83 protein-coding genes, 2 tRNA genes, 3 rRNA genes, 1 pseudogene and 2 riboswitches are annotated in these 98,937 nt (G+C 36.8%); of the genes and pseudogenes, 12 read left to right on the forward strand and 77 right to left on the reverse strand.

The window, feature by feature from the left end; all coding sequences use genetic code 11:
* From F0342_RS20895 to F0342_RS21005, 24 genes are all read right to left on the reverse strand, one after another.
* Window positions 1-185: ribosomal RNA gene (locus tag F0342_RS20895) — 16S ribosomal RNA — on the reverse strand; the annotation flags it as partial.
* Window positions 186-659: 474 nt separating this feature from the next.
* Entirely contained in the window at window positions 660-2,735 is a 2,076-nt protein-coding gene (gene ptsG, locus F0342_RS20900; protein WP_149157768.1) for a glucose-specific PTS transporter subunit IIBC, read from the reverse strand.
* 181 nt (window positions 2,736-2,916) lie between these two features.
* Window positions 2,917-3,759, reverse strand: coding sequence for a glucose PTS transporter transcription antiterminator GlcT (gene glcT / locus F0342_RS20905; RefSeq protein ID WP_149157769.1), 843 nt, complete (start codon window positions 3,757-3,759; stop codon window positions 2,917-2,919).
* 207 nt (window positions 3,760-3,966) lie between these two features.
* Window positions 3,967-5,301 (reverse strand): NCS2 family permease, encoded by a 1,335-nt coding sequence (locus F0342_RS20910; RefSeq protein ID WP_149157770.1) that lies wholly within the window; start codon window positions 5,299-5,301, stop codon window positions 3,967-3,969.
* A 127-nt stretch (window positions 5,302-5,428) separates the two neighbouring features.
* Window positions 5,429-5,530: riboswitch (purine riboswitch) on the reverse strand.
* Between the two features lie 196 nt (window positions 5,531-5,726).
* Window positions 5,727-7,280 carry a glutamine-hydrolyzing GMP synthase gene (gene guaA / locus F0342_RS20915; protein WP_149157771.1) on the reverse strand — a complete coding sequence of 518 codons (1,554 nt, stop codon included), beginning with the start codon at window positions 7,278-7,280 and terminating at the stop codon, window positions 5,727-5,729.
* A gap of 146 nt (window positions 7,281-7,426) precedes the next feature.
* Window positions 7,427-7,528, reverse strand: a riboswitch (purine riboswitch).
* Between the two features lie 40 nt (window positions 7,529-7,568).
* The gene (locus tag F0342_RS20920) at window positions 7,569-9,779 is read right to left on the reverse strand and encodes a transglutaminase TgpA family protein (protein ID WP_149157772.1); all 2,211 of its coding nucleotides are present in this window, start codon (window positions 9,777-9,779) and stop codon (window positions 7,569-7,571) included.
* Entirely contained in the window at window positions 9,776-10,993 is a 1,218-nt protein-coding gene (locus tag F0342_RS20925; protein ID WP_149157773.1) for a DUF58 domain-containing protein, read from the reverse strand. Before F0342_RS20925 ends, F0342_RS20920 begins: the two co-directional genes overlap by 4 nt.
* Before the next feature lies 1 nt (window position 10,994).
* On the reverse strand, window positions 10,995-11,951 hold the full coding sequence (locus tag F0342_RS20930) for an AAA family ATPase (RefSeq protein WP_149157774.1): 957 nt from the start codon (window positions 11,949-11,951) through the stop codon (window positions 10,995-10,997).
* A gap of 225 nt (window positions 11,952-12,176) precedes the next feature.
* On the reverse strand, window positions 12,177-13,004 hold the full coding sequence (gene nadE / locus F0342_RS20935; RefSeq protein ID WP_149157775.1) for an ammonia-dependent NAD(+) synthetase: 828 nt from the start codon (window positions 13,002-13,004) through the stop codon (window positions 12,177-12,179).
* A gap of 71 nt (window positions 13,005-13,075) precedes the next feature.
* Complete coding sequence (locus F0342_RS20940) at window positions 13,076-14,545, reverse strand: nicotinate phosphoribosyltransferase (protein ID WP_149157776.1); 1,470 nt, start codon at window positions 14,543-14,545, stop codon at window positions 13,076-13,078.
* A gap of 587 nt (window positions 14,546-15,132) precedes the next feature.
* Window positions 15,133-15,276 (reverse strand): hypothetical protein, encoded by a 144-nt coding sequence (locus F0342_RS25055; protein ID WP_188048644.1) that lies wholly within the window; start codon window positions 15,274-15,276, stop codon window positions 15,133-15,135.
* A 190-nt stretch (window positions 15,277-15,466) separates the two neighbouring features.
* A complete protein-coding gene (locus F0342_RS20945) occupies window positions 15,467-15,679 on the reverse strand; it encodes a hypothetical protein (RefSeq protein WP_149157777.1) in 213 nt (70 codons plus the stop codon).
* Window positions 15,680-15,767: 88 nt separating this feature from the next.
* Window positions 15,768-17,147: a VWA domain-containing protein gene (locus tag F0342_RS20950; RefSeq protein ID WP_188048645.1), complete on the reverse strand. Its 1,380-nt coding sequence runs from the start codon at window positions 17,145-17,147 to the stop codon at window positions 15,768-15,770.
* Between the two features lie 499 nt (window positions 17,148-17,646).
* Window positions 17,647-18,840, reverse strand: coding sequence for an alanyl-tRNA editing protein (locus F0342_RS20955; protein WP_149157779.1), 1,194 nt, complete (start codon window positions 18,838-18,840; stop codon window positions 17,647-17,649).
* Between the two features lie 24 nt (window positions 18,841-18,864).
* Window positions 18,865-19,056, reverse strand: a complete 192-nt coding sequence (locus F0342_RS20960; protein WP_149157780.1) for a hypothetical protein — start codon at window positions 19,054-19,056, stop codon at window positions 18,865-18,867.
* Between the two features lie 281 nt (window positions 19,057-19,337).
* Window positions 19,338-19,742, reverse strand: coding sequence for a hypothetical protein (locus F0342_RS20965; protein ID WP_149157781.1), 405 nt, complete (start codon window positions 19,740-19,742; stop codon window positions 19,338-19,340).
* A gap of 740 nt (window positions 19,743-20,482) precedes the next feature.
* On the reverse strand, window positions 20,483-21,922 hold the full coding sequence (locus tag F0342_RS20970) for a glycoside hydrolase family 1 protein (RefSeq protein WP_149157782.1): 1,440 nt from the start codon (window positions 21,920-21,922) through the stop codon (window positions 20,483-20,485).
* Between the two features lie 18 nt (window positions 21,923-21,940).
* A complete protein-coding gene (locus F0342_RS20975; protein WP_149157783.1) occupies window positions 21,941-23,377 on the reverse strand; it encodes a 6-phospho-beta-glucosidase in 1,437 nt (478 codons plus the stop codon).
* Between the two features lie 71 nt (window positions 23,378-23,448).
* A complete protein-coding gene (locus F0342_RS20980; RefSeq protein ID WP_149157784.1) occupies window positions 23,449-25,398 on the reverse strand; it encodes a beta-glucoside-specific PTS transporter subunit IIABC in 1,950 nt (649 codons plus the stop codon).
* Window positions 25,399-25,540: 142 nt separating this feature from the next.
* Complete coding sequence (gene licT, locus F0342_RS20985; RefSeq protein ID WP_149157785.1) at window positions 25,541-26,368, reverse strand: BglG family transcription antiterminator LicT; 828 nt, start codon at window positions 26,366-26,368, stop codon at window positions 25,541-25,543.
* 209 nt (window positions 26,369-26,577) lie between these two features.
* Window positions 26,578-27,984 carry a Na+/H+ antiporter NhaC gene (gene nhaC, locus F0342_RS20990; RefSeq protein WP_149157786.1) on the reverse strand — a complete coding sequence of 469 codons (1,407 nt, stop codon included), beginning with the start codon at window positions 27,982-27,984 and terminating at the stop codon, window positions 26,578-26,580.
* Window positions 27,985-28,192: 208 nt separating this feature from the next.
* On the reverse strand, window positions 28,193-29,620 hold the full coding sequence (gene aspA, locus F0342_RS20995; protein ID WP_149157787.1) for an aspartate ammonia-lyase: 1,428 nt from the start codon (window positions 29,618-29,620) through the stop codon (window positions 28,193-28,195).
* Window positions 29,592-30,635, reverse strand: a complete 1,044-nt coding sequence (locus tag F0342_RS21000; RefSeq protein ID WP_149157788.1) for an asparaginase — start codon at window positions 30,633-30,635, stop codon at window positions 29,592-29,594. The genes aspA and F0342_RS21000 overlap by 29 nt, the downstream gene beginning before the upstream one ends.
* A gap of 231 nt (window positions 30,636-30,866) precedes the next feature.
* Entirely contained in the window at window positions 30,867-31,847 is a 981-nt protein-coding gene (locus F0342_RS21005; protein WP_316252640.1) for a glutaminase, read from the reverse strand.
* Window positions 31,848-32,190: 343 nt separating this feature from the next.
* On the opposite strand from F0342_RS21005, the gene F0342_RS21010 reads away from it, so the two are divergent.
* The 3 genes and pseudogenes from F0342_RS21010 to F0342_RS25755 all read left to right on the forward strand — a co-directional run.
* On the forward strand, window positions 32,191-33,507 hold the full coding sequence (locus tag F0342_RS21010; protein WP_149157789.1) for a sensor histidine kinase: 1,317 nt from the start codon (window positions 32,191-32,193) through the stop codon (window positions 33,505-33,507).
* Complete coding sequence (locus F0342_RS21015) at window positions 33,507-34,439, forward strand: response regulator (protein ID WP_149157790.1); 933 nt, start codon at window positions 33,507-33,509, stop codon at window positions 34,437-34,439. Before F0342_RS21010 ends, F0342_RS21015 begins: the two co-directional genes overlap by 1 nt.
* 266 nt (window positions 34,440-34,705) lie before the next feature.
* Window positions 34,706-34,874 (forward strand): annotated as a pseudogene (locus F0342_RS25755) (cytoplasmic protein); the annotation flags it as partial.
* A 33-nt stretch (window positions 34,875-34,907) separates the two neighbouring features.
* Here the strand turns inward: F0342_RS25755 and F0342_RS25185 are convergent.
* From F0342_RS25185 to F0342_RS21140, 25 genes are all read right to left on the reverse strand, one after another.
* Window positions 34,908-35,093 (reverse strand): hypothetical protein, encoded by a 186-nt coding sequence (locus F0342_RS25185; protein ID WP_223145739.1) that lies wholly within the window; start codon window positions 35,091-35,093, stop codon window positions 34,908-34,910.
* 528 nt (window positions 35,094-35,621) lie between these two features.
* Complete coding sequence (locus F0342_RS21025; protein WP_262481843.1) at window positions 35,622-36,977, reverse strand: MATE family efflux transporter; 1,356 nt, start codon at window positions 36,975-36,977, stop codon at window positions 35,622-35,624.
* Between the two features lie 327 nt (window positions 36,978-37,304).
* On the reverse strand, window positions 37,305-38,126 hold the full coding sequence (nikE, locus tag F0342_RS21030; protein ID WP_149157791.1) for a nickel import ATP-binding protein NikE: 822 nt from the start codon (window positions 38,124-38,126) through the stop codon (window positions 37,305-37,307).
* A gap of 33 nt (window positions 38,127-38,159) precedes the next feature.
* The gene (gene nikD, locus F0342_RS21035; RefSeq protein ID WP_149157792.1) at window positions 38,160-38,987 is read right to left on the reverse strand and encodes a nickel import ATP-binding protein NikD; all 828 of its coding nucleotides are present in this window, start codon (window positions 38,985-38,987) and stop codon (window positions 38,160-38,162) included.
* A 22-nt stretch (window positions 38,988-39,009) separates the two neighbouring features.
* On the reverse strand, window positions 39,010-39,840 hold the full coding sequence (gene nikC / locus F0342_RS21040) for a nickel ABC transporter permease subunit NikC (protein ID WP_149157793.1): 831 nt from the start codon (window positions 39,838-39,840) through the stop codon (window positions 39,010-39,012).
* Complete coding sequence (gene nikB / locus F0342_RS21045) at window positions 39,837-40,781, reverse strand: nickel ABC transporter permease subunit NikB (RefSeq protein ID WP_149157794.1); 945 nt, start codon at window positions 40,779-40,781, stop codon at window positions 39,837-39,839. Before nikB ends, nikC begins: the two co-directional genes overlap by 4 nt.
* Window positions 40,782-40,799: 18 nt before the next feature.
* Window positions 40,800-42,371: a nickel ABC transporter substrate-binding protein gene (gene nikA, locus F0342_RS21050; protein ID WP_395940712.1), complete on the reverse strand. Its 1,572-nt coding sequence runs from the start codon at window positions 42,369-42,371 to the stop codon at window positions 40,800-40,802.
* Between the two features lie 825 nt (window positions 42,372-43,196).
* Window positions 43,197-43,607 (reverse strand): hypothetical protein, encoded by a 411-nt coding sequence (locus F0342_RS21055; RefSeq protein ID WP_149157796.1) that lies wholly within the window; start codon window positions 43,605-43,607, stop codon window positions 43,197-43,199.
* 446 nt (window positions 43,608-44,053) lie between these two features.
* Complete coding sequence (locus F0342_RS21060) at window positions 44,054-44,509, reverse strand: DUF2306 domain-containing protein (protein WP_149157797.1); 456 nt, start codon at window positions 44,507-44,509, stop codon at window positions 44,054-44,056.
* 496 nt (window positions 44,510-45,005) lie between these two features.
* Window positions 45,006-46,028, reverse strand: coding sequence for a dTDP-glucose 4,6-dehydratase (gene rfbB, locus F0342_RS21065; RefSeq protein WP_149157798.1), 1,023 nt, complete (start codon window positions 46,026-46,028; stop codon window positions 45,006-45,008).
* Window positions 46,021-46,881: a dTDP-4-dehydrorhamnose reductase gene (rfbD, locus tag F0342_RS21070; protein ID WP_149157799.1), complete on the reverse strand. Its 861-nt coding sequence runs from the start codon at window positions 46,879-46,881 to the stop codon at window positions 46,021-46,023. Before rfbD ends, rfbB begins: the two co-directional genes overlap by 8 nt.
* Window positions 46,878-47,444 (reverse strand): dTDP-4-dehydrorhamnose 3,5-epimerase, encoded by a 567-nt coding sequence (rfbC, locus tag F0342_RS21075; RefSeq protein WP_149157800.1) that lies wholly within the window; start codon window positions 47,442-47,444, stop codon window positions 46,878-46,880. The genes rfbD and rfbC overlap by 4 nt, the downstream gene beginning before the upstream one ends.
* 16 nt (window positions 47,445-47,460) lie before the next feature.
* A complete protein-coding gene (rfbA, locus tag F0342_RS21080) occupies window positions 47,461-48,339 on the reverse strand; it encodes a glucose-1-phosphate thymidylyltransferase RfbA (protein WP_149157801.1) in 879 nt (292 codons plus the stop codon).
* Window positions 48,340-48,813: 474 nt separating this feature from the next.
* Window positions 48,814-49,200: a holo-ACP synthase gene (acpS, locus tag F0342_RS21085; protein WP_149157802.1), complete on the reverse strand. Its 387-nt coding sequence runs from the start codon at window positions 49,198-49,200 to the stop codon at window positions 48,814-48,816.
* 31 nt (window positions 49,201-49,231) lie between these two features.
* Window positions 49,232-51,679: a beta-ketoacyl-[acyl-carrier-protein] synthase family protein gene (locus F0342_RS21090; RefSeq protein ID WP_149157803.1), complete on the reverse strand. Its 2,448-nt coding sequence runs from the start codon at window positions 51,677-51,679 to the stop codon at window positions 49,232-49,234.
* 19 nt (window positions 51,680-51,698) lie between these two features.
* A complete protein-coding gene (locus F0342_RS21095) occupies window positions 51,699-52,817 on the reverse strand; it encodes an aminomethyl transferase family protein (protein ID WP_149157804.1) in 1,119 nt (372 codons plus the stop codon).
* Complete coding sequence (locus F0342_RS21100) at window positions 52,814-54,163, reverse strand: DUF6365 family protein (RefSeq protein ID WP_149157805.1); 1,350 nt, start codon at window positions 54,161-54,163, stop codon at window positions 52,814-52,816. Before F0342_RS21100 ends, F0342_RS21095 begins: the two co-directional genes overlap by 4 nt.
* Before the next feature lie 16 nt (window positions 54,164-54,179).
* A complete protein-coding gene (locus F0342_RS21105) occupies window positions 54,180-57,458 on the reverse strand; it encodes a GNAT family N-acetyltransferase (protein WP_149157806.1) in 3,279 nt (1,092 codons plus the stop codon).
* Window positions 57,459-57,482: 24 nt separating this feature from the next.
* Window positions 57,483-57,986, reverse strand: coding sequence for a 3-hydroxyacyl-ACP dehydratase FabZ (gene fabZ, locus F0342_RS21110; protein ID WP_149157807.1), 504 nt, complete (start codon window positions 57,984-57,986; stop codon window positions 57,483-57,485).
* 6 nt (window positions 57,987-57,992) lie between these two features.
* The gene (locus tag F0342_RS21115; protein WP_149157808.1) at window positions 57,993-58,280 is read right to left on the reverse strand and encodes a phosphopantetheine-binding protein; all 288 of its coding nucleotides are present in this window, start codon (window positions 58,278-58,280) and stop codon (window positions 57,993-57,995) included.
* A gap of 18 nt (window positions 58,281-58,298) precedes the next feature.
* Entirely contained in the window at window positions 58,299-59,045 is a 747-nt protein-coding gene (fabG, locus tag F0342_RS21120; protein ID WP_149157809.1) for a 3-oxoacyl-[acyl-carrier-protein] reductase, read from the reverse strand.
* 50 nt (window positions 59,046-59,095) lie between these two features.
* Window positions 59,096-60,043, reverse strand: coding sequence for an ACP S-malonyltransferase (gene fabD / locus F0342_RS21125; protein WP_149157810.1), 948 nt, complete (start codon window positions 60,041-60,043; stop codon window positions 59,096-59,098).
* Window positions 60,040-60,456, reverse strand: coding sequence for an acyl-CoA thioesterase (locus tag F0342_RS21130; RefSeq protein WP_149157811.1), 417 nt, complete (start codon window positions 60,454-60,456; stop codon window positions 60,040-60,042). The genes fabD and F0342_RS21130 overlap by 4 nt, the downstream gene beginning before the upstream one ends.
* A gap of 69 nt (window positions 60,457-60,525) precedes the next feature.
* Window positions 60,526-61,776, reverse strand: a complete 1,251-nt coding sequence (locus tag F0342_RS21135) for an ABC transporter permease (protein ID WP_149157812.1) — start codon at window positions 61,774-61,776, stop codon at window positions 60,526-60,528.
* Window positions 61,777-61,790: 14 nt separating this feature from the next.
* Window positions 61,791-62,777, reverse strand: a complete 987-nt coding sequence (locus F0342_RS21140) for an ABC transporter ATP-binding protein (RefSeq protein ID WP_262481844.1) — start codon at window positions 62,775-62,777, stop codon at window positions 61,791-61,793.
* 590 nt (window positions 62,778-63,367) lie between these two features.
* Between F0342_RS21140 and F0342_RS25760 the strand changes: the two genes are divergently transcribed.
* Window positions 63,368-63,553, forward strand: coding sequence for a DUF6602 domain-containing protein (locus tag F0342_RS25760; RefSeq protein WP_395940713.1), 186 nt, complete (start codon window positions 63,368-63,370; stop codon window positions 63,551-63,553).
* Here the strand turns inward: F0342_RS25760 and F0342_RS21145 are convergent.
* From F0342_RS21145 to F0342_RS21160, 4 genes are all read right to left on the reverse strand, one after another.
* Entirely contained in the window at window positions 63,518-64,132 is a 615-nt protein-coding gene (locus tag F0342_RS21145) for a site-specific integrase (protein ID WP_188048646.1), read from the reverse strand. The two genes, F0342_RS25760 and F0342_RS21145, sit on opposite strands and share 36 nt — an antisense overlap.
* A 525-nt stretch (window positions 64,133-64,657) precedes the next feature.
* Entirely contained in the window at window positions 64,658-65,602 is a 945-nt protein-coding gene (locus tag F0342_RS21150) for a tyrosine-type recombinase/integrase (protein WP_149157814.1), read from the reverse strand.
* A 15-nt stretch (window positions 65,603-65,617) separates the two neighbouring features.
* Window positions 65,618-66,730 carry a tyrosine-type recombinase/integrase gene (locus tag F0342_RS21155; RefSeq protein WP_149157815.1) on the reverse strand — a complete coding sequence of 371 codons (1,113 nt, stop codon included), beginning with the start codon at window positions 66,728-66,730 and terminating at the stop codon, window positions 65,618-65,620.
* Complete coding sequence (locus F0342_RS21160; protein WP_149157816.1) at window positions 66,720-68,282, reverse strand: tyrosine-type recombinase/integrase; 1,563 nt, start codon at window positions 68,280-68,282, stop codon at window positions 66,720-66,722. The genes F0342_RS21155 and F0342_RS21160 overlap by 11 nt, the downstream gene beginning before the upstream one ends.
* Before the next feature lie 611 nt (window positions 68,283-68,893).
* Between F0342_RS21160 and F0342_RS21165 the strand changes: the two genes are divergently transcribed.
* Both F0342_RS21165 and F0342_RS21170 read left to right on the forward strand, forming a co-directional pair.
* On the forward strand, window positions 68,894-69,121 hold the full coding sequence (locus tag F0342_RS21165; RefSeq protein WP_149157817.1) for a helix-turn-helix domain-containing protein: 228 nt from the start codon (window positions 68,894-68,896) through the stop codon (window positions 69,119-69,121).
* 116 nt (window positions 69,122-69,237) lie between these two features.
* Complete coding sequence (locus F0342_RS21170) at window positions 69,238-70,470, forward strand: site-specific integrase (RefSeq protein WP_149157818.1); 1,233 nt, start codon at window positions 69,238-69,240, stop codon at window positions 70,468-70,470.
* 624 nt (window positions 70,471-71,094) lie between these two features.
* On the opposite strand, the gene F0342_RS21175 is transcribed toward F0342_RS21170, so the two are convergent.
* From F0342_RS21175 to F0342_RS21220, 10 genes are all read right to left on the reverse strand, one after another.
* On the reverse strand, window positions 71,095-71,622 hold the full coding sequence (locus tag F0342_RS21175) for a hypothetical protein (protein WP_149157819.1): 528 nt from the start codon (window positions 71,620-71,622) through the stop codon (window positions 71,095-71,097).
* A gap of 77 nt (window positions 71,623-71,699) precedes the next feature.
* Window positions 71,700-73,052: a metallopeptidase TldD-related protein gene (locus F0342_RS21180; RefSeq protein WP_188048647.1), complete on the reverse strand. Its 1,353-nt coding sequence runs from the start codon at window positions 73,050-73,052 to the stop codon at window positions 71,700-71,702.
* A gap of 22 nt (window positions 73,053-73,074) precedes the next feature.
* The gene (locus F0342_RS21185; protein ID WP_149157821.1) at window positions 73,075-74,439 is read right to left on the reverse strand and encodes a TldD/PmbA family protein; all 1,365 of its coding nucleotides are present in this window, start codon (window positions 74,437-74,439) and stop codon (window positions 73,075-73,077) included.
* On the reverse strand, window positions 74,436-76,241 hold the full coding sequence (locus tag F0342_RS21190) for an alpha/beta hydrolase family protein (RefSeq protein WP_149157822.1): 1,806 nt from the start codon (window positions 76,239-76,241) through the stop codon (window positions 74,436-74,438). The genes F0342_RS21185 and F0342_RS21190 overlap by 4 nt, the downstream gene beginning before the upstream one ends.
* Window positions 76,238-78,403 (reverse strand): AAA family ATPase, encoded by a 2,166-nt coding sequence (locus tag F0342_RS21195; RefSeq protein ID WP_149157823.1) that lies wholly within the window; start codon window positions 78,401-78,403, stop codon window positions 76,238-76,240. The genes F0342_RS21190 and F0342_RS21195 overlap by 4 nt, the downstream gene beginning before the upstream one ends.
* Before the next feature lie 13 nt (window positions 78,404-78,416).
* On the reverse strand, window positions 78,417-78,782 hold the full coding sequence (locus F0342_RS21200; protein ID WP_149157824.1) for a hypothetical protein: 366 nt from the start codon (window positions 78,780-78,782) through the stop codon (window positions 78,417-78,419).
* Between the two features lie 22 nt (window positions 78,783-78,804).
* Window positions 78,805-80,181 (reverse strand): NAD(P)-binding domain-containing protein, encoded by a 1,377-nt coding sequence (locus tag F0342_RS21205; protein ID WP_149157825.1) that lies wholly within the window; start codon window positions 80,179-80,181, stop codon window positions 78,805-78,807.
* Window positions 80,165-81,457 (reverse strand): MFS transporter, encoded by a 1,293-nt coding sequence (locus F0342_RS21210; protein WP_149157826.1) that lies wholly within the window; start codon window positions 81,455-81,457, stop codon window positions 80,165-80,167. The genes F0342_RS21205 and F0342_RS21210 overlap by 17 nt, the downstream gene beginning before the upstream one ends.
* 80 nt (window positions 81,458-81,537) lie before the next feature.
* Entirely contained in the window at window positions 81,538-82,089 is a 552-nt protein-coding gene (locus F0342_RS21215) for a DUF6423 family protein (RefSeq protein ID WP_149157827.1), read from the reverse strand.
* Window positions 82,090-82,472: 383 nt separating this feature from the next.
* Window positions 82,473-83,726 (reverse strand): helix-turn-helix transcriptional regulator, encoded by a 1,254-nt coding sequence (locus tag F0342_RS21220; protein WP_149157828.1) that lies wholly within the window; start codon window positions 83,724-83,726, stop codon window positions 82,473-82,475.
* 44 nt (window positions 83,727-83,770) lie between these two features.
* Between F0342_RS21220 and F0342_RS21225 the strand changes: the two genes are divergently transcribed.
* Both F0342_RS21225 and F0342_RS25570 read left to right on the forward strand, forming a co-directional pair.
* On the forward strand, window positions 83,771-83,992 hold the full coding sequence (locus tag F0342_RS21225) for a response regulator transcription factor (protein WP_149157829.1): 222 nt from the start codon (window positions 83,771-83,773) through the stop codon (window positions 83,990-83,992).
* A 247-nt stretch (window positions 83,993-84,239) separates the two neighbouring features.
* Window positions 84,240-85,118, forward strand: coding sequence for an aKG-HExxH-type peptide beta-hydroxylase (locus tag F0342_RS25570; protein WP_262481845.1), 879 nt, complete (start codon window positions 84,240-84,242; stop codon window positions 85,116-85,118).
* A 50-nt stretch (window positions 85,119-85,168) separates the two neighbouring features.
* On the opposite strand, the gene F0342_RS21235 is transcribed toward F0342_RS25570, so the two are convergent.
* Window positions 85,169-86,389, reverse strand: a complete 1,221-nt coding sequence (locus F0342_RS21235; protein ID WP_149157830.1) for an MFS transporter — start codon at window positions 86,387-86,389, stop codon at window positions 85,169-85,171.
* Between the two features lie 292 nt (window positions 86,390-86,681).
* On the opposite strand from F0342_RS21235, the gene F0342_RS21240 reads away from it, so the two are divergent.
* Window positions 86,682-87,893, forward strand: a complete 1,212-nt coding sequence (locus F0342_RS21240) for a site-specific integrase (RefSeq protein ID WP_149157831.1) — start codon at window positions 86,682-86,684, stop codon at window positions 87,891-87,893.
* Between the two features lie 82 nt (window positions 87,894-87,975).
* On the opposite strand, the gene groL is transcribed toward F0342_RS21240, so the two are convergent.
* Entirely contained in the window at window positions 87,976-89,613 is a 1,638-nt protein-coding gene (groL, locus tag F0342_RS21245; RefSeq protein ID WP_149157832.1) for a chaperonin GroEL, read from the reverse strand.
* Window positions 89,614-89,669: 56 nt separating this feature from the next.
* Window positions 89,670-89,957: a co-chaperone GroES gene (groES, locus tag F0342_RS21250; protein ID WP_034766060.1), complete on the reverse strand. Its 288-nt coding sequence runs from the start codon at window positions 89,955-89,957 to the stop codon at window positions 89,670-89,672.
* A gap of 327 nt (window positions 89,958-90,284) precedes the next feature.
* On the opposite strand from groES, the gene F0342_RS21255 reads away from it, so the two are divergent.
* Together F0342_RS21255 and F0342_RS21260 are read left to right on the forward strand one after the other, a co-directional pair.
* Window positions 90,285-91,028, forward strand: a complete 744-nt coding sequence (locus F0342_RS21255) for a CPBP family intramembrane glutamic endopeptidase (RefSeq protein WP_149157833.1) — start codon at window positions 90,285-90,287, stop codon at window positions 91,026-91,028.
* Entirely contained in the window at window positions 91,025-91,231 is a 207-nt protein-coding gene (locus F0342_RS21260; protein WP_148971341.1) for a YdiK family protein, read from the forward strand. The genes F0342_RS21255 and F0342_RS21260 overlap by 4 nt, the downstream gene beginning before the upstream one ends.
* A gap of 15 nt (window positions 91,232-91,246) precedes the next feature.
* On the opposite strand, the gene tatC is transcribed toward F0342_RS21260, so the two are convergent.
* The 3 genes from tatC to F0342_RS21275 are packed head-to-tail and all read right to left on the reverse strand — an operon-like array spanning window position 91,247 to window position 92,938.
* On the reverse strand, window positions 91,247-92,020 hold the full coding sequence (tatC, locus tag F0342_RS21265; protein WP_149157834.1) for a twin-arginine translocase subunit TatC: 774 nt from the start codon (window positions 92,018-92,020) through the stop codon (window positions 91,247-91,249).
* 15 nt (window positions 92,021-92,035) lie between these two features.
* Entirely contained in the window at window positions 92,036-92,206 is a 171-nt protein-coding gene (locus tag F0342_RS21270; RefSeq protein ID WP_149157835.1) for a twin-arginine translocase TatA/TatE family subunit, read from the reverse strand.
* 54 nt (window positions 92,207-92,260) lie between these two features.
* Window positions 92,261-92,938 (reverse strand): redox-sensing transcriptional repressor Rex, encoded by a 678-nt coding sequence (locus tag F0342_RS21275; protein ID WP_149157836.1) that lies wholly within the window; start codon window positions 92,936-92,938, stop codon window positions 92,261-92,263.
* Between the two features lie 189 nt (window positions 92,939-93,127).
* Here F0342_RS21275 and F0342_RS21280 point away from each other — a divergent pair, with 189 nt between their 5' ends.
* Complete coding sequence (locus F0342_RS21280) at window positions 93,128-95,074, forward strand: ABC-F family ATP-binding cassette domain-containing protein (RefSeq protein WP_149157837.1); 1,947 nt, start codon at window positions 93,128-93,130, stop codon at window positions 95,072-95,074.
* Between the two features lie 348 nt (window positions 95,075-95,422).
* On the opposite strand, the gene tsaD is transcribed toward F0342_RS21280, so the two are convergent.
* From tsaD to F0342_RS21320, 8 genes are all read right to left on the reverse strand, one after another.
* On the reverse strand, window positions 95,423-96,439 hold the full coding sequence (tsaD, locus tag F0342_RS21285; protein ID WP_149157838.1) for a tRNA (adenosine(37)-N6)-threonylcarbamoyltransferase complex transferase subunit TsaD: 1,017 nt from the start codon (window positions 96,437-96,439) through the stop codon (window positions 95,423-95,425).
* Complete coding sequence (gene rimI, locus F0342_RS21290) at window positions 96,436-96,873, reverse strand: ribosomal protein S18-alanine N-acetyltransferase (RefSeq protein WP_149157839.1); 438 nt, start codon at window positions 96,871-96,873, stop codon at window positions 96,436-96,438. Before rimI ends, tsaD begins: the two co-directional genes overlap by 4 nt.
* 21 nt (window positions 96,874-96,894) lie before the next feature.
* Entirely contained in the window at window positions 96,895-97,593 is a 699-nt protein-coding gene (gene tsaB, locus F0342_RS21295) for a tRNA (adenosine(37)-N6)-threonylcarbamoyltransferase complex dimerization subunit type 1 TsaB (RefSeq protein WP_149157840.1), read from the reverse strand.
* The gene (gene tsaE, locus F0342_RS21300; protein ID WP_149157841.1) at window positions 97,590-98,045 is read right to left on the reverse strand and encodes a tRNA (adenosine(37)-N6)-threonylcarbamoyltransferase complex ATPase subunit type 1 TsaE; all 456 of its coding nucleotides are present in this window, start codon (window positions 98,043-98,045) and stop codon (window positions 97,590-97,592) included. The genes tsaB and tsaE overlap by 4 nt, the downstream gene beginning before the upstream one ends.
* A gap of 167 nt (window positions 98,046-98,212) precedes the next feature.
* A tRNA-Asp gene (locus tag F0342_RS21305) sits at window positions 98,213-98,289 on the reverse strand.
* A 77-nt stretch (window positions 98,290-98,366) separates the two neighbouring features.
* Window positions 98,367-98,440, reverse strand: a tRNA-Met gene (locus F0342_RS21310).
* 92 nt (window positions 98,441-98,532) lie between these two features.
* Window positions 98,533-98,649 (reverse strand): 5S ribosomal RNA (rrf, locus tag F0342_RS21315).
* Between the two features lie 103 nt (window positions 98,650-98,752).
* Window positions 98,753-98,937: ribosomal RNA gene (locus tag F0342_RS21320) — 23S ribosomal RNA — on the reverse strand; the annotation flags it as partial.

Here is a 98,937-nt window from a genome sequence, read left to right on the forward strand (position 1 = left end):
AATGAGTTATCCGGTATTAGCCCCGGTTTCCCGGAGTTATCCCAGTCTTACAGGCAGGTTACCCACGTGTTACTCACCCGTCCGCCGCTGATTGATGGGAGCAAGCTCCCATCAATCCGCTCGACTTGCATGTATTAGGCACGCCGCCAGCGTTCGTCCTGAGCCAGGATCAAACTCTCCGATAAAAGTTTGAATAGCTCTTTAAAAATAAATCTAGAATTAACGTTGACGTATTGTCTTGTTTTGTTCAGTTTTCAAGGTTCAATGTGTAAGTGCTTCGTTTGAAGCGACTTGACCATCATATCAAGATTACAGTGTGTTTGTCAACAACTTTTTTCATGATGTTTTCAATCGTTGTTTCAAGTTGTTATGTGCTCGCTGCTCTCTTGCGACGGTTTTTAAAGTATATCAATCTATTAGATATACGTCAATACTTTCGAGAGAGTTTTTTGAAAAACTTCTAGTCTTTCTATTATATTCTACTCTTCTTTATGACCAAACATCCAAAACTTAGCCTTTCCACTGATGCCATCTAGTATCTTTCTTCTATATAGTAGCAACTATACCTATTTCATTCCCTCTATTAAATTTTCCAAACTAACAAAAAAACCCATTTTCATTCTTCTCTACAGAGAATGAAAATGGGTTTTAATTATTCTTTAATCGATCTTGATGATGTTTTCGTCGTTACGGTTTACTTTACCTGATTTCTCGATTGTTACTTGTTGACCTTCTTTAAGGTTCGTGAAGACAATCGGTGTCATAATAGATGGTGCGTTTTCTTTAATGTAGTCAAGATCCACTTCCAGTAATGGTTGACCCGCTTCTACCTGGTCGCCCTCTTTTACTAGCGCTTCGAATCCTTTACCTTCTAATTTAACCGTATCGATTCCGACATGGATCAGAACTTCACGGCCTGCTTTAGATTCAAGTCCGATGGCATGCTTCGTCGGGAATACGTTTACGACTTTACCTGTGATAGGAGAAACGATTGTTCCTTCTGTAGGTACGATCGCAAATCCGTCACCCATCATTTTCCCTGAAAATACTTGGTCAGGGACTTCCGTGATATCTTTCAATTCTCCAGTGATAGGAGCTACAAATTTTTCGTTCTTTTCTTCTTCAGTTGTTCGAAGTGCATCCGGGTTCACTTCTTCAATTTGCTGCTCAACTTCTTCATTAGCGCTTGTTTCTACTCTACGTGGAGCTTTTCCACGGATGATGTCTTGCATTTGTGATTTGATCGTGTCTGACTTAGGTCCGAAGATCGCTTGTATGTTGTCTCCAACTTCAAGTACTCCTGAAGCACCTAATTTTTTCAAACGATTTTTGTCGACACTCTTCACATCATTAACAGAAACACGAAGACGAGTGATACATGCGTCTAAGTGAGCGATGTTCTCTTGTCCACCCATTGCTTCAAGGATGTTGTATGGAAGGTCTCCAGCTGAACTTGCCGGTGATCCATCGTCATCTTCGTCTACATCTTCACGACCAGGAGTCATGAGATTGAATTTACGAATAGCGAAACGGAACCCGAAGTAGTAAATGACAGCAAATACTGCCCCTACCGGAATAACGATCCAGGCGTTTGTTTGTGGGTTGATCAATCCGAATAGGATGTAGTCAATTAAACCACCTGAGAATGTCATACCGATTTTAACGTCTAATAGATGCATGGTTAAGAAAGATAAACCTGCAAAGATTGTATGGATACCAAATAGTACTGGTGCTACGAATAAGAATGAGAATTCGATTGGTTCTGTGATACCTGTTAAGAATGATGTTAAAGCTGCCGAGCCCATGATACCTGCTACAACTGCTTTTCTTTCAGGTTTTGCTTCATGGTAGATCGCTAATGCCGCTGCCGGAAGACCGAACATCATGAATGGGAATTTACCAGTCATGAAGGTACCTGCAGTCAGATCTTGTACACCATCTTGAATCTGTTTCATAAAGATTGCCTGGTCCCCACGAATAATATTTCCTGCTTCTGAAGTATACGAACCAAACTCAAACCAGAATGGTGAGTAGAAAATATGGTGAAGTCCAAATGGTATGAGTGCACGTTCGATGACACCAAATATGAATGCAGCAAATGCTCTGTTTTCACCAAGCATAAAGTTAGAGAATGAATTAAGGCCATTTTGGATCGGTGGCCAGATTAATAACATCAATAGTCCTAATACAACAGCAGAAGCTGCCGTTGCAATTGGTACAAATCGTTTACCTGCAAAAAATCCCAGATATGAAGGAAGTTCGATCTGGAAGAAACGATTATACATAGCCGCAGCAAGTATTCCGACGATAATACCCCCGAATACCCCTGTTTGAAGTGTAGGAATTCCGAGAACAAGTGCGTATGCAGGGTCTACACCATCACCTGTTACATCCCCGATTCCCAGTCCTTCAACTGTTCCCATAGTTACGTTCATAATCAAGAAACCAACGATAGCCGCTAAACCAGCTACCCCTTCACCACCAGCTAATCCGATGGCTACACCCACTGCGAATAACAGGGCTAAGTTTCCAAAAATAATTCCACCTGCTTGCTCCATGACACTCGCGACCATTTCAACGCCGCCGTTTGAAAGGAATGGGGCAATTTCTAACAACGTCGGATTTTGCAGTGCATTACCGAATGCAAGCAGAAGTCCGGCTGCTGGCAAGATAGCTACAGGCAGCATGAGGGCTTTACCGACTTTTTGTAAAACACCAAAAGCCTTTTTAAACATGAAGTTTCCTCCTTATATTTCGTTCTTTTTTTCAACTAATTAGATGATGATTGCAAACAAAAAAGGCATGAGAAAAGAGGATAATGAACGTATAAGGATAGACTACCCCAAAATATACGTTTCAATCATCTTCTTCACTCATGCCTGATCGTATCAGTAACACGTAAGAAAGATAAGTGCTTTATTTAACCTTATTCTGAATACGCTGCAAATGCATGGTTAAATATACAGCCTCAGCATCGTAGACAGGTTTTTGTAATGTTTGCTGCATCATCTTGATCAGCTTCCATGATAAATTATAGCAGAGAGGGTATTCCTCTTTCAACAGTTTTGCAATTTTTTCTGGTTCTTCTACGCGTTCTTCCCTAAGTACCCGCTCTATCGTATATCGAATGTGGCGCACAAGCCTCATATAATCGACGCTTTCCTTATTAATTTTCACATCCAGCTGTTGTTCGATCATCCCGGTTAGGCGACCAATCAACTGGGAGTGTTGATTCACTTCAGACAGATCCTTATTCATCATGGCACTATGGATATGAAGGGCAATAAACCCAATTTCCCCCTCAGGTAAATGAACATCGGTCATTTCATTGATCATGCCAACCACTTCTCTGGCAATTTCGTATTCGAATGGATATAGCGTCCTCGTTTCTACCAGAAACGGATTTCGGATTTCCATCCCTCTCATCAATCGGTTAATCGCAAAAAGGATATGGTCGGTCAGGGCGATGTGAATATGCTCATTTAGAAAAGAGTTGGTTCTTTTTCTAATTAACTCGATGGCAGAAATGATGACGTTTGACATATCATCATTTAAGAAAGGAAGAAGATTTTTATACTGCTCCTGTTCTTTCTCTCCTTTTAATACAAACATTTTTTCTGCAATATCATTCCGAATGGGATCTCCTTTTTTACGGTTGAACCCTATCCCTTTCCCGATCAGCACAACTTCACCGTAGCTCTCGTGATCTGCAATTAATACATTGTTATTCAACGCTTTCTTCACATTTAAAGTAGACATCGTCATTCTCCCTATAATTTCGACCGATTTCGACACTATCCGATTCCATGATTTTAACGAAAACCTATTCTTTTTTCAATTCATATTTCCCATATACATGTATCTTCTCTAGAGCTCCCCCCATTTCCTCTATTTATGTTTCACTCTTTTCCCTTATAAAATAAGAAAAAGCTGATCTGCGGGAGACCAGCTTAAGAATTTTATGTTTTAAACTAAGAAGATAAAATACAGAACGAAGATAACAAACAAGAAATACATGATCGGATGGATTTCCTTTACGCGACCTTTCATGATCATCGTAATAGGGTAAAAGATAAATCCGATGGCGATACCCGTAGCGATGCTGTACGTTAATGGCATGGCTACGATCGTTAAGAATGCTGGCACAGCTACCTCAAACTTCTTCCAATCAATTTCTCCCAAAGATGAAACCATGAGCACCCCTACAATGATCAATGCCGGTGCTGTCACTGCCGATGTAATGACGGCAAGCAGCGGGAAGAAGAAAATCGAGAGTAAGAATAAGACTGCCGTTACCACTGACGCAAATCCTGTTCTCGCTCCTGCTGCTACCCCTGCTGAAGATTCGATATAAGACGTGGTCGTTGAAGTCCCTAAGATCGCTCCTACCACTGTTGCACAAGAGTCAGCGAATAGTGCTTTACCAGCTCGCGGTAATTTATTTTCCTTCATTAATCCTGCCTGATTGGCTACCGCTACAAGGGTACCTGCCGTATCGAAGAAATCAACGAATAAGAATGTTAGAATCACAACAAGCATTTGTATTGTAAATATACTGCCTGCATCATTGAACAGTGGATCTAATGCTGCTCCAAACGTAGGAGCAAGACTTGGTGCTGCGTCTACTACTTTTTCAGGCGTGTCGATTAACCCAACGATCATTCCGACGATTGCCGTTACAACCATCCCAATGAATATACCGCCTTTAACGCCTCTTGTCATCAGAATGACGGTGATGATGATTCCGAAAATGGCGAGAAGAGTGGAGCCATTTGTTAAATCTCCAAGACCCACTAATACTGCATCGTTGTTCACAATGATCCCTGCATTTTGAAATCCGATAAAGGTAATGAAAAGTCCAATACCCGCTCCCACGGCATATTTCAACTCCGCAGGGATCGAGTTAATAATTTTTTCCCGAATACCCGACAGTGTGAGTACGATGAAAATCAATCCTGAAATTAACACACCAGTTAATGCCGATTGCCACGGTACACCCATTGTCAATACTACTGTGTATGCGAAGAATGCGTTTAATCCCATACCTGGAGCTAAGGCTATTGGATATTTTGCAATGAGCCCCATAATCAAGGAACCAATGGCAGCCGCTAAAGCCGTAGCGACGAATACTGCACCGTAATCCATTCTCATGCTATCCGGAAGATCCGGTACCGATTGAAGGGTTAACGTCAATGGGTTGACGATCAGAATATAAGCCATTGAAAGAAACGTCGTTAATCCCCCGATGATTTCCCTTCTATACGTCGTTCCTAACTGGTCAAACTGAAAGAAATTTTTCATTCTTGTACTCCTCCTATAGAGTCGTCGCAGAATCCAGCATTTCAATAAAAAAGCCTCGAACTACCAGAGTTCAAGGCTTTGACTGTTAAGATCATGATGAATAGGTAAATGGTGAATTGTTCAACAGTCCTATTCTCAATCACCTCGTAGTCAAGCCATTTACGGTAGCTTGGTAGAAACGCTCGGGCCTTATTCCCGAAATTATACGACGTAATACTTTTATTATGTTTTGATATGATTACAGTACTATTGTACCAACTCAAAACATGACCGTCAACACAAAATACGAACATTATTTACTGAAATTTATATTAATGTTCGTTTTATACACAAAATGACAGGCACTCCCGTTTTTTGTCGAATTCTAAGAATCGACCTTCGACGGGAAATGCCTGTCACCTATCTGTACAAGAATCTATAAATTTCTATTCCCACTCAATCGTTGCAGGTGGCTTACTCGTCACATCATACACAACGCGGTTGATATGATCGACTTCGTTTACGATACGTGTTGAGATTTTCTCTAGTACATCCCAAGGAATACGGGCCCAGTCGGAAGTCATACCGTCAATGGATGTCACGGCACGGATTCCAATCGTATAGTCATACGTTCTGGCATCCCCCATCACTCCGACACTTCGGATGTCAGGCAAAACAGTGAAGTATTGCCAAATGTCACGATCAAGTCCCGCTTTCTTGATTTCATCACGCAGGATGTAATCAGATTCACGAACGATCTCAAGCTTCTGCTCAGAAATTTCACCAAGCACACGAATTCCAAGACCCGGTCCCGGGAATGGTTGACGCCATACGATTTCATCAGGAATACCCAGTTCAGATCCTAATGCACGCACTTCATCTTTGAATAATGTGTTCAATGGCTCAATAAGTGTGAACTGCATGTCTTCAGGCAGTCCACCAACATTGTGGTGAGATTTGATCGTCTGAGCAGTGGCTGTTCCACTTTCAATGATGTCTGTATATAAAGTACCTTGTGCAAGATACTCGATACCTTTAAGCTTAGTCGCTTCATCATCAAACACGTAAATAAATTCATTCCCGATGATTTTACGTTTTTGCTCAGGGTCAGAGACACCTTTTAATTTATTTAAGAAACGGTCTTGCGCATCCACTTTAATGACGTTCATGTTAAAACCGTCAGCGAAAGTTTTCATTACGCTGTCTGCTTCACCTTTTCGAAGAAGGCCGTGATCGACGAAAATACAAGTTAATTGATCGCCGATTGCTTTATGGATCAACACAGCAACAACAGAAGAATCCACTCCTCCGCTTAATGCGCAAAGGACTTTTTTGTCTCCAACTGTTTGACGGATCTTCTCCATTTCCATTTCAATGAAATTCTCCATGGACCAGTCACCTGCACACCCACACACTTCGAATACGAAGTTTTTCAGCATTTCATTTCCGTGCACAGAGTGACGTACCTCGGGGTGGAATTGAACTGCATATAATCCTTTTTCTTCGTTACTCATGGAAGCAATCGGACAAGAAGGATTCGTTGCGTTCACATCAAAGCCTGCGGGAGCTTCCACGACAAGATCTCCATGACTCATCCATACGACTTGCTCTTCAGGCAGATTGGAGAATAACTTAGATTGTTTTTCTACATTGATAGCCGCTTTTCCGTATTCACGGTGCTTCGCGCGTTCCACTTTTCCGCCGAAGTGCATAGTCATAAGCTGCATACCGTAGCAGATTCCCAAAATCGGAATGTCCAGATCAAAGATGCGCTCGTCGCAACGGAATGAGTCTTCACCGTAGACACTGTTCGGTCCCCCGGAGAATATGATCCCTGTTGGATTAATTTTCTGAATTTCTTCAAGAGTAACTGTATGCGGGTGGAGCTCACTATAAACACCAAACTCACGAATTCTTCGCGTGATTAATTGATTGTATTGACTACCAAAGTCCAAAACGACGATCATTTCTTGATTGTGCAATTCTTCTTTACCAAGCATTCAGTTCACCTCATCAGTTTTTATAGGTCAGGACGTACTCCATCCTTATAGTACTTGTTGTTGTTAGCATTCCTTAAAAAATAAAAAAAACCAGACTTCGCCTTAAAAAAAAGGCAGAATTCTAGTTTTTTGCATACAGGGATGTCAAATTAGAACACTGCCTTCATAGTCCAGTCATTTAAGGTGACCGGGTAGATACTTTCGAACCGTATTATCGAGGATATACGAAGGATGCTAACGAACGTTATTATGAATTTGACATCATTTTATACCTTGTTTTCAAAAGGGTCAACCAGTTGTCCTTTTAATTAAATTTTCCCATAATTCCCTCATCTCCGACCAATCTTCTTCCGTTTGCCTCTGACCATATAAAATACGTTCATAATTATTGGTCAGGCTCGTCATTTCATGGGTACCAAAGAATGAGTCAATATATCGCGAATAGCCCCTTAACGTTTGCCCGTCATCCATTTTCAGTCCGTATCTCTCAAGCTGTTTGATTAAGGAAAGATAGGCTTCTGAAAACAAGCCATCTGATGATTTTCTGCGATAATAGAAAATCAGGACATACGGTATCCACCGTCTTCTTACGATGTACAAAGCAATTCCCATGATAATAAAGAGCATGAGTCCCATGACAAGCTTGCCCCAGTTTTCCACAAAGAATGTTTGAATATCATCCCAAAGCTTCGACAGAGAAAAACCACTTCCATTTGCTAGTGAATCATCTTCTTCAGGTTGAATCGGCTGTTTCGGTGTTTCCTCTTTCTCAGGAACAGGGACTTCGCTGTTATCCGGCTCAGGTACATCCAGGTCATATTGATACGATACGTTATTACTGAATCCAACAGTAGGCTCGAACGGCACCCATCCTACTTCCGGGAAGAATACCTCCACCCAGGAGTGAGCATTATTATTGGAAACTTCATACAGCTTATACGTCGTATCCACTTGTCTACTGTATTCCCCTTCTGTATATCCCTTTGCCCATCTTGCCGGGATGCCAAGTGCCCGGACTAACACGACCATAGAAGTGGAGAAGTTATCACAGTACCCTCTCTGGGTTTCAAATAGGAACTGATCGACATAATCCTGCCCTTCTTCAGGCACCGGCACGTCAAATTGGTCGTACACATAAGCTTCTTTCGAAAAATAGTTTTCGATCGCCCTAACTTTGTCATACCAATTATCTTCTTCCGATGTAATCTCTAAAGCTAGGTCCTTCACACGCTGGGGAGTCGTTTCAGGAAGTTGTGTATAGCGGTCCACAAATTCAGGAGTCTGCATGATTTCCTGACTTTCGTTCGCTGCTTTCATCTTCTTCTGAGAATAGGAAGGTGAGCGGTAGGAAAGTTCATAATCCTCTAAATTAATGATTTCGTCTTCCTCTTCATAACTTGTAACCTTTTCGTTTACGGGATCAAAGGAGAAATAGCCTTCTTCATTTCCGATTATTCTTTCTATCCCATACGGATAGACAACATGGGAATAGGTTCGTTCCACCATTACCCTCTCTGTTTCCACTTCCCGTTCTCCATCCGGTTCGTTGGTTGTGAAGGGAACCATTTCCTCTGATTCAAAGGGGGTGGCAGCCTGCTGGTCATCAGAAATGGATTGCTCCCAGCCCTTGCCTGTATATAGATCCTTCGTTTCAATTCTCCAGTAGTGTTCTCTCGTTACTTCAGCATTAAAAATGACAGTAGGATCACCGACAAAGGGTCCCCCAAGCTGAGAATCATCTGCATCATAACCTACTTTGTTCACGCCACTGCCACCGGCTCCTTCCGCAAAGGATTGAATATAAGGCACCGGATCCGGCCAGATAGGATCTGCCTTAGGGGCTGCAAAAGCAACAACTGAACTCACCCCAAGCATAACCGTAAGCGGCACAATCCAGCGGTGCCTGCTCATCTTGGATCCAAGATGATTTTCCCTTTGAACCACACGTTCGAGAGCCAACAATCCCATTAACAGGAAGCCGAAAATGACGACTCGGATAATCGCCCGATCCCCTTCATAAATCGTGAACGTATCTATCAGACAAATATAGGTCACGGTCATCACATAAAAGAGGAGAATCGTCTTCCTGACCGATAACCAGTAATAAAGCAAATATGTCATCAGCCATAGTAAAACGAAGAACAATAAACTTCTGTACTCGAACGAAAGACTTGGCCATTCACGCCCAACTGTCATACCGATATTCAGCCATAAGTCTCTCCCAAAATTCTCTAACCATGCAAAGGTAAGAAAAGAACCTGAATAATACAATCCATGTAACGCAAACAAAATAAAGAATAGCTTAACTGCCGCTGTCAGGAAATAGTGAATCCTGAAATAGGACAGGACAAGTGATAAAGCAATAAATACCACAAAATACGTCAAACTCCCTGTATCTGTCACCACCTGAAGGGGCTTCAGCCATTCCCATAGGAGCAGAAACCCAAACAAGTAGATCATAATCGCAAAGAATCGGTGTTTAGGTGTTTCATGACTCATGCTCGTTTCACCTCCATAAAGACAGAAGAGAAGTCACCTTCAAAGCATACCTTCAGTCGAATACCACGGGACGAGGCGTAAGCTTTCAACGATTTCTCCTCGGCCGTATAGGCTTCCCCTGTACGCTTCACCAAAAAAATCACAACCGAACTGTTCCGCTTTGCATACTGATTCACACCCATGATCATCTTTTTTGAAACAGACGAAGTGACAAACAGTACAGCTGCGGATTGGGAGTAATTCAACCCTTCCCCCTGCAGTACTTTTCCTAAAGCGTAAGGGCTATCCTGTCTGACCTTCGCCAGATGATAGAATAGCTGACTTTGATGTTCTTCACCGCCCCGAATCGGAAAGGATACATGATCTTCCCCAATCGAGACAAGTCCAACTTGCGCCCCTTTTTTCAAGATGGAACGAATCATCGAAGCCGACAATGTCACCATCGATTCAAAGGCAGGAGAGTCCTCCCGATCCAATACAATCAGCACATCATGGGATTGACGTTCCTCAAACTCCTTCGTCATCAACTCATTGGTTCTGGCAAAGGTCTTCCAATGGATCCACGAGAAGCGATCCCCCGGTTGATAATCACGTATACCCGTTGCCATCGTCGTGTCCTTCTGAATCTTCACATTTGAAGTGGTCATCCCTTGATCATAGCGATTTTCCAGGGGTCTGTATGGAACATCCACGAACGCCGGATATACAAGAAGTTTATTGGTACAATCGACAACTGCTTCCTTTTCAAATATGCCAAAGAAATCACCGGAACGGAGCCGTACAGCAGAGAAAACATGCTCTCCACGGGGCAGTTCCTCTATGTAATACGTGAGCGTGATTCGTTTTCTGAATCCAGGGTGAATCATCGCTTTCGCCTTTTGAAAACTGGAATGGTGAAAAACGGAATCTGTTACCACATCCTCTAACACCATATAAAATAAAGGAAATGGAATTTTTCTTGAAAGGGTTATCGTCACCTTTAACTCATCCCCCGCTTTGTACTCATTTGATTCGAAACTCCTTTCTACATAAAACTCAGAAAGAGGATATAAGAATACAGAAGCAGCATAAAAGGCGAATGGCAGAAAGCTATAGAATAAAAACCAGCTGACAAATCCCCCTTGGAACATCGCGTAAGAAAACGAGATCCCCACTAAAATGAGCAGCAGCAGAAACTTCCCAAATGGTTTAAGAAATTGAAGTTTCGTCTTCATCTTATCTTACAAGCCTTTGTACGGGAACCGGGATACGCGCCATCACTCTTTCCACCACTTCTTCCGGTGTGATACCCTCATATCTCGCTTCAGATTTCATGATGATTCGGTGGGATAAAACAAAGGGTGCCAAGTATTGAACGTCATCGGGAACCACATAATCCCTGCCTCTTAAGAAGGCATATGCCTGACATGCCTTCATTAACGCAATGGACCCACGTGGACTTGCTCCCAAGTAAACATTGGCATGAATCCTTGTACGATTCGCAATTTCTACAATGTATTTCTTGATCGTGTCATCGACTACTACATCTTTCACTTCCCCTTGAATATATCTCAGTTCCTCCAAAGTCATTACAGACTCCAACTCATCGATCGGCGGGTTTTTCTGAGCGCGATGAAGAACCTCCATCTCTTCTTCCGGTTCAGGATATCCCATTTTCATCTTTAATAAGAAGCGATCAAGCTGCGCTTCCGGTAGAGGATATGTCCCTTCATACTCAATCGGATTCTGGGTCGCCATTACGAAGAATGGTTTATCAAGCTTCCGTGTCATCCCATCGATCGTCACGCTGCTCTCTTCCATGCCCTCAAGTAGTGCGGACTGGGTCTTCGGTGACGTCCGGTTAATTTCATCCGCCAGAATAATGTTCCCCATGATCGGACCCGGCCTGAATGTGAATTCCATTTCCTTCGGGTTATAAATCGACACACCTATTACATCTGAAGGCAATAAATCCGGTGTGAACTGAATGCGTTTAAAGCTCGCCCCCACCGACTTCGCCAGTGCACGAACCATCATCGTTTTCCCCACACCGGGCACGTCCTCAAGCAACACATGCCCACCGGCCAGAAGTGAAACGACACTCAGTTCCGCTACCTTCCTCTTTCCAATCATGACTTTTTCTATATTATCAATGATACTTTGCAGCTTCGGGTTTACCATTTCATGTGACATCTTACCCCTCCTGGATACATCAATTTCGTCCTTAACTATTATTACTTTCGTTTAAAAAGTCGAAAATCCTCTATAAAATGGCAAATTCATATAGAAATTTTAGGGATTTGGTAGGATATAAGTACCTCGCCGGTCTGTCACAGTTGTATTTTTGTCGAATGTCAATGAACGCAAACAAATTAAAAAGCCAACCCCACACATGCTGAGAGTTGGCTTAATCCATTCTTATTTCCAAAAATTATCAAACACCGTAACGGGCAAATGACGTTTATGCTGTGTTTTTAAGTAATGACCTTCGATAGCTTTCTTTGCTTCAAGAGGCACTTCTTTTCCTTCCAAATAATCGTCCAGCTGATCGTATGTGACACCAAGGGCTTCCTCATCCGGAAGTTGCGGACGGTCTTCCTCAAGGTCTGCCGTTGGTTTCTTATTGTATAAGTGTTCCGGACAACCAAGTTCTCTTAAGAGTTTCTTCCCTTGTCGTTTATTCAGACGGAAAAGGGGAACGAGGTCTGCCGCTCCATCACCGTATTTCGTATAAAAGCCGGTAACTGCTTCAGCAGAATGGTCGGTACCCAGTACAACTCCATTCTTCATGGCCGCAATAGCAAATTGAACCTTCATCCGTTCACGTGCCTTTTCGTTTCCTTTGACAAAGTCGGAAAGCTCGATGCCGTTTTTCTTCAGAGTTTCGACGCTGGCATCGACTGCCGGCTGGATATTAACCGTCAAAGAAACGGTCGGGTTAATGAATTCCACTGCATCAATGGCGTCCTCGGCATCTCCCTGCTCACCGTAGGGAAGTCTCACCGCGTAAAAAGCATAATCCGATAACCCTGATTCCTGGTTCATCTCGTTGATAGCCAACTGAGCAAGTTTTCCTAATAAAGTGGAATCCTGACCACCTGAAATGCCAAGGACCAAGCTTTTCAAAAATGAATGCTTTTTCAAATACGATTTCATAAAATCAACACTTCGATGAATTTCTTCCTGCGGATCGATTTCCGGGGATACCATCATTTCTTCTACAATTTGTTTTTGAAGAGAATCCATGTTTTCACACTCCATGATTAAGTTTTGTCATTGTTATTGGAACTAATTAATTTACCCATCTTTTATCGCGATTACATCGTTTCGTTGAATTTCTCTTTTACCTTTGCCTTAACCTTTTGAATCAGATTCATTTTGTTTGTCCAGCATTCTTCGCTTAAATCCACAGGATATCCCTCTGGGTTCATGGAACGTTTATACTCGTCCCACAACAGGTCGAGGTTTTCATTCACAAAGGATCTCATTGATTCAAGTGAAGGAGATTGGTAAACGAGCTCCCCATCTTTAAAAATATCCTCGTGGAGCTCTCTCGCTTCGAAGTTAGTAATGAATTTACTGATATAGGTGTGCACTGGATGAAACATTTTCAGTCGGCTTTCATTTTGAGGATTTTCATGCTCTAAGGCAATATATTCCCCTTCTGATTTATGATTAACCGTATTGATGATACGATAAACCTTTTTAAGTCCAGGAGTTGAAACTTTCTCAGCATTACTGGATATTTTAATTGTATCTTCCATTTCTCCCAATTCGTTTTCAATGGAAGCGAGTTTATATACAGCACCTAAAGCTGGTTGATCATAGGCAGTTATTAGCTTCGTCCCCACTCCCCACACATCGATCCGGGCTCCTTGGGCTTTTAAATTCAGAATCGTATATTCATCCAGATCATTTGAAGCAATGATCTTTGTTTCTGTAAAACCTGCTTCATCAAGCATATTACGGGCTTTCTTGGATAAGTAAGCCATATCACCGCTGTCCAAACGAATACCCTTGAAATTAATCCGGTCTCCAAGCTCTTTTGCTACCTGGATGGCCGTGGGTACACCCGATTTCAATGTATCGTAGGTATCCACTAAAAACACACAGTCCTTATGGCTCTCAGCATATTTATGGAACGCCTGATAATCATCCTGATATGCCTGTACCATTGAATGGGCATGGGTACCTGATACCGGCATCCCAAATAACTTACCCGCCCGAACATTACTTGTAGCATCAAATCCGCCAATATAAGCCGCACGCGTCCCCCAAATGGCCGCATCCAGCTCATGGGCCCTTCTCGTCCCAAACTCCATCACGACTTCATCCTGGACCACTTGCTTAATTCGATTCGCCTTCGTCGCAATCAGGGTTTGATAGTTCACGATATTTAAGATCGCCGTCTCAAGTATCTGAGCTTGAGCCAAGGGAGCCTCGACACGGATAAGAGGAACATTCCCGAACGCAATCTCCCCTTCCTGCATCGAACGTATCGTCCCCGTAAATCGAAGGTCCGCTAAGTACTGAAGGAACTCCTCTTCATAACCCAATTCTCTTAAATACTCAATATCACTCTCAGAGAAATGAAACTTTTTCACATATTCAATGATCCGTTCAAGCCCGGCAAACACCGCATATCCATTCCCAAAAGGCAGCTTTCGAAAGAACACTTCAAAAACAGCCTTTCGATTATGGAAATCATCATCCCAATACGCCTTTGTCATATTAATCTGATACAAATCTGTATGTAAAGCTAAACTATCATCCGCATAGTGCGTCATGTATTTCTCTCCTTTAAGCTGTAGCCATTTGTCGAACATATTATGTCTTTTCTATTTTAACCAATTTTGGGTGGGATATCGAATGTTTAGGGTTGAAAATAACTGACATGGGGTGCATGTCAGTTATTTCGTATACATGATCTTAGATTTAAGTTTGATTTAAACAAACGTATGATTAAATTCAATTCATCTAGTGATCTTAATGTATTTTCTGTAACTTTTTTACTTGATAATAATTCTGCGAGAAATTTTTGACTATCTTTAGGGAGATTAGAAAAAACACCGATTTTCTTCATGTTTTTTTCTAATTCTTTAAGTTGTTAAATGAAATAATAAATTTTTTTGCCTATTGAGTACTGGAGTCTATTAACATGAGATAATACTTCCATTATTTTCAGAAGGTCGTTATCATCAATTGTATTAGTCTTTAAAATATGATTATCATAATAATGAGTATAGCTATTAGCGTTTTCAACAAATTCTTCTTGTAATTCTCCAATCTCTTTAAGAAGTTGTGCCCCTTCTAACGAAACATTACTCTGTTTGTTAAATTCATTTGCAGGAACATAAAAATATTACATTAAACTTTAAGAACCAACCATTTTTAACCCAGATGGATTTATTGCACCTTGGATAGCACCCCTAGCTACATCAGTTGTATCTGAAAGAGTACGGGCATTTTTAAGTACTTTAAAATCATGCGCGGCTTTTAAATTTAATCGTACCGGCATGTGCATCAACAAGGTTATTAAAATATCCAGAAGTGCTCTGTCCTAATCCTACTTTTACACCATTTAGAACAAGTGATGAAAAGAAAGTCCCATTAAGTTTAAAGTCAACCCCGGGTTACCACTCTTTCCAGTTCCTTGAAAAGGATTTCATCCGTTCCATTCCCCCGAAACCCATTAGGCGTCCATCCATTCATTCCCTGTCTTGATTTTCCTTCCCAGGATTCCCTTCCCATTGGAATTGTTGAGAATCCCAAGGGCTTCCTTCCCACGAATCACCCGTCCATGGATTTCCTTCCCACGGTTTGATGGTGGCACTTGCATATATAGGCAAGGAGAATGATTGGAAAAGAACGATGAGTAGAGCCAACAGTACAAAAACCTTTTTGGTCAGTCGTTCAATCATCGTTCCATTTCCTTTCTATGCATAAGGTTTTATGCTTTACTCAAGGATGAATTTTTCATACAAAATCACTCTAGTATCGCATTACCCATCATTCAGCTGCAGAGTTGTATTTGTTTTTAATAGCTTCTTTTAAAGACTCAATTTCCTTTTTATTGGTTTCTTTCATATCACTTAATATCTCATAGTGAGAACTCTCAATAAGTTTCGTGACTTTAGTAGACCTTTTTTTCAACTCTTTTTCTTGATCTAAGTTAATTTTTTTTTGTTCTCTTAGAAGAGAAAGTATTTCGCTAATTCTGATCATTTGGTCATCTTTAGCGAAATTCCAATCATTCGAGTATTTCATAATATCAAGCTCATTATCTAGTCGCTTACCCTCAGCATCAATCATAGCATTGCCTTTCCACTCTTCCCATCTCAGCAAGATTTCTTGAGCTCTATCAAATTCAGATGATAACTGTTCTTTGTTTCCAACAGTGGTATAAATACCATTCGATGCCTGTGCTACATTTAGCAATTGTTTGTGTGCCTCTGCATCAACGTTAAACCCAATAACGTTAATTATTGGTGAAACATTTGAATCGGCAAATTCCTCTGCTACTTTTACCGGATTCCCCTCACAAGTTTCAATCCCATCACTTACTAAATATATTAAATTAGTATTGGTTTTTTGATCATATTTTTTAAATGATTCGAATGATTCTTTTAAACTGTCGGCGATTGGTGTCCATCCACTAGGCTGAAAATGGTCCAACGCCTTATTAAATTCTTCAGATTGATAATTTTTAAAACCGTAAACCTGTTCAATAGCGGAGCAAGATTTTTCTTTATCCTTTTCATCACCTGTCCCTTTATGGCCATATACCCTTAAAGATATGTTGACTTCTTCAGGCAAGGTGGAAACAAACTCATTGATGACTTCCTTTGCTAACTCCATCTGCGTCTTCCCACCAACTGTTGCTCCCATACTGCCACTAGAATCCAATATTATTTCAACATTATAATTCTCTTTAAACTGATATTTAGGATCTTGAAGATATGAGCTACCAAACATTGAAAACTCCCATTTTTTCACTAAATCTTCTGGATTCTGAAAATCATTTGCTGACAAAGAATAGATATACCTAAAATACTTGTCGTACTCTTCTTCACTTGGAGTTTCTGGAAGCGGAGGAATATCCTCAATTTCATTATTAACTTTTTCAGTTACTCCTTCTTGAAATACAGTTTTGTTGGCAAACTTGCCAGGTGGTTGATTTATCACTTCAAGTGTATTTTTGGGTATATCAGGAAGTTCTTCGAAGTATCCGCTATCACTTAATGATGATAATTTTCCTTGATTATCTTTCTCTTCAACCTTTTCTTTTGGTGCACTATTCTTTTTAGCATCACTGTTATTATCATTTTCACTACACCCTATTAATAAGAGAGAAACAGTGAGAAAGAGAATGATAGTTTTGATTCTCATAGGCTGATCTCTACCCCCAGACATAATAATTTCTTAATTTTCATCCTTCTCCAATTTGGCCGATCATCGTTTTAATTTTGTTTAGTACAGTTTTTCCAATTGACGTATCATTTGAAAACGCCTGTGAAATAACCCCAACCAAAATAACCACTACAGTATAATTATCACTGATAGCAGTCAACGTCAATCCGACAAGGGTTTTGTCGAATTTTGTCTGTTACAAATGGTCTATTTTATAAAATTGTCCATAGTTAAAAATAGGTATTTTGAATAATTACAAAGTTACATTTGATTTTACAACTAGTATTCAAATCTTTCAGTGGTATTTTTCAGGTGTTTTATTACAAGTATTAAAATTGGTAGGTAATTGGATTCATTTGTGTGTGAAGTGTGAAAGTTTCCTCGTGTTATTTTTGATTGAATTTTCCGAATTCAATTACAGGTATCCCTATAATTGAAAGAGCCACCCGTTCATGCCGGATGGCTCTTTTCTGCGTTGCTATAGTTGATTTACCAAAATTTCCAGAAGCTCTTCCATACTCATAACAGCTTCTCCCCCACCTTGAACGAACGATTCCTTTCCCCCGCCTTTCCCATTGATCATCGGAAAGACCTTTTGGGCGCTCTCTCTTAAGTTGACCTTCGGTGAGGAGCCCTTCGCCGCTACGAGCTGAAGCTTTTGATCATTTTGTACAACTAATAACACAATCGTTTCTTCTCTCTTAGTGGCGATATGCTGTGCGATTTTTTGAAGTTCTTGTATGGAGCGGTCAGAGTAAGCTTTTTTGATTAATGTATAGCCTTCTTTTGGAGTTCCCTCCCCAATTAATCCTTCTGCCTCATACGCTAATAGAACCTCTTTCAACCCTTCCAATGCCCTCTCTTGTTCTTTTTGCTTTGCCAGCAGTCTTTCGACGATCGGTACCATGTTTTCTTCCGGTGCCTGCAGCACACCGGTGAGCTCTTTCAGTAGTCCATGCTTACGGTGTAATTGATTCAGTACACGGTCCCCGCATACAAACTGCAAGCGGATATGACCTTTATGCTTCTCCCAATCCAAAATCTTGATTGCCCCGACTTCACTCGTAGAATGAGGATGTGTACCTCCACATCCGTTGTAGTCAAAATCCGGTATGATCACTAATCGGATATCGTCGGTGACGGAGGGATGTTTTCGTAGTGGATAGTTCGAAAGTTCCACTTCCTTAATCCATTTCGTCTCGATCTGCCTGCTTTCCCGAATAATCTGATTGGCCAGCGCCTCTGCTTTCACAGCGTCTGACTCCTTGATTTCACTTACATGTAAGTCGATGGTCAAAATCTCTTTCCCGAGGTGAAAGCTGATCGTCTCATATTGGGACGCTTCTGCAAATGCGGCAGACAGAATATGCTGACCGGCGTGCTGCTGCATATGATCAAAGCGGCGCTCCCAATCGATTTGTCCCTCGAAGACCCCTGAGATATCCTCGAACGGTTCTTCTATGTAATGACGGATTTCTCCGTTCACTTCTTCTACATTGATAACCCGCTTGTCCTTTAATGTTCCCGTATCATGGGGCTGACCACCGCCTGTTGGATAGAAAAGTGTTTGTTCTAATAAGACGTACCAGCCTGTATCATCCTGCTGTTGATCCTGTATGGATGTTTGAATGGTTTTCATATAGGCGTCTTGATAGTATTGTTTGACTGTCATCGGTAACCCTCTTTCTGAACTATTCTATCCATACTTTATCATATTCGGAATGAATAGAACCATTTCAGTCCCTTTGATTCTTCTCAATGGATATCGGTACCGTCCTACTTGTTCCCAAGGAATTTCACATCGCTTTTCGAATTCTTCCTTTGCCCTTTCGCCTCCTTCAATGACCCGTTCTACCAGCGTTCTTAGCTTCATGGTTGAGTGATTCATGTAATCACCTGCTTTGGTTTAGTAAGAAAGTAGAAGTCACATGGAGCATACATAGTACGGATGTCTTTTTATCATACCTTTTACCTATCAGATGAATTTTCAAACGCTTCAACCTCTTGGAAAGCAAAAAAAGTGGTCACTCTTTGGGAATGACCACTTTAGCCTGGTTTGGCTTTAATAGAAAAACCGTTACCCGACTTTTGAGAACGACTATTGTACATTCTTTACTTTAAGTTCGTTTATTTTTATCTAAAGTCCAAGGGGGGAAGACTAGCTTATGATTATAGAGAGAACTGAATACTTTTCACCGCTGTTCCCAATTTCTCATTTAACATTTTTAATTCTAGCCATCTACTAGAGACCTCTTTGAATTTACCTTCATCCGCTTGATCTAGTGACTCATCTATATGGAAATTCAAATAATTCAACTGAAGTTCCAGGTCTAATTCTGAATATAGTAAGCCTTGTGAATTATAATGATCTAAGTCTTCGACTGCTATATAAAAACAGTCATAGTTGATCTCAACTAAGACATACCATCCATTAACCTCGTTATATGTACGTTCATTCAGAATTCTAATGATATCGGTCTGATTGATTTTTACGAAATCTGAATGTTGCTTGTCAGGACAAAAACAGTCAATTTGATGCAGGAATGAATTTACTGCAATAAAATGGTTAACCATCCATATTCCTCCCTTCCGACGTGAAATTTATCGTATGGTCCATTCATTAAACTTCTTGTTCATTTAAAACGGGAACTGCGGTATTATCTAACCCACAGCAAGGACAGTGGTCCCCATCAATGACATATTCATCTTCACCAAATTCATGCGTATTAATATAAAAACACCATTGGCAAATAATAAAGTCGATTATTCTTCTCCTGCCTTCCTAACATCTACCTTCTCAAAATATGTATCTTTTTAGTTCAATAAAAGAAGTACTTGAACTTGATAAAGAGGGGTATAGCAAGGTCAAGTACGCAGGATAAAATGAGAACTATTATCATTTACAGTATAAGTGATAATGATTCTCATTGTCAAATAGAAAATGAGTTTTTTTGTATTGGAAAAAACTTATTTGTTAACATTAAATTAATTAGCTGACTCCAAAGGAAGAGTGAAGGCAATCGGCGGCAACTTTATGCTCTGGAGCATAGTGAGAGATTTAATGACATTGTGGTGGATTTTTCAGAAGATACTAGTGATTATTACCTAAAATAATAATAAAAGGACTCACAATCAATTATGAAATCAGCTTCCTTCAGGTTCTACGTCGCCCTAAACACCCTTGCTTTCAGCTAACGACTACAACGACCTTCACCGTTCGGGACTTTACCTCTAAAGCGTGTGCACATGCTGGGCACACCAAAAAAGAGAGAATAGAAGATCTACTCTCTCTTAAAATAACCCAAGTAAGGGAATTATAGATTCTCTCCATTCGAACTGATGACATCTTTATACCAAAAGAAAGATTTCTTCCTTTTTCTTTCCAAGGTTCCACTTCCGTCATCATGCTTGTCAACGTAAATGAAGCCATATCTCTTTGAGTATTCTCCTGTCGAGGCACTAACTAAGTCGATACAACCCCATGATGTATAGCCAATTAGATTGACACCATCTTCAATTGCTTCTCCCATGGCTTTGATATGGTCATGTAAATAATCAATACGATAATCGTCATTAATACTACCGTTTTCTTCCACTTTATCGTATGCTCCTAGTCCGTTTTCAACGACCATTAAAGGTTTTTGATAACGGTCATATAACTCATTCAATGCAATACGGAGACCAGTCGGGTCAATCTCCCAACCCCAATCACTTGCTTTAAGGAATGGGTTTTTAACTCCACCAATGAGATTTCCTTCGCCAACCTCTTCTGGTGTTTTATGTTTTTTATCTGTTCTTGACATATAATAACTGAATGAAATAAAATCTACCGTTCCTTCTCTGATTGTGTCTAGATCACCTTCATGCATATCAATTTCAATGTTGTTCTCTTTGAAGATTCGTTTCATGAACGTTGGATATTCTCCTCGAACTTGCACATCTCCGCAGAAGAAATTAAAGATTCTTCCTTCTTCTAAAGCGTACATCACGTTTTCTGGATTGCAATCATATGAGTATGTCGGCGCGTAAATCAGCATACAACCAATTTGTGAATTAGGAATGATTTTATGTCCGAGTTTTACGGCAATGGCACTTGCTACAAATTGATTATGCAGTCCTTGGAAGCTCTCTTGAAGACGTGTTTCCTCACTTGTTACTGAAAACCCTAGCCCAAACAACGGGAAGTGTGTAGCACCATTAATTTCATTAAACGTTAACCAATACTTCACTTTATGACTATAGCGATTGAATATGACTGTAACATAGCGCTCGAAAAATTCAATCAGCTTACGGTTTTTCCATCCACCATATTCTTTTATCAAATGTAATGGTGTTTCGTAGTGTGCAATTGTCACCAACGGCTCGATTCCGTGCTTATGAAGCTCATCAAATACTCGGTCATAAAAAGCCAAGCCCTCTTCATTCGGTTCAAGCTCGTCACCCTTAGGGAAAATTCGGCTCCAGGCAATACTCATCCGGAACACTTTGAATCCCATTTCAGCAAACAAAGCGATATCTTCCTTGTACCGGTGATAAAAATCAATCGCTTCATGATTTGGGTAAGTATATTTCTCTGTATCTACTTCAAAATCAAACCCAGGCTGAGATAGAAGCTTTAGACGTACTTTCCCCCCAGGCAAGACATCTGCAAGGTTCGGCCCTTTGCCTCCTTCATTGTATCCACCTTCTAATTGATTGGCAGCTGTCGCCCCGCCCCATAAAAAGTTCTCAGGAAAATGATATGTTTTATCCATACTATTACCTCCTATTTTTTATAGATCTTCACCATTTGTTTTGATTACATTTTGATACCAGTAAAAGCTTTTCTTTTTCTTTCTGCCTAATGTCCCATTGCCTTCATTATCTTTATCGACATATATGTAGCCGTATCGTTTCTTCATCTCACCCGTTGACGCGCTCACAATGTCGATTGGCCCCCAGCTTGTATATCCGATGAGTTCAACACCATCTTTAACTGCTTCTTTCATTTGATTTACATGCTTGCGTAAGTATTCGATTCGATAATCGTCCAAAATTTCGCTGGAGTCATCAGGAACATCCTGGGCACCTAACCCATTTTCAACAACAAACAAAGGTTTTTGATAACGGTCATGTAATTGATTCATAGTTATGCGGAATCCTTTCGAGTCAATCGTCCACCCCCATTCTGACTTTTCCAGATAAGGATTTTCAATTGAACCGAATACATTTCCTGATGTTTGATGCTTAAGAACTTCAGGATCAGTACTTGTCGTGCGGGATGCGTAATAACTGAATCCAATATAATCAACGGTTCCGTTTTTCAAGATTTCTTCATCTTCTGGCTGAATTTCAATTTCAATACCATTCTCTTGCATGTAGCGTTTTGCGTAACCAGGATATGCCCCTCTAGCTTGAATATCAATGAAGAAGAATGATTCTCTATCTTTGTCCATACCATCCCATACATCATCAGGGTTTGAAGTGTATGGATATGTCATGCCGGCAGCAAGCATACATCCAATGTGAAATTCCGGATTGATTTCATGTCCTGCTTTCACAGCCAGTGCACTGGCAAGCAATTGATGGTGAGCTGCTTGATATTGAATTTGTTTCTTATTATCTCCTTCTTTGAAAACAAGACCTGCACCAATGAAAGGCAAATGGAGCAGCATATTGATTTCATTAAAGGTCATCCAGTACTTCACTTTATTTTTGTAGCGATTAAAAATCGTTTTTGCATATCGCTCGAAGAACCCAACTAGTTCTCTATTTCTCCAGCTGCCGTACTTTTCTATCAGAGTAACCGGAACATCAAAATGAGCAATGGTGACAACCGGTTCAATATTGTATTTTAGTAGTTCATCGAATACATCATCGTAGAATTTCAGGCCTTCCTCATTTGGCGTTTCATCATCACCATTTGGAAAAATCCTTGCCCATGAAATAGAAAGACGCAGTGCTTTAAAGCCCATTTCAGCAAAGAGAGCAATATCCGCTTTATAATGATGATAAAAATCGATTGCCTCATGGCCTGGATAAAATTCATTCTGATCCGGTACCAGACTATCAATCTTTCCATTCATTATGTCCCAACGCTCCTTTCCTGTTGGAAGCAAATCAACAATGGTTAAACCTTTTCCACCATCAAGGTACGCCCCTTCAGCCTGGTTTGCCGCAATTGCGCCCCCCCAAAGAAAATCGCTTGAAAAACCTTTAATTTTTTCCATACTATGACCTCCATTTCAGAAAAAAAGAAAATATATGGTTTCACTTGGCAAAAACCATATCTATTCAATTACTAAACTCTTACATCTGCTAGATTATTTTCACTAACCTCTACAGGTGTGTCTTCTGATGCTTTGATATTGATTAACGGATCATTAGCATTAACAGCTTTTACTTTTGTTACTTCCAAACCGGCAAAATTGCTGTGATTTGTAATGATCACTGGTGTTACCACTTCATAGCCTTCTTCTTTGATTTTTTCAATATCGAATTCTACAAGAAGATCTCCTGCATTCACTCTGTCTCCTTGCTTGATATGAGCAGTGAAGTGTTTACCATCTAATTGGACGGTATCAATCCCTACATGCATCAGGATATCTACTCCTTCATCTGAAGTTAGACCAATTGCATGCTTTGTTTTAAATAATGTCGTAACGACCCCGCTTGCTGGAGCAACTACACGGCCTTCAGTTGGTAAAACAGCAATTCCTTTACCCATTGCTCCTGTTGCAAAAACTTTATCAGAAACCTCACTTAATGGAACGATTTGACCTTTTAAAGGGCTGTCAATTGTAACACCCTTTTTCGCTGTACTATTCGTTTTCTCTAATGGTGTTTCCTCTTTATTCACTCCACCAAAGAAATAAGTTAAAACGAATCCTAAGATAGAGGCTACGATAACGGCTACGATGATTCCCCAGAAAGCCGTATTCATGCCTTCTTCTGGATGGATGTAACTTGGGAATCCAAATACCCCTAATCCCCCCATAATATATGTTTTTGTACCGAAGAATCCAATGATTCCTCCACCAATACCGGCAGCAATACAACTCATGACAAAAGGTTTTTTCTTTGGAAGTGTAATACCATAAATCGCTGGTTCTGTCACACCAAACAAACCAGAGATAAATGCTGGAGCACTCAGTGTTTTTAATTTTTGATTTCTAGTTTTCATCCATACACCCAAAACAGCACCTGTTTGTGCAAATGAAGCAGCGAATATTCCTGCTAAAATTGGATCAGCACCTAACGTCATCATGTTATTAATCGCTACTGGAACAAGTCCCCAATGCAATCCAAAGATAACGAAAACCTGCCAGAAGGCACCAAGTAAAACACCTGCAATAATAGGACTTAAATCATAAACCCAAACAGTACCTGCACCAACCATATTAGATGCCCAAGTAGCGATCGGTCCTATTAAAATAAATGTGAACGGTACAACTACAAGCAAAGTCAATGTTGGAACTAAGAATGTTTTCACAACACTAGGTACAACTTTAGCAAATCCACGTTCTACTTTTGCAGCGAAGAATGATGCTATAATAATTGGAACAACACTTGATGAATAGGTCATCAAAATGACTGGGATACCCAAGAATTCAATAAATACCGGTGATTCAAATAAAGTACCTGCAAATAATGTATAAAGCGGTTCACCCGCAGTTACTGTCGACAGAGCAGGGTAAACCAGGGCAGAACCAATGACAATTCCCAAGAACGGTGTTCCGCCGAATTTCTTCATTGCTGTATATCCAAGGATTACCGGCAGGAAGTAAAACAGCGCGTCACCAGTTGCATTTAATATTTGATAAGTTCCGCCTGTGTTTGTTAACCAACCAAGTGCAATAAATAAAGCCGTAAAACCTTTGATCATACCTGCGGCTACTAATACACCAAGGATTGGAGTGAAGATTCCAGAGATTAAGTCAATAAAACGTGACAAGAAATTCCCTTTATCCTCTTCTTCATTTACATCCTGGCTTTGTTTTGTAGAAAATCCTCCAATGGCTGCAACTTCTTTGTATACCTCAGGTACATGATTTCCTATAACAACTTGATATTGTCCACCGCTTTGCCTAACTGTTACCACACCATCTAAATTTTTCAGTTCATCTGTTTTCGCTTTTGATTCATCTTTTAGTTTAAAGCGAAGTCTTGTAATGCAATGGAAAACACTATTAACATTTTCCTTCCCGCCAACTAAATCTAAAATTTTCCTTGCTAATGCATGATGGCTCATGCCATGCACCCCCAATTAATTTGAAATCAATTTTTTATAAAGAAAAAACCTAAACTACGTGAAGAACAGACATAGAACACCTGTCATTCCCGTAATTTAGGTTTTGCCTCACAGAGTAACAATCCTAAAATGGAATCAGTATTTATCTTTTTACACTTCGTTCAATATGGATCGTCAAGTAAAGGATTTCCTCTTCTGTTAACTCATACCTGTATTGCTTTTCCACAAAATTTTTGATCTTTAAGGAACATTGATAAGCATCGGGATACTTGTTCATAATGACATTTAAAAGATCGTCTTTCTCACCTTTATAATGCTCTCCTTTGACTAGCCGGTTTGCAAAGAATTTTAAATGAGTGATAAACCGATGATAGTTCAAAGAGTTCTCATCAAAGTCGATTTTAAAGCTGTATTTCACGATGGTTAAAATATCTTGAATCACCTTTGTCATGTCAACGGTATTGGTCATGTCTTCATTCAGCTGGGCATTCACTAGATGGAGTGCAATAAACCCGGCTTCATCTTCAGGTAAAAGACAACCGAACCGTTCACAAATCATATTCAAGGCTTCAAGCCCAATTTCAAATTCCTCTTTATAAAGGTTCTTCGTTTCCCAGAGCAATCCATTTTTAATTGGAAGATTATTATTATAACGTTCAATCCCAAAATGAATATGGTCGGTTAAAGAGATGTAGATACTATCATTGAGTTTCTTCCCAAGCTTTTGCTTGGCGTAATGTATGATCTTTTCCGAAAGCTCCATGTACTCCATAGGAATATCGGCAATTAAGGCCTTGAACTTCTTTGTAATATCCCGGTCTTCCAAAGTGAAGATTTTTTCTAATTTATCTTCATCGATTTCTTCTCCAACACGCTTATTAAAGGCGAGTCCGCGCCCCATCACAATTACTTCCTGCTTGCCTTTCATGGTGACAATCACATTGTTGTTCAGTATCTTATTAATCTTCACTTTGTCCACCTCCGATAACAAAAAAGGCAAAACCTTCCCTTTTTTTAAAGGAATCGGTTTTGCCTGATTTAACAGTAACAATCCGTTCTGTATGCGCTTTCTTTAATAATACTAAATACTCATTGAATACGCAACCTTTTTTAGCAGTAAAAGAATAACTAACCCCTCAATTTTTTGAAAGTATCATTCTAATTGAGCTGTTGAGCGAATCATACCTGCTGGCGAAGTTCCTGAACGTCATTTTTAGTGTACCAAATGTATTTTCCTGTATATCCGTAAATAATCGCAAGGGCAATGGAAACAAAACTTAGCCACATAAATGGGACATAGGAAAAGGTAGATATACCTAGAATACCTGCCATGAATATCCCGTTATCGGTCCAAGGAATCATCCCTGATGTCATCGTACCGCCGACTTCAGAATTTCGAGATAAAACTCTTCGATCAATGTATAGTTTATCATAGTTTTTTTCCATGATTTTTGGTGTTAATATTAATGAAACGTACATTGCGCAGCCAAATACATTCGCTAAAAAGGCCACAATTATGGTTGATAGGGTCACATTACCTGCTGAAGTCAGCTTCTTCTGGAATTTGGACACTATTACTTTTAGTACTCCTAAATGTTCCAATAGACCGCCAAAACCTAATCCGAAAAGAATAACGACGATGGAGCCCAGCATTCCCTGGATCCCCCCGCGATTCAAAAGATCATCCATGAATTCAATGCCTGTGTCTATGGAAAAACCATTGTAAGCCATTCCAAGGGCTACGGAATAATCTATCCCTTGGAATGCAGAAGCCCAAATAGTCCCCAAGAGAGCCCCTGCAGCAATTGTCGGAACAGAAGGTTTCTTCAGTGCCAGCATTAGAAGGACAAAAATAGCCGGAATGAGCATCCAAATTTGAATATTAAAGTTTTCCAGTAATGCAGTCTTAAGAAATTCCACTTTTTCTAAATCAGTATTTTTGCCGCCATATATAAATCCTGCTATCGTAAAAAGGATAGCCGTAATAAGGTATGCAGGTATATCTAAATATAGCATTGCACGTACGTGTGCAATTACATCCACTTTCGACATAGACGCCGCAAGTACAGTACTGTCAGATAACGGAGAAAGCTTATCTCCAAAGTATGCACCTGATAGAACGGCACCAGCCACCAGTGGAAGTGGGATACCCATCCCTTCCCCAATTGCCATCATCGCTATTCCAGCAGTCCCAACAGTTCCCCATGACGTACCTGTAGCCAAAGATGTTATCGAGCAAATGACTAGAGTTGCCAACAAAAAAATGCTGGGATGGATAAACTCCAAACCGTAATATATAAGGGTCGGTACAATTCCTCCTGCAATCCAGGTCCCGATTAGTGCACCAACGACAACTAGTATTAATATGGCCTCAAGCCCATTCGAAATCCCATTTGTAATAGCTTCTTGCAGTTGCTGATATCGGTGTCCTAACCGTAAACCAAGTAATATAACAATAAACCACGATATAAGTAGTGCCAGCTGTATAGGTAAATCAAACATAACGGTAAAAGAAAAAACAATGGCTAAAAACAATCCAAATGTAATAGTAATTTCTAATATAGATGGTAATCGAACTTGCTTCACCTTTCCACCCCCCTGAAATAATGCGCTTTCACCATCCTATTATAAAAGTTTATCCTTAATCTATATATCAACCGTCAATTAAAAGGTTTAATATGAAAAAAGATAAATTATAATAATAGCTCAGTACCTTTCCCTATAAAACTATGGCCCCCAATGATAAGGGCTTTTTAAAGAAAATCAATTGATCTTGATCCATAGATTTATCATGTTACACTCGCTCGGTTAAAGCACCGCCTGATATGCCAGGATTGGTCATTTCGTAAGGATTTAAAATCAAATCGATTTCTTCCTCTGTCAAAACATCATATTGTAAACAAAGCTCTCGAATCGATTTACCTTTTAAGATGGCCTCCCGAGCAATTCGCGATGCAACTTCATACCCTATGTGCGGATTTACGGCTGTAAGCAATCCCACACTTTTTTCAACATATTCCTTCAACCGGTCTTCGTTTGCCTCAATTCCTTTTAAGCAGAAATCTGTAAAGCTTCGGAATGCATTGTTCATGATGCTGATGGATTGAAGCAGGTTAAAAACCAACACGGGTTCCATTACGTTTAATTCCAGTTGTCCGGCTTCAGAGGCCAAGCAAATCGTATGGTCGTTTCCGATCACCTGAAAGGCAACTTGGTTAATGAGCTCAGGCATTACCGGGTTGACTTTTCCAGGCATAATGGAGGAACCGGGCTGGCGTGATGGTAGAGTAATCTCCCCAAGTCCAGCACGAGGGCCGGATGTCATCAATCGTAAATCATTCGCTATTTTGGACATGTTTATCATGCAGACCTTCAATGCTGCTGATACTTCTGTGTATGCATCGGTATTTTGTGTAGCATCAACAAGGTGCTCGGCTCCTACAAGCGGTAATCCGCTTATGTCTGAAAGATGCTTTACGACATTTTTTATATACATTTGGTCAGCATTTAATCCTGTCCCTACAGCTGTAGCACCCATATTCACTTCATAAAGATGCTGGCGAGCTTGTCCAATCCTTTTTATGTCACGTTCCAAAACACGGCTGTATGCTTCAAATTCTTGACCAAGGCGAATTGGTACTGCATCTTGAAGATGGGTACGACCCATTTTTATGATCGGATCAAATTGCTGAGCTTTTTCCTTGAAGATATGTAACATGTCACTCATAGTATCCAGAAGGTTTTTCAGCATATTAAGGGTGGAGATATGAATCGCTGTCGGAAATACATCATTCGTTGATTGCGACATATTCACATGTCTGTTCGGGCTTATTTTCCAGTAGTCGCCTTTATGATGGCCAAGGAGTTCAAGCGCACGGTTTGCAATGACTTCATTCGCATTCATATTCATTGAAGTACCGGCTCCTCCCTGAATCGGATCGACGATAAAATACTCGTGCCATTCTCCTTCTATAATTTCATCTGAGGATTGGATGATTGCCTTACCGATCCCTTCATATAGACGTTTCGTATCCATATTGGCAAGTGCTGCCGCTTTTTTAACTATCGCCAGCGCTTTAATCATTTCTATATGAATGGTATATCCAGTTATCGGGAAATTTTCTACAGCCCGTAAAGTTTGAATTCCATAATAAACATCTGCTGGTATCTCCTTTTCACCGAGAAAATCTTTCTCAATTCGGTATACGTTCTTGTCTTTCATTACTTCCTTCACTCCCTTTGTAACTTCTATAATATAAGTCCTCAGCAATTGGCGTTTCCATCATTTCCTTCACCTCTTGCGGATCCTGAGTCTTGCCCAGTACCCACATCAATTTAGGAACGATGGCTTCTGTATTCATATTCCTTGAACGAATAATACTATCACGACCTACTTTTCTCCCTACTTCATAAATATCTATATCCTCTCCCTCTTCTAGACATTGCGTAGTAACGACAATAGATATCCCGCATTTCGCCAAATCGATTAATTTTTCCACAATATTTCTTCTTTCAAATGGAATACCGCCACTTCCATAGCTCTCAATTACAATCCCTTTACATTGATCTTTCAGAGAGTCAAAAATTTCAGGCTTTATTCCAGGGTACAACTTGACTAATAAAACATCTGTACATAGGGAGGTTTCCAATTTAATCTCTTTATTCTTTGGTGTACTTACCGGTTTATCATAATAAATACCTTCATTATTTATAAAAGCGATGTAAGGGTAATTTATACTTTCAAACGCGTCATAGCTTTTTGTTCTCAATTTAATGGCTCTTGTTCCCTGAATAACTCTGCCATCAAATACTACATATACTCCCCCGATTTCTTCACAAGCAAAGCGGATAGCATCAGAGACATTCCTTTTAGCATCCGTTTTCTGAAAAGCAATCGGGATTTGAGATCCTGTAAAGACAATTGGTTTTCCTACATTTTGCAACATATAGGAGAGTGCAGCAGAAGTGTAGGCCATTGTATCTGTGCCATGAGTAATTACAAAGCCATCGTAATCATGGTAATGCTCATAAATGGATTTTGCTAATTCAACCCAATTTTCCGGCTGCATATTTGTACTATCTATATTCATCAAAGGCTTACTATCCATTTGACAAAGCAAATTTATATCTGGAAGATAACTTAAGATTTCATCTGCTTTCAGCTCAGGTGCCAGTCCATTTTTCCCTGCTAATGAAGCAATTGTTCCACCAGTAGTAAGTAACATCAATTTCTTCAATAGGATACCTCCTTAAATGCTGCGTTTTACGCAAATTCCATCATGTTTCAGCTAATTAAATTCATTAAAATAAATCACTTCGGTTAGTATTTTATAACCTTCCATTCTCTTAAAAGTTTCTTTTGCCTCTTTCCCGTGCTAAATTCAAATATTTTAATAATGTTGTTTTTTGAATGAGAAGTGATGATCCACACGAGATAATTCCTCCATTAAAATGATTTAATTAACGAATTAAAAAATACTAAAGTTATACTCCTCAGCAATATGTTTTAACAACTCGACACCTGCAAGGCTATTACCATATTCATCTATAGCTGGTCCATAAATACCGATACCACAGCCGGTTTGGAAAGGGGATTCTTGTGGATATCTGGCAGGTACTGATGCCATGATGCCTCCTGATACCCCACTTTTCGCTGGTACACCGACAAATGCGGCGAATTTACCAGAAGCATTATACATCCCGCAAGTCAGCATTAAGCCTTTCGTCAGCTGTGCTATTTGTTTAGGAAAGACTTGCCTCTTATGAATTGGGTCATATCCATTTTGTGATAGTATTAATCCAATTTGAGCAATATCTTTTGTATCTACTTCGATTGAACATTGTCTTAAGTAAACCTCTAATGCATCCTCTACCTCTAATTCCAAAAATCCACTCTCTTTCAAATAATAGGCTAAGGCTCTATTTCGATTGGCTGTTTTCCACTCGGACTGATATACTTTTTCATTAATTGTTGGTCGTTTCCCAATCATTTTTTCTATTAACGCGTATATCGATTCCAGCTTTTGCTCCGGGGTTTCCCCATTAAGAAGAGATGCTACTGTAAGCGCTCCCGCATTAATCATTGGGTTAAACGGTTTGCCCGGCTTATGAATTTCCAATCGAACAATAGAGTTAAATGCATCCCCTGTTGGTTCTACATCCACGCGATTTAATACATAAGGAATTCCACGGTCTAAACATGCTGCAATAAAACTGATAACTTTTGAGATACTTTGTAAAGTAAAAGGAACATCCCAATCTCCTGCCTTCATCTCTACACCATCAGAACTAATCATGTAAACTCCCAAATCCGATTGGTTAGACTCCCCCAATGCTGGGATATAGTCGGCACATCGGCCTTTCAAACCAAGGGAACGGTAATTCATGACCCATTCACAAAGATTTTCTTCTTCCTTGGGGATACTAGTTTGAATTATTTCTTTTATTATTTGATGATGCACTAACCCACCCCCTGTAAACGTTTTCTTTTTAAAGCAAGGCTCTTGTAAACACCGCTGTTGATTTCCGCGCAAGGCTTCGCTTTCCGCGGGGTGCTGATAATGCCTCAGCGGCTGCGCCGGCGGGGTCTCCACCCAAGCTTCAATACCAGCTGGGACTTCTTCAAAATCAACATGATGCTATAACAGAGCTTAAGGTAAAACAGATATAATTCCTGGTCATTCTCATTCATTTTAGAATCAGAGTTACACAAAGAAACCGAATACTACAAATAAATCTTTTAAAAAATCATTATATAAACTAACCTAACTAGTAAGAATATTAAAATCGGAAGTGATAGTTTTGGGTATAAATCCTTTATTTAGAAAAGAACGTACCATTATTATTTTGATGATGTTTTTTGTTCCATTAGCTGGAGAAATACACTTTTATCCCATTAATGAAACATTTCGTGTCAGCTTAGGGCCGCCAACTCTTTTTCTTTTTCTACTTTTTTTAAGAAAAACCGGCATTATCCCAGGCTTTTTACCAGCTATTCTTGTTGTGTTTTTTCGTATGCTGCTAGATTCAATTATGGGAGTAAACTTTAACTGGTTTATTTCTTTTGAATCTCATTATCCGAGTTTTTTCTTTTACTTCACTTATACTTCCCTTTTCTATTTATTTAAGGTTAATCGTTTTCATCGGCAACCTTTGATCATTGGTTTCTATGGAATTACCATTGAAATATTATCGAATCTTGTAGAAATATTCTTACAATATATAATGTTTAGAGGTATCATTACTTCAGGATCATTGTTGGAAATGTTCCTTATGGCTCTTGCTCATAGTTTTATGGTATTAGGAGTATTTAGTATGATGAAATTATATGAGGCACAGTCCCGGGAGATAGAAGTACGGAAGCAAAATGAATATATGTTATTGCATGTATCGAACTTATATGAAGAATCTATTCATTTAAAAAAGACATTTCAAAATTCTGAAACGATTACAATGAAAGCTTACGAATTATATAGAGAATTAAATGGAAATCATGATGTAGACAATAAACTCCTTAAAAAAACCCGTCAACAATTACTGGAAATAGCTGGTAAAATACATGATGTTAAAAAAGACAATCAGAGAATTTATGCGGGCTTATCCAAGCTTATCTCAAATGAAGGCTTTACAGACTATGTCCATATTACGGATTTAATAAAAATAATTGTGCGATCCAATGAAAAGTATGCACATTTATTAGAAAAAGATATCCTTTTTCATTATCACATAAAAGGGAATCACCCCCGTTACCATATTTATACCATTCTATCGATAATAAATAATTTAGTTGCCAACGCGGTAGAAGCCATTAAAGAAATGGGAACCATCGAAATAGAGGTTAGTTTTCAGGAAAATTCTGTTCATTTTCGGATTGAAGATGACGGACCTGGTATTCCGGAAAGGAATAGGGACTTAATATTTAAACCTGGCTTCACTTCTAAGTTTGACAGTATGGGCAATCCTTCAACGGGTATCGGGCTAACTTTTTTAGAAGATATGGTCAAAAAGTTTAATGGAAAGATTACCTTTAAAAGTGGCTCAAACAACATAGGAACCGTCTTCATTATTAGCTTGCCAGTTGATAATTTAGTTGAAAAGGAGAATTCTTGATGAATTTTTTTATAACAGATGATGATATCACCGTTCGTTCCATGCTTGCTCAAATTATCGAAGATGGGGATTTGGGACAAGTTGTTGGCGAATCCGATGATGGAGCATTATTAAATGGAGAAACATTAAACTTGAAAAAGGTTGATATTTTATTGATTGATTTATTGATGCCCACCCGTGATGGTTTTGAAACTATTCAATCTATCAAACCGGTATTTAAGGGGAAAATCATTATGATTTCGCAAATGGAGTCCAAGGATCTGATTGGTAAAGCATATACACTTGGAATTGAAAACTATATTATCAAGCCAATTAATAAAATAGAAGTGATAGCTGTCATCCGAAAAGTAATGGAGCATACTCGTCTCCAACAATCCATTCACGATATTCAAAAATCATTAAATTCTGTACTTCAAATAGGTTCTATCCTAAATCAAAAGGAGCCGGCTTTTAAGGAATATAATATTAAACATTATGGTGAGTTCCTTTTGGCGGAATTAGGTATTTCAGGCGAGAGTGGTAGTAAAGATTTATTAGAGATATTGGCTATTTTATTTAATTATGAGAAAAAGGATACATTTGAACACGGATTACCATCTCTTAATGAAATTTATGAGCATTTAGCAAATAATAAGCTGGGAGCTGTCGGAGACGAAGGGAATCTTAGAAGAGAGGCTAAAGCTGCTAAGCAACGTGTTCGCAGAACTATTTATCAGGCACTGACTCACATGGCATCTCTGGGACTTACAGACTTTTCAAATGCAAAATTCGAAAAGTACTCTTCCCTGTTTTTTGACTTTACGATGGTTCGCAAAAAGATGACAGAGTTAACAAATGAATCAAAGCCATCCTTCACTACTACACGAATAAATATAAAAAAATTTATTCAAGTATTATATTTCGAAGCAAAACGAATGATGTTAGAAGGGTAGAAAGGATACAGGAGAATACGTATGCCAAACTTTCCTTTGTAATGATCATTTTTCTCATTACAAAGGAACCAAGCACCCCCGTAGTCTCGATGCGAAAGGAGATCCTTGTGTAGGATCTCCTTTTTTATTTATTTAAAATAATTTAATACCGCGCTGCAAGACATCCAAATAGATGCTTGTGTTCCTTTATCTTAATTAAGAGGTGAAGGATTAATGTCAAATATAACATTCCATTGGAAACTTTCTCAAACTCCAGAACAAGCTGAAAGAAGCACTGCAAAATGTGTGGCAAATTATCTGTTTTTACGGATACGAATGTGCGAAGGCATAACGCAAACGGAAAAAACATATACCAATTTGCGATTTATAAATGCGAAGACAATCATACGTGGAACCGAAAGTTAGCTATCTATAAAACGTTCTCAGAGCATGTTTCTGAAATGGAGGAGCAGAAAGAAGAATCCTCAATTAAGTCAGCCATTCCGATAACCAGCTAAGCAGAACAAGGAATAAAGGTGATACACATTGCACTAGATGATGTGATAGGAAAACATCGAATTGATAAAGTGCTTTCAAATCTGCCTTCCATTTCTGATTAGGTGCAGGAATATTTTTAATTAAACCCTTTGATGCTATCCCCAACTCCTTAGCCATTTGTATATCCCTCTCATTCTACCGGCATCATTTTTTTGCCTCTGCCCAGGCTTGCGAATTCTTTTTTTCGCCATCACCATATCCTCCTTTTTGTTCTATAAGACTATTTCACTATAGCGTGCAGAATTAGTCGATATTTATCACTTTAAATTTAGGTCCTTCAGAACAATACAAAGTTTTCCTTTAATCAAACGTTTGTTTAAAAAATACTACATAAACATAACGTTATAAATGCTCGAAGCAAAAAAGGACTACCTCCTTTTCATAAGAAGTAGTCCTTTACTTACAAACTATTTAAACATCAGGCAGCTTCACAATTTAGTGAAACGGAATTACATCATGCCGCCCCTAAGGTGAGAGTGCGTAATATTTTTAACCTGGTGTGCGTAGATTGCTGTATATCAATGTTTTGTTAAATTTTGTCTGTAACATCTTTAATGGGAATTAACCGTTTTTTACTGGATTGCGTTAGCAATATGTTAGCATTTTTAGTGTTATTTATTTACTAAGGTAATAGACTTCTGAAGTTTAGTTTTTGATAGAAAACTTTTCACGAGTCAATTTGGGCACAAATAACGATAAAAAGAAAGAACGGGATAAACTAAATACTACAAACGAGATCCATAATCCGTGATTTTGATATAAAGGGACAAAAAACCAAAGCGCTATTAAAAAGACAATCAATGCTAAAGTAATGGAATCACGGATGGATTTTGCTTCAGTAGCACCAGAAAAAATTCCTTCTAACTGCAAACCCCAGAATCCAAAGATCGGAAACACAAGCATCCACACTAAATAAATTTCTGATACAGCCTTTACTTCTGGAATTGTCGTAAAGAAAGCTATAATACTATTACCAAAGATAAATACGCTTAAACTCAAAAAGATTGCTGAAGCTAATCCCCAAAGAGCTGAAAGAGTAAAAGCCCGCTTATAAAGGAACAGATTTGCCCCACCTATAGCTCTGCCAACTAAGATACTTGAAGCATTGGCAAAACCACCAAATAAATAAGCTATAATATAGTGAATTTGTAGTAGGATGGCATTGGCTGCTAACGTCACTTCACCCTGGCCTGCCCCCATAGAAGTAAAAATTACTGTCATTGTGAGCAAACATACAGTCCTCAAGACTAAATCCCTGTTCATTTTCATCATTTTTAGAATGGGTTCTTTTTCTAGCAACATCGATAACTTTATACCAGCTAATCTCTCTTTATTCGTCAAATACAAGAGCCATACCCCTAATACAACAGCACTAACCTCAGCTATAAGAGTAGCATAAGCAACGCCCTTAATTCTCATTCCTAATCCTAAAACAAAAACAAGATCTAATATAATGTTTAAAACATTCATCCATATTTGAATAGCCAAAGCTAAGCGAACCTTCCCCATTCCAATAAGCCAACCAATAATGACATAGCTTAGTAGAATAAATGGTGCTCCCCAAATTCGAATAGAAAAATAAGTTGAGGCAAAGGATGATACAGCTTCACTTCCTCCAATTAATGATAAGGCAATGGCAAGGATAGGATTCTGTAAAACGATAAACAATAAGCCAAACAATATAGCCAATATCATTGGCCTTAGAAAAGAAAGGATTATTTCACTTTGTTTATTTGCCCCTCCTGCCTGAGCGGTAAATCCACTTGTACTCACTCGTAGGAAACCAAGCAGCCAGTACATCGTGTTAAATATAACGGCTCCAACAGAGACTCCACCAATTGAAGCCGGGTCAGGAATTCTTCCTACTACCGCTGTATCAACAGCCCCTAAAATAGGAGTTGAAATTCCAGATATAATGAGTGGGATGGCCAACACCAAATACTCCCTATGACTATAAGGCGCAGTGTTATTTAAGACCATAGAATCTGTTGCCAATTTCATAAATTCCTCCTGCTTGATGTATATCTTAAACGGTTGAAGCTACTTGTTTATCTTTTACAGTTAACCATTATTGCCTGGTAATTTGGGGCTTACTTAGACCTGAAATTTTTATTCCATCATGATACATACCCGCTTTAAGAACACTCATAAATCCTAACCAACAATTACCTAATAATTACAAAGTATAATCTCTTTCATTATGTAGAAAAAGACAGGTTTCCCTGTCCTTACGCAAATGTCTTACTAATTTTTTAGAGTCATCGTCGGAACCAGAAATTTACATTTTATCCTATCTAACTTCGCGATTATTTAGATAATCTATTTGTGTCAAACCCAGTTTACTTTCGTTGAAATTGTACGAAAACGCGGGTGTTCAGCAAGGATAGATTCTCTTAATCGTTTAACTATAGGGTGTTTGGATGAAAAAAATTGGTCTTTTGAATCGTAAAGCTCAATCAATTCTCCTTTTTCCAGGACACCAATTTGATCAGATATCGAGAAAGCTGCTTTAATATCATGTGTGATAAAAAGATAAGATAAGCCGAAGTCATCTTTTAAATCGCTTAATAATTGTAAAATTAAGCTTTGTGTAACCATATCTAAACTACTAACTGATTCGTCAAGGACAATTAATTTGGGTTGAAGAGCAATTGCTCTAGCAATATTTATCCTTTGCAATTGTCCACCACTAAATTGGTGAGGGTATTTTTTTAGATCCCTTTCACTTAAGCCTACTCTTTCTAATAGCTCAATGACCATTCTTCTTTTTTCTTCAATAGATAGCTTTTCAAAGTTCTCTAACGGCTCACATATAATTTGTTCAGCTGTCATTCGGGGATTAACAGCGGAATTTGAGTCCTGAAATACAACTTGAAGGTCACGGCGTATTTTTTGTTTGATAGCTTTATTTAAATTGTAAATATCATATCCTTGAAACAAAACCTTACCTTGCTGTGGGCGTTGAATTCCGAGAATTACTTTCCCTAAAGTACTTTTCCCAGCTCCGCTTGTACCAATTAACCCCAAACATTTTCCTTCTTCAATAACAAAGGAAATCCCATTAAGAATATTATTTGTTTGGATCTTGCCTTTAAAAAAATTTTTAGAATTATAGCTAAAGTTTACTTGTTTTACCTCTAATAAGCTCAATGGTTCCACCTCTTGGGAAATTCGTTTTGCCCGTTACAACATATAGGAATAGGGTTGTTTTTGAGAATATAAGGTTGGCCTTGTTCTTAACAGCTTCTTCGTGTACTCATGTTGTGGATTATCAAATAGTTCTAATACATTTGCAGTTTCTACTATTCTTCCATGCCGCATCACGATTACATCGTCAGCTAACTCTGAAATAACTCCAAGATCATGTGAAATAAGAAGAATAGATGTTCCATACTCAGAACGAATCTTATCTAATAGACGAAGTACTAATAATTGGCTATGAAGATCAAGTGCTGTAGTTGGCTCATCTGCAATAATAACTGCCGGTTTTAAGCATGTAGCCATCGCAATCATAACTCGTTGAAGCATTCCACCACTTAACTGAAATGGATAGCTTTTTAGCAATTTATTGGGATCTGGCAAATTTACACTTTCCATCACATCAGTCGCAAGCTCCTTTGCTTGCTTTTTATTTAATGAAGTATGCGATCTAATCGTCTCAGAAAATTGGTGGCCAATCGTAAAAACGGGAGTAAAGGCATTCATCGGATTTTGCATAATAAAAGCAATTTCCTTTCCTCGAACTTTCCGCATTTCTTTGTTTTCTAGACCATTCAATTCCCTATCTTGTAGTATAATGCTCCCTCTAATATCCATATTCTTCTCATGTAGCTGTAGAATAGACATACTTGTAACAGTTTTACCACTACCACTTTCCCCAACAAGACCCAGAATCTTCCCTTTTTTAATTCCAAAATTAACTTCCTGAACAAGTGTAGAAAAGCATTTATTGTTTCTTACTTGCACATGTAAGTCTTTTACATTTAAAATGTCTCGCTCATTTGCTTCCATATATTCAACAGTCCTTTTTCATTTAGCGGCGTTTAACCCCAAACCGTTCTGATAGTGATTCACCTAATAAATTAAAGGTAACAACGACTAGCATAATCATTAAACCCGGATAAATCATTAATGTAGGATTTGTTCTGATATAGGACTTCCCTTCAAGAATCATCGCCCCCCATTCAGGAGTAGGGGGTTGCACACCTAAGCCTAAAAAGGACATAGATGATAAATTCATAATTGCCCAACCCATTTCTAATGTTCCCATTACTGCTAGTGATGGTAGAACATTTGGAACAATATGTTTCTTCATGATAGTCGATGTAGAAGAACCACTAATTTTAGCCGCTATAATATAGTTCTGTTCTTTCAGGCTTAGGACCATTCCTCGTATTACCCTTGCGTAATAAACCCATTGTACGAGAATTAACCCTAAAATGACTTGTTTAAGACCCGTTCCCCAAATACCAACAAATCCAAGAACAAACAAAAGGCTTGGGATCGCCATTAGACCATCACCGATCCTCATTAGCAATTGATCAACCCAACCACCTATATATCCAGCAATGATACCAATGATTAAACCAATACTTAAAGCTGAAAAGAAAATTAGCAAGGCAAAGCCTAACGATATTCGAGCCCCATATAAGATACGTGAAAACGTACATCGACCTAAATGATCTGTCCCTAATGGATAATCCAAAGAAGGTGGCTGTAATTTATGAGCTAAATTAACAGCGATTGGGTCATTAGGTGCAAGCCACGGAGCAAATATTGTGATCAAAAATAATATACACAGTATTAGAGAACATATGACAATCACTTTTTGACTTTTTAATACACCACGAAACATTGCTATCATTGATACTGCCTTCCTTTTCTGGAAATACGTGGGTCAATATACATTTGAATAAGGTCAACAATTAAGTTGCTGACAAGAAATACTCCCGCTGCTAATAGTACATAGCCTTGAATAACAGGAACATCACGGTTAAAAATAGCGTCAATAAAATACCGCCCAAACCCTGGCCACGAAAAGACTGCCTCTACAATAATAGCCCCCGTCAATAAGTTCCCTAAATTCATTCCAAGCCCAGTAATCATAGGAGAAATAGCAATTCTTAGTACATGCTTCCCCATTATAATCTTTTCATGTATTCCCCTCGTCCGTGCAAAAAGCACATAAGACTCTTGTAAATTATCAAGAACACTTGCGCGTAACAGGCGAGTATATAAAGCTATTAAAGGAAAAGCCAACGTGACTGAAGGCAAAATTAAATGCTTCCAGGTTCCCGTACCTTCTACTGGGAAAAGGTCTAGTTTTACAGAAAAGAAAAAGATCAATAAATATCCAAGCCAAAATGATGGAATCGATGCCCCTATAAAAGAGAGGAATCGACTAAAATGATCAATAGCACTGTTCTTCTTTATACCTGCTAAAAAACCCAAAGGGATACTTACTAAAATTGCAATCAAAAGACTGCCTATAGTTAACTGAATAGTTGCTGGCAATCGCGAAGAAATCTCTTCCCATACAGGTTTATTCGTAACATAAGATATGCCAAAATCAAGTTGGCATATCTTAATAAGGGCGTTCACATATTGGATTAGAAGAGGTTGATTTAAGCCAAACTCATGTCTTTTTTGTTCCAACATCTCATCTGTAGCTTGAATATGTGCTGCAGCAAAGTATGCCTCAGCTGGATCCACTGGTGATAGGTTAATCATTCCGAATGTTAGTAGAGTAGCAATAAGAAAGATTGGAACGATGGTCATTATTCGTTTCAAGACATAAGTACCCATAAAAACCTCTCCTGTCGCTTACTCGTTTACACTAATCCCTGTAAATGGATGTTCATCTCGGTTACCAGGGAATGTAAAATTAGAAACATCCTTTTGATAAATTGCTATTTTCTTAATATACGAAATAGGTACAATGGCACTTTGCTCTTGTAATGAGCCTAAGATTGCCGTGTAAAGCTGTTGACGTTCGTTTTCATCCGTTGTTTTTTGAACTTCAGCTATTTGGATCATTAACTCTTCTTTATTAGGATAGGATGAAATCGCTTCTCTAAATCCAAATCCTTCTGTGTTCATCATGTTTACGAAAGTATGCGGATCATATGGCGCACCGAAGTTACTATAAAAATTCATATCAAACTCATTCGCTTTGAATCTTTCCACTTGAGTGGTAAGCTCAACTCCGACAATATTTAGTTTTACACCTAAACCCGCCCACTCAGACTGTAATGTTTCAGCCATTGTTTTTTGGATTATTTCAGAAGAGTTATACATCAACTCAATTTCAAGTGGTTTCCCGTCTTTTTCACGTACATTTTTACCCTCTGGCAACATCCAGCCTGCTTCATCTAATAATTGTTTCGCTTTTTCAACATTATATTCAACCTTGGTCGTATCAACATTTGAAGTGTAAGGTAAGTTTGTTGGTAAGATATAGTCGGCCTTCTCTTCTAATCCAGATGTCACACCTTCAACCATTGTTTGTTTATTAAATCCATAATGTAATGCTTGGCGAACACGTACATCAGAAAGCTGTTCTTTATTCGTATTCATAACTAGCTGTCTAGTGGCGACTGGCTCAGAAATGCTAGTTTCATAGGAACCTGTGGACTCTAATTGCTTAAAAGAATCTATACTGATAACACCTTCTCCATAAACAAGGTCTAAGTCCCCTTTTTCGAAAGCGAGTACGCGTGTTTCAGCATCAGGAATGACTTTGACTTTAATTTTCTCTACACTTGGGAGTTCTCCCCAATAATTTTCGTTACGTTTAAAAATAGCAAATTCATCTACCTTATATTCATCTAACACCCATGGACCCGTACCAACAGGTTGTTCTACACCCTTTGAAGTGTCACCATCTTCAGGGAAACCGACTTCTCCTAGAAAACGGACTGGACGTACAACTGCTAATTCCTGAATAGTAGGATAATACGGCTCTTTTAATGTTAATTTGAATGTATATTCATCTATGACATCTGTTTGATCAATCTTTGGAATAAATCCTAACCAACCATGCATGTCTGCATTCTTTAGTATTGCATCAAAGTTCTTTTTCACAATGTCAGCATTAAAATTTGTGCCATCAGAAAATTTAATATCCTGGCGTAGGTTAAATACATATTCTTTCCCATCTTCAGAAATCTTCCAAGACTCTGCTAAATGTGGCTTTAACTCTCCTCCATCCTGGTAGCTAACTAAAGGTTCATATACCATGGATTGAGCAAATAATTGAGATGGATTATAAACATGTGGATTCATCTCTCCTATATCCCTTGGCCATGCAACAGTAAACATATTGCTACTTTCACTGGTAGACTCCATATTTCCTGCTGAATTTCTTGAACAACCAAGTAATGCCAAAGATAACATAAGGACAATTACAGATATAAGCAAAAAATGTTTTATATATATTGGTTTTGCCATAAAACCCGCCCCCCTAATTGAAAATGATAACCATTATCACATAGTAGGATATAGATATTTGATTGTCAATATGTTTTCGTATTTTTAACAAAGAATTCAGTCTAATTTTTATTTAATATTTTTAGATATAGTGAAAAAAAACATTAAAATAGGCTATTACCTTTTGATTTGTAAGGTGTTTACCACCTCTTAAGAATAAAGAATAAATATTAAATGAAACAAGAATTCTTTATTCGTTAATTAGTCGTGTATTTAACAAAAGAACTGAAAAAGAGGCTTCTCAAAAGCTAAATTAACTAATGAGAAGCCTCTTTTATTTTTCAAATGTTAGCATTTTGTTAGCAAACCACTTCAAAACCCTTATATTTCAAGGGGGTGAACGGTCATTACATCATGCCGCCCCTAAGGTGAGGATGTGTAATATCGTTAACGTGAGGTGAAATAGCGCGGTAAATCAACGTTTTGGATATTTTTGGCTGTAACATCTTTAATGTCGATTTACCGTTTTTTATGGAAATGCGTTAGCAAAATGTTAGCATTGATACTTGAATGTTTTTAATAATAATATTTAATAATACCCTACCCAGTTGGGCTGATTACTTTTTATTGCTTTCTCTACAGCATTAATCCAATCACCTATATCCTATAACTTAATTTCCAATTCCTTAATAGACATACTTGTAGAATCCACCGTTTTCCATAATGTTTCTAGAGCATATTTAACCCCGTCATAAGGATATTGAATTGAATCATTGGCTGCTAAATAATCCGTCATTCTTCTCTCCATTTAATGTCCCGTCTTGATGAATATATTCTCATCTTAATCAGTGAATTTAAATTAACATCTCCTTCTAAGCTGTCCCATGCTATTCCTCCATTTTCAAAAATTGCCCTATATAAATCTTCAATTGTATTGAAGTGATTATAATATTCCTTAGTTTCTTCTTCTGGTATTAGTTCTGAGTTTCTTATTGTTTGCTCTGGATATATGGGTAAATAAATCCAGTGCAACTTAGCTGCAATCTCTTTTGTTTTAAGTATAATCTCTTGAGCTTTCTCAGTAGGTTTTAAATTCATGTAGATATCTCTAATTTCTTCATAATTATCTTTTAATAATTGCTCAAGATCTTGTTTGTCAGCTAAATAATGATCGTATTTAGAAGAATACTCTTCAAAACCCACTTTAACACTTTGGTTTATTTAGTATTTATCATTAACAGTATCAAAAAAACCATCGATAAATTGGATTATATCTAATCTTTTAAAAAATAATTTCTTGAATTGATTCTTCACTATAAAACTGCTCCAATATTGCATTACCTTTAGACAGTGACACTTTATATCATTAGAAAATCTAGTTTTTATGAATATATATTTTTTCTCAGAAAATAAAATCCTAAGAATTAAACTGTTCGTGATTTATATGCCTAATCTCAGAATATAATAACGCTTCCTTATTTCCATCATCCTTTTCTAAATAAACTACTTTCGATTTCCCACTCTCTATTCGTTCTGCCCTCTAACTTAATTCTTCACTACCACTTACACACGCAAAATAAATTGCTTAAATATATTACCAGTCCATTCCACTAGCCTAGTAGGAATTCTAAAATGTTGCATATCACAAGTTAATTGCGTATTTTTTTACCTACTTTAAATATGAGCGGAATTCCTATAATTGTAGGTAGAATCCAAAATAACAAAATAGGCAGTTCATTTAAAACTGGTATACTAGGAGTATTAACTACTAAAGTTGCAGTTACAATACCTATATAAGAACCTAGCATTCCTCCTATATGAGCACCTATCCAATTTTTCCATTTCTTCTTGACCGCTAAATATCCCAATAAAGCGAGCCCATAAGAAAACAGAGCGATATAGAATAAATATTGGCTTTTTTCCCAATGGATTATCGACATAACCAAAGCTGTTATAAATACAAGGACATAATACCAGTGATATATCTCGCCAGATACTGTATGTTTCCCCTTCTTCTTTTTAGAAGACATTGCAAATATCCCGCTTATTAAACAAATCGTCCCTGTGAGTATATGAGTAATTAAAAATACATTAAACAATAACATCACCTCAATACTTAAAAAACGTCTTCTAATGAAAATCCCTCTTCCATTAATAATTTCTTTGTTTCATTCATTAATTTTTCATAGGGGAGACCTATTTCAAAAACAAAATGATCATTGAGAAACTTATCAATGTCTACAGTAGTCTCTATTTGGCTAGTTTCATAGTATTTTTTAATTTGGGTTTAACCTTCTGAGTGTTTACTATATTTTCCAAGAACACCCTTAATACTCTGCTCTTTGGGAGGCTTAATTTTCGATATTGTATCTCGCTCTCTCTAGCAGTAATATTATCCAGTGTCATCTTGAAAAGATAATCGATTTGACATTTCTAAAGATTTTCTAAATACCGATATTAGTGTATTTTTGTCCATGGAAATCATCTGCTCGACCAGTTCTAAGGAATATTTTATGCAATAAATGAATCCAGATAATTCAACGTATATAACGCTAGTGAATTTTTTTCAAAAAATCTTCCTTTTAAAAGGTAATAACCAATTTACTTTAAGGAATATTGCTTATCGAAATAATTCTTATATTCTTCACTTATAATTTGATCCCACCAATCTTTGTTATCAATGTACCATTTGATGGTTTGAGCAATACCTGTTTCGAATGTATAACATGGTTTCCAGCCTAGGCTTTCTAGTTTTGTTGAGTCAATCGCATAACGCTTATCGTGTCCTAAGCGGTCTTTGACAAACTCTATTAATCCCTCTGACTTCCCAATTGTGCTAATGATTGTTTTAACAACTTCAAGATTTGTTCGCTCATTATAACCACCCACATTATAAACTTCTCCATTTGAGCCTTTATGCATCACTAAATCAATCGCAGTACAATGATCATAAACATGTAACCAATCACGAATATTTTTACCATCACCATATATAGGTACCTTTTGATCATTTAATACGCGAGAAATGGTTAACGGAATTAGCTTTTCGGGAAAATGGTATGGACCATAGTTATTTGAACATCTTGTAATGTTCACTGGTAAACCAAATGTTCTATGGTATGCACGAACTAACATGTCTGAAGATGCCTTACTTGCACTATATGGGCTGTTTGGTTGAAGAGGTGTTTCTTCTGTAAAAAAAGTCGTTGGATTAAAGTCTAACTCCCCATAAACTTCATCCGTTGAGACTTGAACAAATTTCTTTACACCAATATACTTCGCTGCATCCAATAACACTTGAGTCCCTAAAACATTAGTAAACACAGAAATTTCAGGTTTAGTGATGGACCGGTCTACATGACTTTCGGCTGCAAAATGGATTACATAATCAAATTTATATTCTTCAAAGCACGCATAAATTGCTTCTCTATCTGTAATATCAGCCTTAATAAAATGGTACCTATCCTTATTTTCAATGCATCTATGCTTGGTAAGATCTCCAGCATAAGTTAATAGATCAAGATTAAAGATCTCGTATTGTGGATATTTATCCACCATATATTGAACAAAGTTACCACCAATGAAACCTGCTCCACCGGTCACTACTACCTTTTCTCTAGTCATGATTCACCTCTAAAATTAGTTCATTGATGTAGTGCTCTAATGCCTCTTGCCATGATGGCAACGGTTTAAATCCTGAATCAACCAACTTTTGCTTAGACAGACGAGAATTCTTTGGTCGCACAGCGCGGGTTGGATACTCCTCTGTATTTATTGCATGCACCTTAACCGCTTTGCCTGCTACTTTAAAAATTTCCCTTGCAAATTCAGCCCAACTACAAAAGCCTTCATTTGAAACATGATATATACCATATTTTTCACTTTCAATCATTTCAATTAATAATCTTGCTAAATCAAATGTATAAGTTGGTGATCCAAATTGGTCTCCAACAACATTTAATTCTGAACGAGTTTCTGCTAAGCGAAGCATTACCTTCACAAAGTTATTTCCATTTATTCCGAATACCCATGAAATTCTTACAATAAACATTTGATTAAGAAGAGATTGAACTACCTTTTCACCTTCTAACTTGGTTAAACCATAATACCCCACCGGACTTGTTGAATCAGTTTCAGAGAGAGGCCAATTTTCTTCCCCATCAAACACATAGTCAGTACTAATGTACATGAATTTTGCCCCAACGCTCTTTGCTGCTTCAGCTAAATACCTCGTACCATTTACATTAATATTCCAGCATGTGTCCTGATCATCTTCCGCTTGATCAACAGCTGTATATGCAGCGCTATGAACAATCGCATCTGGATTTAACTTTTCAACAAATTCCGTTACACGCTGCTTGTTTGTAATATCCAAATCCGCTGAGCCTACACCATAAATATCATAGCCGTGAAACTGGCCTTCCTTCACAACATCATAGCCAAGTTGACCTGTATAACCTGTCACTAGAATCTTCATTTTGATTCCCCATATCGATAATTAATTTCTGCATCTTTTAAAAGTGGTGCCTTCTTATCCTTTGCAGATAACACAGGAGTGATATCCTCCGGCCATTCAATTCCAATTTCTGGATCGTCCCAAGCGATACCGCAATCGTATTCAAGTGCATACAGCTCGTCCACCTTATATTGAACTTCAACATTATCTGTTAATGTCATAAACCCATGTGCAAAGCCCTTTGGAACAAGCAATTGCTTTTTGTTTTCTCTAGACAACTCAATCCCATACCATTGTCCAAACGTAGGACTTTCTTTTCGGATATCAACAGCCACATCAAAAATAGAACCTCTTGTACATCTGACCAGTTTCGTTTGCGCCTTTGGATTTAATTGATAATGCAGACCGCGTAAAGTCCCCTTTTTGACTGAAAGAGACTGATTATCTTGAACGAACTGAAAATCAATTCCGCCTTCTTTAAATTTTTCCTTATTATAAGTCTCCATAAACCAACCACGATGATCCCCAAATACATTGGGCTCAATAATTAATATATCTTCAATATGAGTTTTTACAACTTGCACATGATCACCTTTTCAATTAATACTTAATTTTAGCGTTTGCTACTTTTAATAAATACTTTCCATAACCTGTCTTTGAGGAAAGTTCACCAGACTTTAATAATTGTTCTCTTTCAATCCATCCATTAATAAATGCAATTTCCTCTGGTGCAGCTATTTTAACGCCTTGATGTTCTTCGACCGTGCGAACAAAATTACTTGCAGAAAACAGACTGTCATGAGTACCTGTATCTAGCCATGTAAAACCTCTTCCAAGAAGCTCTACCTCTAATTGTCCAACCTGAAGGTAAGCTTCATTGACTGATGTGATTTCCAACTCACCACGTAGAGAAGGCTTCACATTCTTTGCTATTTCAATCACACTATTATCGTAAAAGTAAAGGCCTGTGACCGCGTAATTAGATTTTGGTACCTCTGGCTTTTCTTGAATACTTATAACCTTACCATTCTCATCAAATTCAACAACACCAAAACGTTCAGGATCCTGAACATGATAACCAAATACAGTTGCACCTGTTTCTCTCTGTGCGGCTCGTTGAAGAATTTTCCTCATGCCACTTCCATAATAGACATTGTCTCCAAGAATCATCGCAACAGAATCATTTCCAATGAATTCATCACCAATAATAAAAGCTTGCGCTAATCCATCAGGGCTAGGTTGAATCTTATATTGAAGAGAGATTCCAAACTGTGAACCATCCCCTAACAATTCCTCAAACCTTGGAGTATCCTCTGAGGTCGAAATGATTAAAATCTCACGAATACCGGCCAACATCAACGTTGATAGAGGATAATAAATCATTGGCTTATCATAAATCGGTAATAACTGTTTACTTGTAACCAAGGTAAGTGGATACAATCTTGTTCCACTTCCACCAGCTAAAATAATTCCTTTCATTTTATGTACTCCTATTCTTTATAAAAATGGTAATAGTGAATATTCTCCCAGGGGGAATTCAACATAACGATTTACTAGTAAATCGTAACAAAAGAACCAAACTAGTTTTATATAGCAAACAAGAAGTCCTGTACCTAGCCAATATTCTAAGTATTAATCTATTTTCCCCGTTTGCAAAAAAGTTACTGTAGAACACTGTAACGGATGGATTGCCTTATGAATTATAAGTTGAATACTCTTTTAGAAAATATACAGATTATAAAAAAGGCATGTAATAATTACGGACAAAACAACTATTAGGAGAGAAACACAGTGGTCAGGGCTTCATTCTCATGCAGAATTAACATTTACGTTGGATGTGTGAGATTAATTACAAAAAGGCACGGCTAGCTTAAAGTACTAGTCGTGCCTTTCTTCGTGCGAAAATTCCGATTGTCACCTACAAGAACCGTCCCGTGTGCTCTCTGCCTACCCCTATATATCTGATTCAATAATCACGAATGCAGCGGCAGTTTCTTCTGTATGTGTAATAGTTAGGTGAAAAATTGTATTTTCGGAAAATAAAGACTGGACTTTGCCTGATAAATAAAACTCTGGTTTACCAAGATGGTTAGGTTTAACCTCTAAATCTTTTAACCCTATTTGCTTCCCAAAACCAGTACCTATTGCTTTTACACCAGCCTCTTTGGCTGCAAACCTACCAGCCAGCCATTCCATTCTTCTCTTTTCGTTTTCGATTTCCTGAAAATAGCTAAGCTCATTGTCTGTTAACATGCGTTTTACAAAAGACATTGAAGTTCTATTTAATGCTTTCGTTATTCGTTTTATTTCCGTCAAATCCATTCCAATGCCTACTATCATTTATTACTCCTCCACCATTCTTTACGCTTGTTTATTGGATATACTGACTAACAACTAGGGAATTATAATTGCCCCCATAAGCGAATGAATTGATGAGAGCATTTTTTACATCCGCCCGTCGAGTATTAGTTACTAAGTCTAGTTCTACTCGTGGATTTGGATTTGTTAAATGTTGAATGGCAGGTACTACTCCACTAAATGCTAATATTGAACTTAATATTCCTATAGCCCCTGCAGTACCATGTGTTTCGCCAAATACAGATTTAGGGGCACTTACAGGAGTATCATTCCCAAATACTCTTGATAAAACTCTAGATTCGATAGCATCGAAAGTTTTATGACCACTTGCAGATGAAGCAATATACCCAATGTTACTTACTTCTAAACCCGCTTCAGCTAAAGCTAATTCTATCGATTTTTCCCACGCTTCCCCTGTTGGATTAATTCTTCCAATTTTACTATTATCGGAGGTCATTCCAAAACCTTTAATTTCCGCATGAATCTCTGCCCCACGCTCCTTCGCAGATTCATCACTTTCAAGGACAAATGCTACACTTCCTGCACCGAGAATATTTCCGCTAGATTCAACATCAAACGGTTTTGCTTTATCCTTTGTTAAATATCCTGGTATTCTATGCATACCAGCTAACATAGGCTCATTGAACTCATCTGATGAAACAACAATAACCTGCTTACAAATCCCTTGTTGAATTAAACTATTAGCATAAAATAATCCATTAATTGCTGAGACTCCACCCGCACAAATAGTAGACGTAGGGCCCTTTAATTTAAAATTTAAACCTATATGTCCAGCCGCTGCATTCATAACTGTATTTGGGAAGCGGCGTGCATTTGCCTTTTGAGCACCTTCAGAGATAACCACGCGATTAAATGCTTCAACCGTTTCAATCGGACCAGTTCCAGTAGCAAAAATCAAACCAACTTCTTCACTATTATCACGATTTATTTTTATATTTGCGTCCTTAATAGCCATATTGGTGGCAACAGCTGCTTGCTTACTAATGGTATCCATCTTTCTAAGTAATTTAGGGTTCACGAATTTACCATACTTTATTTCTGGAATGATTCCTGCATCCTGATACCCATAGATACTTGTATCAAATTCTGTAATCTCGGAAATACCACTCTCTCCATTCTTCAATAGCGAATAAATCTCCTCTACATTAGAAGCATTTCCTGCAATTGCTCCTACCCCTGAGATTACAACTCTCCTTTTAGAATAATTCACAACTGGCTTATTGGATTCAGTTTTTGCACCAAACATTATTGTTGCATTATTACCTCCGAATGCAAAAGAGTTTGATAAAACTAAATCTACATTTCCTTTTCGAGAATTGTTAGGAACAAAATCTAAGTCAAATTTGGAGCTTTCTTCCTTAAAATTTACAGTTGGAGGAATAACTCCTTTCTTTATAGCTAGAATACTAGTAACAGCTTCCGCAGCTCCAGCTGCACCAAGCATATGTCCTATCATCGATTTAGTAGAAGAAATAGGTGGTGAATATTCCTTTAATAAAGACCTTAATGCCTTAGGTTCTGATGAATCATTTGCTGGGGTCCCTGTTCCATGTCCATTAATATAAGAGATATCTTTTGGCTCATAACCTGCTTGCATTAAAACGTTCTTCATGGATTGAAGTGCTCCTGATCCAGCTGGGTCTGGAGCCGTTTGATGATAACAGTCAGCTGACAAAGAATAGTCAAGGACTTCTGCCAGAATTTCTGCCCCCCTGGCTTCTGCATAATCCAATCTTTCAAGGACTAAGAATGCGGCACCTTCACCAATATTAACTCCATTACTTTCGCTGTATGGTGAACACGGTCCATCACATAAAGCTTGTAAACTATTAAACCCACTAAGTGATAATTTAGTTAATGGATCAACACCGCCCGCTAACATAACATCAGCTTTCCCTGAACGAATTGTATCTAGAGCATACCCAACCGAATTGGTCCCTGCAGCACAAGCATTTGAAATCACACTTTTAGGACCTTTTATCCCTAAGTCAGTTGCTACATTATCAGCTGGAACATGGATTGGGTATTTAAAGATAAGAGAACGATCAGTATGGTTAATGTCTTTATTAATCCACTGCTCGTGAAATTTCTCGCCACTTGCTATCCCCCCCAGAGAGGTTCCTAGTATAAGGCCAGCTCGGTATGGGTCATTAGAGAAATCAATATTTGCGGAACTAACTGCTTCACGAGCTGCAAGCACAGCAAATTGACCTGCTCTATCTAATTGAAGAAGTTCTTTTTTCGTAAAGTAATTGGAGGGAATAAATTTTTCAACCTCTCCACCATAGTTTGTACTTAAATCAGATAAATCTAGTTCTTTCACTAATTTTATACCGCTTTTCCCCTCAATAATATTTCCCCAGAATTCCTCAACGTTCTTTCCATTTGCACAGATAATGCCGATTCCCGTTACAGCTACCTGAAATTTCTTAAACTGCATACCACACAAATCTCCTTAATTAAACAATTTTAATTGCCCATGATTTTGGAGTAATATATGGAGAAGAAACAGTTTGAATTACTACTTGATTCCCCTCAGAATTTAATCCTCCCATTTCTAAACCAGAGACTGCGAACTCACTAGCCATTAAAGCTAAACCCAAATTCTTTCTAAGGGTATAGCTATACTCAACCTGAATAACTGAGCCTACTTTTTCATTTTCAATAATGATGGAATCTCCTTCAGCTAAAGCAGCGTCCTCATCAAAAATAAAGCCAACTAGTCTCTTTTCTACCTCTTGTTCTTTTAGTGATTCAATAGCCTCCATTGCTAAGAATTCTTCTTTTTCAAAGCTAATTAACCATTCAAAGCAAGATTCAAATACCGTATGATCTTTTACTTCAAAATCAACATTCGGCTGTCTTACTTCTAGCATTGTAATATTTACCGCTTGAGAACCTACTGGCTGAACAACGCATTCATCCTCACTTTGATCTAATAAAAAGCTCCAAAGGTCTAAAGCGGACTCCATTTGAACAAATACTTTATAACCATACTCACCAGTAACACCTGTACGAGCAAAAATTAATTTTTCATTATTCCAAGTTGTCTCTACAAACGACTGAAATGGTAAAGATGAAATGTCAAAATCGATTAACTGTTGTCCAACCTTCCAGGCATATGGACCTTCAAAAGCAATGATGGCTAGCTCATTACTTATATCTTCAATTACTACTTGATCATTATTATGGTAATGTTCTAAAAAGCTATAAACTTCATCCCGTTTAGAAACTGAAGTTTCAAGTAATATATAATCCTCTTGTTTATAAATCGTCACTAAATCTACTACATGGCCCTCTTCATCGACAAAAAGGGAAAAAGCAGTTTTTTCTATATCCAAATACTCTATATCCATTGAAGTTAGGTAATTTACAAACTCTACATGATCTTCTCCTGTGATTTTAAATTTTCCATTCGAAGAGTAATCAATCAGCCCTACATATTTTCGAAGGGCATTGTATTCTTCTTCTACACCACTGTAGGCTCCTACGACTTCATACCCACCATTATTTAGTACTGTCGCATTACCCTTTATAGAATTAGTAAAAATTGCTTTTTTATCGGTACTTGTTATCACTTTGATAACCTCTCTTTCATTTTTTTATCAAGAATAAACTCCATCATGTCATTTGCATCAGGAGTATTAATTATTAAATTAATATATTTTTCTTGTTTTTCATTAACTATTTTTTTTGTTTTTTCACAGTACAAAAGATTATAAATTTTCTCGCCAGTTTCTCTTATATTGAATATCTCAGAAATCTCTATTGCTTCCATAAATGGATTGTTTGCGAGTAAAGGTTGTAGTTCATCTACCCATCCATTCGGAAACGTTAAAAATGGATAAATACCTTTTGGAAGTACTTTTGTCCACTTTTGCAGGATTGCATCTCTTCCTTCCTGAGATTCCCAAATCTCAGGAAACAATAGATTTCCACCATCACCTGTATTTACCTTGGTATTTACTAAACTCAGAACAGGGACATACCCAAATAACGCTTTTGCCATTGAACATGAAGTAACATTATCTGTTATAAAAAGGTCACATGAGAATAATAAATCTTCATATTCTTTTATGTTTAGAAATGACATACCGACAAACTTTATCTTTGATTCGCTTGCATGTTGAATTAAGCTATTTTCAGGAGCTATCCCAACGATAACAACCTTAGACGGAACTTCTCTTACTCCTAGATAGCACTCAATTAACTGCTGAATAAAGTGTTCATAACTATATTTCCTATCCATGTATAACTTAGTTTCCATTAAACGCATTTTCACAAATAAATTTGCCCATGCTGCCTTAGATACCATAATTAATTTATCAGTTTTGGAATGACATCCAAACCTTTGTCTTACCTCTTCCTTCTTAATCAATTCCATATTAAATGGACGTTTATAAAGAGTAACTGGCTGAATTCTTTCATTCTTAACACTAGGATCATTGATTGGGCAAGTACGGATCACTTTCATCGTTTCTGGTATCTTTCTTAAAAAAGCTTCTGCTTTACTCGTTGATCTTGTTCGCTTCAACAAATTTTCTTCGAATAAACGATTCTTTAATACTTTGGATTCGGTTCCAAAACAAAGTGAATCAATAGTAGCTGTTGGAAGTCCTAAACTTAATACAAAATCTAAGTCTATTAAAGGTGATTCCAGGTCTAGATTATGATAATCTGCAATGATAATCGCATCTGGGTCAAAGCTCTGAACTACTTCTTTCACGGCCACTGTTTGCATCGTTTTTTTCCTTAGTGGAGTAGCTTTCACACCTGAATTCAGGGCATAATCCAGATGATTTTGACTGGTTAAAAAGTGGCATGTCCTCCCATTTGATTCTAGTTGTCTAGATAAATAGATCGCATTATGCAACTCCCCAATACTAAATTGGCTGGGCGCAATAAAGAGTACCTTTTCCTTCACATCCGTTCCTCCCTTACTAACTTATATTTATGTGACTTTTAGCTTCTTCTAGTGTTCGACTAATACAGATATAAATAGAAAATTTACCCACATCTTTCTTAACACTTCTATTTTTTAAAGATTGTATAAAAGATAACTGAAAGCCTTGATCCGGCCACTCCGAAATGACAAGTTGTAAGTCTTCTGATTCTCCCCATAAGGTGAGGTAAAAGTCTTTTCCTACGTCTAATATTGCTTTTGTATCACTTGTATAGACTCTCCTCCTGATTCCACATTCTCTCAGAATATTTTCGCCTAATATATTCCAAAAGTAGACTTGTCGTTTCCTGCCCAGCTTATTCCAAAATGAATGGAGTGCAATGTTGAATATTTGATTCGCCTTGATTAAGTCTGTATATAAAATCTCTAATTTTAATTTTGGCGATCCTGGACGTGTAAGATAGTTAACTACATAGTCTTGTCCTCTACAGCTAATACCTTCCCAGGAGTCCTTTATAGAAGAGCCACCCTTAACCAATTCAGATATAAACGTCTCTATATATCTATCTTCAAAAAGGTATCCTTTTTCAATATCTATCTCATGCTCTATTAAATGTGGATATATACCACCTGGGGTTGCTGTATTTTGTCCCCAATTTTTAAATCGAGGAAAATGGGAGCTTAGTAAATTTTTCGGACCGTATTTCAAACTAATTAATGAACCTTGAAGGTCAGGTGAAACTTCAAATTCTAGAAAACCATTATTGACTGAATAAACACTTATTGACCTTTTCTCTTTTTTTTCAATAGTAACTATAGAACCATTTTCAATCACATCTAACTGAAAATTCTTTTTTGCATAAATTCCTTTTTCCATATTTTCGAATGTAATGGTCCCATTAATAATTTTCTTATCGGTTTTCACATCAATTAAGAAAGAAAATTCTAAAGGATGTGTAGAATGAATAGCTCCAACTGATTGACTTTTATTGAAGTTTAAGGCCGGGATATTGAGTTCAAGTTTTCCACATAATTCACTTAGATGGACCACTTTTACTTTTCCTTTCAGTTTAAGGGTATCTATATTTGAAACTGCATCAGGTAGAATTAAACTAATATTTGCTCTCCCGCTATTCTCTTGTTGGACTCCAACTAGGTTCCATATAGATTGTTCATCAATATCTCTAGTTAAATCTATATTAAAATAGTGAGAAGCGTCGGGAATATTGTCAGCTATAATGCCCTCGATTGATTTAATTGTCTTATTTTTATTGAAGTTTTTTAAATAATTGTTTTCACCTAGAAATAAGTACTGTTTATCCCAGTTTTTTTTATTGATTTTCCTGTAGTCGCGAATGCTTGAACAGCGATTAAAAATAACAGACGGCATCCAGCGCATTCCATACATAACAGAATTGACTTCACCTTCCCATGTCATTTTTACTTTTATCTCTTTATTTTCAAACAAGGTCCACGGCTTGAAGTATGCCTTAGGGTCGCTCGGTAGATCTTGATCTCTCATATATTCGAAATCATTCGTAAGGAAAGGAAAGTCCTCAAATATTAAAGTATCTCTCACAATACCTGATACAAAAGGTATATTAATGATTGAATCTTTTATCGAGCACCAAGGGGTAATCTTCAATACTTCTCCTTTACCTATCGCATAATCCTCTATCCCTATCATACTGTTACCACCAAGTGTAATCTTGCGTATTAAATGAACTTTGTCATCTTTAAGCTCTATAGCTATTAGGGTATTTTCTTCGTTGGGCTCGAGAATAATTATTTTACGTTTAGGCATGCGCTTCACTGTACCTATAAAAGGTAGACCTAAATCAGGCCAAGCTTCGCGAACAACTTGATTTCCTGCTATTCGTTCAGTAATGCTTAATCCGCCCGTACTTTCTTCAAGTTTTACAGAGATTTTAGAATTCTCAAGAATAATGTTACCTATACCGTCTTTGAATCTCACGCTAGAGAAACGGGAAATAATCGGTAATTCTAGAACCTTAGTGTGAACTCTGTCATGGTTATTGTTATATAGAATTACTTCTATTAAGTCGATTCCAGTACCTAGACATTTAAGATGAACTGGATATTGAATTGAATCCCTGGCAGGGATGACTAATTCTTTTATCCCGGATTTATCTAATTTAATCCTCGTAGAATCAACAGCACGAATCTCAATCAGTCCCTTAAATTGTTTGGAAGTATGATTTACGAGGTTTAACTTGATCTTTGTTGGTTGATTAGTTAGTAAAGAAGTATTTTCTGCCACAGAAACAGCCAATGGTCTTGTGGCATTATACCCGTAATGAAATGAAAACTTATAATCACCAAACTTAACAGTCGATCGCAAACTACTAAATTCCAGTATATGATGTGGGATGATTATATATTCTTTCCAACTAATCTTTTCACCTGGTGCCAAAAGCCTTGACTTTTTACCATTTCTATAAGAAAGGGCTCTTTCACCAATCTTACTATTAAAAGAAACAAGCATTCTTTGATCGAGCCGGTTTTCAAACTCAAATATAGCCGTTACCGTTTGGCCTTGATTAAGTTCCTGGCCTTCTTCAATATAACTTATGAACCTAAAACGGGGGTCCTCCATCATCGCTACCTTTTCACTTAACATATCAACCCAGCAGGAAAAACTTTCATTATCAAATTTCATTTCATATTGATAGGTTTCCATTCCATGCAATGCATATGTATCATTACTCGTAGAACGAATGTTACTTGCACTAATTAAGCTTTTCCAACCACTTTCAACTAAAGAATCATTCAGGGTTGTAACATTATAACTTTGTTTTAAGAATTGAGTCACCAAAGGTAGATAGCATCTTAATTCTAAATATCCATCATAATCAAGTATAGATTTCTCTCTTCTAATGAACCCGACACGCTTATATAACGGGAGTGCAGCACTGTTAGTTGGATCAACATCAACATCTATATATTTATAACCTAGTTCTGTTAATTGCTTAATTGAATTCGAAAAAAACATCCCTGGTAAAGGACCGTTACGAAATTGGGGATGGATTAAAAAGTTACTTCCCCAAACTGCGTCAGTATCAGCAGCCTTTTGGCCACAGTGCGTAGAAAATAACATAGTCCCAATGATTTTATCCTCATATTCTAAGCATAAGAATAGAACAATTTTAGAATGTATAAACAACCTTTGTACATCACTTTCTTTTAGTAAGCAACCATGTGTAACTGGACCATACTCAAATTTATTGAAAAAATTTGAAATTTGTTCAGCATCTTCTTTCACACACTTTCTAAGTTTAACTTTACCGAGTTCCATAATGTATAACCCCGCTACTCTTTGTTAATCTGGTCTTTGAGAAACTGTAAGTGTACCAGTAGCTACACAGTCATGATTCACATATGCAGAAACCTTTACTTTTGAAAGAATTCCATAACTTTTTCCAATATTAGCACGAAGACGCAACTGATCACCAGGTGTTACCGGCTTCATAAACTTCATATCCTTTATTGCAACTAGATAACCTACTCTTGAAGAAATATCTATATCCTTTGCAAGACTTTCTGCTGCTCCTGCTACTTCCTCAAAAGATTCCTCCATTGCTTCTAAAGCACCGGTACAATAAACAACTGCTGTAAGTTGAGCCAATGCTTCCACGATGAGAACACCTGGCATGATTGATTCATTTGGAAAATGCCCCTCAAAGAAAGGCTCACTGATTGTCACATTTTTAATTGCAGTACCTGTTATTCCTGGTTTAAGTTCAACAACTCGATCTAAAAGCAGAAATGGCCACCGATGAGGAATGATTTTTCTGATTTCATTCACATCAAGAACGTTTTTCAAAACCAATCACTCCTCACTATTCACAACAATGTAATCTGCCAATTTATTAATAGAACTAAACACTTCAATGTTGTCGTCATAAACCGTAACATTGAATTCATCTTCAATGACAACAAATAATTCTAACGCGTCAATTGAATCAAGTCCTAAACCACGTCCAAAAATCGGTTGATCATCTGTTATTAAACTTGGTTCAATTTCTAAATCTAATCTTTCAACAATAATTTCCTTTAGTCTCTCTGTTAATTCTCTTCTCTCTTGAGCTAATTTTTGAGTCTCTTGATAGGCATACATCTCTACACTACCTTTCTATTATCCATTTATTAATCCACCATCAATGGTGAAAACTTTACCTGTAATATACGAAGATTTCTCAGAACTTAAAAAAGAAACAAGATTGGCCACCTCTTGCGGCTTTCCCATTCTTCTCAATGGAACTAATTCCATCATTTGGGACAGGGTTGTTTGATCCATAGCTTTTGTCATATCAGTTTCAATAAAACCGGGTGCAACCACATTCGCACGAATATTATACTGTGACGCCTCTAACGCTAAGCTTTTGGTAAAGGAAATTATACCTCCCTTTGAAGCAGAATAATTCGTTTGTCCTTTTGCACCGGAAATACCACTTGTTGAAGCAATATTTACAATTGTCCCACTCTTACTAATCATCATTTGCTTAACTGCTTCTCTTGAACATAAAAAAGTTCCTCGTAAGTTAACATTGATGACCTCGTCCCATTTCGGGCTACTCATTAATGGTAAAAAGCCATCCTTTGTAATCCCACTATTATTTACAAGGATATCCAGTCTGCCATAATGTTTTTTGACGTCCTTAAATAACTGTTTTACTTCTTTTTCGTTAGATACATCAACTTTATAAGATATGACATTCCCACCAGAATTTTTAATTTCGTAAAGTGTCTCATCCATTTTGTTGCTACTACTAACATAAGTCAGGACAAGATTTACTCCTTGACTAGCTAGTTCAAGAGCAACTGCTTTGCCTATCCCTTTAGATGCACCAGTTACTACTGCTACTTCATCTCCTTTAAACAAAGAACTCACCTCATTTAATTATTACATCCCTATATATAAATCCTGAAAAATTAATATTCTTTCATAAATGTTTTTGAGGATTTTTTCACACTTTTTTTATATGACATTACCGATTCTGTTGAATAAGTAGTAATTGCCTTTTTACCAAATGATCTCATCAAACCTGATAATGTTTTACTTGGTCCCACTTCAAAAATCTCCTGGATATCAAAAGAATGAAGAGACTCAATCGTTTGCTTCCATAGAACTGGCTGTGTACATTGGAGTCTAATATCTTCAAGGATAGCGGCCTTTTTCCACGTTAATTTACTATCACAGTTTAAGATGATAGGAATCTCTGGTTCGTTTAAAGAAAACCCACTAACATAATCATAAAAACCTGACTCCATCTCTTCCATTAACTTTGAATGAAAACCCTGGCTAACATTTAAGAGTTTCGTTTTAATTCCTGGAATGGAATCCATATACTCTTTAAATTTCACTATCAGGTCGACCTCTCCAGAAAAGACAATCTGTAATGGAGAGTTGTGGGCTGCCAATTCAACATTGAAATCAAATGATTTATCTATAACCTCCAAAATTTGCTCCTCCTTGGAGCCTACAACAGCCAACATTGTCCCTTTCCTTTTAACTCTAGCCATACTCTTTCCACGCTGATGAACAATCTTTAGTGCATCTGAAAATTGGTAGGAACCTGCAGCAACTAATGCTGAAAACTGTCCAATACTATGTCCAGCAACATAATCTGGCGTAACCCCTTCACTTTCAAGTAGTTTATACACTCCTACACTTGTAGTTAAAATGGCTGGTTGAGCAATATCAGTAGATGTTAATGTCTCATTCGGGCCAAAAAAACATAATTTTTTTAAAGGAACCCCCAAAGCATCCTCTGCTTCTTCGAATATTGTTGTAAATATAGAAGGAAATTGTTTATAAAAATCTTTTGCCATCCCTATATGTTGAGAACCTTGTCCAGGAAATATAAAGGCTTTACTCATGACACACCTCCAAGGAAGATATCAATTTTTTGCTTAATGTCATCTGGTAGCTTCAAAATTAAAGTACCATCAGTCCGTGTAAACGCATGTTCCGAGCTTCCCTTTACTAAGAGTTTTCGACCGTATTTACGATAAACTCTGTATTCAAAATGGAGGTAGGCTTTCTTCGGTTTTACTAGCGCCGTTTCAACTATAACGGTCTCACCAAACTTCGCTGAACTTTTATAATTACAATTTATATTAATTACAGGCATAAACAGTTTTCGACTGGCTTTTTCTAAATTCAGACCAGCTTCTGTTGCTAACTGAACCCTACCCACTTCAAACCATGAAAAATAATTTGAGTGATGAACAACACCCATGGGATCACACTCAACATAGCGTACAGGTATTTCCACCTTCACCCATCTCATCTTTTGACCCCCCAAAAAAACCGGCACCTTCTATCATTAATAAATTTTCTTTGTCGGTACAACCACAGATTAATTAAATTTAAATAATCGAACTGATAATATTAAAAAAAGAATCCCCATCCCAAATAAAACAACAATTGAAGCAATGATGGTGGATAACCCCTCTCCATAAATCAGGAGATTATTAAATGCACTCATAGACCAAGCAGTAAGGGTGACATGGGCTACTTTTTGAAGCCATTCAGGCACAATATATAGAGGCCACCAAGAACCACCTAATGCAGACATCGATAATACGATTAGAAGAGAGACACCACTTGCTTGGGCGCGAGTTTTACAAATAGATGCAATAAACATCGCTAACCCTGTGGCTGCAAATGCAGTGGCAATGACTAATAGGATTAATCCTGTAATTGAGTTACCAAGCCACATCCCAAATATAAAATGCCCAACTGTAAAAAGAACAAGCATTTGAAAAAGGGCTGTTAGAAAATTTGAAAGCATCTTTCCACCCAATATAGAAAATCTTGAAATTGGAAGTGTCTGTAATTTCCTTAAGGTTCCTCTGTCTCGTTCTTCTAGTAAACTAGTTGCACCAGCAGCTGTACCTAAAAGAACAAACATTACAGCGTAACCAGGGACATTAGATTCAAAAGGAGTTGCCTCATGCTCTACCTCTTTTGTTTCCGATGTCTCCACGACTACTTTAACCGGTGGGTGATCAGTATAGTATTCACTTTGCTCTTTGATTGTTTCTATTTCAGCAGAAGGATCAATAGAAATACCATGTACCTGTTGTGTTTGCTGAGTAATATTTAGTACAGCAGTAGAACCAATTAAATTCACTACATTAACCATTGATAATTTGGCGGTATATTGAGAGAGAATATCATTAACAACCCCAGGTATCACTCGATCCACCGGATCCTTTAATACAATTATTTCAGCATTTTCACCATTTTTAACTTTTTCTGAGAAACCATTAGGTATAATGATTGCAGCCTTTTTATCAGCTATCATATTTTCAGCTTCTTCTCTAGTTAAATTTGCTTCTTCCCCATCACTTGTTTTGTAGGTTTCGATAAGTTTTATGGCACTAGTTTCATCTAATACACTAACTAAGTTTTCAGCTACCTCTCCATCATCTTCTATTACAATAGGGATGGAAAACTGCTCTACCTCCCCTTCAGTAAACATTCCCGACAAAGCAAAACTTGCAATCGCGATAATGATGACAGGAGTTAATATCAAATACAAAAGTCCCGGGATATCACGTATAAAAATTCGTAGGTCCTTAGTTGCAATATTCCATATACCCAAGTTAATCCTCCGTTCTAATCTCGCAGTTTCTTTCCTGTAAGCTGCAGAAAAACATCCTCTAAATCGGTTTCCCTTACATTAAATTTACTTACTACTAAGCCCTCTTTACGAATGTAGCTTAGTATTTCCTCAGTTCTTTCTAGCAGCTGTTCCGATTGAATATAAAGCATGTCATTGACATAATTAACCGAATCTATGTTTTCCATATCACGAATTTCATCTAGTAGTCTATCATCCACGTCTTTAATCTTAAGCTCTAATTGCTTTTGTCCATGCTTAGACAATAGGGATGTTGTAGCATCTACATCCAATATTTCTCCTTGATCATAAATGGCCACTCGATCACAAAGTGTCTCAGCCTCTTCCATATAGTGTGTTGTATAAATAACACTCATCTTAAGATCATTTATTAAATACTTAATGGATTCAAAGATATGATTCCTAGATTGGGGATCCACCCCCACTGTTGGTTCATCTAACAGAATTAATTTCGGATGATTTAATAATCCTATCGCTAAATTAAGTCTCCGCTTCATTCCTCCTGAAAAAGCTTCAACTTTTTTATTCGAAACATTATGTAATTGTGCAATTTCTAATACCTCATGGATTCTTTCTTTTTTTATTTTCCCCTTTAATCCATATAAGTTTGCAAAGAACGAAAGATTATCATATGCAGTTAATTCCATATAAAGAGCTAAATCCTGCGGTACCAAACTCACTAGTTTTTTAACATGATGTAATTCTTTATTACTAATATCAAACCCACAAACCTCTCCGCTTCCACTGTCTGGCTTTAACACCCCGGAAAGCATCGAAATTAATGTCGTCTTACCTGCGCCATTTGGCCCAAGGAGACCTAGAACCTCTCCTTCATATACATTGAGATTTACATTCTTCACTGCTACAAAATCTCCGTAGGATTTAGTTAATCCTCTTACGGACACTATTGTGTTAACATTTGATTCAATATTCAAATGTTGATCTTCCAATAATTGATTCACCTTTAAACCTCCTTTTTTTAAAAAACATCATTTCTACCCTTTTAAGTAGGTATATAGACTTACATGTCGAAAATACTATTAAATCTTACCATAATCTACATTGTTTTTGGGAAAATTTTTACAAAAAATTTAATATTACCCTTTTTCGCAAGGGATTAAACATAAGTTTTCAAAGGTTCACTCCCTAAATTTCACAGCATATACCAAATCCATTACTAGATACCAACTGATATATAGGCCTTCCCCGCCTTCTTAAACCTATAATAGAATGTTTCACAATAGAAGGAGCAAAAAAGGCATTCGTTTTCCTGCTCCTTCCAAAGGTGCACGCTTGACAAGCGTTTCCTATAAGACTGAGATTTGCTATTATTTTTTTTATCTACACTCTGTTAATTTCTGTCTTTTTTCATCTTTCGAAATGTTCCATAGAATAATTAAACAAACAGACAAAAGATATGTAAAAACATCATGATTCTTTGTATAAATCGTTTGTTTATCTGAGATATACGTATCACCTATAATATAGTCTCTTTCATTGATTCTGCTATCTCTTCTGTCCTTTTACTCACACCTTAATCATTTTTGTTCCTATTCTTAATGTAAGTAGCCAATGTGATGTAATTATCTATAATGAAAAAAATACTATATTAAAAGAGGACCATCCATTTTTCAATATTGAAACTGTAGTTGCTATTGGAGAAGTAAAGTCAACTCTTAATACTAATGAATTAAAAACCCTTTTACTTTGTATAGCGTTTGGAAATTTGTTTATATAATAAATTTTTAGTTGTTTCAATTCTACTATGTCGTAAGCGATTCTTTATCAAGTCGAGGGATGCCCCCGCATTAACTAATAAGATAGCATGCATTCTTCTTAAATCATGAAATGTTATTTTCCTAACATTTGCTTTTTCGATTAAACGATAAAACTCTATTCTAACGGTAGAAGGTTTTCGGACTCCTCCAGTTTTATCGGGGAATACCAGATTTAATTTATGCTGATTTCGCTTACCTATTTCCCTCCGCTGTTTTTCTTTGTACTTCTTTAGGGTAATCACCAGGTTAGAAGGCAAAGCTGTGGTATGGGATCCACTTCTTAATGGTTCAATTTGTTCTTCTCCACTTCTTGTTGAGATAGCATTCTTATTAACAGTTAAAGTTTCCTTATCAAAGTCGACATTATCCCATGTTAGGGCCAAAAGTTCTCCTAGCCTCACCCCTGTAGAGAGTACAAATTTATACATTTCCCCGCTACCTTCTAGTTCTGCTACTTTGAGAAACTCGATTACCTCTTTATTACTCCACGGTACAAACTTTCGTACTGGCTTTTTATTCATTTTCATCATACCTTTCATTAGTTTTTCATTTATAATTCCCATTTCAACAAGAGCTTAGAACTGGTGGAACGAACAGAAAACACATTGTACTTCCTAATATCTCTTCTGTCCTTTTTACTCACAAAAAATCATTTTTGTTCCTACTCTTAGAAAAAAGGTCATTTTTAGTTCTCATGATTCAGAGATTGAGGACCTAAGAAGTTAATGACCGTATCACTACTTCTATAACCTAACTGATGCTGTACTCTTAAAATTTGTTTTCTTAAGTCTCCCTTTCAAATCTATTCCAAGATTAAATCGGCAAATAAAAAAGGGCAGACGGATAGTGAGATCACTAATCCATCGCCCTGGTCCTTCCAGCCACAATGCATTTAACTTAAGGCTACTATATTGAATTACCTACATTATATTGGTGGTATTGCTACGTTTCAAGTAGAAGCGATAATTTTTTATTTAATCAAGAATTTTCATTCTAATGCCTTCCTTGAAGAAGAGCATTTAAAGTAATGTTCATTTTGCTCATGACCTTCTCAACGGCGGCTGTTATAAATATTGATCTGAATTTGCTTCCAAGTAATTTCGATAATTCATATTATAGTTCAGATAATGCATAGTTGTTTCGATCCTCTCATGACGTAGCTGCTCCTGAATGGAAAATTCATTGGCTCCATTTAATAATAACAGCTGTGCCATCGTATGCCGTAAATCGTGAACACGTACCTTCCTATCGATTCCAGCTTCATCATAAATCCGTTGTAACATCGAAACTAATCTGCTTCTATTCAATGGCTTACCCTTATAGAAGAATACTTCTTTATCTTGTCCGTTAGACCACTTCAGCCACTCGGGGTGTTTAAAGTATTGTTCAAAAGCTTCCTTCAATTTGTCTACTACAGAAACAACCCCTGCGGATGTTTTCTGTCCCCGAATGATTTCTATTGTTTGAAACTCTAGATTTATTTGGGACTTTTTCATCAAACAAACCTCTTGCGAACGTAATCCGCATGTTAAAAACAAAGACATTAGTACATAGGATTGTCTAAAAAACGGATCCACTTTTTTTGAGGCTGATAGTAACTTATCCGCATCTTCTTTACTGAAAGCACGATCTACCTTTTTAAGCTTATAATACGGATTCGGGTAATACGCTGTTGGGTTTGACTTTATCAAGCCTACCATTTTCAAGAACTTAAAAAAGCATTTTAGAGCTTCAATACTATTATAAAGAGTTTTATGACTGGCTCCATCCTCTATGAGGAATTCCACGTAATCATCAATAAACTCTTCATTTATTGGATCATATCTCGAGTCTAATTTTCCAAACTTAAACTTATCGAAATTTAACTCCCTTACTGGCCCCAAGGACATCATATATCTTCCAAACCTTTTAAGAAGATACTTATAGCTGTCCTTTGTTGACTGAGCTATATGAGTATGTTTATACCATTCCTTATAATAATGTGAATCCAAAATAATATTGCTTTCCATCTTTTTCACCTCCTCTTACAAAAGCTTTGCAATTGGATTCTTCTCCATGTCTTCTTTTATCTGTTCTCTACTTTGTTTTGCATATGGTTTCAAAGAAGTAACAGTGGAATGACCCATCAGGTCCATCATTGCATATAAATTGATTCCTGACCGAATACCGTAAACAGCATAGCTATGTCTAAAATTATGCACGCTTAGTTTCTCTATTTCATCGTCTCCAATCGATTTTGCTTTCTTTGCTAAACTTTTAACCATCCCTCTAACTGCTCGGTCCGTTATCGCAGTTTCTCCTCCCGTTGATGAAAATACATACAAATCTCCATAATTAGCTTTAAGTGCTTTCCAATCTTCAGCGAGATGCCCATATATAAAATCAATATACTTCATTAAGACATGTAAAGCGTCACGTTGAATATACGCAGGAAGAAGCTTCTTTTTTTTACGTTTTCTCCTCACCATAATCATTTCTTCTTCCAAATCAATGTCCGATAAAGTGATACCAACAAGCTCACTTACTCTTAATGCTGATCCAAGGAATACACTAATAATCGTATAATTTCGGAATCCAAAAGCTGTCTCTTTACTTAAAAGGAGTAATTCCTTTAATTGTTCAATATTATAAAATCTTGGTAATCCATCTTTGTTCCAGTCCACCCTTAAAGTCCCGTCGAAATCATCTTTGTTCAATAAATAAAATTCTTGAACTACTGTTTTTATGAATGTTCTAAAAAATGCTGCTTTTTTAGCGCTGGTATTGCTCGAAAAATCACTTTGACCAAAATAATCAAGCAAAGTAGTTGTTGGATATATAACTTCCGTTAACTGTACATCTAAGGTTCCATATTTTTTGATGATAAAATCACCAAATAACTTTCCTTCAGATTGGTAGGTAACCTTAGATGTATCCGCTAAACCTTTAAATTTTGAGCTTGCATAAAAAAAGAGCAAGCTTTCTTCGACAGTTAATTGTTGAAAGGAATCTCCTTGGTCTGCTGCCTCTCTATCTCCACTTAGATCTAGAACATTAAATGCAGCCATTTGGAGGTCTTCCATGTTATGGAACTCTAATAGTTGCTGGATAGCAACTTGAGCAGAACCTTGTTTAGAAACTTCTTGGTTAAAAGTCATCTATTCGTCCTCCTGTGTAACTTAATTTAGTCAGCTCATTTTTAACGAATTTCCTTTCCAAATGAACATATTTAGCAACAGTGTCATCAGATATATGCCTTGTTAAGCTTTTAATAATTTGAGGTGGACAATGCATAATTAATCTTGTCACAAATATGTGTCTGAACAGGTGTAGACCGCCTCCATAATCCCAGCCCGCTATTAATTGGTATGTGTTAAATAATAGCCTTAAATCTTCAAGGAATATCCTCGGGTCATCGCAAAAAATGTGTTTTTTATCACTAGACCTCTTATACTCAATCAACAAGGCATACACTTTTGATGGTATCGGCAAAATAGCATCCATTCCTTTAGTATCCCTAATAGAGATTGATTTTGTACTGAAGTTTATATCCTTCCAACTAAGGCTGGCGACCTCACACCCTCGAAATCCCATTAGTATCATTAAAGAGAGAGCTAGTTTATCCCCTACAGGGTCAGAAGAATAACGCCCAATAATATTTATAAGCTCTTGTATCTCTTTATCTGATGGTAGTCGCCTGTAGAAGTATTCATCAGCTTCAATATTTGTTAGCCTTGTCGTAACCTCCTTAACTATTTTCTTTTTTCGAAATAATAACTGAAAAAAACCACGTACATACTGTAAATTTCTTTTAGCCGTAATTTCCGCTAATACCTCTTCTTTAACTTGTTGAATGAGGTAAGATCTATAATCATCAAGGTCTTCACTGGTTACCATATTGAAAATAAAAGTGTTAACGGATTGACCTTGAAACTTAACCAGTGAATTTATTGCCCAGTTAACAAAGAGTTGTACTGGACTGTAATAATTATTATTAAAACTCTCCTGTTTAATGTTTCTTTCTTTCTTCAAGACACGTTCAACAACTCGAACTAGAGGATGATTAAACTTGATCTTCTCTATTTTTTCCACATAATCATTAAGACGTATCTTCGTGAATGGCTTTAAGCTATTAAGAAAGCTTTGATAATATATTAATTCTGTGGCACTTAAAACCTTAACGACTTTAGTTAGGTATTCAGTATTTAAAAAATCACTTCGCTCAAATTCATCTGATTTCTTCTTAGTTAATTCCTCCATTTTAGTTAACACCTTTTCAAACATAGCCATGTTGCGGTTATACACTCTAGTTGAAGAACCAAATTTAGTCCTCATAAACTTCTTTACAAATCGTGAATCTAAACGGTCCTTAGCTATATTTGCATAAAGCCACTCGTTTACATTTCCCGACTCTAAAGAACTTTGTTTTACGTTTAAATTCAGGTCATACATTTTTTCAATCATGTCATCCATCCAACTTTCAATGAGATGTGAGTTTTTCCTATTCACATCTTTTCCAAATGGTGACATTTTTATTCTTTTTTCGGAAAACCCTTTCCGAGAAATATCATTCTCAAACCAACCTTTCCTACACTTTCCAAAACGGCTCATGTCTTTTTCAGTAAACAAATTCTCTATACCTCCTGACTCGTCAGCTTCATCAAAGTTAAAATCAAATAAAGACAGCTGTACTGTATCTTGGTTTTGCATATCTTGTTTCTCCTCTCTTTTCGACTTCTTAAATTAATGAATAATCTTCTTCACCACTTTATATTGAGCAACAAAAAAGCACCGTCCTATATCTGTGAGAAAACACACGTATTGCGTGTTTCTACAGATATAGAGACGGTGCTTCCGCTCTAGATCTATTTAAAAAGAAAAAAGATTATTCTATTTTCACTCCAACAATAAACTGAAGTGCTTATGACTAAACTTTATAATAATTTCTCTTGGGTAGCAACTATAAGTAACATTTTTGTGTAAAAGAATTTTAGTTTCGCGTTAGAGCTCTATACATTTAGTTTTAATCCATTTTGGAATAAGTTCAGCGAGTATAAATCCTCTCCAGAGCCAATTAGTGTTCAAAAAAATTTTCGCAATTTTATTCTTGACAATTCAATATATCTCACTTTAAGATGTTTAACATAATCAAATATCATAAATCATTTGGGTATACCCCACAGATTGGATCAGGAAGGACCTGCCAATCCAAGTATAAGATTATATGTTTTCAACTTATGATCTTACTACCTTGGGTGCAGTCTATCTTTCTTTCCGTTTCTGTGGGGTTTTTCTGTTTGATTTTACAGGAGGCAATATTAATGGAAAAAAATTCACAGCACAAAACTTGGGATTCATTACCCGATATTCTGACAGCAAAACAAATTTCTGAATTTCTAGGAATCTCTAGAAGAAGGATTTATGAGCTATTTCAAGTGCATGTTGATCATGGGGGAATCCCCAACTATGAAATTGGTGCTTCAAAAAGAGTGGAAAAAGATGATTTAATACAGTGGATTAAACGACTGAAGGATAAGAAACAAGCATAGCCACTGATGGAAACAAGTATATAGGGAAAGGCTCTCTTAATAATTTAAGCCATTTAAGCCTTCTCCTCCTTTCTACATTATATTAATTATATTTGGAAGTGAGGTAACAAAGGAGTATGAAAGGTCATTATAAAAGAAGAAATTGCAAGTGCGACCCTAAAAAGAAATGCTCTTGCGGTGGTAAAACCTGGACTTTTTGGGTAGACATCGGACCAGATCCCAAAACTGGGGAAAGAAGACAGGAAAGTAGAGGTGGATTTATAACAAAAAAAGATGCAGAAGATGCTGTAAGAGCGATAATCACTGATGTGAAACAAGGTACTTTTATTAAGGAATCTGATATTTTGTATAAGGATTTTGCTGAACAATGGTTGCCTATGTACATTGAACGAACATGTCCTAAACCTGGAACAATTCGCCTTCGAAAATATGGCATAAATAAATTACTCCCCTACCTTGCTCACGTAAAGCTTAAAAACGTTTCAGAGGAAATGTTCCAAGATGCTTTAGATGATTTAAAAGCTAATAATTTGTCTAAAAGCACACTAGATGGCATCTTAGCCACAGGTAAAATGCTATTTGATATGGCCGTCCATAAGAGACTGATAAGAGAAGATCCGGCAAAAAAGGCTTATATCAAAAAGGACCCTAAAGTAATTAAAGAAACAGATGAGGATGATCAGAAGAATTCAGATGAGGAACTTCCAAATTACTTTGAAAAAGAAGAACTCAAAATCTTTTTAGATGCAACAAAGAAAAATGGGCTGTTTATGGATGAACTCATTTTCACTCTGTTAGCCTACACTGGTATACGGGTAGGTGAATTAGTAGTACTTAAGTGGAAAGATATTGATTTCAATAAGCGAACGGTCCGTATTAACAAAACGTACTATAATGAATATAACAATATTACTAAGTACGAATTGGTACAACCTAAGACAGAGAAATCTAAACGTAAAATTATGGTATCAAGCCTTGTGATTGAAATGCTAAAAAAGCATAAAGAAGAACAAGAAAGAACCATTGTTAGATTAGGAGATTTATACAATAATAAAGGATTTATTTTTACAAATGTTAATAACCATCATGGCCTTCCTATCTTAACCAAGTTAGTGGAAAATAGGATGAAAAGATTACTTAAATTAGCTAATTTAAATACGAAGCTATCTCCTCACAGCTTACGACATACACACACTTCACTACTTGCGGCAGCTGGAGTAAAACTCGAAGACATTAAAGATCGCTTAGGTCATTTTGATGATGAAATAACCAGGAAGATATATCTTCATATTACAGACCCTGTGAAGAGAGAAGCATCTGATAAATTTGATAACTTCATGGAAAGCTAAAAGATATTCATACCCCTCATATGACAAATTAACTTTAACCTAATCGATCACATACTATTGAGGCAAAAAAGCATTGGTAAATTAAACATACCAATGCCTTTTTATAATACTTTGACTAGAGATAATAACTACTTATATTTCACCAACTCAGTCTGCCGGTACTCCAAAGTTTACAACAATGTTAGAGCCTCTTTGTTACGAATTATCCCCAAGCGGAGGAGAGTTTGTAGAGTATTAGCATGAAGATATTGATTAAATCTGGGTTAGTTATTAGTTGAATCTACCTGCTAGAAATCCACGACTATTCGCTGCTATTTTTCTACATTTATTTAGACGATTTCTATATTTACCACTGGGGATTATTCTATGGTGTTGTAGAAATAAAATAACCAAATGACTATAACTTGTCATTTGGTATAAAAAAGACGTTAATTATTAAAGTTATTTTTTCATAAATTCAACACTTCACTACCTGACAACCTGCTCGCACTGTTTTTTCACATTAGGAAGTAAAACTTAAAACACACTAAAAGTTAGTAACCAGTATCCTTATTGTCATTAGAAATGATTTTTAAATCATCTGACTCAATTATTTCCAGTGGTGGGATATTATCTTCCATAAAATCACCTCCTTTTCAACGTAAGTTTGTACAAGGGCATATGATCCCTCTTTTTTATTAATACAAGCAGCATAGAAACAACCATTGGAATTAATACAAGAATGTTATAAAAAAGGTGCAACTCTATTCTTGGGATGAACAATTGTATGATACTAACTGGAACTATGCTTCCAAATAGGTTGATTCCAGAAATATCTTGGAACACCAAGAGTGTATGTTCGAACAAGTGCCATATTTGCAAATAAATTGATAACTTCCACCAAATTTCAGCTTTACCTATAAAACTCCGTTTGAAAATTTGTAAGCCTATAAGCATTTCAAAAGCATACGAGAAATGAAACCACTCAGCATCAACTAGTTGAGGATATGCTAAACCCAAAAGCCCCTTCGCCTCATCTCTATCCCAACCACAAATATAAACTTGGCTAGTTTGAGTGAAATGCTCAGACAAGTGCAGAATAATGGTTATGATAAAAATCCCCATTGCCGGTATGAAGTATTTAGTATTTAATCTTTCTAAAAGATTTTCCATATCACATATATCACCTCTCGTAAATATTCACTAAAATACAATCCTCTAAATTTCATTAACAAACTAAAGACTATAGATTAATTGTTTATACTTACTTTTAATTTATTCACTAAGAGTGAAGGGGATCCAAAGCACCCATTTATTAATGAAGAATTGTCATAGCAAAAATCATCACTTATATCCTCTACACCATTCAGAAGTTCCAAGAAATTCCCAGAAACCAATACTCCATCTAATCTCAATTTTTCCCCATTGCTTCTCTTGAAGTATCCATCTGCTAATACACTAAAGTCCCCAGTTATTAAATCAATTCCTGAATTGGTAGCATAAATAGTATCTAAAACTATACCTGTGTGAAGATTTTTCATCATTTTTTTGATAGAAGTTTTCCCTTTTTTTATATACATATTGGTTGAAGATACTCTTATGTTGCTCTCTAAATTCTCACGATAGCCATGACCGTTTGAATATGTTTCAAATAATTTGGCAGTTTCATTGTTATGCAAAAGGTTATTCAAGAAACCATTCTTTACTAGTACCACTTGTTGCGAATAGTTCCCTTCAAAGTCAAATATTGAATTTACTAAGCCTTCATTACATGTTGGATCGTCATATATGTTGATTAAATCACTCGCCACTTTCTCTCCAAGACTTTTAGTTAAGTACTTACCCTCAACAGTATCTGCAAAGAATACGGAACTAAAACTACTCAAAATTTTAGCAGCAGCAGTATTCAATAAGATTGTATTGTATACGCCATTTATTTCATTCTTAGCTATTAATCCAGCTCTTTTCTTTAATCGATTAAAATTAATGATTAAGCTATCTAGTAAAATACCAAAAGGATTTTCTTTGGAATAACTAATAAAACTTTTTTCTATTGTGTGGTATTTTACATGAATTAAGAAACCGTAAATAGATTGCTGTTGTACCTTACAACCTTCATGAAGATTTGAAGAGTAATGTTCCGATAATAGATGATAATATTTTGCATTTAAAATTGTAATCTGTGGGTATAGTGCATTTAACTTTTCTTTGACTTCTAAAAATCGTCTCAATAGTTGTTGTTTATTTAAGTCTTCTAACTTTTCTCTTTTCTTCAAAGAGACATAATCATCATAAGAAAAATCATTTGTACAATGGCTATCATATTGCCTACTTAATCTGACAGAATCTATTAAGAAAGTTTGAATAATATCGAATTCTTTTGAAGATGTATAAAAGGTTCTTACTTCTTCAGAAGTATTTAAAACTTTTATCAAAAATTCATTTTCATCTGATTCTGTATAAGATAGTTCATTTTGATTTATTAAATCAACTTCATATTCTTTTTCCAATGAATGTTTTGCAAAGATCTTTACATCTTTAAGTTTTAATTCCAAGGATTTTAAATTCACTTTGTGTAGAAAATCTAATATCTCGGTATTCAAGATACCCCCCCTAAGAGAGAAATTAACCAACAATTAAGCTAGAAACTCTAATGGTGGGCTGGCCAATTGTTACCGGTATAATCCCGCTTATTGAATTACATAAGCCAGCTTCAATCTTCAAATCATTGCCTACCATATCAATATCTTTTAGAACAGTCTTACTGTTACCAATTATTTTTGTATCTTTTATGGGGTATTTTATAATTCCGTTTTCTATAAAATAGCCTTCTACAATTGAAAAATTAAAATTGCCTGTTTTCGGATTTACAGAACCCCCACCAATAGTCTTGACATATATTCCTCGTGCTGTACTATTCAATATAGCTTCAGGAGTATGTTCTCCTGCCTTCAAATATGTATTTGACATCCTAGCTGTAGGTTGGTATCTAAAGGATTGTCTCCTAGAGGAACCATTATTTTTTATTCCTAACTCTAACGAGGATTTATAATCTACCAAGTAATTTTGTAATACTCCATCTTCAATTAAGATATTATTTCTTGTAACATAACCTTCATCATCAATACGAGTTGTTCCCCAACTATTGCTGAGAGCTCCATTATCTACATATGTAATATGTTCTGAAGCTATTTTTTCACCTATAGCTTCTTGAAAAATCGAATTTTTTTTTGAGATTGTACCTGCCTCTAATGCATGACCACAAGCCTCATGGAATAATACTCCTCCGCTTCCATTCCCAATAATTACTGGCATTTTTCCACTAGGAGGTTTTTTACTACTTAACTTATTAACAGCCATTAATGCAGACTTCTTGGCTGATTGAATAATGAACTTGTTAGAAAAATGATTCAGGTCATTTGAAAAGCCGGGTGAATACACTCCTGTTTCTATTCTATTCCCCTGAGTAGCTACAGTTTCAATTCCAAATCTTGTACGTACCCTTACCTCAGAGACGTTAATTCCATTCGTATTGGCTATACCTACTTTTTGTATTGAATCCTTATAGTAAACTTCAACATGATCGATTTCCTTATGAGCAAAAAGGGCTTCCTCGTATGCCAAACGTGCTTTTATATGTTTTTCTGTCTCTTTAATCTCCTTATTATCAATAAAATTAAATGCTGTAACACCTTGTTTAGATTCATCATAATTAACAGGATATAAAGAGTTGGCATCCTTGCAGAAACTATTTAGAGAACTAATTAATTTATCTCTAATAAGATTTGTTGAAAAAAAATAAGAAGCCTTTTCATTATTAATAATTCGCACCCCCACACCTATATCTCTTCCAGCAATGGGGTGTACGACTTTATTATTCCGAACAGTAAAGGCGTTTTTTGTTGTGTCCTCAAAAAAAACTTCTACAAATTGGTTTCCGTTAGATAAACCAATATTAAAAATATCTTCTATTGTGTTTTTTGAAATCATAAGTCTGACTCCTGCAGGGAGTTAACTTGGGATATTTCTTCACATTCAGCTATAAAGCTATTAATTTTTTCTAAATACTTAGCTTGATTTTCTAAAGAAACGATACTATGTCCCTCATTTTCAAAGAAAAAGTAATCGAACTGCTTATTGTACTTTCTTAGTTTATTCACTAGTATTTCTGATTGATTTATTTTAACTCTTGGGTCATTTTTTCCATGGAAAATCAAAACAGGTTTTTTAATTTTATTAATATGATAGATTGGTGAATTCATTTTTAATTTTCCAATCTCCTTAATAGGGTCACCAATAAAATCAATTAACATTTCTCTCCAATGTTTAGGTGCATCTAAAATATACCTTTCTAAATCTGTTGGTCCACAAACACTAATACAGCCTATCCCGATTTCTTGATATTTAATAATTAACATCTGGGCTAAGTACCCACCAAAACTCCGTCCCATAATAATTGGTTTATCAAAAGAATAAAAATCTTGTAGATATTTAAAACCCATCACTATATCTGCTAGAGCTCCTTCTATCCAGTTCTTTTTACCAAGTTCAAGGAACTCTTTTCCATACCCTGATGATCCTCGATAATTAGGACAAAAGATGCTATAGCCCTCTTTAAGAAACAATTTAAAATGAGGTTCTTTGGTGAATTCTTTTTCAGAATGATTAGGCCCCCCATGAATCCAAATCAAAAGCTTTCCACTTTTATCTTTCGGTTGATGCAATAACCCTTCAATTTCTAGTCCGTCAAATGAGGTATATTTGAGTCTTTCAATAGATGCCTCTACATATGTTTCATTTAAATAGTTAGTAAGATTTAAGTACTTATTATCACTTAATAAAAATAAATTTGTTGTGTGGTTTGCGGAACTTCCTATCACAATTAAGGTCCCATGATTCATAGAAAAACCTTCAACTATAGAAATATCTTCAGCCATTTTTCTATACTTTTTTGTTATGATATTATACCGGTAGATATAATCTCGAGTGCCGGTAGTTGTGGAGAAAATAAGCTCATTTGTTACCTTATCTATATCCAACATTCTTATATTCTCATTTTGAAGCTTAAATAAAGTCTTAAGCGACTGTTCTTTCATATTATAAATTGCTAAATAGGCATACTCTTCTCTATAGTTAGTTACCAATAAAAGCTCATTATTAGATATGAAAGCTGTATCAAACACTGTAAACGAACCTTCTTCTTTGCAACTGAATATATCTTTCCACTCGTCATCAACTTTTAAATAGGGTAAACATTGAGAGTTGTTAATATGCTTAAAATACAAAAGCTTTTTCTCATCTGGACTTATATCATAAATATGTGTTGGATACCCATTTCCCTCATGTAGGAGTTGTAAGGCTTCACTTTTAAAGTGATATTGATAAGTATTAAAGTACTGTTGATTAACTACATTTGAACTAAAAATCAAGGTGCTGCCATCCTTACTTACTTGAGGAAAATATATGTTAGACATCTCTCTACCTTTGAATTGTTTTAGCTCTTTATTTGTTATATTAAAATGGTACAAAAGATTATTTTCCTTTCCCTTTTCATCCATTACCAAAAGTAATTCTTCTGTGGATAAAGGCAGAATGGATAAACATTTATTCTCAAGGGAAAGAAGGAATTCACCATCACTAAAACTTCCATTAATTTGTTTCTGACTATATAAATGATAGATGCCGTTCTTATTTGTTAAGTAAAACAACACTTTATCTTGGTTTTCATAAGTAAAGTATTCTATTTTTTCTTCTGTTATTAAGTTAATCAATTTTTCCTGCTGTAGAGTCATATGACTATAAACTCCTTGTCCTTTAAATCAATTTCATAACTACCATTTAAATCATTCAATAATAATATTTGATCGAGCTTTTCCTGCAATCTACCTTCATAGGTTTTAATATCAATTTGGGTTAAGTCTTCTTCAGATAATGATTTTATGTTTTTACGTATTTTTACATTTAAATTTTCCGCGTTAATTACATAATTGATTTGCTCAATAAAAGAATTCCACCTTTTTTGTATATATATATTGGAGTACCTTAAATAAATCTTAGAACCTATTAGTTCAGATAATCTATTGTTATCATCAATGGCCGGGTTATTATAATTTTCATTATTAACAAAACCAATTGCTTTTGTGCCATGTTGGCTTTCACAATCAGTAGCAAAAACGAATAAACAATTACTTAAAGTGAAATAGTTATCATTTGCATCCTTTACTTTACCTTCTTTAATTAAGGTGACTATGTAATCTAAAAACTGATTACTAGCAAACCCAATATTTCGAATGACAATCACTCGATAAGGTGATTGTTTAATTCTTTCAGCTAAGGAACTCTTGTTAATCGAATAATTCTGATTAAATATATTATAAGCAGTTGCTTCTTCTAGCTTACTCGCGGCATTAATAATAATTGGGTCTTTTCCATGTAATTTTTCAGATATAATAGTTGAGAAATCTTCTATGGTCTCTGAATTACCACTTAGATATAAAGTAGTTGGTTCAACTCTTTTTCCAAAAGGACTATTATACTTTTTTAGAATGTTAATTATTTGATTTAATGCCACTTGATCAAATACTTCTATTAATTCATGTTTTATATTCTGTATTAATCTATATGTCTTTTTATTATATAAATCTGAAGTAACTCCAAATATTTTCTCAAATGTATAAAAAATATGTTTCTCCAATAACACCTTGTCACCTTCTAAAGAGGCTACAGCAGCAGCTTCATCTAATATGTCGAAAGCTTTGTCTGGAAACTGCCTATTTTTAATAAATTCATTACTAATATTTATTATTTCTCTTATTTCTCTTTCACTAATTTTAATTCTATGATGATTTTCATAATTCTTTTTTGCTTTTATAAGAATTTGGGTTGTACTTTCTAATGATGGTTCCTCTACTTTAATTGGATGAAATCTTCGCTCTAATGCTAAATCCTTTTCTATATAAGTCTTATATTCTTTCGTAGTTGTAGCACCAATTAATTGAAAGTCCCCTCTTGCAAGAGCGGGCTTAAGTATGTTTGCAGCATCTACTGTACCCTCAACTCCACCAGCTCCAACAATCATGTGAATCTCATCAATAAATAATACTACGTTTTTTAAACTACTAGCTTCTTGTATAATCTGAGTAAGCCTTTCTTCAAATTCTCCTCTATATTTAGTTCCAGCAATAAGACTGCCTATATCCAGAGAAATAATATTCAGATCCTTAAATTTGCTATTTTTGCTTTTCAAAATCTCTAAAGCAATCCCTTCAACAATCGCAGTCTTACCTACTCCTGGTTCTCCGACTAAGACGGGATTATTTTTAGATTTACGAGATAAAACTTGCAGCACTCTTTGTATTTCACTATCTCTTTCATAAGCCGGTGTATATTTGCCTAGCTGAGCATTCAAGGTAATATCCTTACCATACTTATTAAGTGTTTTAAGGTTTTTAATATTGTTTGAAAGTGTTTTTTTCTCCTTATAACCTTTAGGGAATTGTACTTTTCCACCAACAATTCTTTGGCCATTATAGTAGTCTTTTAATAAGAGAAAATTTAAACGATCAGAATTTGTTTTATGTTTCGAGAGGACCCTAAATACTTCATTATTCTTGTGTTTCATAATTGCTACTATTATGAGTTCTGTGGTTATTTTCTCCAAACCAATACACTTTGTTTCTTTTTCTGCAGTTTCAATTATCTGTTCAAAAGTAAATGAGAATTGATCATTTCCAGTTTCTTCTTTAATTATTGACTCTTGTTCAATATCTGAAATTATTTTAGAAACATTTCCAGAACATTGTTGTATATATTCTATTATCTTGTGATTATTATTTAGAATGGCTCTAAATAAGTGTTTTGTTTCGATATAATTAGCTTTAGTATCGTTTTGACTATATTCACTTGCTATTTCAAGTAAGCTTTCGAATGATGAATCAAAAATTTTCTCTCCCATTTGATCACCTACATTATAAATTTCTAGTTAACATTGAAATTACTAGCAATGGTACTTCCTGATTTCTAATCTTTAATTTACTGGCTGCTTTATAAACCTTATCCATATTCTTTCTAATAGTTAACCTGCTATCCCCCATTGAAAATTCCATTTCAACTTCTTTTCTAAATTGCTTCATTACACTCTTCCCTATTTCAATTAAATCCTCAGAAAAAGTAATATTTTCTTTTTCTCGATGACTCAATGTTTCTGATAGTAACATTAATTGATTTAATGTTTCACAACTATAAGCCATCCCAAGCGCTTGATAAAGTAGCCGACTTTCAAAGATCAGTAAAGTAAATGCCTTTTCTTCAATTTCACTTTTTTCCAGTATCAATTTGATTCACTCTCCTATTGTTTTAATTTGTTACTGGGTTAATGCGACTCCAATTGGTTAACTTCTTTAACTTTTTATTTTTTTTATTTATTATCCCTTCACGCATAGCTATCTCACTAAATATTCTTTCAGCAGAAATTCTTGCACCGTCAATATTTTTTGCAGCAGGGCCTAAGCTTAATGCACTTTGTGAACTAGCAACAAATATGTTTTTATTATGTTTAAGCTCTAGTGTTTCATCTGAAAGAACTGGAAAGTCATTGAAGAGATCATATTCACTATTTGTAAACTCTGGAAAACTTGAAATAGCTAATCCTATCGCACTAATAACAAGATCACTACTTAACTCTATGTCGTTTGATAGTTTTATTGTTTTATGTTTTTTATTGTCTTCGGAAATATCTATAATACCTTCCCCTTCAATAATGTTTAATTGCTTCGTTTCTTTATACTCTTGAAAGATTTCATAATGTTCTAGCATCGCACTTCCCTTATAGATTTCTTTAATTTTATTTATTCTTTCAGATAATGATAATTTCATATATGGTAGAAAGCCTTCATCTCTCCAATATTTGTGTGGAATATCTGTACAAGCATACCTTTCTTCATCTCGTATAATCCAATTAACCCTTTTACCGTTCTTCAGACATTCAAGAATAATATGCGCGGCTGTATTTCCACCACCAATAACACTCACAGTATTACTTTCATTGTTTAAGTAGCTGCTTATATCAGCTTCATATGCATTGATAACTAAGTTACTGTATTGAACTTCTTTAGATTTTTGACCTAAAGCTAATATTACATATTTTGTTTTTATTGAACTTCCGCTTTTACTAATCAACGTCCAAGTCCCATCGGTATTTTGTTCTACTTTCGCTAAATCGAATTTAAAGCCTCTATTATGTAGATTATGAGCTTTAACCACATGGTTAACATGAGATAAAAACAAATCTAATGGCGGTAATGACCTTTCACTCATTCTAGCCAAATGAAGCTGTTTTTTTTCGATTTCACTTAATTCATCAATAGCAAGCCTTCCGAAATCTGCCAAGGATAAATCTTCAGATGGAGCCAAATGATGAATATATGAACTTCTCATTACTTTTTGTTTAACATTCTTAGTTCGTTTATAGAAATTTTCTGCAAACATTTCATTAGTATCCAGTATTGCTATTTTTTCCTCAGAAAATCCGAGATGCCATGCACGAGCTGCTAGGGTAATTCCAGCTAATCCAGCTCCAACAATAACTAACTCTGTAGTTTCAGGTACCTCGTCTATCGATCTTAAATATGGTAAATGTTTTATTGTGAAGGACCTATCTTTTGTTTTTTCTTCCATTAAACTGATGTCAATACTTGGCCCTAAGACAGAATCACAATCATTTATATACTTCATATAATACCTCCTCCTTTTTCTTTTCTAGCTCTATTGGTTCCACTTTTGAGATTGGTTTATCTAATGACCGGTTGAAAATATAAAATAATCCTGTTGTAAAAATTAGTGCAGAGGTGATACCTAAAGGAATTCTACTTCCTATAAACTCTGCCAAGGTACTTGAAAAACTTGTTGCGAAGAGAATAGTTCCACTACTAACAATGACCCCTGCACTTCCAACTCTCGCTAAAAGTCTATCAGGTGTTATTGACTGCCTGGCTGTTCCATATAAAACAAATGCCATTGAGAGCGCTCCATCAAAAAAGAACATACCTATACAAAAAATGCCGAAGCTGGATGAGATAGTGATTAGAAATACTCCCAAGGATGAAACCATAAAAATCGAACCTAGTAATTTCCCCCAACCTATCTGCTTTACCTTAGCCATAACTACTACCCCTAGAAGGTTTCCTAATCCTGCACTTGAAAAGACAATTCCGACTAGAGTAGCATTTAACTCTAATTCTTGCTTAGTCAATACTAAAACAAGTAAGCCAACAGAGATTGTTGAAAAATATAGTGTGAACTGAGTAAGTGTTAACAATCTTTGAATTTTATTACCCAATAAGTATTTAATCCCATCAAATGCTTCCAAAAAAGAACCCTTTAGCTTTTTAGTTCCTTCAATGGATTCTTGAGATTTTTTTTCCTTTTCAATAGGATCAAAACTGTAAGTTATAAATAAAATAGTTAAAAAAGATAAAAGAAATGAAAGCGCGTCAATTGAGAGAGTCCAGGCCGCTCCAATAAAGCTAATACTCAACCCTGCTAAAATTGGCCCAATTAAAGTACTAACCGCATCTGCCCCTTCAAATGAATTATGTACATCTACAAGTCGCTCTCGACCAAATACTGCTGGAAGCATTGAATTAAAAGCTACCCTGAAAAATAAGCTTGCCATCCCTAGTAAAAACAACAGCCCTCCTATTATAGGTAAGGTCAAATTATCAAAAAATGCAGCCACTACCAAGATAGCAACTGCAAGGAATTGGGTGAAATCCGCAAAAAGTGATACTATTTTTTTATTTTTATTCTCAACCCAATTCCCTACAGGTACTGCAAGAATCATAGGTCCAATATGTTGGCAAATAATAACTAATCCTACTTTTAAAGGAGAACCTGTTGCGTTCAGCACGATCCAAGGCAGAGCCAGTTCAGAAAACCTAGTACCAAATATGGTTAAAAACTGACCAAGCCACAATAGTCTGAAATTCTTGTCCTTAAAGATATTAAGCATTTTTTCACTTCCTGTTTTTATTAACTAAGATACAGATAAGTAGTGATGGATATTTATTTAAAACAAGATAAGTATTAAGGTTACTTAACTAACTGTTCTTTAACAAATACTTCTGGCAAAGAAAGTTCTGTTACTGGAGTAATAACCTCCATTTTAGGATAAGAATCCTTGAAGTTACCGTTTTGAATCATGTTATCAAACTCCGGTAAATCCTCAGGAACCATTCTTGAGTGGGCTGCAATGATCTCTGGCATTTCAGTTTCAATCTTTGCAAACTTAAGAATAGGCTCACCAGGTCTAACTTCACCATTGTTTTCATGACCTCCACCATGGAAAATCACGCTATTTGATTCTTGAATGTAACGAGTGTAACCATAGTTTCTAGAAGTTAGTAGTTCAGGTTTTCCATCCTTCATTGGAATAGAGATACCTTCACCTAATTTCATTTGCCACGCTAACCATGGATTATCAGTTAAATTCGTTTCAGCTTTGATTAGTGTCCATTCACCAGCGCTTGGCAATGGCACACGCATAATAATTTGATACTCATCTGTATCAATACTCCCAGTAACAAGTACTATTCTTCTTTCTTCATCAATTGCTGCAGACATATGAACATCAGTAGCTCTCATAAGTATTCCCTCCAAAAATGTTATGTTTTTCCACCACTACTTACCTTATATTCAATCTAACACAGGCTAATAAACCTTTGTATTGATAAATAATTCGAATTTTTGATTAATTAACAATAGAATTTCTCTGAACTTTATCAACCCACCACCCCTTCCATTTGTACTAATTTTACTGTAAAATTCCAGTGTAATTATACTTACATTGGAGGTAAAAAATGAGAAAAACTATTTTGAAGTTAATTCTAATTACTGGACTAGTACTTTCTGCTTTCAACTTTAATAGTTCTAATCTTTATTCTAGTGATCAAGATTATCCAGATCCTACTTCAACAACTCAAACATAAATTATATAGAAAAAGAACGCCATATTTTGGCGTTCTTTTTTAAAAGGTCTTTAAAGTTAACAGCTTTTCAAAATAAAAGCTAGCTTTTTTATATTGATAAATTGATTGGTAATAATAAGCTATCTCTGTGAATAACTCAGACGTGAATTTCTTATCTTCCTTACTTTCAAAATAAGGAACTACACATTTTTCTAAATAACTTATGTATTCTTTAGAAATTACTTTTTCTTCCGTTTTATACTTAAGCAAAAAAAATTTAATTTCATATACTTTATTTTTCACTGATCTGCTTAACTTGATCCCAGATTCAATATGCTGATAAATTTTTATTACATCCTTTTCTTTAGTCAAGATCATTAATAAAGAGATCATATAAAAAGAATTTAGTTGCTGAGACGCGTTCTTTTTGAGTTCCAAGCTTCTTCTGAAATAGGATTTTGCTTGGTCAAGATCTTTTAGTAAAAAGTAACTGTAACCTATATTATGTAAAATTTTCGACTTAAAGTCTTGAGGAACTTTATTATCATTGTTATTTTCAATAACATTTTTCATTAATGATATAGCTTCCCCAGGGTTGTTCATATCATTTAAGTTAATACCCAGTAATAAATTGCATTCTAAACACCGTTGGAAGTTAAATTTTTTTTGAAATCCTTCCAGTGCTTTATAGGCATATATTAAAGATAATGGTGAATTGTTTAATCTACTTGTCACAAGTGAAAGTTGGTAAAATAAGTCAGGATCTTCCATTTCTAGCTCTTCAAGTATTTTCTTACTCTTTTGGAACTGCTCTAGCGAACTCTTAAATTGGTTATTTATATAATAATAAATACCTAAAAATTTATAATAATAGTATCTATATTGATACTCTAAAATACTAATCAATTCTTTGTATTGATTTAGTTTATCTTTATCAATTTTATTGGTTTGTTTTGTTTGTATAAGATACCTAAATTCGAATAGCTTAAAAAGAGCCTTAACAGATAAATCAATTGACTCCACTTTTTCTCTTAATTCTTTGTAATCTTCATGCATTTGCTTAATGTCATTAATTTTTATATTGCTATACCATTTTAAAATATGTTCACTAAGGAGCTTATCAGGGTCCTGCTGTATTTGCACTACAGTTATACCTAATCTTTCACACAATAGCTCTAGAATCTCATCACTAGGATTAATCTTTTCATTTTCAATTTTACTTAAATAAGTTGTTGAACAAATTCCTTTGGAAAGTTCGCTCTGTGTCAGTTGTTTTTTATTTCTGTAAAAAAATACTCTTTTTCCTAATTCCATAAGATTCTCCCTTTAAAATATTCTAATGAGGTGAAAAAGATAATATGCAGCAAAATATTAACTTATCTAGTCAAGAAATTTATGTTGCTCAGTTAGTCAGTGAAGGTAAAACAGATGGTGAAATCGCTAATACAATCTTCGTTAGTAAAAGAAGAGTTGGTGAAATTATATCGAATATAAAAAACAAATGGAACATCTCCACCCGAGTAGAACTAGGAATTCAAGCCTATCGTTCTGGATTGTTGAAAGAAAAAACATTTTCATAAAATTTGCAATCTATTGTAGTACAAAAAATTCTGACAACAAAATATAATTTAACCATAGGAAGGGGGGAAATTAAAATGAGTTTAAAAAACGAAGCAAATATCAAACGTTATATCAATCACTACCTAAAAGATGAAAAGATGTCAGTAGTAGTACAGCCACTTCGCATGCAAATTCACCTAGCAAAATAACAAATTATGATTCCCACTATCTATGGATGGTGGGAATTCTTTAAAGGAGGAACTATTTATGAACCAAATACTTACTGAGAAAAAGATTCTTTTACCTTTCTTAACCAAATCAAACATTGAAAGAAATATAAATATACTTAAAGAGTATTGCGAAAAAGAATTAGACTATAAGCTAACAAAAAATCTATTTATCAAAGAATGTTATTTTGAATCAATCAACTTTCTTCAGGATGTTCCTGTTCCCTACTCTAACGATGAAATGCATATCACCTTTTTTGACCAAGCCTTACAAAATAAACTATTATCATTAGGTATGATTGACCAAAGTGATCTAGAAAATGAACAACACATTTATTCCGCAGACGAACAACAATTTATTAGAGAGAATTTAAATAAGGCAATTGAATTAATAAGGGTTCTCCACCCTAACCTTCATGCTACAATAAACACTCTTGTTGGTACTTTCTTAATATTAAAGAAAGACCTCTTTGGCGGGGGATCTGTTTCAAATGTTTTAGGACTAATATGGTTAAATCCACAATCAGATTGGACAATAGTTGACTATGCAGAAGCGGTCTACCATGAGTTTATTCATCAAAGTATTTTTTTAGACGATATGGTAAATTGTATGTTTCCTAATGCAAATGACTGTGCCACTGAAGAAGCACTTGTAACCTCAACAATATTAGAAATGAAACGGCCATTAGACAGATCATTTCATGCTGCAGGAGTCTCAATTGGTATAATGCATCTTTATTTTATGTTAAATGACAAAAATAAGTCTAAACAATACTTAGAAAACTTAAAGTTAACCCTAGATGAAGTAAACCTAAAAAAGAAGTTTTTAGGGGAACAAGGATTACTGACTTTAGATTTAATGAGAAAATTTGTAGATAATCCGAATTTTAAGGATATTACGTATTCTCTTAATAACTAAATTTTCCAGAAAATAGAACTCATTAGAAAACTAATGAGTTCTAAATTTTTTTATAGGTGTAATTGTTTAATCTTGCTTAATACTAGGGTATCTCTGGACTTTATTACTAGAAGTGTTACTAATAATAATAAAACTCCTGAGATATTGAAAACCCAATGAATGCCAAATTTATCAACAATGATACCAAAGACTAATGAAGTAACACCAAAAATACTTGTTACGAGCGTCATTTGGGCTGAGAAAACTTTAGGTAATAAATCTGTTGTTGTGCTTTTTTGTAGTATAGTTTGCTGAGACACATCTTTAGGTTGTGAAAATAAACCTATCATACCAGATAGGATTAAAGCTAAAATAGGTATTGAGATATTACCAAAAAACAATGTTAATACCGCACTTAGGCTTGTTCCTAATAAGATGAAATTATAAGAATATCTTTCCAACAATTTGTCTTTCTTTAAGGAAAATAAAGACCCTACAAACAAACCTAGAAAAAATGATCCGTTAATATATCCCCACCATTCTTTATCCACACCTAACGCTTCTTCAACATAGATATATAGAATTGCTGCAATCCAGACAACACTTGCGATAGTTTCCATGATATCCATACTGATTAATGTTCTCAGTCTTTTATTATTCCAAATTAATATCCAACCTTCTTTTAACTGTGTTCCTTTACTAGTTGTTAATGGCTGTTCTACTTTTTTTACATTTTCTATCAATCCAATTAAAATAGATGAAAAAAGATATAAGACGCAAACTGTTAATATTACTAACTTATATCCAATTAACACCAATAAAATACTACCAATTGGCCAACTACCTAATTTGATTGTTTGATATAGGGCAGAAACTAAACTATTAGCCTTTACCAACTGTTCTTCAGAAACAAGAATAGGCACTAGTGAGTTCTTTAATGGGTTAGCACACCCATCTAATAACCCAATCAGAAAGACTATAACTAACAGTAGAAATATTGAGTCAAAGGAAATGTAATAAGAAAAGCACCATAACACTAACAATAAACCTGTTTTCATTAACTGAGTCACAAATAAAAGTTTATTAATAATATATTTATCTATTAATAGTGGAGAAATAACTCCAGAGATAAACATTGCACTAGTAATTACAAGTGGAACCATTGCAGTTAAAGTTGCTGATTGTGATAAGTTATACAGTATAGAAATAGTTGCAATTATATAAAAAACGTCTGCTATGTCTGCTATTGATTGACCTATCCATAAGTAATTAAACGACCTATTTTTAAACATTTTTATACCCCTTTTATTCTACCAATAGTAAATTTATTTAGTTTTATCATTTTAACTAGTAACTAAGAATTCACATCGGGGTATATCCTTTCTATCCTAAAAAGGGGTATAGATTTCAGGTTTTTATTATCCTAATTATCCCATAACAAGTTATTATTTGCAATTTTCTTGTGTTTTGCTAATGCCTTAGACTTTTACTTCTCTTTATTATTTTCTCGAATTATTTCTTCTTGAATGGACATAATGTTATTTTGAAGCAAATCATTATAAGAAAGAGAGGTAAATCAATGATATGAGAGGACATTTCTACAGAAGAGGTTGCAAGTGCAAAAAGAAAAAATGCATTTGTGGCTCAAAGTGGGCTTTTACCATTGATATTGGACTAGATCCAATCACCGGAAAAAGAAAACAAAAAGTAAAGAGCGGTTTTATTACTAAACAGGAGGCTGAAGAAGCTGCTGCCACTCTAATTCATGAAGTAAACCAAGGAATATATTTAGAGGAAACAGATAAAACCTTCAGTGATTTTGCAGCTGAGTGGCTTCCCGTCTATAGTGATTCAAAAGATGTAAAGCCCGGAACTATTCGTGTACGCCTCCATGAGATTGGAAAATTGTTGACCTACTTTGCTCAACTAAAATTAAAAGACATTACAAGAAAGATGTATCAAGATGCTTTAAACGACCTAAAAGACCAAGGTTACTCTGATAGTACCAGGGATGGAATTAACAGAACAGGAAGAATGATATTCCGAAAGGCACTCGAACTGGAGCTAATTAAGAAAGACCCTACCGAGTTTGCTTATGTAAAAAAAGATAAGAAAACGATTGAACAGTTAGAGGAAGAGGAAATTCCAAAGTACCTTGAAAAAGAAGAGCTCGCCTTGTTTTTAGAAACAGCCAAAAATAGTGGGCTTGAACATGATTACCTGGTGTTTTTGCTCTTAGCCTATACAGGAATAAGGGTTGGAGAGCTAGTTGCTCTTAAGTGGAAGGATGTGGACTTCATAAACCACAACATAAGTATCACCAAGACTTATTACAATCCCAATAATAATACCTTAGAGTATCAATTAGTGACACCGAAAACCCGAAAGTCAAGGAGAAAAATTGTTGTAGATGAAGAAGTAATTGGAGCTTTAATGAAACATAAGGAAGTTCAAAATGAAGTAATTAAGAGAATAGGGAAAGGTTACTACGATCAAGATTTTATATTCGCGAAGATGGAAAGAAAATTCGGTTATCCAATTGTCATTAAGACTGTACAAAACAGAATGAAGAGACTACTTAATATGGCCGATTTAAATTCATCATTAACACCACACTCTTTGAGACATACGCATACGTCTCTCTTAGCAGAAGCCGGTGTTTCGCTTGAACAAATCATGGATCGGCTCGGTCATACAGATGATCAAATTACTAAAAATGTGTATCTCCACGTAACCCATGAAATGAAAAAAGAAGCTTCCCAAAAGTTCAGCGAACTCATGAGAAGCCTCCATTAATATCCTCAATGTTAGCAAAATGTTAGCAAACCACTCTCACCTTACCAACAAATCCTTATCTATCAAGGGTTGAGGGGGCAGATTACATCATGCCGCCCATACCACCCATACCGCCCATGCCACTCATGTCTGGCATGCCGCCGCCGCCTTCTTCAGGAATGTCCGCTACTACTGCTTCAGTAGTTAGGAACATTGCTGCTACAGACGCTGCGTTTTGAAGTGCAGAACGAGTTACTTTTGTAGGATCAACGATACCTTTTTCGATCATGTTTACCCACTCACCAGTAGCTGCGTTGAAACCGACACCTACTTCTTCTTTCTTCAGGCGTTCTACGATGATAGAACCTTCTAATCCAGCGTTGTGAGCGATCTGACGGATTGGCTCTTCAAGAGCACGCAGCACGATGTTGATACCAGTTGCCACATCTGCATCCGCTTCGATTGATGCTACTTTATTGTATACGTTCACCAGGGCAGTACCACCACCGGAAACGATACCTTCTTCTACTGCTGCACGAGTAGAGTTCAATGCGTCTTCGATACGAAGTTTACGCTCTTTAAGCTCAGTTTCAGTTGCAGCTCCGACTTTCACGACTGCTACTCCACCTGCAAGCTTAGCAAGGCGCTCTTGTAATTTTTCCTTGTCGAATTCAGAAGTGGATTCTTCTAATTGAGCACGGATTTGGTTTACGCGAGCTGCGATTTTTTCCGGATCTCCAGAGCCTTCTACTACAGTAGTGTTTTCTTTCGTTACGACTACTTTCGCAGCGCGGCCAAGTTGAGTGATGTTTGCAGATTTAAGATCCAGTCCAAGATCCTCTGTGATCACTTCTCCACCTGTAAGAACCGCTAAGTCTTCAAGCATTGCTTTACGACGGTCACCGAAGCCAGGAGCTTTAACAGCAACAGCGTTGAATGTTCCGCGAAGTTTGTTCACAACAAGCGTTGCAAGTGCTTCACCTTCAACATCTTCTGCAACCATTAATAGTGGCTTACCTTGTTGTACAACTTGCTCAAGAACAGGAAGTACTTCCTGGATGTTACCGATTTTCTTGTCAGTGATTAAGATGTATGGATTTTCAAGAACAGCTTCCATTTTGTCAGAGTCAGTCACCATGTATGGAGATGCATATCCACGGTCGAATTGCATTCCTTCTACCACGTCAAGCTCTGTTGTGAAACCTTTAGATTCCTCGATTGTGATAACACCGTCGTTACCAACGCGCTCCATTGCTTCTGCGATCAGTTGACCTACTTCTTCGTCAGCCGCTGAGATAGCCGCAACTTGAGCGATGGAATCTTTGCCTTCGATTGGCTTTGAGATCACTTTTAATTCTTCGATAGCCGCTTGAACCGCTTTTTCGATACCTTTACGAACTCCGACAGGGTTAGCACCAGCTGTAACGTTTTTAAGACCTTCACGGATCATCGCTTGAGCAAGGACCGTTGCAGTCGTTGTACCGTCACCGGCAATTTCATTTGTTTTGCTTGCTACTTCAGCAACCAGTTTTGCACCCATGTTTTCGAATGCGTCTTCCAGTTCGATTTCTTTAGCAATCGTAACACCATCATTTGTAATAAGTGGTGAACCAAATTTTTTCTCAAGTACCACGTTACGTCCTTTTGGTCCAAGAGTTACTTTTACTGCATTTGCTAATTGATCTACACCGCGAAGCATGGAACGGCGTGCTTCTTCGCTGAATTTAATATCTTTAGCCATTGATAAAGTCCTCCTCTTATTTAAATAAAGTATTGGTTTTTATATACGAAGTTTGATTATTCGCCAACTACAGCCAGAATATCGCTATCACGAAGGATCAGGTATTCTGTGCCTTGGTATTTCACTTCTGTACCAGCGTATTTAGAGAAAATGATTCGATCGCCGACAGCTACCTCAAGAGCAACGCGCTCACCGTTGTCAAGAATGCGACCAGTACCTACAGCCATCACTTTACCTTCTTGTGGCTTTTCCTTTGCGGAATCCGGTAGCACAATACCGCTTGCTGTTTTTTCTTCTGACTCAACTAGCTCGATAACGACGCGATCACCTAGTGGTTTTAACAAGTGAAACAACCTCCTTGAATTATGTAAATGAAATTTATTAGCACTCGATCGTTGTGAGTGCTAACACAACTATTATATTAATTAATTCGTTTTCATTTTGCAAGAGTCCTGCTTAAATTTTTTTTCGTCATATTTCTCTTTTTTTCACACCTTCCTATACTATGCCTCCTCATATGGCTTTATTACATAAATCGATTGAAGTGTGACAATTCTAACAAAACCCTTAGATTTGAACAGTTCCTCTTTTCTTAGTAGAATTGTACAAGAGTGAGTTCAAGATGAAATGAGGTTATTCCTCATCGAACAGATGCTAAAGGAGATTATACGTTGAAAAAACATTTCGGATATATCTTAATTACCTATATTGTCATGCAGCTTTCAAGTGTTGTAGGCATCCCCTTATTATTTAAGATTGGTGTAGATGTGCTTGGTCAACCCGAAGATACAGTTAAGAGTGTTGTTCCGGGATACTGGCTCGTGATCAGCTTTACGTTAACCCTGCTTGTTGTATGGGGCATTCTAAGGAAAAGTGAAACAAGCACAGGACTTGAACGAACCGCTCCCATGAATGCAGGGGGGTCCATTGTATGGGCAGTGGTCGGGATCTTTATGGCGTTCATTGCTCAATCCGTCGCCATACAAGTCGAGTATGCGCTTGGAATCGAGATGGGATCTGAAAACACTCAGATGATTATCAGCATTATTGAAAAGGTACCTCTATCCATGATGGTCGCTGCAATCATCGGACCTATACTGGAAGAGATTGTATTCAGAAAGATTATCTTCGGTGTTCTTTATGAGAAGATGAACTTCTTCTTCGCCGCATTAATCAGCTCTGTTATTTTTGCCCTTTCTCATTTTGAGCCTGAGCATGTGACCTTGTACTCTGCCATGGGCTTTACCTTTGCGTTTCTTTATGTCAAAACGAAGCGGATACTGGTTCCAATATTTGCCCATGTTGCCATGAATACAACGGTCGTTCTAATGCAATCTATCTATAAGGATGAAATTGAAAAAATGATCAACGAAGCTGAACAAATACAAGGATTTATTGGAGGATTATTTTTATGAGGAGGTCACCATTATTCTCAGGCGTGATCTATCTCCTTCTCGGTGTGCTCTTCACATACTTTGCTGTACAAAATGTACAGGATGATGGTTGGGGATTTTTCACTTATATGCTCGTTTTTCTGGCAACCCTTGATTTTGGTTCAGGGTTGCGGATGGTGTTGTTGCATTTCAAAATCAAAAAGAAAATAGAGAATAAAAAATAAGGATTGATCATTTGATCAATCCTTATTTATATCCTCGAACTGTTCCATTTCAAGCTTTTGTTCTGCTTCTAAAACCTTTTTATATCCGATTTTAGAAATCCAAATACTGATTTCATAAAGAAGCAGCAAAGGAACGGTTACCATTAAATGCGAGACGATGTCCGGCGGTGTAATGAAGGCCGCAATGACCAACAATACGAAGTACGCCACTTTTCTCATTTGCACCAGCAGCATCGGGGTAATAATCCCCAGGCGTGTCAGAAACAGCATAATAACCGGCAGTTGAAATAGAAATCCAAATGGAATGGTTATTTGAAACAAGAAATGAAAGTATTCATTAATTCCAATCACTTGCTGGATATTCAAATTGGTTGATAAACCCATCATGAATTTCACAACATATGGAAACAAAATAAAATATGAAAATGACAATCCACCTAAGAAAAGAATGACAGAAATCGGTATGTAACTAAGCGTTACCTTCCTCTCTTTCTCATATAAGCCTGGACTTACGAACGACCATACTTGAAATAGAATGATGGGTGATGTCATGATGATCGCAATAAACATGATCATTTCCATATAGATTTTGAGAGGGTCTGTAATCCGAAAGGCGTTCATCGTCAATTCTTTCGCTTCATCCGCGTGCTGCAAATATCGAATCAACGGTTCCGCAAGAAAAAAGCTCACGATTACCGCTAACAAGAAGAAAACGACTACAAACATGAGTCGTTTTTGCAATTCTCCTATATGTTCATAGACTGTCATGTCTCTTTGACTTTGACTCATGGCGTTCATCCTACCCTACTTAGCTTTTTTACTATTATCGTCCTCATCATCTGCTAAGCCCTTTGTTGCATTCTTAAATTCACGTAATGTATTACCAGCTGCTTTCCCTAACTCAGGCAATTTCTTTGGCCCAAAGATCAGTAAAGCAACAACCGAAATTAATACGATACTACCTGCACCTAACATAATGAGACACCTCCTCTTTTACCATTCTATCATAACGTATTTACGAATCATTTTCTATTCGGATATGATTCCATCTTGTGACATTTCCGTGTCATCCTCTGAATAATGCTTTAAGAAGTATACCAGTGATTGAAGCTCAACTGCCAGATCAATATGATGTACGCGGATATGGTCCGGCACCGTTAATCTTGCAGGAGTGAAATTCAGGATTCCTTTAATATTTGAAGATACCAATCGGTCTGTGATATTTTGAGCAGAAGATGCCGGAACTGTGAGAATGGCCACTTCAATATCATGCCCTTCAAGCTTCTCTTCTAAATCATCTAAATGAAAAACGGGTACATCGCTGATTTGTGTCCCAACCTTCTTTTCATCCACTTCAAAAGCCATTTCAATCTTAGTATTATTATTCTTTATGAAATTATAGTGAAGAAACGCTGTACCGAGATTCCCTACACCTATCAGCACAACCTTCGTAATGGCATCTTGATCTAATGTCTTACGAAAAAAGGATAGTAGGTAATTGACATTATATCCATAACCCTTTTTACCTAACGCTCCAAAATAAGAAAAATCTCTGCGTATCGTGGCAGAATCAACCTTCACCGCTTCACTCAATTCTTTCGATGAAACCCTCTGCTTTCCCGAAGAGTAAAGATTCTTGATAAAGCGATAATATAGCGGAAGGCGCTTAGCCGTTGCCTGTGGAATTTTCGTTGTATCCTGGTTCATATTGTATTCCCCCACATCTATTCAAAACCTCTGATACCGCTTCCAAAATTGAAAGCATACAGAATTTAATACTCTACTACCCATCATACACTATATTTTATCCTAAGTGTACGAAGATTAATAGTCGATTTATTGCCGTCCCCCTCCAAAATACGGTACACTAGCACTATGAAATAGAGGTGAAACGTCATGATTCTACTACAAGTGAATCAACTAACGAAAAACTTTGGTGCCGATAATATCCTATCAAATATCAAGCTTGAAATACAGACAAGAGATCGGGTGGCTCTCGTCGGACGCAACGGGGCAGGAAAGTCGACTCTTTTAAAAATAATTGCAGGTCATCTCTCCTATGATTCCGGAGACATCACGAAACCAAAAGGGGTTTCCATTGGATACCTGGCTCAGAATACCGGCTTGGAATCTGATTTATCCATTTGGTCGGAAATGTTGACCGTCTTCGAGGAATTGCAGAGACAGGAAAAACAATTAAGAACATTGGAGCAGCAGATGGCTGATCCTTCGGTGTATGAACAAGAAGAGCTCTATCAACGCGTATTAAAAGAATACGATGAACTTCAAGTCAGGTTCAAGGATTCCGGTGGTTACCAATATGAAGCGGATATCCGCTCTGTTCTTCACGGATTGAATTTCGCAGATTTTGATTACGATACAAAGATATCCACATTGAGCGGTGGCCAGAAAACCCGTCTCGCTCTTGGGAAACTTCTTTTAACCAAACCTGACATTCTCATTCTTGATGAGCCGACCAACCATCTTGATATTGAGACCTTATCATGGCTTGAGACGTACCTTCAAAGCTATGAAGGAGCCGTCCTGATCGTTTCCCATGACCGGTACTTCCTGGATAGCGTCGTCAATCAAGTGTATGAGATTTCCCGGAACCGAAGCAAGAAATACCTGGGGAATTACAGTAAATACCTTGAACAGAAAGCGGAAGACTACGAAAAGGATCTTAAGATGTTCGAGCGCCAGCAACAGGAGGTCGCGAAACTCGAAGACTTCATTCAACGGAATATCGCCCGTGCCTCGACGACCAAGATGGCCCAAAGCCGCAGAAAAAAGCTGGAACGAATGGACAAGATGGATAGGCCATTGGGTGATGAGAAATCTGCCAACTTTGCTTTTCAAATTGATCGTCCAAGTGGAAATGATGTTCTTCACGTCCAAGACCTTACCATCGGATATGGAAAAGACGAACAGATTTCATCTCACATCGACTTCTCTGTTAAAAAGGGAGACAGTATCGCTCTTGTAGGTCCAAACGGAATCGGGAAATCGACCCTTTTGAAAACATTGGTCAATAAACTGCAACCTCTTGAAGGAGCATATAAATTCGGATCAAATGTTTCGATTAGTTATTATGATCAAGAACAAGCCGAACTATCTTCCAATAAGACTGTCTTAAATGAACTGTGGGACGAATACCCAATGAAAATGGAAAAAGAAATCCGCACTGTACTTGGAAACTTCTTATTCTCAGGGGAAGATGTCTTAAAGCCTGTTTCCACACTGAGTGGTGGAGAGAAGGCACGTCTGGCACTTTCCAAGCTCATGATGGAAAAAGGGAATGTCTTGATCCTGGATGAACCGACGAATCATCTGGATCTAGACAGCAAAGAAGTGCTGGAGAATGCCTTGATTGACTACCCTGGGACGATTCTCTTTGTATCACACGACCGTTATTTCATCAATCGAATTGCTACAAAGGTTGTAGAACTCTCCAAAAGGGGATCGACCGAATACCTTGGCGATTACGATTATTATGTAGAGAAATTACAACAGCAGGAAGAATTGGCTGCACTCGAGCGGATGGAACAAGGAGTACAAGTGTCATCACAGGTGACCACTCAAAAACAGTCCCACAAGATCGATAAAGAGGCGAAGAAGCTTGAGCGTCAACGAAAACGCAGAGTAGAAGAAATAGAAGGTCTCATGGAAGGTCTTGAAGAAGACATCCAGTTAAAAGAGGATCTCCTCTGTGACCCTAATATTTTTCAAGATCATGAAAAGGTTCAGGACATCAATGACTCCCTCACAAAAGCAAAAGAAGAGCTTGATTCTCTATTGGAAGAATGGACAGAAATCGAGGAGATTCTTCAAGAAGAACAATAATCCACAGGATTGGGGATAACTAGCGAACCCCAATCCTTTCTTATTCCACATCATTATCCACAATTCAAATCCCGTTCATCCTTTAAAAGCAGAGGTTTTCCACATAATCCACAATTCCAACACGAGTTATCCACAAACTTTTCCAAAGAATAGGTCATTCATACTAGAGTTTTTCACATAGTGTACACATCATTTATGTAGTTACTAACATTTCATCCACAGTCTGTTGATAAAACGTATGTTCGTTACTTTCTCCTCTCATTCACTCACAAGATATCAACAAAACCGAGAACAATAACTATACCCAATAAAAAAAGCTTAAACGAAGTTTCGCCTAAGCTTTCCCTTTTAGAAATTCTCTATATCAAGTCCAGGATGAGCATTCATGTCCATGCTTCCTCTTTTTCCTCGTTCAAATAAAATCGTTCCAGCAGCTGCAATCATAGCTGCATTGTCCGTACAAAGGGATATCGGAGGGATGATTAACTCCACTTCCACCTCTTCAAATGCTTCTTGAAGGGCAGCACGCAAGCCTTTATTGGCGGCAACTCCACCAGCCAGTAAAACTTGTTCCACTCCATATTCCTTTACAGCTTTAACAGTTTTGGTTACTAACACATCAATCACACTGGCTTGAAAGCTCGCTGCCAAATCCTGTGGATGAATGGTTACTCCTTTTTGCTTCGCATTGTGTAGCGTGTTAATAACCGCCGACTTCAATCCACTGAAGCTAAAATCATAGGAACCCTCTTCAAGCCATGCACGGGGCAAATCAATATTAGGTTCCCCTTCATGAGCTAACCGATCGATATGGGGTCCCCCCGGATACGGAAGACTCAAAGTCCGGGCCACTTTATCATAAGCTTCTCCCGCTGCATCGTCCCGGGTCTCCCCGATCACTTGAAACGAACCGTGGTCTTTCATGAACACAAGCTCTGTATGACCTCCGGAAACAACTAATGAAAGCAGAGGAAACCTCATCTCTTTCACTAATCGATTGGCATAAATATGTCCTGCAATGTGATGGACACCCACCAAAGGTTTGTTATGAGCAAAAGCCAGTGCCTTGGCAGAATTGACACCAATCAGAAGGGCTCCCACCAAACCGGGGCCTTCCGTCACGGCGACACAATCTATTTCGTCCATCGTCATACCAGCTTGTTCAAGCGCTTCCTCCAGCACAAATGTAACCTGCTCCACATGATGACGTGAAGCAATTTCAGGGACGACCCCGCCGAACCGCTTATGACTTTCAATCTGAGACGAGACAATATTCGCCACAATCTCTGTTCCATTTTTTACAATCGCCACAGCTGTTTCATCACAGCTTGTCTCGATTCCCAATACAAACGTATCTTTTTTCATAAATTCACCCACATTACTAAAGCATCCTCTTGATTATCAGAATAATACCGCTTACGGATTCCTCCATCTTGAAACCCGAGCTTCCGATATAAATGTTGTGCCGGTGTATTCGATACCCTGACTTCGAGGGTCATCACACGAGCTCCAAATTCAATCGCAATACCCATGATCTTGCGCATGAGGCCTTCTCCCAAACCCCGCCCCCGATAATCCGGGAGCACAGCCACATTTGTGATATGTGCCTCATCCACTACAAGCCACACCCCACAATATCCTGCAAGCTTGTCTTCATCCTCGGCAACGAGATATGTAGACAGGTGGTTATGTTCGATCTCATTCAGGAAAGCTTCCCGACTCCAAGGAATGCTAAAAGATTGATCTTCAATTTCCATTACAGCATCTAAATCATCAACCGTCATAAATCGTATATCCATATTCTAACGATCCTTTATTTTCTATTCAGATTTTTTTTGAGATTCCAGCCATTTCACTTCTGCTTCAGCCATCCGTATATAATTAGGGAGCACTTCATGCGCCGATGTCTCTTTCAGACCACTACCAATAAAAGCAAGCTCAGACGGACGTGGATTATGACTGACAAAAGGAGCGATTTTTGCTTGCTCTCCCAGGACTTCCTTAATCATGCTCTCGTGAAGGGCAACATCATTGCCGACAAAGAGTATATCTTTATTAAAATCTTTTAACTTCTTCACCCATTCTTCCAGCAGTATGTTGCAATCATCTTCCACACTTTTTAATTGATCTCCCTGAAACTCATAGAGTCCAGTGTACACCTGTCCCCTTCTTGCATCGAACAAAGGAACAATATATCCTGTAAAATATCGTCCAGATGAAGCAAGTGCTGCAAGACTTGATACTGGAATGAGCGGGATGCCCAGAGACCATGCAAGGGTCTTTGCTAAGGTGACTCCTATCCGGACACCTGTATAGGAACCAGGACCATTTGCAACGACAACCTTCGTTAAGTGTTTCGCCTCAATCCCGCAATCCTTCAACAATTGTTCGATAGCCGGCATGGCTCTTACTGAATGATTCTTCTTAATATAGGTAGTGTACTCCCCAACTACCTTGTCCTCCTCGATAAGCGCAACGCCTAACGGATAATTGGAGGTATCAATCGATAATATCGTCATGACACAATCTCCTTACACAATTCACTATATCGATCACCATAGGGCTTCAATACGATTCTTCTCGTGGAATCGCCTTCCCGGTAAATCGATAGACTTAATAATTCTTCCGGAAGTTGATCTTGAATTAAGTGAGCCCACTCAACGACGGTTACACCTTCCCCTTCAAAGTATTCATCGAATCCCAAATCTTCAAAGGAATCATCCAACCTGTATACATCCATATGATATAGAGGCAAACGGCCCCTATATTCTTTAATGATGGTAAAGGTGGGACTGTTAACCGTTTTCGTGACACCAAGGCCCTTGGCAAGACCTTTGGTAAATGTCGTTTTTCCTGCCCCAAGATCACCTTCTAATGTTAACACAGTTCCAGGATTCAAATGACCTGCCAATTTCTCTGCAAACTGGCCTGTTTCCTCCGGACTGGTCGTTATGATCTCAAACTGATTCATGTTAATCTCCTCAATTGTCATTTAGAGTATAAAAAAACCTTAGGATCATTTGTTACCCTAAGGGAGAATGTATATATGTAGTTTACCCTTTTTCGGGTATGAGAGTAAAGGTTGTGGTCACAGACAATAAAAAAAACGAAACAAAGTTTCGTTTGAATTAACAAAAATGGCGGTCCGGACGGGACTCGAACCCGCGACCTCCTGCGTGACAGGCAGGCATTCTAACCAACTGAACTACCGGACCAAAGTTTTTTGAGCTAGCAAAATAACTATCCATGCGTGACTCATTAAGGATTATGCTATCCCTAGTCAAAAATGGTATTGCGGGGACAGGATTTGAACCTGCGACCTTCGGGTTATGAGCCCGACGAGCTACCGAACTGCTCCACCCCGCGACGATATAAATGTTACTTAAGATGATAACTACTATCTATTCTACTATATGCAGCTTCACTAATAAAGTGATTATGCAAAAAAATAAAATTTCGCCTGGCGACGTCCTACTCTCACAGGGGGAGATCCCCCAACTACCATCGGCGCTGAAGAGCTTAACTTCCGTGTTCGGCATGGGAACGGGTGTGACCTCTTCGCCATTATCACCAGACGAATATTTAATTGAAGGGTTGTTCCTTCAAAACTAGATAAAGAATTGATATCAAGAAAGCCGAATACCGACCAATTGTTGTTCATTTAAAAAATGACTCTTTGTGGTTAAGTCCTCGATCGATTAGTATCAGTCAACTCCACATGTCGCCATGCTTCCATCTCTGACCTATCTACCTAGTCATCTTCTAGGGATCTTACTCACATACGTGATGGGAAATCTCATCTCGAGGGGGGCTTCATGCTTAGATGCTTTCAGCACTTATCCCTTCCGCACATAGCTACCCAG

This window comes from Bacillus sp. CH30_1T, from assembly GCF_008364765.1.
Lineage (GTDB): Bacteria > Bacillota > Bacilli > Bacillales > Bacillaceae_B > Rossellomorea.

Coding starts and splice junctions, on each gene's coding strand:
- ptsG (WP_149157768.1), bottom strand. CDS start 2,735: ATGTTTAAAAAGGCTTTTGGTGTTTTACAAAAAGTCGGTAAAGCCCTC.
- glcT (WP_149157769.1), bottom strand. CDS start 3,759: ATGTCTACTTTAAATGTGAAGAAAGCGTTGAATAACAATGTATTAATT.
- F0342_RS20910 (WP_149157770.1), bottom strand. CDS start 5,301: ATGAAAAATTTCTTTCAGTTTGACCAGTTAGGAACGACGTATAGAAGG.
- guaA (WP_149157771.1), bottom strand. CDS start 7,280: ATGCTTGGTAAAGAAGAATTGCACAATCAAGAAATGATCGTCGTTTTG.
- F0342_RS20920 (WP_149157772.1), bottom strand. CDS start 9,779: ATGAGTCATGAAACACCTAAACACCGATTCTTTGCGATTATGATCTAC.
- F0342_RS20925 (WP_149157773.1), bottom strand. CDS start 10,993: ATGAAGACGAAACTTCAATTTCTTAAACCATTTGGGAAGTTTCTGCTG.
- F0342_RS20930 (WP_149157774.1), bottom strand. CDS start 11,951: ATGTCACATGAAATGGTAAACCCGAAGCTGCAAAGTATCATTGATAAT.
- nadE (WP_149157775.1), bottom strand. CDS start 13,004: ATGGATTCTCTTCAAAAACAAATTGTAGAAGAAATGATGGTATCCCCG.
- F0342_RS20940 (WP_149157776.1), bottom strand. CDS start 14,545: ATGACGCACTATGCGGATGATAGTTTAGCTTTACATACAGATTTGTAT.
- F0342_RS25055 (WP_188048644.1), bottom strand. CDS start 15,276: ATGCCGGTACGATTAAATTTAAAAGCCGCGCATGATTTTAAAGTACTT.
- F0342_RS20945 (WP_149157777.1), bottom strand. CDS start 15,679: ATGATTGAACGACTGACCAAAAAGGTTTTTGTACTGTTGGCTCTACTC.
- F0342_RS20950 (WP_188048645.1), bottom strand. CDS start 17,147: ATGAGAATCAAAACTATCATTCTCTTTCTCACTGTTTCTCTCTTATTA.
- F0342_RS20955 (WP_149157779.1), bottom strand. CDS start 18,840: ATGACAGTCAAACAATACTATCAAGACGCCTATATGAAAACCATTCAA.
- F0342_RS20960 (WP_149157780.1), bottom strand. CDS start 19,056: ATGAATCACTCAACCATGAAGCTAAGAACGCTGGTAGAACGGGTCATT.
- F0342_RS20965 (WP_149157781.1), bottom strand. CDS start 19,742: ATGGTTAACCATTTTATTGCAGTAAATTCATTCCTGCATCAAATTGAC.
- F0342_RS20970 (WP_149157782.1), bottom strand. CDS start 21,922: ATGGATAAAACATATCATTTTCCTGAGAACTTTTTATGGGGCGGGGCG.
- F0342_RS20975 (WP_149157783.1), bottom strand. CDS start 23,377: ATGGAAAAAATTAAAGGTTTTTCAAGCGATTTTCTTTGGGGGGGCGCA.
- F0342_RS20980 (WP_149157784.1), bottom strand. CDS start 25,398: ATGAGCCATCATGCATTAGCAAGGAAAATTTTAGATTTAGTTGGCGGG.
- aspA (WP_149157787.1), bottom strand. CDS start 29,620: ATGAAAGACAAGAACGTATACCGAATTGAGAAAGATTTTCTCGGTGAA.
- F0342_RS21015 (WP_149157790.1), top strand. CDS start 33,507: ATGAATTTTTTTATAACAGATGATGATATCACCGTTCGTTCCATGCTT.
- F0342_RS25185 (WP_223145739.1), bottom strand. CDS start 35,093: ATGGCTAAGGAGTTGGGGATAGCATCAAAGGGTTTAATTAAAAATATT.
- F0342_RS21025 (WP_262481843.1), bottom strand. CDS start 36,977: ATGAAATTGGCAACAGATTCTATGGTCTTAAATAACACTGCGCCTTAT.
- nikD (WP_149157792.1), bottom strand. CDS start 38,987: ATGGAAGCAAATGAGCGAGACATTTTAAATGTAAAAGACTTACATGTG.
- nikC (WP_149157793.1), bottom strand. CDS start 39,840: ATGATAGCAATGTTTCGTGGTGTATTAAAAAGTCAAAAAGTGATTGTC.
- nikB (WP_149157794.1), bottom strand. CDS start 40,781: ATGGGTACTTATGTCTTGAAACGAATAATGACCATCGTTCCAATCTTT.
- nikA (WP_395940712.1), bottom strand. CDS start 42,371: ATGTTATCTTTGGCATTACTTGGTTGTTCAAGAAATTCAGCAGGAAAT.
- F0342_RS21060 (WP_149157797.1), bottom strand. CDS start 44,509: ATGTTATTGTTTAATGTATTTTTAATTACTCATATACTCACAGGGACG.
- rfbB (WP_149157798.1), bottom strand. CDS start 46,028: ATGACTAGAGAAAAGGTAGTAGTGACCGGTGGAGCAGGTTTCATTGGT.
- rfbD (WP_149157799.1), bottom strand. CDS start 46,881: ATGAAGATTCTAGTGACAGGTTATACAGGTCAACTTGGCTATGATGTT.
- rfbA (WP_149157801.1), bottom strand. CDS start 48,339: ATGAAAGGAATTATTTTAGCTGGTGGAAGTGGAACAAGATTGTATCCA.
- acpS (WP_149157802.1), bottom strand. CDS start 49,200: ATGATAGTAGGCATTGGAATGGATTTGACGGAAATAAAACGAATAACG.
- F0342_RS21090 (WP_149157803.1), bottom strand. CDS start 51,679: ATGCAGTTTAAGAAATTTCAGGTAGCTGTAACGGGAATCGGCATTATC.
- F0342_RS21105 (WP_149157806.1), bottom strand. CDS start 57,458: ATGGAACTCGGTAAAGTTAAACTTAGAAAGTGTGTGAAAGAAGATGCT.
- F0342_RS21115 (WP_149157808.1), bottom strand. CDS start 58,280: ATGTATGCCTATCAAGAGACTCAAAAATTAGCTCAAGAGAGAAGAGAA.
- fabD (WP_149157810.1), bottom strand. CDS start 60,043: ATGAGTAAAGCCTTTATATTTCCTGGACAAGGTTCTCAACATATAGGG.
- F0342_RS21130 (WP_149157811.1), bottom strand. CDS start 60,456: ATGAGATGGGTGAAGGTGGAAATACCTGTACGCTATGTTGAGTGTGAT.
- F0342_RS21145 (WP_188048646.1), bottom strand. CDS start 64,132: ATGAAAGGTATGATGAAAATGAATAAAAAGCCAGTACGAAAGTTTGTA.
- F0342_RS21150 (WP_149157814.1), bottom strand. CDS start 65,602: ATGGAAAGCAATATTATTTTGGATTCACATTATTATAAGGAATGGTAT.
- F0342_RS21155 (WP_149157815.1), bottom strand. CDS start 66,730: ATGACTTTTAACCAAGAAGTTTCTAAACAAGGTTCTGCTCAAGTTGCT.
- F0342_RS21160 (WP_149157816.1), bottom strand. CDS start 68,282: ATGCAAAACCAAGATACAGTACAGCTGTCTTTATTTGATTTTAACTTT.
- F0342_RS21165 (WP_149157817.1), top strand. CDS start 68,894: ATGGAAAAAAATTCACAGCACAAAACTTGGGATTCATTACCCGATATT.
- F0342_RS21170 (WP_149157818.1), top strand. CDS start 69,238: ATGAAAGGTCATTATAAAAGAAGAAATTGCAAGTGCGACCCTAAAAAG.
- F0342_RS21175 (WP_149157819.1), bottom strand. CDS start 71,622: ATGGAAAATCTTTTAGAAAGATTAAATACTAAATACTTCATACCGGCA.
- F0342_RS21185 (WP_149157821.1), bottom strand. CDS start 74,439: ATGATTTCAAAAAACACAATAGAAGATATTTTTAATATTGGTTTATCT.
- F0342_RS21190 (WP_149157822.1), bottom strand. CDS start 76,241: ATGACTCTACAGCAGGAAAAATTGATTAACTTAATAACAGAAGAAAAA.
- F0342_RS21195 (WP_149157823.1), bottom strand. CDS start 78,403: ATGGGAGAGAAAATTTTTGATTCATCATTCGAAAGCTTACTTGAAATA.
- F0342_RS21205 (WP_149157825.1), bottom strand. CDS start 80,181: ATGAAGTATATAAATGATTGTGATTCTGTCTTAGGGCCAAGTATTGAC.
- F0342_RS21210 (WP_149157826.1), bottom strand. CDS start 81,457: ATGCTTAATATCTTTAAGGACAAGAATTTCAGACTATTGTGGCTTGGT.
- F0342_RS21215 (WP_149157827.1), bottom strand. CDS start 82,089: ATGAGAGCTACTGATGTTCATATGTCTGCAGCAATTGATGAAGAAAGA.
- F0342_RS21220 (WP_149157828.1), bottom strand. CDS start 83,726: ATGGAATTAGGAAAAAGAGTATTTTTTTACAGAAATAAAAAACAACTG.
- F0342_RS21225 (WP_149157829.1), top strand. CDS start 83,771: ATGCAGCAAAATATTAACTTATCTAGTCAAGAAATTTATGTTGCTCAG.
- F0342_RS25570 (WP_262481845.1), top strand. CDS start 84,240: ATGAACCAAATACTTACTGAGAAAAAGATTCTTTTACCTTTCTTAACC.
- F0342_RS21235 (WP_149157830.1), bottom strand. CDS start 86,389: ATGTTTAAAAATAGGTCGTTTAATTACTTATGGATAGGTCAATCAATA.
- F0342_RS21240 (WP_149157831.1), top strand. CDS start 86,682: ATGAGAGGACATTTCTACAGAAGAGGTTGCAAGTGCAAAAAGAAAAAA.
- groL (WP_149157832.1), bottom strand. CDS start 89,613: ATGGCTAAAGATATTAAATTCAGCGAAGAAGCACGCCGTTCCATGCTT.
- F0342_RS21260 (WP_148971341.1), top strand. CDS start 91,025: ATGAGGAGGTCACCATTATTCTCAGGCGTGATCTATCTCCTTCTCGGT.
- tatC (WP_149157834.1), bottom strand. CDS start 92,020: ATGAGTCAAAGTCAAAGAGACATGACAGTCTATGAACATATAGGAGAA.
- F0342_RS21270 (WP_149157835.1), bottom strand. CDS start 92,206: ATGTTAGGTGCAGGTAGTATCGTATTAATTTCGGTTGTTGCTTTACTG.
- F0342_RS21275 (WP_149157836.1), bottom strand. CDS start 92,938: ATGAACCAGGATACAACGAAAATTCCACAGGCAACGGCTAAGCGCCTT.
- F0342_RS21280 (WP_149157837.1), top strand. CDS start 93,128: ATGATTCTACTACAAGTGAATCAACTAACGAAAAACTTTGGTGCCGAT.
- tsaD (WP_149157838.1), bottom strand. CDS start 96,439: ATGAAAAAAGATACGTTTGTATTGGGAATCGAGACAAGCTGTGATGAA.
- rimI (WP_149157839.1), bottom strand. CDS start 96,873: ATGGATATACGATTTATGACGGTTGATGATTTAGATGCTGTAATGGAA.
- tsaB (WP_149157840.1), bottom strand. CDS start 97,593: ATGACGATATTATCGATTGATACCTCCAATTATCCGTTAGGCGTTGCG.
- tsaE (WP_149157841.1), bottom strand. CDS start 98,045: ATGAATCAGTTTGAGATCATAACGACCAGTCCGGAGGAAACAGGCCAG.